Source organism: Actinomadura parmotrematis (genome assembly GCF_019458805.1).
Taxonomy (GTDB): Bacteria; Actinomycetota; Actinomycetes; order Streptosporangiales; family Streptosporangiaceae; genus Spirillospora; species Spirillospora parmotrematis.
The window spans coordinates 168,014-279,172 of sequence record NZ_JAIBOA010000008.1 but is presented as its reverse complement, the minus strand read 5'-3'; the positions used below and the strand labels follow the sequence as shown (position 1 = coordinate 279,172).

At 75.1% G+C, this 111,159-nt stretch carries 111 protein-coding genes (2 of these 111 only partly in view); 62 read left to right on the top strand and 49 right to left on the bottom strand.

What is annotated here, in order from left to right; translation table 11 throughout:
- On the top strand, nt 1-1,222 hold the 3' portion of the coding sequence (locus K1Y72_RS15110; protein WP_220166928.1) for an ATP-binding protein. It extends 998 nt beyond the left edge of the window; only the last 1,222 of its 2,220 coding nucleotides appear in the window; its start codon lies off the left edge, out of view; it ends in the stop codon at nt 1,220-1,222.
- A gap of 6 nt (nt 1,223-1,228) precedes the next feature.
- Here the strand turns inward: K1Y72_RS15110 and K1Y72_RS15105 are convergent, their stop codons facing one another.
- Nucleotides 1,229-1,759 (bottom strand): GNAT family N-acetyltransferase, encoded by a 531-nt coding sequence (locus K1Y72_RS15105; RefSeq protein ID WP_308287089.1) that lies wholly within the window; start codon nt 1,757-1,759, stop codon nt 1,229-1,231.
- A gap of 421 nt (nt 1,760-2,180) precedes the next feature.
- Between K1Y72_RS15105 and K1Y72_RS15100 the strand changes: the two genes are divergently transcribed.
- Nucleotides 2,181-2,819, top strand: coding sequence for a LuxR C-terminal-related transcriptional regulator (locus K1Y72_RS15100; RefSeq protein WP_308287087.1), 639 nt, complete (start codon nt 2,181-2,183; stop codon nt 2,817-2,819).
- A 50-nt stretch (nt 2,820-2,869) separates the two neighbouring features.
- Here K1Y72_RS15100 and K1Y72_RS15095 read toward each other — a convergent pair whose 3' ends face one another.
- From K1Y72_RS15095 to K1Y72_RS15070, 6 genes are all read right to left on the bottom strand, one after another.
- Nucleotides 2,870-4,885, bottom strand: coding sequence for a prolyl oligopeptidase family serine peptidase (locus K1Y72_RS15095; protein ID WP_220166926.1), 2,016 nt, complete (start codon nt 4,883-4,885; stop codon nt 2,870-2,872).
- Nucleotides 4,882-6,606 carry an ATP-binding cassette domain-containing protein gene (locus K1Y72_RS15090; RefSeq protein WP_220166925.1) on the bottom strand — a complete coding sequence of 575 codons (1,725 nt, stop codon included), beginning with the start codon at nt 6,604-6,606 and terminating at the stop codon, nt 4,882-4,884. Before K1Y72_RS15090 ends, K1Y72_RS15095 begins: the two co-directional genes overlap by 4 nt.
- Nucleotides 6,606-8,264, bottom strand: coding sequence for an ABC transporter ATP-binding protein (locus K1Y72_RS15085; RefSeq protein WP_220166924.1), 1,659 nt, complete (start codon nt 8,262-8,264; stop codon nt 6,606-6,608). The genes K1Y72_RS15090 and K1Y72_RS15085 overlap by 1 nt, the downstream gene beginning before the upstream one ends.
- Nucleotides 8,265-8,360: 96 nt before the next feature.
- Entirely contained in the window at nt 8,361-8,501 is a 141-nt protein-coding gene (locus K1Y72_RS15080) for a SapB/AmfS family lanthipeptide (protein ID WP_220166923.1), read from the bottom strand.
- A 7-nt stretch (nt 8,502-8,508) separates the two neighbouring features.
- Nucleotides 8,509-11,178 carry a class III lanthionine synthetase LanKC gene (gene lanKC, locus K1Y72_RS15075; RefSeq protein WP_220166922.1) on the bottom strand — a complete coding sequence of 890 codons (2,670 nt, stop codon included), beginning with the start codon at nt 11,176-11,178 and terminating at the stop codon, nt 8,509-8,511.
- A 575-nt stretch (nt 11,179-11,753) separates the two neighbouring features.
- Nucleotides 11,754-12,311: a TetR/AcrR family transcriptional regulator gene (locus K1Y72_RS15070; RefSeq protein ID WP_308287086.1), complete on the bottom strand. Its 558-nt coding sequence runs from the start codon at nt 12,309-12,311 to the stop codon at nt 11,754-11,756.
- On the opposite strand from K1Y72_RS15070, the gene K1Y72_RS15065 reads away from it, so the two are divergent.
- Nucleotides 12,285-13,781 (top strand): amidase, encoded by a 1,497-nt coding sequence (locus K1Y72_RS15065; RefSeq protein ID WP_308287085.1) that lies wholly within the window; start codon nt 12,285-12,287, stop codon nt 13,779-13,781. The genes K1Y72_RS15070 and K1Y72_RS15065 overlap by 27 nt on opposite strands.
- Here the strand turns inward: K1Y72_RS15065 and K1Y72_RS15060 are convergent.
- From K1Y72_RS15060 to K1Y72_RS15035, 6 genes are all read right to left on the bottom strand, one after another.
- Nucleotides 13,762-14,523, bottom strand: coding sequence for a glucose 1-dehydrogenase (locus tag K1Y72_RS15060; protein ID WP_220166919.1), 762 nt, complete (start codon nt 14,521-14,523; stop codon nt 13,762-13,764). The two genes, K1Y72_RS15065 and K1Y72_RS15060, sit on opposite strands and share 20 nt — an antisense overlap.
- On the bottom strand, nt 14,510-16,615 hold the full coding sequence (locus K1Y72_RS15055) for an acetate--CoA ligase family protein (protein ID WP_308287084.1): 2,106 nt from the start codon (nt 16,613-16,615) through the stop codon (nt 14,510-14,512). Before K1Y72_RS15055 ends, K1Y72_RS15060 begins: the two co-directional genes overlap by 14 nt.
- Nucleotides 16,616-16,621: 6 nt before the next feature.
- A complete protein-coding gene (locus K1Y72_RS15050; protein WP_220166918.1) occupies nt 16,622-18,193 on the bottom strand; it encodes a class I adenylate-forming enzyme family protein in 1,572 nt (523 codons plus the stop codon).
- A gap of 29 nt (nt 18,194-18,222) precedes the next feature.
- Nucleotides 18,223-18,579 (bottom strand): VOC family protein, encoded by a 357-nt coding sequence (locus K1Y72_RS15045; RefSeq protein WP_220166917.1) that lies wholly within the window; start codon nt 18,577-18,579, stop codon nt 18,223-18,225.
- Nucleotides 18,576-18,977 (bottom strand): Zn-ribbon domain-containing OB-fold protein, encoded by a 402-nt coding sequence (locus tag K1Y72_RS15040; protein ID WP_220166916.1) that lies wholly within the window; start codon nt 18,975-18,977, stop codon nt 18,576-18,578. The genes K1Y72_RS15045 and K1Y72_RS15040 overlap by 4 nt, the downstream gene beginning before the upstream one ends.
- A gap of 79 nt (nt 18,978-19,056) precedes the next feature.
- Nucleotides 19,057-19,743, bottom strand: a complete 687-nt coding sequence (locus K1Y72_RS15035; RefSeq protein ID WP_220166915.1) for an endonuclease V — start codon at nt 19,741-19,743, stop codon at nt 19,057-19,059.
- 57 nt (nt 19,744-19,800) lie between these two features.
- Here K1Y72_RS15035 and K1Y72_RS15030 point away from each other — a divergent pair, with 57 nt between their 5' ends.
- Complete coding sequence (locus K1Y72_RS15030; protein WP_220166914.1) at nt 19,801-20,427, top strand: cysteine hydrolase family protein; 627 nt, start codon at nt 19,801-19,803, stop codon at nt 20,425-20,427.
- Entirely contained in the window at nt 20,424-21,164 is a 741-nt protein-coding gene (locus K1Y72_RS15025) for an SDR family NAD(P)-dependent oxidoreductase (RefSeq protein ID WP_220166913.1), read from the top strand. The genes K1Y72_RS15030 and K1Y72_RS15025 overlap by 4 nt, the downstream gene beginning before the upstream one ends.
- Nucleotides 21,165-21,169: 5 nt before the next feature.
- On the opposite strand, the gene K1Y72_RS15020 is transcribed toward K1Y72_RS15025, so the two are convergent.
- Nucleotides 21,170-22,381 carry a serine hydrolase domain-containing protein gene (locus K1Y72_RS15020; RefSeq protein WP_220166912.1) on the bottom strand — a complete coding sequence of 404 codons (1,212 nt, stop codon included), beginning with the start codon at nt 22,379-22,381 and terminating at the stop codon, nt 21,170-21,172.
- On the opposite strand from K1Y72_RS15020, the gene K1Y72_RS15015 reads away from it, so the two are divergent.
- Complete coding sequence (locus K1Y72_RS15015; protein WP_220166911.1) at nt 22,380-23,291, top strand: cyclase family protein; 912 nt, start codon at nt 22,380-22,382, stop codon at nt 23,289-23,291. The two genes, K1Y72_RS15020 and K1Y72_RS15015, sit on opposite strands and share 2 nt — an antisense overlap.
- Nucleotides 23,292-23,335: 44 nt before the next feature.
- On the opposite strand, the gene K1Y72_RS15010 is transcribed toward K1Y72_RS15015, so the two are convergent.
- The 3 genes from K1Y72_RS15010 to K1Y72_RS15000 all read right to left on the bottom strand — a co-directional run bounded on the left by K1Y72_RS15010 (nt 23,336) and on the right by K1Y72_RS15000 (nt 27,822).
- Nucleotides 23,336-24,850 carry an AMP-binding protein gene (locus K1Y72_RS15010; RefSeq protein WP_220166910.1) on the bottom strand — a complete coding sequence of 505 codons (1,515 nt, stop codon included), beginning with the start codon at nt 24,848-24,850 and terminating at the stop codon, nt 23,336-23,338.
- A 43-nt stretch (nt 24,851-24,893) separates the two neighbouring features.
- The gene (locus K1Y72_RS15005) at nt 24,894-25,952 is read right to left on the bottom strand and encodes an LLM class flavin-dependent oxidoreductase (protein ID WP_220166982.1); all 1,059 of its coding nucleotides are present in this window, start codon (nt 25,950-25,952) and stop codon (nt 24,894-24,896) included.
- Between the two features lie 196 nt (nt 25,953-26,148).
- Nucleotides 26,149-27,822: a bifunctional lysylphosphatidylglycerol flippase/synthetase MprF gene (locus tag K1Y72_RS15000; RefSeq protein ID WP_220166909.1), complete on the bottom strand. Its 1,674-nt coding sequence runs from the start codon at nt 27,820-27,822 to the stop codon at nt 26,149-26,151.
- A gap of 247 nt (nt 27,823-28,069) precedes the next feature.
- On the opposite strand from K1Y72_RS15000, the gene K1Y72_RS14995 reads away from it, so the two are divergent.
- Both K1Y72_RS14995 and K1Y72_RS14990 read left to right on the top strand, forming a co-directional pair.
- Nucleotides 28,070-28,369 carry a Dabb family protein gene (locus K1Y72_RS14995; protein WP_220166908.1) on the top strand — a complete coding sequence of 100 codons (300 nt, stop codon included), beginning with the start codon at nt 28,070-28,072 and terminating at the stop codon, nt 28,367-28,369.
- 208 nt (nt 28,370-28,577) lie between these two features.
- Nucleotides 28,578-29,717, top strand: coding sequence for a thiolase C-terminal domain-containing protein (locus tag K1Y72_RS14990; RefSeq protein ID WP_220166907.1), 1,140 nt, complete (start codon nt 28,578-28,580; stop codon nt 29,715-29,717).
- Nucleotides 29,718-29,764: 47 nt separating this feature from the next.
- Here K1Y72_RS14990 and K1Y72_RS14985 read toward each other — a convergent pair whose 3' ends face one another.
- Both K1Y72_RS14985 and K1Y72_RS14980 read right to left on the bottom strand, forming a co-directional pair.
- A complete protein-coding gene (locus K1Y72_RS14985; protein ID WP_220166906.1) occupies nt 29,765-29,995 on the bottom strand; it encodes a hypothetical protein in 231 nt (76 codons plus the stop codon).
- A 142-nt stretch (nt 29,996-30,137) separates the two neighbouring features.
- On the bottom strand, nt 30,138-30,800 hold the full coding sequence (locus K1Y72_RS14980; protein ID WP_220166905.1) for a TetR/AcrR family transcriptional regulator: 663 nt from the start codon (nt 30,798-30,800) through the stop codon (nt 30,138-30,140).
- Between the two features lie 178 nt (nt 30,801-30,978).
- Here K1Y72_RS14980 and glyA point away from each other — a divergent pair, with 178 nt between their 5' ends.
- Nucleotides 30,979-32,292 carry a serine hydroxymethyltransferase gene (glyA, locus tag K1Y72_RS14975; protein ID WP_220166904.1) on the top strand — a complete coding sequence of 438 codons (1,314 nt, stop codon included), beginning with the start codon at nt 30,979-30,981 and terminating at the stop codon, nt 32,290-32,292.
- Between the two features lie 19 nt (nt 32,293-32,311).
- Here the strand turns inward: glyA and K1Y72_RS14970 are convergent, their stop codons facing one another.
- On the bottom strand, nt 32,312-33,418 hold the full coding sequence (locus K1Y72_RS14970) for an Rv1352/Rv1906c domain-containing protein (RefSeq protein WP_220166903.1): 1,107 nt from the start codon (nt 33,416-33,418) through the stop codon (nt 32,312-32,314).
- A 155-nt stretch (nt 33,419-33,573) separates the two neighbouring features.
- Here K1Y72_RS14970 and K1Y72_RS14965 point away from each other — a divergent pair, with 155 nt between their 5' ends.
- Entirely contained in the window at nt 33,574-34,245 is a 672-nt protein-coding gene (locus K1Y72_RS14965) for a hypothetical protein (RefSeq protein ID WP_220166902.1), read from the top strand.
- A gap of 1 nt (nt 34,246) precedes the next feature.
- On the opposite strand, the gene K1Y72_RS14960 is transcribed toward K1Y72_RS14965, so the two are convergent.
- The gene (locus K1Y72_RS14960) at nt 34,247-35,035 is read right to left on the bottom strand and encodes a hypothetical protein (protein ID WP_220166901.1); all 789 of its coding nucleotides are present in this window, start codon (nt 35,033-35,035) and stop codon (nt 34,247-34,249) included.
- Nucleotides 35,036-35,283: 248 nt separating this feature from the next.
- Between K1Y72_RS14960 and K1Y72_RS14955 the strand changes: the two genes are divergently transcribed.
- The 6 genes from K1Y72_RS14955 (at nt 35,284) to K1Y72_RS14930 (ending at nt 41,390) form a co-directional block, all read left to right on the top strand.
- Nucleotides 35,284-35,580, top strand: a complete 297-nt coding sequence (locus K1Y72_RS14955; RefSeq protein WP_220166900.1) for a hypothetical protein — start codon at nt 35,284-35,286, stop codon at nt 35,578-35,580.
- 444 nt (nt 35,581-36,024) lie between these two features.
- Nucleotides 36,025-37,107, top strand: coding sequence for a sugar ABC transporter substrate-binding protein (locus tag K1Y72_RS14950; RefSeq protein WP_220166899.1), 1,083 nt, complete (start codon nt 36,025-36,027; stop codon nt 37,105-37,107).
- Between the two features lie 101 nt (nt 37,108-37,208).
- On the top strand, nt 37,209-37,994 hold the full coding sequence (locus tag K1Y72_RS14945) for an ATP-binding cassette domain-containing protein (protein WP_220166898.1): 786 nt from the start codon (nt 37,209-37,211) through the stop codon (nt 37,992-37,994).
- A 14-nt stretch (nt 37,995-38,008) separates the two neighbouring features.
- Complete coding sequence (locus K1Y72_RS14940; RefSeq protein ID WP_258572429.1) at nt 38,009-39,295, top strand: sugar ABC transporter permease; 1,287 nt, start codon at nt 38,009-38,011, stop codon at nt 39,293-39,295.
- A 104-nt stretch (nt 39,296-39,399) separates the two neighbouring features.
- The gene (locus tag K1Y72_RS14935; RefSeq protein ID WP_308287082.1) at nt 39,400-40,152 is read left to right on the top strand and encodes an ATP-binding cassette domain-containing protein; all 753 of its coding nucleotides are present in this window, start codon (nt 39,400-39,402) and stop codon (nt 40,150-40,152) included.
- Nucleotides 40,149-41,390, top strand: coding sequence for an ROK family protein (locus tag K1Y72_RS14930; RefSeq protein ID WP_220166895.1), 1,242 nt, complete (start codon nt 40,149-40,151; stop codon nt 41,388-41,390). Before K1Y72_RS14935 ends, K1Y72_RS14930 begins: the two co-directional genes overlap by 4 nt.
- A gap of 19 nt (nt 41,391-41,409) precedes the next feature.
- Here K1Y72_RS14930 and K1Y72_RS14925 read toward each other — a convergent pair whose 3' ends face one another.
- A complete protein-coding gene (locus K1Y72_RS14925; RefSeq protein WP_372452896.1) occupies nt 41,410-41,895 on the bottom strand; it encodes a flavin reductase family protein in 486 nt (161 codons plus the stop codon).
- A gap of 427 nt (nt 41,896-42,322) precedes the next feature.
- On the opposite strand from K1Y72_RS14925, the gene K1Y72_RS14920 reads away from it, so the two are divergent.
- From K1Y72_RS14920 to K1Y72_RS14910, 3 genes are all read left to right on the top strand, one after another.
- Complete coding sequence (locus K1Y72_RS14920) at nt 42,323-43,498, top strand: thiolase C-terminal domain-containing protein (protein ID WP_308287081.1); 1,176 nt, start codon at nt 42,323-42,325, stop codon at nt 43,496-43,498.
- Complete coding sequence (locus K1Y72_RS14915; protein ID WP_220166892.1) at nt 43,495-43,914, top strand: Zn-ribbon domain-containing OB-fold protein; 420 nt, start codon at nt 43,495-43,497, stop codon at nt 43,912-43,914. The genes K1Y72_RS14920 and K1Y72_RS14915 overlap by 4 nt, the downstream gene beginning before the upstream one ends.
- Before the next feature lie 83 nt (nt 43,915-43,997).
- Nucleotides 43,998-44,654, top strand: coding sequence for a hypothetical protein (locus K1Y72_RS14910; protein WP_220166891.1), 657 nt, complete (start codon nt 43,998-44,000; stop codon nt 44,652-44,654).
- Between the two features lie 21 nt (nt 44,655-44,675).
- Here K1Y72_RS14910 and K1Y72_RS14905 read toward each other — a convergent pair whose 3' ends face one another.
- The 5 genes from K1Y72_RS14905 to K1Y72_RS14885 all read right to left on the bottom strand — a co-directional run bounded on the left by K1Y72_RS14905 (nt 44,676) and on the right by K1Y72_RS14885 (nt 51,403).
- Entirely contained in the window at nt 44,676-46,229 is a 1,554-nt protein-coding gene (locus K1Y72_RS14905) for an AMP-binding protein (RefSeq protein ID WP_220166981.1), read from the bottom strand.
- A gap of 62 nt (nt 46,230-46,291) precedes the next feature.
- Entirely contained in the window at nt 46,292-47,347 is a 1,056-nt protein-coding gene (locus K1Y72_RS14900; RefSeq protein WP_220166890.1) for a hypothetical protein, read from the bottom strand.
- Nucleotides 47,344-48,411 (bottom strand): LLM class flavin-dependent oxidoreductase, encoded by a 1,068-nt coding sequence (locus tag K1Y72_RS14895; RefSeq protein WP_220166889.1) that lies wholly within the window; start codon nt 48,409-48,411, stop codon nt 47,344-47,346. Before K1Y72_RS14895 ends, K1Y72_RS14900 begins: the two co-directional genes overlap by 4 nt.
- A 134-nt stretch (nt 48,412-48,545) precedes the next feature.
- A complete protein-coding gene (locus tag K1Y72_RS14890) occupies nt 48,546-49,751 on the bottom strand; it encodes a lysylphosphatidylglycerol synthase transmembrane domain-containing protein (protein ID WP_258572428.1) in 1,206 nt (401 codons plus the stop codon).
- Between the two features lie 101 nt (nt 49,752-49,852).
- Entirely contained in the window at nt 49,853-51,403 is a 1,551-nt protein-coding gene (locus K1Y72_RS14885) for a glycosyltransferase family 2 protein (RefSeq protein WP_220166888.1), read from the bottom strand.
- 102 nt (nt 51,404-51,505) lie between these two features.
- Here K1Y72_RS14885 and K1Y72_RS14880 point away from each other — a divergent pair, with 102 nt between their 5' ends.
- Both K1Y72_RS14880 and K1Y72_RS14875 read left to right on the top strand, forming a co-directional pair.
- Nucleotides 51,506-52,198, top strand: coding sequence for an HAD family hydrolase (locus K1Y72_RS14880; protein ID WP_220166887.1), 693 nt, complete (start codon nt 51,506-51,508; stop codon nt 52,196-52,198).
- A gap of 43 nt (nt 52,199-52,241) precedes the next feature.
- Nucleotides 52,242-53,504 (top strand): alpha/beta fold hydrolase, encoded by a 1,263-nt coding sequence (locus K1Y72_RS14875; RefSeq protein ID WP_220166886.1) that lies wholly within the window; start codon nt 52,242-52,244, stop codon nt 53,502-53,504.
- A 35-nt stretch (nt 53,505-53,539) separates the two neighbouring features.
- On the opposite strand, the gene K1Y72_RS14870 is transcribed toward K1Y72_RS14875, so the two are convergent.
- Complete coding sequence (locus tag K1Y72_RS14870) at nt 53,540-53,782, bottom strand: hypothetical protein (RefSeq protein ID WP_220166885.1); 243 nt, start codon at nt 53,780-53,782, stop codon at nt 53,540-53,542.
- 117 nt (nt 53,783-53,899) lie between these two features.
- Here K1Y72_RS14870 and K1Y72_RS14865 point away from each other — a divergent pair, with 117 nt between their 5' ends.
- Nucleotides 53,900-54,838, top strand: coding sequence for an exonuclease domain-containing protein (locus tag K1Y72_RS14865; protein WP_220166884.1), 939 nt, complete (start codon nt 53,900-53,902; stop codon nt 54,836-54,838).
- A 48-nt stretch (nt 54,839-54,886) separates the two neighbouring features.
- Here K1Y72_RS14865 and K1Y72_RS14860 read toward each other — a convergent pair whose 3' ends face one another.
- Nucleotides 54,887-55,372, bottom strand: coding sequence for a ferritin-like domain-containing protein (locus K1Y72_RS14860; RefSeq protein WP_220166883.1), 486 nt, complete (start codon nt 55,370-55,372; stop codon nt 54,887-54,889).
- Nucleotides 55,369-55,887 (bottom strand): hypothetical protein, encoded by a 519-nt coding sequence (locus K1Y72_RS14855; protein ID WP_220166882.1) that lies wholly within the window; start codon nt 55,885-55,887, stop codon nt 55,369-55,371. Before K1Y72_RS14855 ends, K1Y72_RS14860 begins: the two co-directional genes overlap by 4 nt.
- Nucleotides 55,888-56,086: 199 nt before the next feature.
- On the opposite strand from K1Y72_RS14855, the gene rimP reads away from it, so the two are divergent.
- The 8 genes from rimP to truB all read left to right on the top strand — a co-directional run bounded on the left by rimP (nt 56,087) and on the right by truB (nt 64,339).
- The gene (gene rimP, locus K1Y72_RS14850) at nt 56,087-56,722 is read left to right on the top strand and encodes a ribosome maturation factor RimP (RefSeq protein WP_220166881.1); all 636 of its coding nucleotides are present in this window, start codon (nt 56,087-56,089) and stop codon (nt 56,720-56,722) included.
- A 13-nt stretch (nt 56,723-56,735) separates the two neighbouring features.
- Nucleotides 56,736-57,773, top strand: a complete 1,038-nt coding sequence (gene nusA / locus K1Y72_RS14845; protein WP_220166880.1) for a transcription termination factor NusA — start codon at nt 56,736-56,738, stop codon at nt 57,771-57,773.
- A 108-nt stretch (nt 57,774-57,881) separates the two neighbouring features.
- Nucleotides 57,882-58,223 (top strand): YlxR family protein, encoded by a 342-nt coding sequence (locus K1Y72_RS14840; protein ID WP_308287080.1) that lies wholly within the window; start codon nt 57,882-57,884, stop codon nt 58,221-58,223.
- 108 nt (nt 58,224-58,331) lie between these two features.
- Complete coding sequence (gene infB, locus K1Y72_RS14835) at nt 58,332-61,391, top strand: translation initiation factor IF-2 (protein ID WP_220166878.1); 3,060 nt, start codon at nt 58,332-58,334, stop codon at nt 61,389-61,391.
- Nucleotides 61,392-61,561: 170 nt separating this feature from the next.
- On the top strand, nt 61,562-61,870 hold the full coding sequence (locus K1Y72_RS14830) for a DUF503 domain-containing protein (RefSeq protein WP_308287079.1): 309 nt from the start codon (nt 61,562-61,564) through the stop codon (nt 61,868-61,870).
- 62 nt (nt 61,871-61,932) lie between these two features.
- Nucleotides 61,933-62,412 carry a 30S ribosome-binding factor RbfA gene (gene rbfA, locus K1Y72_RS14825; RefSeq protein ID WP_220166877.1) on the top strand — a complete coding sequence of 160 codons (480 nt, stop codon included), beginning with the start codon at nt 61,933-61,935 and terminating at the stop codon, nt 62,410-62,412.
- Nucleotides 62,409-63,476, top strand: coding sequence for a DHH family phosphoesterase (locus K1Y72_RS14820; protein ID WP_220166876.1), 1,068 nt, complete (start codon nt 62,409-62,411; stop codon nt 63,474-63,476). Before rbfA ends, K1Y72_RS14820 begins: the two co-directional genes overlap by 4 nt.
- Complete coding sequence (gene truB, locus K1Y72_RS14815; RefSeq protein ID WP_220166875.1) at nt 63,473-64,339, top strand: tRNA pseudouridine(55) synthase TruB; 867 nt, start codon at nt 63,473-63,475, stop codon at nt 64,337-64,339. The genes K1Y72_RS14820 and truB overlap by 4 nt, the downstream gene beginning before the upstream one ends.
- An 18-nt stretch (nt 64,340-64,357) precedes the next feature.
- Here truB and K1Y72_RS14810 read toward each other — a convergent pair whose 3' ends face one another.
- Nucleotides 64,358-65,302, bottom strand: coding sequence for an endonuclease/exonuclease/phosphatase family protein (locus tag K1Y72_RS14810; RefSeq protein WP_308287078.1), 945 nt, complete (start codon nt 65,300-65,302; stop codon nt 64,358-64,360).
- A gap of 183 nt (nt 65,303-65,485) precedes the next feature.
- Between K1Y72_RS14810 and K1Y72_RS14805 the strand changes: the two genes are divergently transcribed.
- The 8 genes from K1Y72_RS14805 (at nt 65,486) to K1Y72_RS14770 (ending at nt 73,590) form a co-directional block, all read left to right on the top strand.
- Entirely contained in the window at nt 65,486-66,442 is a 957-nt protein-coding gene (locus tag K1Y72_RS14805; protein WP_220166977.1) for a bifunctional riboflavin kinase/FAD synthetase, read from the top strand.
- A gap of 224 nt (nt 66,443-66,666) precedes the next feature.
- Nucleotides 66,667-66,936 (top strand): 30S ribosomal protein S15, encoded by a 270-nt coding sequence (gene rpsO, locus K1Y72_RS14800; RefSeq protein WP_019634028.1) that lies wholly within the window; start codon nt 66,667-66,669, stop codon nt 66,934-66,936.
- Between the two features lie 261 nt (nt 66,937-67,197).
- On the top strand, nt 67,198-69,510 hold the full coding sequence (locus K1Y72_RS14795) for a polyribonucleotide nucleotidyltransferase (RefSeq protein WP_220166976.1): 2,313 nt from the start codon (nt 67,198-67,200) through the stop codon (nt 69,508-69,510).
- A gap of 94 nt (nt 69,511-69,604) precedes the next feature.
- Complete coding sequence (locus K1Y72_RS14790; RefSeq protein WP_220166874.1) at nt 69,605-70,930, top strand: M16 family metallopeptidase; 1,326 nt, start codon at nt 69,605-69,607, stop codon at nt 70,928-70,930.
- Between the two features lie 52 nt (nt 70,931-70,982).
- The gene (locus K1Y72_RS14785; protein WP_220166873.1) at nt 70,983-71,357 is read left to right on the top strand and encodes a phage holin family protein; all 375 of its coding nucleotides are present in this window, start codon (nt 70,983-70,985) and stop codon (nt 71,355-71,357) included.
- Nucleotides 71,358-71,400: 43 nt separating this feature from the next.
- Nucleotides 71,401-72,138 carry a 4-hydroxy-tetrahydrodipicolinate reductase gene (gene dapB, locus K1Y72_RS14780; RefSeq protein WP_220166872.1) on the top strand — a complete coding sequence of 246 codons (738 nt, stop codon included), beginning with the start codon at nt 71,401-71,403 and terminating at the stop codon, nt 72,136-72,138.
- Nucleotides 72,139-72,714, top strand: coding sequence for a transglutaminase-like domain-containing protein (locus tag K1Y72_RS14775; RefSeq protein WP_220166871.1), 576 nt, complete (start codon nt 72,139-72,141; stop codon nt 72,712-72,714).
- 27 nt (nt 72,715-72,741) lie between these two features.
- Nucleotides 72,742-73,590 (top strand): SCO6745 family protein, encoded by an 849-nt coding sequence (locus K1Y72_RS14770; protein WP_220166870.1) that lies wholly within the window; start codon nt 72,742-72,744, stop codon nt 73,588-73,590.
- Nucleotides 73,591-73,594: 4 nt separating this feature from the next.
- On the opposite strand, the gene ftsH is transcribed toward K1Y72_RS14770, so the two are convergent.
- Both ftsH and modA read right to left on the bottom strand, forming a co-directional pair.
- The gene (gene ftsH, locus K1Y72_RS14765; protein ID WP_220166869.1) at nt 73,595-75,637 is read right to left on the bottom strand and encodes an ATP-dependent zinc metalloprotease FtsH; all 2,043 of its coding nucleotides are present in this window, start codon (nt 75,635-75,637) and stop codon (nt 73,595-73,597) included.
- Between the two features lie 118 nt (nt 75,638-75,755).
- Complete coding sequence (gene modA / locus K1Y72_RS14760; RefSeq protein WP_220166868.1) at nt 75,756-76,526, bottom strand: molybdate ABC transporter substrate-binding protein; 771 nt, start codon at nt 76,524-76,526, stop codon at nt 75,756-75,758.
- 82 nt (nt 76,527-76,608) lie between these two features.
- On the opposite strand from modA, the gene K1Y72_RS14755 reads away from it, so the two are divergent.
- Nucleotides 76,609-77,292: a uracil-DNA glycosylase gene (locus K1Y72_RS14755; protein WP_220166867.1), complete on the top strand. Its 684-nt coding sequence runs from the start codon at nt 76,609-76,611 to the stop codon at nt 77,290-77,292.
- A gap of 43 nt (nt 77,293-77,335) precedes the next feature.
- On the opposite strand, the gene K1Y72_RS14750 is transcribed toward K1Y72_RS14755, so the two are convergent.
- The 5 genes from K1Y72_RS14750 to K1Y72_RS14730 all read right to left on the bottom strand — a co-directional run bounded on the left by K1Y72_RS14750 (nt 77,336) and on the right by K1Y72_RS14730 (nt 82,751).
- Nucleotides 77,336-78,202, bottom strand: a complete 867-nt coding sequence (locus tag K1Y72_RS14750; protein ID WP_220166866.1) for a 1,4-dihydroxy-2-naphthoate polyprenyltransferase — start codon at nt 78,200-78,202, stop codon at nt 77,336-77,338.
- 34 nt (nt 78,203-78,236) lie between these two features.
- A complete protein-coding gene (locus K1Y72_RS14745) occupies nt 78,237-79,910 on the bottom strand; it encodes an MFS transporter (RefSeq protein WP_308287077.1) in 1,674 nt (557 codons plus the stop codon).
- Between the two features lie 167 nt (nt 79,911-80,077).
- Nucleotides 80,078-80,632, bottom strand: a complete 555-nt coding sequence (locus tag K1Y72_RS14740) for a GNAT family N-acetyltransferase (RefSeq protein WP_220166865.1) — start codon at nt 80,630-80,632, stop codon at nt 80,078-80,080.
- A 60-nt stretch (nt 80,633-80,692) separates the two neighbouring features.
- Nucleotides 80,693-81,241, bottom strand: a complete 549-nt coding sequence (locus K1Y72_RS14735; protein WP_220166864.1) for a CGNR zinc finger domain-containing protein — start codon at nt 81,239-81,241, stop codon at nt 80,693-80,695.
- 109 nt (nt 81,242-81,350) lie between these two features.
- Nucleotides 81,351-82,751 carry an aminotransferase-like domain-containing protein gene (locus tag K1Y72_RS14730; RefSeq protein WP_220166863.1) on the bottom strand — a complete coding sequence of 467 codons (1,401 nt, stop codon included), beginning with the start codon at nt 82,749-82,751 and terminating at the stop codon, nt 81,351-81,353.
- Here K1Y72_RS14730 and K1Y72_RS14725 point away from each other — a divergent pair.
- Nucleotides 82,750-83,703: a DMT family transporter gene (locus K1Y72_RS14725; protein ID WP_220166862.1), complete on the top strand. Its 954-nt coding sequence runs from the start codon at nt 82,750-82,752 to the stop codon at nt 83,701-83,703. The genes K1Y72_RS14730 and K1Y72_RS14725 overlap by 2 nt on opposite strands.
- On the opposite strand, the gene K1Y72_RS14720 is transcribed toward K1Y72_RS14725, so the two are convergent.
- Nucleotides 83,672-83,860 carry a hypothetical protein gene (locus tag K1Y72_RS14720; RefSeq protein ID WP_220166861.1) on the bottom strand — a complete coding sequence of 63 codons (189 nt, stop codon included), beginning with the start codon at nt 83,858-83,860 and terminating at the stop codon, nt 83,672-83,674. The genes K1Y72_RS14725 and K1Y72_RS14720 overlap by 32 nt on opposite strands.
- Nucleotides 83,861-84,044: 184 nt before the next feature.
- Here K1Y72_RS14720 and K1Y72_RS14715 point away from each other — a divergent pair, with 184 nt between their 5' ends.
- The 8 genes from K1Y72_RS14715 to pgsA all read left to right on the top strand — a co-directional run bounded on the left by K1Y72_RS14715 (nt 84,045) and on the right by pgsA (nt 94,078).
- Nucleotides 84,045-85,073, top strand: a complete 1,029-nt coding sequence (locus tag K1Y72_RS14715; protein ID WP_220166860.1) for a glycoside hydrolase family 18 protein — start codon at nt 84,045-84,047, stop codon at nt 85,071-85,073.
- A 151-nt stretch (nt 85,074-85,224) separates the two neighbouring features.
- The gene (locus K1Y72_RS14710; protein WP_220166859.1) at nt 85,225-85,458 is read left to right on the top strand and encodes a hypothetical protein; all 234 of its coding nucleotides are present in this window, start codon (nt 85,225-85,227) and stop codon (nt 85,456-85,458) included.
- Between the two features lie 251 nt (nt 85,459-85,709).
- Nucleotides 85,710-86,645, top strand: a complete 936-nt coding sequence (gene dapA / locus K1Y72_RS14705; protein ID WP_220166858.1) for a 4-hydroxy-tetrahydrodipicolinate synthase — start codon at nt 85,710-85,712, stop codon at nt 86,643-86,645.
- The gene (locus K1Y72_RS14700) at nt 86,642-88,330 is read left to right on the top strand and encodes a ribonuclease J (RefSeq protein ID WP_220166857.1); all 1,689 of its coding nucleotides are present in this window, start codon (nt 86,642-86,644) and stop codon (nt 88,328-88,330) included. Before dapA ends, K1Y72_RS14700 begins: the two co-directional genes overlap by 4 nt.
- A gap of 137 nt (nt 88,331-88,467) precedes the next feature.
- Complete coding sequence (locus K1Y72_RS14695) at nt 88,468-91,077, top strand: FtsK/SpoIIIE family DNA translocase (RefSeq protein WP_220166856.1); 2,610 nt, start codon at nt 88,468-88,470, stop codon at nt 91,075-91,077.
- A 190-nt stretch (nt 91,078-91,267) separates the two neighbouring features.
- Nucleotides 91,268-92,005, top strand: coding sequence for a helix-turn-helix domain-containing protein (locus tag K1Y72_RS14690; protein ID WP_220166855.1), 738 nt, complete (start codon nt 91,268-91,270; stop codon nt 92,003-92,005).
- Nucleotides 92,006-92,072: 67 nt separating this feature from the next.
- A complete protein-coding gene (rimO, locus tag K1Y72_RS14685) occupies nt 92,073-93,491 on the top strand; it encodes a 30S ribosomal protein S12 methylthiotransferase RimO (protein ID WP_220166854.1) in 1,419 nt (472 codons plus the stop codon).
- Nucleotides 93,488-94,078 carry a CDP-diacylglycerol--glycerol-3-phosphate 3-phosphatidyltransferase gene (gene pgsA / locus K1Y72_RS14680; RefSeq protein ID WP_220166853.1) on the top strand — a complete coding sequence of 197 codons (591 nt, stop codon included), beginning with the start codon at nt 93,488-93,490 and terminating at the stop codon, nt 94,076-94,078. Before rimO ends, pgsA begins: the two co-directional genes overlap by 4 nt.
- 46 nt (nt 94,079-94,124) lie before the next feature.
- Here the strand turns inward: pgsA and K1Y72_RS14675 are convergent, their stop codons facing one another.
- The gene (locus K1Y72_RS14675) at nt 94,125-94,478 is read right to left on the bottom strand and encodes an anti-sigma factor antagonist (protein ID WP_220166852.1); all 354 of its coding nucleotides are present in this window, start codon (nt 94,476-94,478) and stop codon (nt 94,125-94,127) included.
- A 128-nt stretch (nt 94,479-94,606) separates the two neighbouring features.
- Here K1Y72_RS14675 and K1Y72_RS14670 point away from each other — a divergent pair, with 128 nt between their 5' ends.
- The 5 genes from K1Y72_RS14670 (at nt 94,607) to K1Y72_RS14650 (ending at nt 98,340) form a co-directional block, all read left to right on the top strand.
- A complete protein-coding gene (locus K1Y72_RS14670; protein WP_220166851.1) occupies nt 94,607-95,419 on the top strand; it encodes a YndJ family protein in 813 nt (270 codons plus the stop codon).
- The gene (locus K1Y72_RS14665; protein WP_220166850.1) at nt 95,416-95,931 is read left to right on the top strand and encodes a DUF1990 domain-containing protein; all 516 of its coding nucleotides are present in this window, start codon (nt 95,416-95,418) and stop codon (nt 95,929-95,931) included. Before K1Y72_RS14670 ends, K1Y72_RS14665 begins: the two co-directional genes overlap by 4 nt.
- A 34-nt stretch (nt 95,932-95,965) precedes the next feature.
- On the top strand, nt 95,966-97,234 hold the full coding sequence (locus K1Y72_RS14660) for a CinA family nicotinamide mononucleotide deamidase-related protein (protein ID WP_220166849.1): 1,269 nt from the start codon (nt 95,966-95,968) through the stop codon (nt 97,232-97,234).
- 118 nt (nt 97,235-97,352) lie between these two features.
- Entirely contained in the window at nt 97,353-97,706 is a 354-nt protein-coding gene (locus tag K1Y72_RS14655) for a helix-turn-helix domain-containing protein (RefSeq protein ID WP_220166848.1), read from the top strand.
- A gap of 166 nt (nt 97,707-97,872) precedes the next feature.
- Nucleotides 97,873-98,340 carry a Dps family protein gene (locus K1Y72_RS14650; RefSeq protein ID WP_220166847.1) on the top strand — a complete coding sequence of 156 codons (468 nt, stop codon included), beginning with the start codon at nt 97,873-97,875 and terminating at the stop codon, nt 98,338-98,340.
- A gap of 56 nt (nt 98,341-98,396) precedes the next feature.
- Here the strand turns inward: K1Y72_RS14650 and K1Y72_RS14645 are convergent, their stop codons facing one another.
- Together K1Y72_RS14645 and K1Y72_RS14640 are read right to left on the bottom strand one after the other, a co-directional pair.
- Nucleotides 98,397-99,542, bottom strand: coding sequence for a methyltransferase domain-containing protein (locus K1Y72_RS14645; RefSeq protein ID WP_220166846.1), 1,146 nt, complete (start codon nt 99,540-99,542; stop codon nt 98,397-98,399).
- A gap of 32 nt (nt 99,543-99,574) precedes the next feature.
- Entirely contained in the window at nt 99,575-99,979 is a 405-nt protein-coding gene (locus K1Y72_RS14640; RefSeq protein ID WP_220166845.1) for an ATP-binding protein, read from the bottom strand.
- A 171-nt stretch (nt 99,980-100,150) separates the two neighbouring features.
- On the opposite strand from K1Y72_RS14640, the gene K1Y72_RS14635 reads away from it, so the two are divergent.
- From K1Y72_RS14635 to K1Y72_RS14625, 3 genes are all read left to right on the top strand, one after another.
- Nucleotides 100,151-101,026 carry a helix-turn-helix domain-containing protein gene (locus K1Y72_RS14635; protein WP_220166844.1) on the top strand — a complete coding sequence of 292 codons (876 nt, stop codon included), beginning with the start codon at nt 100,151-100,153 and terminating at the stop codon, nt 101,024-101,026.
- Nucleotides 101,013-101,378: a DUF397 domain-containing protein gene (locus tag K1Y72_RS14630; RefSeq protein ID WP_220166843.1), complete on the top strand. Its 366-nt coding sequence runs from the start codon at nt 101,013-101,015 to the stop codon at nt 101,376-101,378. The genes K1Y72_RS14635 and K1Y72_RS14630 overlap by 14 nt, the downstream gene beginning before the upstream one ends.
- Before the next feature lie 250 nt (nt 101,379-101,628).
- On the top strand, nt 101,629-102,510 hold the full coding sequence (locus tag K1Y72_RS14625) for a DUF4259 domain-containing protein (RefSeq protein ID WP_220166842.1): 882 nt from the start codon (nt 101,629-101,631) through the stop codon (nt 102,508-102,510).
- Between the two features lie 4 nt (nt 102,511-102,514).
- On the opposite strand, the gene K1Y72_RS14620 is transcribed toward K1Y72_RS14625, so the two are convergent.
- Complete coding sequence (locus K1Y72_RS14620; protein ID WP_220166841.1) at nt 102,515-103,063, bottom strand: cysteine hydrolase family protein; 549 nt, start codon at nt 103,061-103,063, stop codon at nt 102,515-102,517.
- 261 nt (nt 103,064-103,324) lie between these two features.
- Between K1Y72_RS14620 and K1Y72_RS14615 the strand changes: the two genes are divergently transcribed.
- Nucleotides 103,325-103,810, top strand: a complete 486-nt coding sequence (locus tag K1Y72_RS14615) for a GNAT family N-acetyltransferase (protein WP_220166840.1) — start codon at nt 103,325-103,327, stop codon at nt 103,808-103,810.
- Nucleotides 103,811-103,859: 49 nt separating this feature from the next.
- On the opposite strand, the gene K1Y72_RS37145 is transcribed toward K1Y72_RS14615, so the two are convergent.
- Both K1Y72_RS37145 and K1Y72_RS14605 read right to left on the bottom strand, forming a co-directional pair.
- Nucleotides 103,860-105,035: a zinc-dependent alcohol dehydrogenase gene (locus tag K1Y72_RS37145; protein ID WP_220166839.1), complete on the bottom strand. Its 1,176-nt coding sequence runs from the start codon at nt 105,033-105,035 to the stop codon at nt 103,860-103,862.
- Nucleotides 105,032-105,508 carry a hypothetical protein gene (locus K1Y72_RS14605; protein WP_220166838.1) on the bottom strand — a complete coding sequence of 159 codons (477 nt, stop codon included), beginning with the start codon at nt 105,506-105,508 and terminating at the stop codon, nt 105,032-105,034. Before K1Y72_RS14605 ends, K1Y72_RS37145 begins: the two co-directional genes overlap by 4 nt.
- 171 nt (nt 105,509-105,679) lie before the next feature.
- Here K1Y72_RS14605 and K1Y72_RS14600 point away from each other — a divergent pair, with 171 nt between their 5' ends.
- Nucleotides 105,680-106,840, top strand: coding sequence for a carboxylate-amine ligase (locus K1Y72_RS14600; RefSeq protein ID WP_220166837.1), 1,161 nt, complete (start codon nt 105,680-105,682; stop codon nt 106,838-106,840).
- Nucleotides 106,837-107,865, top strand: a complete 1,029-nt coding sequence (locus tag K1Y72_RS14595; RefSeq protein WP_220166836.1) for an iron-containing redox enzyme family protein — start codon at nt 106,837-106,839, stop codon at nt 107,863-107,865. Before K1Y72_RS14600 ends, K1Y72_RS14595 begins: the two co-directional genes overlap by 4 nt.
- 2 nt (nt 107,866-107,867) lie before the next feature.
- Here K1Y72_RS14595 and K1Y72_RS14590 read toward each other — a convergent pair whose 3' ends face one another.
- The 3 genes from K1Y72_RS14590 to K1Y72_RS37580 all read right to left on the bottom strand — a co-directional run bounded on the left by K1Y72_RS14590 (nt 107,868) and on the right by K1Y72_RS37580 (nt 109,283).
- Nucleotides 107,868-108,125: a CDGSH iron-sulfur domain-containing protein gene (locus K1Y72_RS14590; RefSeq protein WP_220166835.1), complete on the bottom strand. Its 258-nt coding sequence runs from the start codon at nt 108,123-108,125 to the stop codon at nt 107,868-107,870.
- Nucleotides 108,097-108,759 (bottom strand): HemK2/MTQ2 family protein methyltransferase, encoded by a 663-nt coding sequence (locus K1Y72_RS14585; RefSeq protein ID WP_220166834.1) that lies wholly within the window; start codon nt 108,757-108,759, stop codon nt 108,097-108,099. Before K1Y72_RS14585 ends, K1Y72_RS14590 begins: the two co-directional genes overlap by 29 nt.
- 164 nt (nt 108,760-108,923) lie before the next feature.
- Complete coding sequence (locus K1Y72_RS37580) at nt 108,924-109,283, bottom strand: ClpX C4-type zinc finger protein (protein ID WP_220166833.1); 360 nt, start codon at nt 109,281-109,283, stop codon at nt 108,924-108,926.
- 147 nt (nt 109,284-109,430) lie between these two features.
- Between K1Y72_RS37580 and K1Y72_RS14575 the strand changes: the two genes are divergently transcribed.
- The 3 genes from K1Y72_RS14575 to K1Y72_RS36245 all read left to right on the top strand — a co-directional run bounded on the left by K1Y72_RS14575 (nt 109,431) and on the right by K1Y72_RS36245 (nt 111,001).
- Nucleotides 109,431-109,784 (top strand): YciI family protein, encoded by a 354-nt coding sequence (locus tag K1Y72_RS14575; RefSeq protein WP_220166832.1) that lies wholly within the window; start codon nt 109,431-109,433, stop codon nt 109,782-109,784.
- A complete protein-coding gene (locus K1Y72_RS36250) occupies nt 109,781-110,554 on the top strand; it encodes an RNA polymerase sigma factor (protein WP_308287076.1) in 774 nt (257 codons plus the stop codon). Before K1Y72_RS14575 ends, K1Y72_RS36250 begins: the two co-directional genes overlap by 4 nt.
- A 96-nt stretch (nt 110,555-110,650) precedes the next feature.
- Nucleotides 110,651-111,001 carry an RNA polymerase sigma factor gene (locus K1Y72_RS36245; RefSeq protein ID WP_258572426.1) on the top strand — a complete coding sequence of 117 codons (351 nt, stop codon included), beginning with the start codon at nt 110,651-110,653 and terminating at the stop codon, nt 110,999-111,001.
- On the opposite strand, the gene K1Y72_RS14565 is transcribed toward K1Y72_RS36245, so the two are convergent.
- Nucleotides 110,968-111,159, bottom strand: the end of a protein-coding gene (locus tag K1Y72_RS14565; protein ID WP_220166831.1) for an Fpg/Nei family DNA glycosylase. Its footprint extends 597 nt past the window's final position; the window shows 192 of its 789 coding nt (coding positions 598-789); the start codon falls outside the window, past its right edge; it ends in the stop codon at nt 110,968-110,970. The two genes, K1Y72_RS36245 and K1Y72_RS14565, sit on opposite strands and share 34 nt — an antisense overlap.

The window sequence follows — 111,159 nt, the reverse complement described above, 5'->3', positions numbered from 1 at the left end:
GTTCCGCGACCTGGCCGCCCGCGCGGGCGGGGCCGGCATGAGCACCGGCCGCGACGGCTGGCCGGCGCCGCTCGCCGAGGCGCACGGCGACCTGCGGGCCGCGCTGGAGCACGCCCTCGCCGCCGACCCCGGGGCCGCCATGGACCTGGCCGGCTCGCTGTGGGCGTACTGGACGGCGCAGGGCCTGCTCCGCGAGGGGCTGCACTGGACGGGCCGCGTCCTCGCGCTGCCCTGCCCGCCGTCGGCGGCCCGCGCCCGCGTGCTCGGCGTCCATTGCCTGCTCGCGCTGCTCCAGCAGGACGAGGGGACGGCGCGGGCCGCCGAGCGGGAGCTGTGGGCGGCGGCGGCCGCGCTGCCGGGCGACGGCGGCGTCCGCGCGCACGCCCACCAGGCCGCCGCGCACGTCCGCTTCTACGCCGACGACCTGGACACCGTTCCCGGGCACCTGGAGGCGGCGATCGCGCTGCACCGGGCGGCCGGGCACGACGAGGCGCTGCCGCTGCTCTGCCTCGTGCAGCTGTCGGCGGTCCGCACCCTCACCGGCGACCCGGACGCCGGCCGCGAGCTGGCCGAGGAGTGCCGGCGCCGCTGCGCCGAGCACGGCGACCGGTGGCTGCTGTCGTACGCGCTGTGGACGCGGGGGCTCGCCTGCTGGATCCGCGAGGACGTCGAGGGCGTCGTCGCCGACGTCCGCGCGTGCCTGCGCGTCAAGCGCGACCTGCGCGACCTGCTCGGCATCGCGATGAGCGTGGACGTCCTCGGCGGCTGCGCGCTCGTCCTCGGCGACGCCGCGCGCGCCGCGGTGCTGATGGGCGCGACCGAGCCGCTCTGGCGCTACCTCGGCGCCCCCATCATCGGCCCCCGCTACCTGGCGCTGCGCGGCGGCGCGCTCACCGGCGCCCGCGAGGCGCTCGGCGCCGCCGCGTTCGGCGCGGCGCTCGCCGAGGGCGCCGCGCTCGGCCTGGAGGAGGCGTGCCGGGTCGCGCTCGGCGAGCCCGCCGGGACCCCGCCGCCGCTCACCCGCCGGGAGCGGGAGGTCGCGCTGCTCGTCGCCGGGGGCCTGACCAACCGGGACGTCGCCGAGCGGCTGTCGATCGCGCGCCGGACGGTGGACGCCCACCTCGCGCGGATCTTCGCCAAGCTCGGCGTCCACGACCGCGCGCAGGTGGCCGCCCGCCTCGCCGGTGCGGCGGGCGGGGAGGTCGGGGAGGTCGGGGGCTGAGCGCGGTCAGGCGGGGCGGCGGGCGAGGAGCTGCCCCGGCCAGCCGTCGACGGTGAACGGCGCGACGGGCGCGAAGCCGTTGCGGCGGTAGTAGTCGACGAGGCGGCCGCCGTTGCCCGCGTAGCAGTCGACGCGGACGAGGCCGAGGCCCCGCCGGCGGGCGAGGTCGACCGACAGCTCCAGCAGGGCGGACCCGACGCCGCGCCCGGCGGCGGCGCGGTCGGTGACGAGCAGCGTCACGTACACCTCGGGCTCGCCGGCGGCGGGGATCTCGGCGTGCGCGGGGCCCGTGCCGGTCGTCATGGCGCCGGCCGTCCGGCCGTCCAGCTCGGCGATCCACACCTCGTCGCGGCGCGTCTGGTCGACGATCCGCCGGACGCGCGCCGGGTCGGCGGTCCAGGGGCTCGCGCCCCACTGGCCGGTGTTGCCGCGCGCCGCCATCCAGGCGACGGCGCCGTCCAGCATCGCCAGGATCGCGGGCGCGTCGGCCGCGCCGCCGCGCCGGACGCGCACGCCGCCGTGCTCGGTTCGGTCCACCCCTCCACCCTACGGGCGGGCCAGGGGTGCGGGTCCGTTTCCGGGGCGTCGGTGAATAACCTACCTAAAAGGGAAGAGGGAGATGATGGCCGGTATCGGTCCGACGTCCTTTACTCTCTCTTTGCTTGAAGAGTTGCGGTCAAGGCCGTCGATTCGGAGGATCGGCACCCCGGTGCGGACAGGGTCGGGCGTTTCTCGGAGAGGTTGCCGGGGCTACCAAACGGTATGCGCCTATTGTCTTATTTGACGCGCCGGTGAAAGTCGTTCACCCTGTGTCATGGCCCCTCGACTCAGCCCGGTTAAGGCGGCGATATGCCCTGCTCAGGAACATCCCTCCCACCCCCGTGATCACAGTCTCCCCCGTCCCGGTAAGACGTCCCCCGACGGTCGCGGACCCCGGTCGGCCCGCGTTCAGGAGAAGGTGAACGTGATCAGTATCGTGATTGCCGAGAATCTTCAGCTTTTCCGCAGCGGACTGGTGGCGCTGCTCGCGAACGAGCCCGATATATCCGTGGTCGAAACGGTGGAGTCCCGCAGTAAACTCGCCGCGGCCGTGCGGCATTCGCAGCCCCGGGTCGCGCTGATCGACATCGACCTGGCGGGCGAGGAGTCCGCCGGCGACCCGTCCGCCCGCGACGGCATCGCCGCCGCCGGCGCCGTCCTCGCGCAGGCGCCGGCCTGCCGGGTCGTCATCATGGCCGAGCGGCGCCGCCCCGGCGACCTCCGCCGCGCCGTCGCGGCGGGCGCCGCCGGGTTCGTCATGAAGGACATCTCGCCGGCCGAGCTCGCCGACGCGGTGCGCCGCGTCGCGCGCGACGAGCAGGTCATCGACGCCGCGCTCGCGTTCGCCGAGATCGGCGCGGCCCGCAGCCCGCTCACCCCGCGCGAGCTGGAGGTGCTGCGGGCCGCCGCGCAGGGCGGCACCGTCACCGAGATCGCCGGCGAGCTGTACCTGTCGAGCGGGACGGTCCGCAACTACCTGGCCCGCGCGCTCACCAAGATGGGCGCCCGCACCCGGGTCGAGGCGGTGAGCAAGGCGCGCGAGCACGGCTGGCTGTGACCCCCGCGGACGGCCCGCCGGGCGGGCCGCGCCGCATCAGGCATCAGGCATCAGGCCAGGCCGGTGCGGGCGGCGGCGAAGGCCAGCAGGTCGGCGGCGAGGTCCAGGGCGCGGTCGGCGGCGCGGGCGCCGTGCCCGACGCCCTCCTCGTGGCGCAGCAGCACGGGCCGGTCGCCGGCCGTCGCCCCCTGCAGCGCCGCGCACATCTTGCGGGCGTGCAGCGGGTCGACGCGCCCGTCGCCGCCGCCCGCCGCCAGCAGCACCGCCGGGTAGTCCACCCCGGCCCGCACCCGGTGGTAGGGGGAGTAGGCGAGCAGCGCCGCGAAGTCGCCGGCGTCCTCGACGGTGCCGAACTCCTCGCGCCAGGCCGGGCCGAGCCCCGACCGCTCGTAGCGGACCATGTCCGCCAGCGGCGACAGGCACACCGCGGCGGCGAACAGCTCGGGCCGCCGCGTCACGGCCGCGCAGGCGAGCAGCCCGCCGTTGGACTCGCCCCACACCGCGAGCCGGTCCGCGGTCGTCCAGCCCTCGGCGACGAGGTGCTCGGCGGCGGCCGCCAGGTCCTCCACGACGCGCTCGCGGCCGCCGCGCGTCCCCGCCCGGTGCGCGCCCGCGCCGCGCTCGCCGTCGCCGCGCAGCCGGGCGACGGCGACGACGCCGCCCGCCTCGACCCAGGCGAGCGCGTCGGCGGCGTAGCGGGGGCCGAGCGCCGCGCCGAACCCGCCGTAGCCGTACAGCAGGGTCGGACGCGGCCCGCCGTCGGACGGGCGGCCGATCAGCGTCATCGGCACCGGCGTCCCGTCGGCGGACGTCCCCACCAGCCGGTGGGTGCGCACGTCCGGGACGGTGCCCGGCGCGGCGCGCCACGGGACGGTGGCGCCGGTGGCGAGGTCGTGGCGCCACACCGACTCGGGCGTCACCGTGTCGGTGTAGGAGAACCAGACCTCGGTGCCGCCCTCGGGACGCCCCGACAGCGCGCCGACGGTGCCCGCACCCGGTAGCGGCACCTCGCCGGCGCGTTCACCGGTCTCCGGGTCGTGCAGGGCGAGCTCGCCGGCCGCGTCGCGCAGCCGCGCGACGAGCAGGACGTGGCCGCCGCCGGGCCGGTCCAGCAGCGCGAAGTTGGCGAGGACCGCGCCCGGGTCCTCGGGCACCAGCTCGCGCCACGCGCCGGGCTCGGCGGGGTCGGCGACGCAGATCCGGCCGTGCGGCGCGCCGTCGTCGGTGACCAGGTAGAGGCGGCCGTCCCGCGCGACCGCCCCGACGCTCCGGGCGGCCCGCCCCTCCTGGACCGCCCGGAACGCGGGCGCGCCCGGGTCGCCGCCCGCCAGGTCGGCGATCCACAGGTCGTTGCGCGGGGCGAGGCCGTCGGCGGCGGCGACCAGCAGCCACCGCCCGTCCGTGTCGAGGCCGAGCCCGTAGGCGGCGGTGCCGCCGTCGAACACCATGGCGTCGTCCGCCGGATCGTCGCCGACGCGGTGCAGCAGCACCCGCCGCCCCGGGTCGCCGGGGCCGTTGCCGCGCACGTAGTAGAAGGCGCCGCCGCCGGGCAGCCAGGCGACGGGGGAGTAGCGGCAGCGGTCGATCGGGCCGTCCACGACCCGCCCCGTCGCGACCTCCAGGACGTACAGGTCGGCGAGCTCGGTGCCGCCGCTCGACAGCTGGTAGGCGAGGAGCCGCCCGTCCGGGCAGGGCTGCCAGGCGTCCAGGGTGACGGCGCCCTCGGCGTCCAGCCAGGACGGGTCGAGGACGGCGCGCTCGGTGCCGTCCTCGCGCACGACCCGCAGCTCGGGGTGGCGGCGGCCGGCCTCGCGGTGCAGGAAGAAGCAGCGGCCGCCGCGCCAGACGGGCGTGCCGACGGTGCCGGTGACCGCCAGCTCCGCGCACCGCTCGCGGAACCGCTCGCGCGCGGGGAGCCGCTGCGCCCGCCACAGCGCGTCCTGCGCCGCGAGCCACGCGCCGGTGGCGGGCGACGCCGGGTCCTCCAGCCACCGGTAGGGGTCGGGGACGCGGCGGCCGTGCAGGACGTCGGCGTCGTCGCCGCGCGGGGCGGGCGGGTATCTCATCGGGCGTGCTCCCGTTCGGGGTCGCGGCCGGGCGGGGGCCGGTGCCCCGCGAGGTCGGCGTACAGCGGGGCGGTGGCGACGAGCGCGTCGTGCGTGCCGGACCGCACGTCGGTGCCGTCCATCAGCAGGACGGCGCGGGCGCGGCGGGCCGAGCTGATGCGGTGCGCGATGACGATGAGGGTGCCGGGGCGGCGCGCGAACGCCTCCTCGGCGCGGGCCTCGGCGGCCGGGTCCAGGTGGCAGGTCGCCTCGTCCAGCACCACCAGCCGGGCGGGCGACAGGTAGGCGCGGGCGAGCGCGACGAGCTGCCGCTCGCCGGCCGACAGGGCGCGCGGGTCGATCTCGGCGTCGGGGCCGCCGAGGCGGTCGGCGAGGGCGTCCGCGCCGACCGCCGCGAGCGCCTCCTCCACCGGCACCGACGGGGGGCCGTGGTAGCAGAGGTTGGCGCGGAGCGTCCCGGCGAACACGTACGCCTCCTGCGGGATCAGCACCCGCTCGGCCGGGTCGAGCCGGTCGGCGGGCACCCCGCCGACCAGCACCAGGCCCGCGCCGGGCCGCCGCGTCCCGGTGATGAGCGCGGCGAGCGTCGACTTGCCGATGCCGCTCGGCCCGACGACGGCGAGGTGCCCGCCCGCCGGGACGGTGAGGTCGAGGCCGTCGACGACGGGCGCGGCGTGCGGGCCGTAGGCGTAGGTGACGCCGTGCAGCAGGACGTGCGGGACGTCCCCGCCCGCCGAGATCGGCGGCAGCGCGTGCCGCTGGACGGGGCCGGCGGTCTCGGCGATGCGGCCGAGCGCCACGCCGAGCCGGACGGCGCTGACTCCCAGCCCCTCGACGAGACCGGTGAACGCCGGGATCAGCGACTGGGTCAGGTAGGCGAGCGCGCCGACGACGACGGCGGGCCCGACGCCGTGGTCGCGCAGCCAGGGGACGGCGGCGAGCAGCGCGAGCACCGGCGCCCAGGCACCGACGGCGAGGACGGCGGTGCGGAGCGCGGTGACGCGGGCGAGGCGCCGCCCCGCCGCGGCCTGCGCGGCGACGGCCCGCCCGGCGGCGGCCTCCGCACGGTCCTCGGCGCCGCAGGCGGTGATGTCGCGGAGCCCGGCGGCGACGTCGCCGGTCGCGGCGGCGGTGCGCTCGTCGGCGAGCAGGTAGGCGCGCTGGCGGCGGGCGAGGGCGGGCAGCGACAGCGCGAACAGCGCGAGCCCGGCGGCGAACGGCGGCAGCACCACCGGCAGCAGCCGGGGCTCCAGCGCCAGCAGCCCCGCCACCACGCTGACCGCGGTGAACAGGAACCCGCGCACCACCATGACGACGGCGGCGAGCGCGTCGCGGGCCAGTTCCACCTGGAGGGTCGAGCGCGCCACGGCGGCGCTGCCCGGCGGGCGCCCGGCCGCGGCCGCGCTCCGTATCGTCCCGGCGACGACGCGGGCCGTCAGCCGCTCGCGGAACGGCTCGACCATCGCGGCGACGGCGAGCACGACCTGCCGGGCGCCGTAGGCGGCCGCCACCCACACCGCGCCGAGGACGGCGAGCCACGCCGCGCCCGTCCACGGCCGCCCGGCGGCGAACCCGTCGCCGATGGCGCGCGCGACGGCCTGCCCGAGGAGCAGCGCGGGCGCCGCCTCCAGCACCGACCATCCGGCGAGACGCGCCAGCAGCCGCGGGTCGGCGGTGAGGGCCCGCACGACCTCGCGACGGGCGCCGCGCCGCCGCGCCACTACGCGCCCTCCTGGAAGACCGCCCGGTACCCCGGATCGCGCCAGAGCTCCTCGTGGGTGCCGGCGGCGCGGACGCGGCCCGCGTCGATCCAGACGACCTGGTCGGCGGCGCGGGCGGTGGCGGGGCGGTGCGCGACGATGAGGCGGGTGCGGCGCTCGCCGCCGCCGGTGAGCGCGGCGCTCACCTGCCGCTCGGTGACGGTGTCCAGGCTGGACGTCGCGTCGTCGAGGACGAGCAGCCGCCCGCCCTGCGCGATCGCCCGCGCCAGGCCGACGCGCTGGCGCTCGCCGCCCGACATCGGCGCCTCGGCGACGGGCGTGGCGTAGCCGCGCGGCAGCCGCCGCACGAACCCGTCCGCGCACGCGGCGCGGGCGGCGTCCGGCACGCGCCCCGGGTCGCCGGTGCCGAGGCCGATCGCGTCGGCGAGGGTCGCGCCGACCAGCACGGGCCGCTCGAAGGCGTAGCCGACGGCGCGGCGCAGCTCGGCGCGGGCCAGCTCGGGCAGCGGGACGCCGTCCAGCAGGACGGCGCCGGCCGCCGGGTCGGCGAGCCGCCCGGCGAGCTCGGCGAGCAGCGACTTGCCCGAGCCCGACCGGCCGACGACGGCGGTCGCGGTGCCGCCCGCGACGGTGAACGCGACGCCGGTCAGGCCGGGCGCGGACACGTCGCGGAACTCCAGCGTCCCCGGCCCGGCGGGCAGCGTCCGGTCGCCGTGCGCGACGGGGGGCTGGTCGAGCAGCTCGGCGAGGCGCCCGGCGGCCGCGCGCGCCCGCGCGAGCCGGCCGAGCCCGCCGAGCGCGCCCGACAGGCCCGCGCCGAGGACGGCGTACCGGGCGGCCGCGTAGAGGCCGCCGACGGTGAGCGCGCCGGCGGACAGCCGCCAGCCGCCGACGGCCAGCACCGCGATCTCCAGGAGCGGGACGGTGACGCCGGTCCGCACGCCCGCGCGGGCGTTGGCCCGCCAGAGCCGCAGCGCGTGCTCGCGGAGCGCGGGCAGCGGGGCGAGGACGCGGGCCGTCTCGCGGCCCGCGGTGCCGGCCGCGGCGATGGTGGCGGCGCCGCCGAGCGCGCCGGTGAACCGGGCCGCGATCTCGCCCTGGAGGCGCTGGTAGCCGCCCGCGACGGCGGTGCTGTCGCGCAGGAAGCCGCGGAGGACGAGGGTGATGAGGACCAGGCCGGCGAGCAGCACGGCCGGGAGCCAGGGGTCGAGGAGGGCGAGCGCGGCGAGGGCGCCGAGGGTCGGGACGGCGAGGGCCGCCGCCGACACGAGCGCGTCGGGGGCGCGGCCGACCTCCTCGGCGTTCACGCCGGCCCGGGTCACCAGGTCGCCCTCGGTGAAGCGGCGCGTCGTCGCGGGACCGCCCCACAGGACGGCGCGCAGCGCGCGTCCCCGCAGCCGGGACGAGGCGCGGGCGCCGGACGCGCCGGCCGCCCAGACCTCGGCGGTCTCGCAGAGGACGAGGCCGCCGACGACGGCGGCGCAGAGCGGGAGGCGGGCGTCGCCGCGCCCGCCGGTGAGGGCGTCGAGGGCGTGCCCGAGCACGGCCGGCAGGGCGAGCTGGAGCGCGGCGCCGCCGAGCACGGCCACCGCCAGCACGGCCTGCCAGGGGCCCGCGCCGCGCACGGTGCGCGCGACGAGCCGGTCGCCCGGCCGCATCCTGCCTCCCCGGGTCGCTGGAAAGGGGACCTGGGCGGCCGTCCGGAGACGGCCGCCCAGAGACCTACTTCAGAAGAGCACCCGAACCGCTTCCGCTCAGTGGCAGAGCGCCACGCTCAGGTTGCTCGGCGTCTGCGACGCGCAGGACAGGACGGTCAGGCTGGAGCCGCCGCCACCGCCCCCGTGACCGCCGCCCCCACCGGGGGCCTGCATACCCTGAAGGTCGAGAAGAACCATGTGGTTGTTACACCTCCTTCCCCTCTAGAGGGTTAGTGTGGGCAAACCGTTCGCGGTCGTGTCCCGCTGGGGGAGTCGCCTTGGCCAGGGCTCCCTCAGCACCGACGAACGGTCCGACAAAGGGGAGGAACGGGCGCCGCGCGGCCAGCGCGGCACCGAGGGCGAACAGCACGCCTGCGGTGCCGGTCGCGAGGTCCATGGACATCCGCAGGAGCTGGTCGCCGGTGAAGGCGAGCCCGCCCGTGTAGGGCAGGGCGTGCCAGCGCAGCCCGCGGACGTGGTGGTCGAGGAGCGGGTCGGGGCCGTCGTCCTGCCCGTCCCGCAGCCCCATCGCCAGCGCGGCGATGATGCCGGCGCGGCCGGTGAACAGCCCCGGCTGCACGAAGAACCGCGACCGGGCGACGGCGGCGAGATCGCGCCGCGCCCGCTCGAACTCCTCGTCCCGGCGGTGCGCCAGGTAGCGGGCGACGACCAGGCCGATGCCGACCGACCCCTCGTCGAGGTAGGGCAGCAGCCGCCAGTCCTGGTTCACCTGCAGCGACCCGTCGCTCGCGCGCTTGCAGCGGCGCAGGTCCTGCCGGAGGGCGTCGGCCGCGCGGTCCAGCAGCGCGGTGTCGCCGGTCCGCTCGTAGGCGTGCAGGAACAGCAGCGCCGGTCCGGACGATCCGTGCATCAGCCCGGCCCGCGGATGCCGGCCGCCGCTGATCTCGGGCACGTCCCCGGGTCCGCCGAGCCGGTCGCCCAGCATCTGCACGATCCGCGACGCGGTGTCGCCGAACGCGGCCTCGCCGGTGGTGTCGCCGAGGTGCAGCAGGTTCAGGCCGATGCCGGCGATCCCGGAGTACAGGTTGTCGCCGAGCAGCTCCCAGTTCTCGCGGAGGCAGATGTCGACGACGTCGAGGGCCTCCTGGCGGCGGCCGAGCCGCTCCAGGACGTAGGCGGTGCCGTGCAGCCCGTCGTAGAAGCCGAGGGGGACGCCCTGCTCGGGGTGCAGCACCCGCTTGCAGAGCCAGTCCTCGTAGTCGGGCACCGTGCCCGATCCGGTCTCGGCGAGCGCGTACAGGACGCCGGCCGCGCCGTGCGCGATGTTGACGCCGCCGCCGGCGGAGAACTGGGCGACGTCGCCGGGGAACAGCCGGTCGTCGCGTTCGGGCGTGGCGCTCGCCAGGATCGCGCGGTGCAGGGCGTCGCGGACGACGCACCAGGGCGCGGCCCCGGGCGGCGGCGGGTCTTCGGCGAGGGCGGGCGGCGGTGGTTCGGCCGGGCCGTCGCCGAGGATCGCCGCGCAAGCCTCGTCCAGGTAGGCGCGCGGGACCGGGAAGGTCTCGGCGACGAGATCGGCGAGCCCCTTCACCTTCGGCCGGTGCATGAGCAGCGCGACCGTCGTCATCGGCGCGAACATCCCGAGCCGCAGGCAGGCGAGCGCGTACTCGTCCACCGCCGTGCCGCTCCGGTCGCGCGGTGCCGCGAAGGCGGGGTTGGCGAGCATGGCGCGGGCGTCGTCGTCCGCGAGCGTCGCCACCTCGAAGTCGATGAGGACGAACCGCCCCTCGCCGGTGACGAGGACGTTGTTGGGGTGCAGGTCGCCGAAGACGACGCCGCGCTCGTGCAGGCGGCGGACCGCGTCCTCGGTCCTGGCGACCGCGTCCAGCGCCCAGGCGGTGTAGTCCTCGACGTCCTGCTCGGTACAGGTGGCCCGGGTCAGCGGGTAGCGCTCCACGAGGAGCCGCTGGAGCGGGTTGCCGTCGATGAACTCCTCGACCAGGAAGTGGTGCTCGCCGAGCACGAAGTAGTCCAGCACGGCCGGGACCACGTCCAGGCCCGCCAGCCGCTCCAGGATGTCGCGCTCGTGCTCCAGCCGCGTGACGGCGTGCCGGCCGGCGGCGTCGAGGCCCGCGTAGGGGCGGCCCTCCTTCAGCACGACCCGGTCGCCGGTGCGCCGGTCGCGGCCCAGGTACACGCCGCCGCCGTTGGAGAAGTGCAGGACGTTCTCGACGTCGTAGGGCAGCCCGTTGGTGGTGACGGCGTTGCGGGCGGCCAGGTGCGGTTCGAGCACGGCCGGCAGCGTCGTCCACTCGGGGACGCCGAACGTCGTCGTCCTGATGTCGGGGACCAGCTCGCCGTCGCCGTTCTCGATGGCCGGCACCAGCTCGCCGTCCTTGCCGATGCACTTGCGGTCGGTGAAACCGCCGTAGCGCACGAACAGCGGACCCTCGCCGTACCGCAGGTCGCTCAGGATGTAGGGGCCCTGGACGCCCGCCAGGCGCTCGTCCAGGTCCCGCAGGACCGTCTCCAGCTCGGCCTCGTCCCGCGGGTAGACCGTGACGAGCTTCCCGCTGCCGCCCCGGGAGGCGGACTTGGAGTTGGTGAGCATGAGCACCGACCGGCCGCGCAGGTACTTGAAGGCGACCCCGCGCTCCAGGCAGTAGTCCCAGCAGGCCTCCAGGGCGCGCTCGGCGTCGTCGAGACAGGCCGAGACGTGCACCTTCCAGCCCTGGTCGGGCAGGCGCGGCCCGTCGGCGGGACCGTAGTACATCCACACGTCCGACTCGTGCCGCGCCCAGCCGGCGGGCACCGGGCGGTCCACCATCGGGAAGTCGGAGAGATCGGTCTGCTGCCGGGTGGGCTTGTCGTAGAAGAGCGAGTCCGCGAGGCAGTAGGGCTCGTAGGCGTCCATCCGTTCCCCCTTTCGGCGTTTCCTCGGTGCCGTTGAGAAAAGAATCGCCGACAGAGAGGCCCGCACCTAGTCGGAACCGCAGCAACCCCCTGTGCACAATCCACTCATGCCGCCATGTGTCCAACACGCACCCGCGATGCCACAGGCCATCCCACACCGTCCCGATACTGTCGGTGATGATCTGATTGCACATGGTGTGCACGCCGTTGCCGCCGGCCCGCAGGGCGCATTTGAGCTGACGGGCGCCGCTGATCGCCGGCGGCCGGCGGGCTGGAAACCCGCGTCCGTGCAGGTGAAGTACCCGTAGGCCGATCGGACCGGGCGGTGCCGGACGGGGCGGCGGGGGCGCCGGGTGAAGGCATCCCTAAGGGAGGCTTAAAGGGGTTCCCGGGGTGTGGGCGGCGGCCTAGCGTCGGGGGTGTCACAACGACGACATCGACGGCGGAGGTAACCGGCTGGAGAGCAGAGTGAACGTCGGCTGAGGGTTCTGACCGAGGACCTGATTGAGACAGGCGAACGGCCCGTCCGGCTCCGCATACCCCGCTCTGGAGCCGGGCGGGCCGTTCGGCGTTCCCCTAGGGGGCGAGGGCGCCGCGGAGCAGGGTGCGGAAGGCCTCGGCGGTGCCGGCGGCGGTGGTGTCGCCGGTGGCGAGGCGGCGGACGGCGAGGCCGTAGAGCAGGGCGACGACGGCGGGGGCGTGCCGGTCGGGGTCGGGGATGTCCAGGGCGGCCAGGACGGCGGCGGCGAGGCGGTCGTAGGCCTCCACCGAGCGGGTCGAGGCGTCGCGGATGCCCGGGTCGCGGGCGGCGTGCAGGTGCAGTTCGAGGTTGGCGATCTGCTCGGGGCCGTGGGCGAACTCCAGGACGGCCTTCTCGACCTCGTCGGCGGCCTGGGCCGGGGTGAGGCCGGCGGCGCGGAGGCGCTCGGCGCGGGCGGTGATGCGCCCGATCTCGGCGTCCACGAACCGGGTGAGGGCCTCGCGCAGCAGGTCGGACTGGTTCGGGAAGTGGTAGGTCAGCGAGCCGAGCGAGACGCCGGCCGCCCTCGCCACGGCGCGGTTGGTGACGGCGCCGACGCCCTGCTCGCCGATGAGGCGCAGGGCGGCGTGCAGGATGCGGTCGCGGGCGGTCACGGGTGCAGTCTTCCGCATGGGGGGCCGGGCCGCTATCGTTCGTTCGAACGAACGAGAGCGGAGGCGGGCATGGCGGACGAGCTCGGGCTGGTCGAGCAGGTGCGGGCGCTCGGGGCGGGGCAGGTCGGCTCGGTCGAGCTGGTGGAGCGGTCGCTGGCGCGGATCGCGGAGCGGGCCGACCTCGGGGCGTTCCGGGTGGTGCGGGCGGACGCGGCGCGGGCCGAGGCCGAGGAGGCCGACCGGCGGCTCAAGGCGGGGGAGCGGCTGCCGCTGCTGGGCGTACCGGTCGCCGTCAAGGACGACACCGACGTCGCGGGGGAGACGACGCCGTTCGCCGTGCAGGGCGATCACCGGCCCGCGGAGGAGGACGCCGAGCAGGTGCGGCGGTTGCGGGCGGCCGGGGCGATCGTGGTGGGCAAGACCACGACGTGCGAGGTCGGGCTCTGGCCGTTCAGCGAGTCGGAGGGGTTCGGGAAGGCCCGCAATCCGTGGAACCCGGACTTCACGCCGGGCGGGTCCAGCGGCGGGTCGGCCGCGGCCGTCGCGGCGGGTATGGTCGCGGCGGCGGTCGGGTCGGACGGCGCGGGGTCCATCCGGATCCCGGCCGCCTGGAGCGGGCTGGTCGGGATCAAGCCGCAGCGGGGGCGGATCTCCGGGTATCCGATCACCGACCCGTTCCACGGGATCACGGTGTGGGGGCCGATCGCGCGCAGCGTCGCGGACGCGGCGCTGCTGCTGGACGTGCTGACCGGCAGCCGCGAGGAGGACGCCTACCGCCTCGACCCGCCGGTCACGCCCTTCGCCGAGGCCGCGCGGCGCGACCCGGGGCGGCTGCGGATCGCGGTGTCGTTCAAGACGGCGTTCGGGGTGAGCGGGCGCCTCGACCCGGAGATCCGGCGGGCGGTGGAGCGGCTCGCGCGCAGGCTGACGAGCCTGGGGCACAAGGTGTTCCCGGCCGATCCCGACTACGGGCTCGTCGGGCTCGGCCTCATCCCGCGCGGCACGGCCGGCGTCGCCGACCGGCTGGACGCGATGCCGAACCCGCGGCCCGAGCCCCGGACGGCGGTCGAGGCGAGGATCGGGCGGACGGCCGGGCGGCGGCTGCTGCCGCTCGCCCGGCGGATGGACCCCCGGCTGCGCCACCGCGCCGGGCGGATCTTCGAGGTCGCCGACGTCGTGCTGACGCCGACGACGGCCAAGCTGCCGCTCAGGGTCGGCGCGTTCGACGGGAAGGGGTACCGGGCCACGCAGTCGGGCGTGGCCGCGGCCTGCCCCTACGCCTGGCCGTGGAACGTGCTCGGCTGGCCCGGCATGAGCGTGCCCGCCGGGCTCAGCGCGAGCGGCCTGCCGATCGGGGCCCAGCTCCTCGGCCACGACTCCGACGAGGCCACGCTGATCTCGCTGGCCGCGCAGCTGGAGGCGGTCGAGGGCTGGACCGGCCGGCGCCCGGCTAGTGGCCCGAGCCGGTGAGCATGCCGCCGTCGACGAGGACCTCGCTGCCGGTGCAGTAGGAGGAGTCGTCGGAGGCCAGGAACGCGACGAGGCCCGTCACCTCGGCGGTCTTGCCCATGCGGCCGAGCGGCAGCGCCTTCAGGAAGGCGTCGGCGCTGTCGGCGGCCGCGGTGACGACGTCGTCCTGCAGCGACATCGAGGTGAGGATGCCGCCGGGGTGGATCGAGTTGACGCGGATGCCGTACTTGCCGAGCTCGCGGGCGGCGGACTTGGTGAGCCCGCGGACGCCGAACTTGCTGGCGCTGTAGGCGGCGAGGCCGGCGGCGCCGACGAAGCCCTCGGTGGACGACACGTTGACGATCGAGCCGCCGCCCGCGTCGCGGAGCGCGGCCGTGACCGCCTTGATGCCGATCCACTGGCCGACCAGGTTGATGTCCAGGACCCGCTTGAACGTCGCCAGGTCCATCTCGTCGATCTCCTGGTGGCGGATGATCCCGGCGTTGTTGACGAGCGCGTGCAGCGCGCCGAACTCGCGGGCGGCGGTCTCCACCGCGCGCTCCCAGTCGGCGGGCTCGGTCACGTCCATGGGGACGAACCGCGCCGCGTCGCCGAGGTCGGCGGCGAGCTTGGCGCCCTCCTCGGCGAGCACGTCGCCGAACACCACGCGGGCGCCCTCGGCGACGAACCGCCGCACGTGCGCCTTGCCCATGCCGCGCGCACCACCGGTGATCAGCGCCACCTTGCCGTCAAGCTGTCCCATCAACGCTCCTCGACGCGTATCGCTTGCCCGCGGCCACCGCGACCGCGGCGGCCTCCATGCTCCGGTAGACCGGCACCCCGGCCGCCCGCGCCGCCGCGCGGGCCTCGTCCTCCACGCCCGGCGGCGCGTACTCGGCGTTGCGCATCACCAGCGTGACGCGGGCGCCGGGCAGCTCCGACTGCAGGACGCCGACGCTGCGCGCGTAGGCGACGAGCGACTCGGCGCTGTCGCCGTAGGTGAAGAAGCTCTGCACGTTGACGTGCGCGATGACGTCGGGGAAGGGGCGCTCGGCCAGGATGGCGTGCACCGCCCGGCGGACGAAGGCGGGGTCGCCGGTCGGCCCGACCGGGATCTCCAGCGGGTTCGCCAGCGAGCTGCCCGCGCCGAGCCCGAGGCCGCGCAGCGCCTCGCGGGCGGCGTCCGGGATCCCGGCGACGGCGAGCCCGGCGCCGTCGAACACGTCGGCGGCGAGGACGCTCGCCCCGCCGGACGGGCCGACGACGAGCACCTCGGGCGTCCCGGGGACGTCCCGGGCGGCGTGCAGGTCCAGCAGGTCCAGGGCGCCGATCAGGTCGTCCTGGCTGGTGACCAGGGACGCGCCGGTCTGCGCGGCGAGCGCGGGCCAGATCCGCGCGTCGCTCACCATGCCGCCGGTGTGGGACGCGGCGGCGGTGCGGCCCTGCCCGCTGCGGCCGCCGACGAGCGCGACGACGGGCTTGCCGGTCGCCCGGAGCGCCTCGAACAGGCCGCGGCCGTCGCGCGGGTCCTCCAGGTAGAGGCCGATCGCGCTGACGTCCGGGTCGGCCGACAGGTACCGGACGAGCTCGGCGGGGGTCACGTCCGCGCTGTTGCCGACGGTCGCGACCTTGGCGTAGGAGAGGCCGCGCCGCTCCCCGACCTTGACGACCTCGCCGGCGAGGCCGCCGCTCTGCGAGACCACCGCGATCCGTCCGGGCAGGCCGGGCTTCCCGCCGATGAACGTCTGGCCTCCGGCGGGGGAGTAGACGCCCATGCAGTTGGGTCCGAGCAGCCGGACGCCCGCCTCACCGGCGGCGGCGAGCAGCTCCTCTTCCAGCTCCGGGTGGCCCATCTCGCGGAAACCGCCGCTCATGACCTGCACGAACGGGATGCCGCGGGCCTCGCGCACCACGTCGGCGCAGCGCGCGGCGGGGACGGCGACGAGCGCGTAGTCCACGCCCGCGTCCGCGAGCGACGGGACGCACGGGACGCCGTCGATGTCGGGCGCGGTCGGGTGCACCGCGACGAGCCGCCCGGAGTACCCCACGGCCCGGTAGAAGCCGAGGAACATGTTGCCGAAATTGGGCTTCTTGGTGGACGCGCCGACGATCGCGACGCCGCGCGGCGCGAACAGCCGGTCGAAGTCCCCGGTGGCGCCGGACGCCGCGGGCGGCGCGGGCGCGGCGGGCGCGTCCGCGTCGAGGCGGCGGGCGTCCACCGCGACGGCGCCGGACGGCCCGCAGACGACGGGGTTCAGCTCGAACTCGCCGAAGGCGCCGCCGAGGGAGGCGACGGCCTGGTCCACCGCGAGCAGCACCTTCACGAGGGCGCCCTTGTCGATGGCGGGCTGCCCGCGGAAGCCGTCCAGCAGCGCCCGGCCGCGCAGCTCGTCGAGCATCGCGTGGGCGTCGGCCTCGGTGATCGGCGAGAGGCGGAGGGCGGTGTCGTGCAGCGCCTCGGTCCACACCCCGCCGAGCCCGGCGAGGATCACCGGCCCGAACGCGGGGTCGCGGACCGCCCCGACGATCACTTCGACGCCCGGCTCGGCCTGCTCCTCCACCAGGAACCCGGCGGCCTCGACGCCGTGCGCGGCGAGGTCCGCCTCCATCGCGGCGGCGGCTTCCGCGGCCTCGGCCGCCGAGCCGAGCCCGAGGCGGACGGCCCCGGCGTCGCTCTTGTGGACGAGGCCGGGCCCGAACGCCTTCACCACCAGGGGCGGGGTCAGGCCCCCGGCGGCGGCCTCCACGCCGGCGGGACCGGCGGCGGTGGCGCCGCGCGGCACCGCGACGCCGAACCCGCCGATCCAGTCCTTGGCCTCGTGCTCGTACAGCGCGCTCACCTCCCGGTCGGTCACCGGGCCTCAGACCCGGTCGGCGTACTGGTCGCGGATGCCGCGCCGCAGCAGCTTCCCGGGACCGCCGGAGGCGTCCTGGGTGTGCGGGAGCCCGTCGGCCACGACGATCGCGTCCGGCACCTGGTGCGCGGGCAGCCTCGCGGCGAGCGCGGCCTTCACGGCGCCGGGGTCGAGCGCGGCGCCCGCGCGCGGCACGACGGCGAGCAGGATGCGCTGCTCGACGGCGTCCTGGCCCTCGGGGTGGGCGGGGACGCCGACGGCGCCGGCCTCGGCGACGCCCTCGACGTCGATCGCGGCCTCCTCGACCTGGACCGGCTGGGTCCACTGGCCGCCCTTGAGGATGGCGTCCTCGCGGCGGCCGATCACGTACAGGAACCCGTCGGCGTCGATGCGGCCGACGTCGCCGCCGACGTACCAGCCGTCGCGCAGCACGTCGGCGGTCTTGTCGGGCAGCCTGTCGTAGCCGGCCATGACGTTCGGGCCGCTCAGGTTGATCTCGCCGACCTCGTCGACGACCCGGTCCCCGTTCGGGCCGGTGACGCGCACCGCGCACGACATGCGGGCCCGGCCGACCGAGGAGATCTCCTGGCTGCCGTCGTCCTGGCGGCCGAAGCAGGTGTAGGGCGCCTCGGTCTGCCCGTAGTAGCTGTAGATCGCCGCGCCGGGCAGCCGCTTCATGATGCGCTCGCGCAGGCCGGGCAGCAGCGGCTCGCCGCCGAGCACGATCGCCTTCAGCGACGACAGGTCGGCGCCCGCGTGGTCGTCGGAGCCGAGCAGCGCCGAGAAGAAGCTCGGGATGAGGCTGACGTGGGTGACCTTCTCGCGCGGCACGACCGTGAGGAAGTTCGCGGGCCCCCAGTCCTGCTCCAGCACCAGCGTCATGCCCGCGTAGAACGCCGGGCCGACGAGGGCGGGGAAGCCGATGCCCCAGATGATGGCGCCGGTGCCCATGACCGAGTCCTGCTCGCGGTCCACGTCCAGCCAGATCTGCGCGCTCGCCAGCGAGGAGAAGTGGGTGTGCATGACGGCCTTCGGCAGGCCGGTCGTGCCGGAGGTGTAGAACAGCGCGAGCAGGTCGTTGCCGAACCCGCCGAGCGGCGGCTCGGCGTCGGCGCCGGCCTCGGCGAGCGCGTCCAGGTCCACGGTGTCGGCGGCGGCGCCGCCGACCCGCAGCCACAGCTTGACGTTCGGCAGCTCGGGGCGGATCGCGTTGACGAGCTCCTCGACCGTCGCGTCGTAGACGAACGCGGTGCACTCGGAGTGCTCGACGACCTGCCGCAGCGTGTCGGCGGGCCAGTAGGGGTTGAGCGCCGCGACCGTCGACCCGATCTTCATCTGGGCGAGGTAGACCTCGGCGACGTGCAGCGTCTCGTTCATCAGCGACGCGACGCGCGTCCCGGGGGCCACCCCGGCGGCGAGCAGGCCGTGCGCGACCTTGTTGACGCGCCGGTTCAGCTCGTCGTAGGTGAAGCTCTGGTCGCCGCAGTAGGTCAGCGCCACCTTGTCGGGGGTGCGGAGCGCGTTCGCGGTGAGGATGGCGTAGGCGTAGTTGCTGAAGGGGGAGTTCTCTCGCGCCATGGCTCGGTTCCTTCGGGCAGGGTGGGCTGCTACTTGCGGCTCTGCTCGCGGCTCGCGTAGAGCACGAACACGTTGCCCGCCGGGTCGCGCAGCGCGGCGCGGACCTCGTGCGGGCCTTCCTCGGGAGCGCGGACGACCTCGGCGCCCGCCGCGGTGAGCGGGCCGATCAGCGCGGCGACGTCGTCGACCTTGAACGAGACGGCCGGGACGCCCCCGGTGACGTCCTCCTCGGGGCCGGCGATCGCGAAGGCGGTGCCGCCGCCGTCCAGCGCCGCGTACCGGTCGCCGTCCTGGAACTTCACGGCGAGGCCGAGCGCGTCGCGGTAGAAGGCGGCGGCCGCCGCCACGTCCTTGACCGGGTAGAGGACGTTGCCGATGCGCGTCATGGTGAGGGCCTCCAGTGGGGCAGCGGGCCGAAGCCGTCGAGGTCGGTGAAGTGCACGCGGACCGGCATCCCGATCCGCACGTCTTCGGGCGGGCAGCCGGTCACGTCCCCGAACACCCGCGCGCCCTCGTCGAGGTCGATCCAGGCGACGGTGTAGGGCGGCGCGAAGCCGGGCAGGAACGAACGGTGCACGACCGTGAAGGTGTGCACCGCCCCGGTGCCGGACACCGCCTCGTAGGGCAGGTCCGTACCGCCGCAGTAGGGGCAGGCCGCCTCGGGGAGGTGCACGTACCGGCCGCACGCCGCGCAGTGCTGGATCACCAGCTCGCCGCGCCCGCAGGCGGCCCAGTAGGGCTCGGTCAGCGGGCTCGGCGCGGGCACGGGGCGCGGGACGTCCATCGCGGACCAACCTAGCGCACGCTTGGTAGGCGGACAAGAGCGGACAGGGCGGGCGGATCGCCCAGGTGGGAACGGCCCGTCAGCCGGCTCCCAGGGCGTCGCGGGACAGCCGGTCGGCGCGCCGCGTCGTCTCCGGCAGCCGGTACTCCCGTGCGAGCGCGAGGGTGTGGCGGCACGCGGTGTCCAGGTCGATCCGGTGGCCGACCGAGACGAAGACCGGCTTCACGCCGTCGCGGGTGCGCAGCGCCCGGCCGACCGTCTCGCCGCCGTCCACCAGCGCGGACGCGTCGCCGCGCCGCGGCCCCGGCGGCTCGTGCGCGCCGACGAACGCCGTCTTGGCGACGCCGAACGCCGGCAGCCCCGTCAGCACCCCGAGATGGCAGGCGAGGCCGAAGCGGCGCGGGTGCGCGAGGCCGTGGCCGTCGCAGACCAGCAGGTCGGGCGCGGCGGGGAGGCGGCGCAGCGCCTCGACGAGCGCGGGCACCTCCCGGAAGGCGAACAGGCCGGGCACGTAGGGGAAGGGGGAGGCGCCGGTCACCACCGACTCCGCGACGACCTCCAGGGTGGCGAAGTCCAGCACGACGGCGGCCGCCGCGAGCCGGTCGCCCGCGCCGCCGTCCCCCGCGTAGGTGACGTCCAGCCCGGCGACGGTGCGCGGCTCCTGCGGGCCGGGGGAGGCGAGGTCGAGGAGCGGGCGCATCCGGTCCTGGACGGCCGCCGCCTCGGCGGCGGCCGCGGGCCAGGCGGGGAGCGGGGCGATCCTCATACCGGGACGGTACCGCGACGGCTACCCAAGCAAATGCTAGGTCGGTAAGGTGGCCGGGTGGCCATCGATCTCGCCGACCTGGCGTCCCCCGCCCACACCGCGCTGCTCGTCATGGAGATGCAGCGCGGCGTGGCCGGCGACCTCGCCAAGTTCCCCGACCTGGTGAAGACCTGCGACGAGCGCGGCGTCGTCGCGAACGCGGCCCGCACGGCCGCCGCCGCCCGCGCGGCCGGCGTGCCGGTCGTGCAGTGCACCGCCGCGTTCCGCGCCGACCGCGCCGGGTCGCACACCGACAACTGCCCCTTCATCAAGGTCCTGCTGAAGGACCCCGAGCACATGCTGGAGGGCACCGGCGCGATCGAGGTGATCCCCGACGTCGCCGCGCCCACCGACCTGGAGGCCCGCCGCCACCACGGCTTCTCGCCGTTCACCGGCACCTCCCTGGACCAGACGCTGCGCTCGCTCGGCGTCCGCACCGTCGTCGCCATGGGCCTGTCGCTGAACCTCGGCATCCCCGGCCTCTGCCTGGAGGCGGTCAACCTCGGCTACCGCGCCGTCGTCGTCACCGACGCCGTCGCCGGCACGCCCGCCGAGTACGGGGACGCGATCCTCGCCAACACCGTCAGCCTGCTCGCCGCGCGCGCGACGAGCACCGACCTCGCCGCCGCCTGGGGGAGCCGATGACCTTCGAGGGCACCGGCCTGGCGGGCCGCACCGCCGTCGTCACCGGCGGCGCGGGCGGTATCGGCCGCGCGATCTGCGCCGACCTCGCCGCGCTCGGCGCGCACGTCGTCGTCGCCGACCTCAACGAGGACGCCGCCGTCGCCGCCGCCGAGGAGCTGGGCGGCACCGCGCGCCGCGTCGACCTCGGCGACGCCGCCGACATCGACCGCTTCACCGCCGCCGTCGGCCCGGTCGACGCCCTCGTGCACAACGCGGGCGTCAGCATCGTCGAGCCGTTCACCGAGAGCGACCCGGCGAACTGGGACCTCATGTGGCGGATCAACCTGCGCGCCCCGATGCAGCTCACCCGCGCCCTGCTGCCCGGCATGGTCGAGCGCGGCTGGGGGCGCCTCGTGTTCGTCTCGTCCGACGGCGCCCGCGCCGGGTCGGGCGGCGAGGGCGCCTACGGCGCGACCAAGGCGGGGCTGTTCGGCCTCGCCAAGTCGCTGGCCCGCGAGGCCGCGCGCGGCGGCGTCACCAGCAACGTCGTCTGCCCCGGCCCGACCGACACCCCCATGGTCCGCGAGGTCGCCGAGCGGCATCCCGATCTGCTGGACAAGCTCGCCCGGCAGATCCCGCTGCGCCGCATCGCCCGCCCCGACGACATCGCGGGCCTGGTCGCCTACCTCTGCACCGACCGGGCCGAGTACATCACCGGCCAGACGGTCTCGGTCAGCGGCGGCATCACCATGCATTGACCCGGCTACAGCGACGCGTAGGCGGCCTCCACCAGCCGGTAGGCGCGCAGGTCGCCGGAGAGCTGGTCGCCCATGCCGTTCGGCAGGTAGGCGACGGCGAGGCCGGCGGCGGCGTCGCCGAGGCCGATCGAGCCGCCCGCGCCGGTGTGCCCGAACGCCGTCTCGCGTCCGGCCCTCGGCGTGAAGAACGTCATGGACGGGCGCATGTAGCCGAGGCCGAAGGCGCTGTCCACGAGCATCGTGCGGTCCGGGCCGCTGACGCGCGGCCGCAGCGCGTCGGCGAGGGTGCCGGGGCGCAGGATGCGGCCCGCGATCAGGTCGGCGTAGAAGCCGGCGAGGGCGGGCGCCGTCGCGATCATCCCGGCGGACGGCCAGCCCGCCCGCAGCACGACCGGGTTGTTGAAGCCGCCCTTGCCGGGGTGGGGGTTGTTCAGCGCCCGGTTCATCGCGCTGGCGGGGTCGGTGGCGGCGCTCGCGAGGCGTGCCAGGACGTCGTCGTCGCCGACGGCGCGGGGCGCGTCGGCGCCGCCGGGGTCGGCCGCGCCGCGCCGCGCGGTGAGCTTGGCGGCGCGCTCGATGACGTCGTCGGGCGCGCCGATCCACAGGTCGCGGCCCCCGGCGAACTCGCGGGCGATGTACTCCCCGACCGGCAGCCCCGACACCCGGCGGACGATCTCGCCGGCGAGCCAGCCGTAGGTGAGGGCGTGGTAGCCGTGCGCGGTGCCCGGCTCCCACTCGGGGGCCTGCCCCGCCAGGTCGGCCGCGCGCGCGGCGGTGTCGGCGGCCTCCTCGGCACTGACGGACCGCTCGAACGCGGGCTGCCCCGCCTGGTGCGACAGCAGGTGCGCGCCGGTGGTGCGGTCCTTGCCGCGCCGCCCGTACTCCGGCCACCAGGACGCCACCGGCGCCTCCAGGTCGACCTCGCCGCGCTCGGCGAGCAGCAGGGCGGCCGTCGCGGTCACCGCCTTGGTGCAGGAGAACCCGAAGGCCGGGGTGTCGGCGCGCCACTCCCGGCCGGTGCGGCGGTCCGCGACGCCGCCCCACAGATCGACGACCTTGCGGCCGCCGGCGTGCACCGCGACGCCCGCGCCGACCTCCAGGCCGTCCGCGAAGTTCTGCTCGAAGACCTCCTGTACGGCGGCGAAGGCGGGGTCGCACTGGCCCTGGACTGTGCTCACGGCGGGGTCCTCTCTGACCGAAGGGATGAACCGAATCATGCTCGATGAGTCGAACAACTGGGGACGCTGGGGGGCCGCCGACGAGCGCGGCGCGCTCAACCTGCTGACGCCCGAGACGGTGCTCGCCGCCGCCGGGAGCATCCGCGAGGGACGCGTGCTCGGGCTGTCGCTGCCGATCCGCGGCGCGACGTCCTCGCCCGCGCCGACGACCGTCCCGCACCTGCGCGGGCGGCCCCTGCCGCAGCACTTCATGTCGGTCGACGGCGGCGACTACGCGGCGGGCACCCGCGCGATCGGCGCGGGCCTGAAGATGGCCGACGACGCCCTGGTCGTCACCCCGCACGGCACGACGACCCACATGGACGCCCTCTGCCACATGTGGTCGGGCGAGGAGCTCTACAACGGCCACCCCGCCGGCCGCGTCCGCTCCTACGGCGCGGGCCGCTGCGGCATCGACAAGGCCGGGCCGGTGGTGGCGCGCGGGGTCTTCTTCGACGTCCCGAGGATCCGCGGGGTCGAGCGGCTGGAGGCGGCCGACCGGATCGAGCCCGCCGACCTGGAGGCGTGCGCGCTGGACGTGCGGCCCGGCGACGCCGCGGTCGTCCGCACCGGCTGGCCGCTCGCCTGGCGGGACGGGCCGGACGCCTACTGGGCGGGCCAGCCGGGCCTGTCGGCCGACGCCGGGCGCTGGCTCGCCGAGCGCGACGTCTGCCTGGTGGCGAGCGACAACGCCGCGATCGGCGGGCTGAACGCGCGGCAGCTCGCCGACGAGGGCCTCGCCGACGACCTGCACATGATCCTCCTGTGGCGGCACGGCATCCACCTCGCCGAGATGCTCTGGCTGGAGGAGCTCGCCGAGAGCGGCCGCACCGACTTCCTGTTCGTCGCCGCGCCGCTGCGGATCGAGGGCGGGACGGCCAGCCCGATCACCCCGCTCGCCGTCCTGTAGCGGCGGCCGCCGGCGGCGGGCGGGGCCCGCCCGCCGCCGGGCGGTCAGGCGCCGGGGTAGGCGCCGCCGCCGAAGCGCTCGTCCAGCGCGTCGTAGTCGGGCGTGTAGCCGCGCTTCGGGATGGCGTCGGTGAACTCCACCTCGCGCGGCTTCTTGTAGGAGGCGATCTCGCCGCGCACGTGCTCGATGACGTCCTCGGCGGTCGCCGACGCGCCCTCGGCGAGCACCACGACCGCCTTCGGCGACTGCCCGAACCGCTCGTCGGGCACGCCGATCACGGCGGCGTCGGCGACGGCCGGATGGGACTTCAGCGCGCGCTCGACCTCGGCCGGGTAGATGTTCTCGTTCGCCGACTTGATCATCCGCAGCTTGGGGCCGATGAAGGTGAGCGTGCCGTCGGGCTCGCGGCGGCCGAGGTCGCCGGTGTGGTGCCAGCCGCCCCGGGACTTCGCCTCGTTCAGCTCGGGCCGGTTCCAGTAGCCCGAGAACAGCGAGTGGCCGCGCGCGCAGATCTCGCCGACCTCGCCGGGCGCGACCTCGGTCCCGTCGGCGTCCAGCAGCCGCACGTGGACGAGCGGGGACGGCCGGCCGGCGTACCCGGCGCCGCCCATGCCGAGGCCGAGGAAGGTCAGCATGCCGCCGACCTCGGTCTGCCCGTAGCCGCCCATCTTGGACGCGCACCACGGGCTGTCGTCCACGGTGATCATGGCGTCCCACTCGGGGGAGTGCGAGACGAAGCGGAGGGACGACAGGTCGTAGGCCCCGCCGGCGTTGGCCTGCACCAGGCCGTCGATCATCGGGCCGAACAGGAACGCCTGCGTGCACTTCTCGGCGTCGATGAGGCGGCACACCTCGACCGGCTCGTAGGCGGGGGTGAACACCAGCGTCCCGCCGAGCTGGAAGGTGGCCAGGGTGAACATCATCGTGCCGACGTGGAACAGCGGCCCGCAGGCGAGGAAGGTGAAGCCGTCCTCCATCTGCCGGACGTGCAGCAGCGCCATGCTGTGCGCGACGAGCGCGGCGTGGCTGAGCAGCGCGGCGTTCGGCCGGCCGTCGAAGGCGGCGGTGTAGAGGGCGAGGACGGGCGCGGCGTCGTCCACCTCGGCGCTCACGACGCCGGGCAGGGCCCGGCCGTCGCCGGTCAGGAAGGACTCGTACTCCTCGCCCGAGCGGACCCAGCGGGCGTTCAGGGGCACCTGCCCGCGCGCCTTCTCGACCGCCTCGGACTCCTCCCACACGACGACCTTCGGGGTGAGGTCGGTGAGGACGTGGGCGAGCTCGTCGGCGCTCTGCCGCCAGTTGGCCGGGCAGAACACCGCGCCGAGCCGGCCGGCGGCGAGCAGCAGCTCCAGCACCCGGAAGGAGTTCTGGCCGAGCCAGAGCACCCGCTCGCCGGGGCCGACGCCGGCCGCCATGAGCGCGACGGCGAGCCGGTCCACCCGGTCGCCGAGCTCGGGATGGGTGAGCCGGACGTCGCCGTCCACGACGGCGGTGCCGCGCGGGCGGCCGCGCCGGTGCTCGTCGAGCACGTCCCCGAGTGTGAGCCGGTGTACGGACATCGCGCCTCCTAGTGAAACGGCCTGGAGAAACCGGGGGTGTGGGTCACCGGAAGGCCGGCATGACCTCCGCGGCGAAGAACCGCAGGACCTTCTTCATGTCCTCGATCGGCAGGGGGCGGGTGGATCCGAAATCGCACATCAGGTTGGTGTAGCCCATCTCCCGGATCGACCGGATCTGCCCGATGACGCGCTCGGGGTCGCCGATGACGTCCAGCTTGTCCCAGCGGAACTCGTTGTCGACCTCGCCGCCCTTCAGGTAGCGGTCCTGGTAGAACTCGAAGCCCTTGGCGGCCTTGCCGGTGGCCGGGTCGATCGGGGCGCTCTTGACGTTGAAGATGCGGGAGCGGTCGAAGCCGGCCTCGAACCGGGCCTGGTCCTCGCGGGCCTGGTCCAGGGTCGGCGCCACGTACACCGAGCGGCTCGCGACCAGCTCGACGCCGGCGGTGTCCACGCCGGCCCCGGCGGCGGTGTCATGCCAGGTCCGCGCCGCCTTGGCGATCTTGTTGAAGGTGGCGGCCGGGTCGGCCAGGATCGGCAGCCCGCGCCGGGCGTAGATCTCGACGGTCTCCGGGCTCACCGCCGCCACGTGCAGCGGCGGGTGCGGGCGCTGCACGGGCTTCGGCATCAGGGTGAGCGGGTGCGTCGTCTCGTGGAAGCGGCCCTTGTACTCGTAGTCGTCCTGCGTCCAGAGGCCGACGAGCATGTCCAGGCACTCGTTGAAGCGGTCGCGGGCCTCGGCGAGGTCCAGGCCGAAGTTCTCGAACTCCACGCTCTGGTAGCCGCGGCCGATGCCGAGCTGGAGGCGGCCGTTCGACAGCACGTCCACCATCGCGGCCTCCTCGGCCACGTGGATCGGGTTGTGCAGGGGCAGCACCACGATGCCGGTGCCGAGGCGCAGGCGCTCGGTGCGCGCGGCGAGGTGGGCGAGCAGCGTGAAGATGTTGGGCACGGCGCCGTAGTCCCGGAAGTGGTGCTCGGCGACCCACACGCCGTCGAAGCCGAGCTCCTCCAGCAGCTCGACGATCTCGATCTGGTAGTCGTACACCTCCCGCGTGGTCTGCCCCTCGAACTGGTGGAACAGATGGAAGGTCGAGAACTTCATCGGGCTGACGGCCACGTGTTCGGCTCCTTCTCCACAAGCGGGCCCGGCGGGTGCGCCGTGACGCGACGCCCGACCCATCATTACGTACCAAGCGCTCGCTTGGGAAGCCTAACAGGCGGCCGACGTACGAGCGCCCCGGTCCGCGGGGACCGGGGCGCTCGCACGGGGTGCCCGTGCGACGTGCGGGGAACGCGCGCTAAGGGCGTTCCAGGTGGCCGGCGGGGTGCGCGGCCTCGGGCAGCGCGTCCTCGCGGGCCCCGGCCGGGGCGGCCGCGTGCGCCCGGCCCGGCCGGGTGCGGCCGAACTCCAGGGTGAGCAGCGCGGCGGCCAGCAGCAGGATGTCGCTCCAGGAGCGGAACACCACGCTGCGCGGCTGGTAGCCGGGCCGGAACTTCTTGTTGAACAGGTACAGCGACTCGACCGCGATGAGCGGGTCCAGCAGGTGCAGCGTCCGGTAGCCGACGCGCTCGGCGACGTTGCGGTCCTCGGCCTCCAGCAGCTCCCGGAAGGCCGCGAAGTTCAGCGACACCAGCCGGTGCCCGTGCTCGGCGGCGTACTCGGCCACCTCCACGATGAGCCGCTCGTTGACGCCGTTCGGGCCCTCGGGCGAGCGCCGCATCGCGTCCAGGCTGAGGGCGCCGCCCGCGACGGCGTAGCGCTGGAAGGCGATCGGCGCGCCGTCGCCGTCGTAGGCGACCGCGACGACCGTGCCCGGGTGGAAGCCGGTGAGCAGCTCGTCGAGGTTCATCGAGAAGCCGCGCTCGGCGGCGCCGCCGAGCGAGGACGAGGCGATGCCGAGCAGGCGCTCGCGCAGCTCGGGCGACAGGTCGGACTCGCGGACGATCTCGGTGGTGACGCCGGTGTTGTGCGTGCGCTTGACGGCCTGCCGGACGTTGCGCATCGACCGGCCGCTCAGCGAGAACTCCTCGGGGCGGAGCACCACCTCGTCGCCGAAGCCGATCGAGTGCAGGCCCTCCCAGGCCGGCAGCATCTCCGCGCTCGCGCCGAGCACCGCCGGGCGCCAGCCGGTGCGGCGGCACAGGTCGAGGAACGCGCGGACGGCCGCCTCGTGCGAGGCCGGGTCGCCGACCGGGTCGCCGCCCGCCGCCGCGATGCCGAACAGCACCCGGTAGCCGATGGCGGCGCCGCCGTCCGGGCTGAACACGTAGGACTTGTCGCGGCGCAGCGCGAACGGCGCGAGGGTGTCGGAGCCGGGGTGCGCGACGAGCCCGGCGACGCGCCGGCGCTCGTCCTCGCCGCCCGGCGCGGGCGGCGGGTCGGCGGCCAGCAGCGTCACCACCATGACGAGCAGGCCGACGCCGCCGACCAGGCCGAGCAGGCCCGGCAGCCAGGACGCGCCGTCGATCGGCGCGCCGGTCGAGCCGAGGCCCGTCGCCACGTCGCGCCCGACCGAGCCGGGGGACACGCCGCCGATCAGCACCGACAGCACGACCGTGCCGAGGACCAGCCCGGCGCCGGTGCGCACCGCCGACTTGACGCGGTCGGGGTGCGGGCGCACGTCGAACGCGCTCCGGCGCAGCCAGAGGGCGGCGAGCGCCGCCGCCAGCAGCGGCAGCCGCCAGAGGGCGTCGTCGCCCGCCGCGACGGCGAGCAGCCCCATGCCGACGAGCAGGATCAGGCCGAACCAGGCCGCCCGGCGCCGCAGCTGCGCGCCGCGCGCGACGAACGCCAGCGCGAGACCGAGCACGATCGCGTGCGGCGGTGCGAGCGGGCGCCCGGTGGCCAGCAGGGAGAGGCCGTGCAGCCACGACGGCGCGCCGTTCAGCGACGGCACGATGAGCAACGTGGCGACGGCGGCCGTGGCCGTGGAGAACGGCCAGACCGGCGCCGCGGGCTTCGCTGCGTCCACGAAGAGCACCTCCGAAGGGCGGCAACCCTGATCATGTGGAACAAATTCCCCGTATCGCACGTTAATCCGGGCCGCTGCATGGCCCATGGTGGTTTTTCCACCAGTTCGAGACCATGTCCATGGGATGGCGCGGCGGAACGTCTCCGCCCAGGTTCTGGCCGCTTGCGGTCATCCGGGGCGATTGCGCCCGGACCGGCCGAGGTGTCGGCGCCCGGCGGCCCGGGCGCTGAGCTGTAGCGTTGCGCCCATGAGCGGATTCCGGCACGTGGTCGTGTTCAAGTGGGTCGAGGGGACGACGGTGTCCCAGCAGGAGGAGGTCGCCGAGCGGCTCCGCGAGCTGCCCGGGACGATCCCGGAGATCCGCGCCTACAGCGTCGGCCTGGACGCGGGCCTCAGCGAGGACAATGCCGATTTCGCCGTGGTCGCCGACTTCGACGGCGAGGCCGAGTTCATCGTCTACCGGGACCACCCGGCCCACCGCGCGCTGATCAAGGAGTACATCGCCCCGATCATCGCGAGCCGGCTGGCCGCCCAGTACGCCCTCTGACCGGTCCCGCCCCTCGCCCTGACCGCGCGGTCACCGGGTGGTCGCCGTGGGGGCGGCCGTGCGATCGAACCGAGCAAGCGCTTGTCTCCGAAGCGGGTTCGCGTTAGCGTCGGCAGCGCGGCCGGGGCGCCTCCCGGCCCCGAGACGCCGACCGCCGGGGACGGATCGCGCCCCGTCCCTGGCGGGCGGCACCGGCGGAGAGGGACGCATGCTCGGCAGGCAGGGGTTCTCGGGACGGGCCGCGGTCGCGGGCGTCGGCATGACCGCGCTCTCGCGCGCCTCGGGCCGGACCGAGCTGTCGCTCGCCGCCGAGGCGGCCCGCGCCGCGCTGGCCGACGCCGGGATCGAGCGGCCCGACGCGATCCTGTCCTACCACCTGAACGACTCGGCGCCGGTGCTGTACCTGGCCCGCGAGCTGCGGCTCGGCGAGATCGGCTGGCACAACGAGATCTACGGCGGCGGCACGCAGAGCGCCTCGATCCTCGCCGACGCCGCCATGCTCATCGACGCCGGCATCGCCGAGTCGGTGCTCGTCTACCGGGCGCTGAACGGCCGGTCGGGCCAGCGGATGAACGCCCTCGGGCTGAAGCTCGGCGAGGGCGCCGAGGAGCAGTTCACCCACCCCTACGGCATGGCCGGGCCCGTCCACCAGTTCGCGCTGGCCGGGCAGCGCTACCTGCACGACGCGGAGCTGACCGCCGTCCACACCCACGCGGTCGTCGGGCAGTCGCGGCGGCACGCCTTCCGCAACCCGCGCGCGCTGCGCCACGAGACGGTGGACCTGGCCGCCTACCTGGGCAGCCCGATGGTGGCCTCGCCGCTCCGCCGCCTGGACTGCTGCCAGGAGACCGACGGGGCGTGCGCGCTCGTCCTCGTCCGGGCCGAGCTCGCCCCGGACGCGCCGCGCGTCCACGCCGTCGTGCGCGGCGGCGGGCCGGGCGCCTCCACCATGGACAAGGCCGCCGACGTCACCCGGATCTTCTCCGGCCACATCGCCGGGGCGCTCTACGACGCCGCCGGCATGAAGCCCGGCGACATCGACGTGTCGCTGCTCTACGACGCCTACAGCTGGCTCGTCCCGCGGCAGCTGGAGGATTTCGGCCTGGTGGACCGCGCCGACCTCGGGGTGGCGCTGCACGCCCAGGAGATCGCGTGGAACGGGCGGGTGCCGGTCAACCCGCACGGCGGGCTGCTGTCGGAGGGCTACGTGCACGGCCTCAACAACGTCGCCGAGGCCGTCCGCCAGCTGCGCGGCGAGGGCGCCAACCAGGTGCCGGGGGCGGGCGTGGCGCTCTGCACCGGGTTCGGCGGCAGCTACGGCAGTGCCGCCGTGCTCACCGCCGCCTGACCGGTCCCGCCCCGCCCGTCCGTCCCTTCGTCCGTCCGGGCACCCGCTCAGCCGTGCGTGCGGGCGCTCATGATCGCTTCGCGCAGCCGCTGCGGCGTCGGCGCCTCCAGCAGGCGCGGCCCCTGGCCGAGGGGCACGAGCGCCCACCACGAACCGGTCGCCCTGCCGTACCAGACCCGCACCCCAGGGAACAGCTCCTGGAGTCCTCGCGCCGTCGCCGCCTGCACCGACGGCGAGGGCGGCTCCTCGTGATCTGCGGCGCCCCGTTGAGCCGTCATGTCGCCTCCCCCCGAAAAATCCTCTTCGGTAACAGCGTCCCCTACGGGCGAATCGTCACCGTCATCGGGGCAAGTGTGACGAAGGACACGGCGGCGCGGTGCGGCCGGGTCCGGGGCGGCGCGCGCCGCTCGGGCGCGGTGCTCAGTGCGTGTTGATGCCGTCGAACATCACCTTGAGGTAGTGGTCGGCGAGGCCCTGGGCGTCCAGCCGGCCGCCCGGCTTGAACCAGCGCACCGCCACCCAGATGGTGTCGCGGATCATCCGGTAGGTCAGCTTGGGGTCGATGTCGGCGCGGAACAGGTCCGCGTCCTGGCCCGCCCGGATCGCGTCCACCCACATCTTCTCGACCTCGTCCTCGGACTTGGCGAGATAGGCGAAGCGCGGCATCGACTGCAGGTAGCTCCAGTCGTTCTGCATCACCGTGATGGCGGCGCGGTGCGGCTCCAGGGTGCCGAAGGCGATGCGGACGAGGCCCGCGATGGTCGCGCGCGGATCCCCGCCCTCGTCCAGGACGCCGCGGTAGGCGGTCATGATCTCTTCGAAGAAGCCCGCGAGGATCTCGTCCACGATCGACTCCTTGGAGTCGAAGTGGTGGTAGAGGCTGCCGGACAGGATGCCGGCCTCCTCGGCGATGTTGCGGACGGTGGTGGCCTGGAAGCCCTTCTCCGCGAACAGGTCGGCGGCGAGGCGCACCAGGTGCTCGCGCCGCTCGGAGGCCAGGGCCGTGGAGCCCCGGCTGCGGCGGCGCGGCGCGCCCTCGGCGGCGGCTTTGGGGCGTCCGGAATTCGTGCTCGTGCTCGTCACCCCCTCATTATGCCGGGTGCGCCCAATCGCTTGTTCGACCAGGCGCGTCGACACCAGGGTACGCGAACGAGCAAACGCTTGGTGAGATCCGGCGGGATCCCGTGCCGGCGGCCGCCCCTGGCGGAATGACCGGGACATTCTCTACTTTCTTCGTCATATCACCCGCTAAGGAGGCCGCATGACCCTGGAGACGGCGCCGTGGGCGTCTCCGACCGCCCGGGACCGCATGGCGCGGGTCGCGTCGCAGCTCGGCGCGCCCACTCCCGAGGCCGTGGCCGGGACGGTGCAGCGCGCGCTGCGGGCGCACGCGCGCCAGTACGACACCGAGGGCATCGTGCTCTACGCCGGGACCAACGTGATGAGCTCGGCCGCCCGCGCGGTCACCGACCCGCAGGTCGGCGAGCGCCCGAGCATGGGGTGGCCGGGGGAGAAGTACCAGTCGGGCCTCGACCACCTGGACGTCCTGGAGGTGCTGGCCCCGTCGCTGATGTGCCGCCTGCTCGGCGCGCGCTTCGCCGAGGTGCGCAGCCACAGCGCCACCATGGCGAACCTCGCCGTCTACACCGCGCTGGCCGAGCCCGGCGACACGATCGCGGTGCTGCCCGAGCGGGCCGGCGGCCACACCAGCCACCACGCGGTCGGCGCGCCGGGGGTGCGGGGCCTCCGCGTCGTGGACCTGCCCTACGACGCCGGCGCCCTGGACGTCGACCTCGCCGAGCTCGGCCCGTTCCTGGAGCGCGAGCGGCCCCGCCTCGTCGTCATCGGCGCGAGCCTGCTGCTGTTCCCGCACGACGTCGCGGCGATCGCCGAGCGCGCGCACGCGGCGGGCGCGCTGCTGCTCTACGACGCCTCGCACATGGCGGGGCTGGTCGCGGCGGGCCGGTTCCAGCGGCCGCTCGCCGAGGGCGCCGACGTGCTCACCTTCTCCACCTACAAGTCGTTCGGCGGCCCGCCCGGCGGCGTCGTCGCCACCGACGACCCGGCGATCGCCGAGCGGGTGTCGGCCGCGGTGTTCCCCGGCCTCACCGCCAACTACGACGCGGCCCGGCTCGCGCCGCTCGCCGTCACCGCCGCCGAGATCCTCGCCGACGACGGCGCCTACGCCGACCGCTGCACCGCCGCCGCCCGCACCCTCGCCGAGGCGCTGGAGCGCGAGGGCTTCGCCGTCGCCGGCGCCGCCCGCGGGTACACCGCCTCGCACCACGTCGCGCTCGACGTCGCGGGCCTCGGCGGCGGCCGGGCCGCGATGGACCGGCTCGCGGCCGCCGGGATCTACCTCAGCGCGATCGGGCTGCCCTGGCAGGCGCCCGGCGAGCCCGACCGGGGCCTCCGCCTCGGCACCCAGGAGGTGGTGCGGCGCGGGTTCGGCGCCGACGACCTGCGCCGCACCGCCGCCCTCATGGGCGACGTGCTGCTGCGCGGCGCCGCGCCGGGTCCGATCCGCAAGACCGCCGTCCACCTGCGCCGCGAGATCGCCCACCGGGCGGGCTGACCGGCACCGCCGCGCCGGCCTACCCGGGGGCGCTCTCCGGCGCGGCGGGCGGGGGCGGCGGGGGCGGCAGCTCGCCGCCCGCCTCCGCGGCCTCGGCGAGCCGGTGGCGCAGCGTCCGGACGAGCTCGTCGCCCTGCTCGGTGAGCCGCTCGATCGCCGGCAGCGCGAGGTCGTCGCGGACGGTGTCGGCGAGCAGCTCGTCGTACTCGTGCGCCCTGGCCGCGATCGCCTCCAGCCGGCGGTGCGCGGCGAGCGCCTCGTCGGCGGCGCGGGCCCGCCCGGCGTAGCGCTCCAGCGCCTCGACGCGGCGGGTCACCGCGGCGACCGAGGCGTCCAGCTTGGCGCGGAGCGGCGCGAGCGCCGCCGCGACCTCGGGCATGTCGCCGGCGGTCGCGGCCATCTCCTCCTGGTCGGCGCGGAGGCGCGACTGCTTGGCGAGGACCTGCGCGATCTCCCACTCCTGGCGGGGCAGCGTGACGGCGTTGTCGACGCGGTCGAGCATCCCCTCCCGGTTGACCTGCGAGTCGCGGACGGCGTCGATCGCCTCCTGGGCGCGGGCGAGCAGCCCGCGGGCCGGTGCGTCGAGGTCCTCGGGCACCAGGTAGCGGTCGCGGCGCCGCTCCAGCTCGCGGGCGCGCTGCAGGTCCAGCGAGACCGACGGGGTGCCGAGCGCGACCATCACCGCCATCATCGCGAGGCCGATCAGCCAGAGCGAGCCGAGCACCGGCGAGCCGAGCAGCCCGATGCCGAGGACGGTGAGCGGCGCGAGCCAGACGAGCGGGCGGCGCCGCGCGACCAGCACGTCCAGCTCGGCCCGCAGCGTCGGGTCGGCGACCGGGCGCGGCGCGAACGCCCGCCCGTCGCCGGCCGCCCGGGCGGCGCCGATCCGCAGCCAGGACGTCGCGACGTGCGTCTCGAAGGCGAAGTCGGACGGCAGGATCTCGATCTCGGCGGGGCCCGCCGGCAGCGGCCACGACCCGACGGGCTCGCCGCCGCCGGGGCCGGTGAAGCGGACCCACCAGCCGCCCTTGCCCTCCTCGCACCGGTACCGTCCCGGCGCCACGTCGATCCCGACGAAGAACGTGCCGACCCCCGGCACCGTCTCGCTCCAGGCACCACTGGTCACAGGCGACCTCCGACCCGACCTCTCCCGCCGTGTCCGCGCGCGGCCCTCTCCCGTCCCTCCCGGGCGTCCGGAGGGACGACACGAGGTGCCGTACCCACATCCGCGCCCGGGAAGTCGCGTGCGGGCCGACGGATCGGCGGTGGAATACTCCTGCCGTGCGACCCGACTACGATCCCCGCGACGATCCGCCGTGGGCCATGCAGCTCGTCGTCCGTGCCGAGAAGGCGTCCCCGCCCGCGCACGGCGCGGTCTGCGAGGCCGCGGCCGAGGCCGTCGTGCGGCTGCTCACCGATCCGCGCGCCACCGGACCCGAGGGGGAGTGGCACGCCGCCGTCGCCGAGTGGGAGTCACGCCGCATCCGCAAGGTGACGCGGCGGGCGCGCGGCGTCCGCTGGCCCGAAGTGCAGGAGCTGCCGGGAGTCACCGTCCAGCACGACGGGGCGGAGGTGCGGGCGTTCCCGCCGTCCGAGGTCGCCGAGGTCCCGCCGCAGATCGCCAAGCTCCAGGTCGCGGGCCTGGACCTCGCCGACGCCGAGGTGCCGCCGCCCGCGCCCGCCGCGCCCTACGCGGCGATCGCGCTGAACCCCGGCGTCACGATGACGACCGGCAAGGCCGCCGCGCAGTGCGGGCACGCCGCCCAGCTCCTGCTGAGGCAGGCGGGCGCCGGCGACCTGGCCGCCTGGGCCGCCGGCGGCCTGCGCGTCCACCTGGCCCGCGACGTTCCCTGGGGCGACTGCGTGCCGAAGGCGACGGTGGCCGTGCGCGACGGCGGGTTCACCGAGGTCGCGCCCGGCACGATGACGGCGATCGCCTGGATCGTGCGCTGAGTCAGCGCCCGCCGCGCCGCATCCGGTTGACGGCGTTGAGGGCGAACTCCTGGGTGCGCGTCAGCTTGAGGGGCTCCGGTCCGGCGGGCTCCGGGACGGAGGACGGCGGCTTCGACGGCAGCGGCATGTCCCGGACGGTCGGCGCGGGCGCCGGCGCCTTGCGCGCGGCGTCCATCACGGTGGCATCGGCGGCCGGCGCCGGAGCCGGAGCCGGCTCGGGCTCCGGCTGCGGCTCGGGCTCGGGCGCGGCGGGCGCGGCGGCCTTGCGGGAGGCGACGCGCGCCTTGACGCTCAGCCCGTAGGAGACGAACAGCAGCACCCCGAACCCGGCCGTGTAGCCGAGGTGCTCGGCGAGCGGCAGCCACCGGCCCTTGACCGCGTCCAGCACGGCGAACACGCCGTAGCCCGCCGTCCAGGCGGCGAGCGCGGGCAGGAACCACACGTCGCGGCGGCGCAGCAGGGACATCGCCGTCGCCGCGAGCAGGAGCACCTGCACGAGCTTGACGGCGGCGAGGCCCGCGGCGGCCGCGCCCTGCCCGACGTAGACGGCCATGTCGGCGCGGTGCGCGTTCCAGTCGAGCGCCGTCACGGCGAGCGCGGTGACGCCGAAGGCGGTGAGGAAGGCGCCCACCGGGAAGTGCATCCGGTGCCAGTCGCCCGGCGCGCCCGCCGGGTCGGCCGGAGGCGCCGGGGCGGGCGCGGCCTCGGGGGACGGTTCGGGGTAGGCGGGCGGCCGGGCCGGAAGGGAGATGTCGGGACGCGTCCAGTCGGACCCGGCACCGGCGCTCACAGACATCCTTGCCCCCATCTCCTCGTCCGTCGGACATGGGCAAGATATCCCGTTCGGCGCCTTCCAGACGGCCCCCCGCGCGGCCCTCGGCGCACCCGCGCGCCCGGCCGCGCCGCGGACGGGACGCCGCGCGGCCCGCGCCCGCCCCGCCGCGACCGCGCTGACCTGCCCGAAGTGCTTGCACCCCGGGGGCCGACAGGGGAGGCTGAGCCTCGTCGGACCATGCGGAATCCCTTGGAGCACAACGGATGACGCCTGACGATACGGGAACGGCCGCGCCCGCCAGGTCGCGGCTCGAATATCTGGAGGAGCTCGGCGCCGCGCTGGTCGCGCTGGGGATGCGGGTGCGCGTCACCCTGCCCAGCGGCCAGGCGCCCAGCCTGCATGTGATGAACCCCGAAGCGTCCGCCCTCGCGGAGAACATCCTGGTCGAGGAGGGCGCGGACGGGTGGTGGTACTGGTGGTCGTGGGCCGAGCGGATCGCGCCCGCCGCCGAGGTCACCGTCGCGGCCGACCGGGTCGCGAGGGTGCTGGCCGCGAACTGAGCGGCCGTCCGGACTGAGGTACGGCGTGGTCGCGCGGACGCGCCCCGGCACACCCGGCGGGCGTCCGCGCGATCGTGCCGCCTTGCCCCCGGCACGCCCCGCGCCGCTACAGGCCGCCGCGCCGCCCCGTCAAGGGCGCTGCGCCGCCGCCGTCGCCCGGCGCGGGCCGGGATTGTTGAGAGCACGAACATATGGACCGGCGGCGAACGCCGCGGAACGCGGGTCGCCCTACCCGCTAAGGGCGGAAGCTAACTCCCTACCTCCCGCAGCCTTCGCGCAGGTGAAGGGCGTGTTACTGGATTGTTACCGCTCACAACAAATAGGACGCCCCGAGGGGTTGGCGTAAGGGGCAAAGCCGACATAAGTTGCGGGACACAACATTCACGCCGATGAACTTGTGACCTTGCTCACCGGCGACCCCCACCCCTCTGAAAGGACCCGGCCATGCGCAAGGGGATCCTCGGCCTCACCGCCGTGGCGGCGGCCGCCGCTCTGACGCTCACCGCCTGCGGCGACGACAAGAAGGACGACGACAAGGGCGGCGCCGGTGCCGCCAAGGGCAAGGTCGGCGTGATCCTGCCCGACACCAAGTCCTCGGTCCGCTACGAGAGCTTCGACCGCCCGTACCTGGAGCAGGCGTTCAAGGCCGCCGGCGTCCAGTACGACATCCAGAACGCCGAGGGCGACACCCAGCGGTTCCAGACCATCGCCGACCAGATGATCACCGGTGGCGCCACCGTGCTGATCGTGGACGGCCTGGACTCGGACTCGGCCGCCGCCGTGCAGCGCAAGGCGCAGTCCCAGGGCGTCAAGACGATCGACTACGACCGCCTCACCCTCGGCGGCGTGTCGGACTACTACGTCTCGTTCGACAACACCAAGGTCGGCCAGGAGCTCGGCAAGGGCCTGCAGAAGTGCCTGGGCGACAAGGACGCCAACATCGTCTACCTGAACGGCGCCCCGACCGACAACAACGCGACCCTGTTCGCCAAGGGCGCGCACAGCGTGCTGGACGGCGTCACCAAGTACAAGAAGGTCGCCGAGCAGGCGGTGCCGGACTGGGACAACCAGAAGGGCGCCACGATCTTCGAGCAGATGCTCACCCAGCAGAAGAACAAGATCGACGGTGTGCTGGCCGCCAACGACGGCCTCGGCAACGCCGCGATCTCGGTGCTGAAGAAGAACAGCCTGGCCGGCAAGATCCCCGTCACCGGGCAGGACGCCACCATCGAGGGCCTGCAGAACATCCTCGACGGCACCCAGTGCATGACCGTCTACAAGCCGGTGAAGCTGGAGGCCGACGCGGTCGCCAAGCTCGCGGTGGACGTGCTGAAGGGCCAGAAGGGCGAGACCAACGGCACCACCAACGACGCGACCGGCAAGCGCGACGTCCCCTCGGTGCTGCTCGACCCGATCGCGGTCTTCAAGGACAACGTCTCCAAGGTCGTCGACGACGGCTTCGTGAAGAAGGACGACCTCTGCAAGGGCGCCTACGCGGCCAAGTGCTCCGCCGCCGGCATCAAGTAGCGGACACCGGTCCTCGGTGACGAACCCCCGCTGACCCTCGCGGCGGGCGCCCCTCGCAAGGGGGCGCCCGCCGCGGGCCGCGGCTCCCGGAAGGAACGCAAGTGGCAGAAAACGGTGAACCCGTCCTGCGCCTGGCCGGGCTCAACAAGAGCTTCGGTCCGGTCCACGTCCTGCACGACGTGGACTTCACCCTGCGCCAGGGGGAGGTGATGGCCCTGGTCGGCGACAACGGCGCCGGCAAGTCCACCCTCATCAAGTGCATCGCGGGCATCCACCCGATCGACTCCGGCTCGATCGAGTTCGACGGCCGCCAGGTGCAGATCGGCAGCCCGCGCGACGCCGCGGCCCTCGGCATCGAGGTCGTCTACCAGGACCTCGCCCTCGCCGACAACCTGGACATCGTCCAGAACATGTTCCTCGGGCGCGAGCGGAAGCGCGGGCTCGTCCTCGACGAGGACTCCATGGAGGAGGCGGCGCGGGAGACCCTCGCGCGGCTGTCCGTCCGCACCGTCAAGTCCGTCCGCCAGCAGGTCGCCAGCCTGTCCGGCGGCCAGCGCCAGACCGTGGCCATCGCCAAGGCCGCGCTGTGGGACTCCAAGGTCGTCATCCTGGACGAGCCGACCGCCGCGCTCGGCGTCGCGCAGACCCGCCAGGTGCTCGACCTCGTCCGCCGCCTCGCCGACACCGGCCACGCGGTCATCCTGATCTCGCACAACATGAACGACGTGTTCGAGGTCGCCGACCGCATCACCGCGCTGTACCTCGGGCGCGTCGCCGCCCAGGTCGAGCGCGCGGACGTCACCCACGGCCAGGTCGTGGAGCTCATCACCGCCGGCCGCTCGGGCGACCTCGGGCTCGCGCCGGCGACCGCAGCAGAGACCATCTGATGGGGGACTCCTCGATGTCCACCGACGACATCCCCAAGGGAAAGCAGACCGCCGTGAAGCTGGCGGAAACCGACTTCGCCGCCGACAAGCGCGAGCACGACGTGGGCTCGGCCGTCGCCGACTACTGGACGCGGGTGCGCTCGGGCGACCTCGGGGCGATCCCCGCGATCCTCGGCCTGGTCGGGCTCGTCGTCCTGTTCACCGCGCTGCGGCCGGACACCTTCCTCAGCAAGGGCAACATCGCCAACCTGTTCATCCAGGCGCTGCCCTACACGATCCTCGCCCTCGGCCTGGTCTTCGTGCTGCTGCTCGGCGAGATCGACCTGTCGGCCGGCGTCGCGAGCGGCGTCTGCGGCGCGGTGATGGCCAAGCTCATCACCGACAGCGGGCAGCCCTGGTACGTGGCGGTCCTCGCCGCCGTCGTGACCGGCGTCGTCATCGGCAGCGTGATCGGCTGGCTGGTCGCCTGGGTGCGCATACCGAGCTTCGTGGTGACCCTCGCGCTCTTCCTCGGCCTGCAGGGCGTCACCCTGAAGCTGATCGGCGAGGGCGGCACCGTCCCGGTGCGCGACGACGTCATCGTCGCCATCGCCAACAAGAACATGCCGATCTGGCTCGGCTGGACGCTCGCGGTCGTCACCGCCCTCGGGTACGGCGTCTCGCAGTTCCTGCGCTGGTACCGCCAGCACAGCCGCGGCCTGCACGCCAAGCCCGTGCAGCTGATCGCCGCGCGCGTCGCGGTCGTCGCCGTCGTGCTGCTGCTCGGCACCTTCCTGCTGAGCCGCGACCGCGCGCCGAGCCCGCTCATCACCCTGGCCGGCGTGCCGTGGGGCGTCCCGCTCGTCGCGGTGCTGCTGATCATCGCGACGTTCGTGCTCGGCCGCACCTCCTACGGCCGGCACGTGTACGCCGTCGGCGGCAACGCCGAGGCGGCCCGCCGCGCGGGCATCAACGTCAACCGGATCCGCATGTCGGTGTTCGTGATCGGCTCCACGCTCGCCGCGATCAGCGGCATCGTGCTGGCCTCCCGGCTGAACTCGGTGGCGCCCGGCTCCGGCGGCGGCAACACCCTGCTGCTCGGCGTCGGCGCCGCGGTCATCGGCGGCACCAGCCTGTTCGGCGGCCGCGGCCGGGCCCGCGACGCCATCCTGGGCGGCCTGGTCATCGCCGTCATCGACAACGGCCTCGGCCTGCTCGGCACCAAGGCGTACGCCAACTATCTCATCACCGGTGGCGTGCTCCTCCTCGCGGCCAGCATCGACGCGATCGCGAGCCGCCGGCGCTCCGCCACGGGGAGATGATCCGGCCGTCCGGACCGGGGGGCCGCGTGCACGGCCCCCCGGTTCCGGCGCCCGGAACGCCTGGAAGGCCGGAAGTGCCGGGAAAGGCTGCTAGCGTCGGCGCGGTGACCCCCCTGGTGACCCTGCGCGGCGTGAGCAAGCGCTTCGGTCCGGTGCAGGTGCTGCACGACGTCGACTTCACCGCGCGGGCGGGCGAGGTCACCGCCCTCGTCGGCGACAACGGCGCGGGCAAGACCACCCTCGTCAAGTGCGTCGGCGGCGTGCACGCCCCCGACGCCGGCGAGTACCGGTTCGACGGCCGCCCGGTGCGGCTCGGCAGCCCCCGCGAGGCCGCCGCGCTCGGCATCGAGGTCGTCCACCAGGACCTCGCCCTGTGCGAGAACCTCGACATCGTCGAGAACATGTTCCTCGGCCGCGAGCGGCGCCTCGGCGTGGCGCTCGACGAGGCGGCGATGGAGGACGAGGCCATCCGGGTCCTGTCGCGGCTGTCGGTCCGCACCATCGGGTCGGTCCGCCGCCGCGTCAGCGACCTGTCGGGCGGCCAGCGGCAGACCGTCGCGATCGCCCGCGCGGTCCTCTGGGACAGCCGCGTGGTGGTGCTGGACGAGCCCGCCGCCGCGCTCGGCGTCGCGCAGACCCAGCAGGTGCTGGAGATCGTCCGCCGGCTGGCCGACAAGGGCCTGGCGGTCATCCTGATCTCGCACAACATGAACGACGTGTTCGCCGTCTCCGACCAGATCGCCGCGCTCTACCTCGGCCGCATGGCGGCGCAGGTGCGCACCGCCGACGTCACCCACCGCCAGGTCGTCGAGCTGATCACCTCCGGGCGGAGCGGGGACCTGGGGCTCGCGGTATGAAGGCCGGCCCGTCCCAGGAGGAGATCAGGCGGCACAACCTCGGCACGCTGCTGCGGTTCGTGCACCTGCGCGGCCCCGCCTCGCGCGCCGTGCTCGCCGAGTCGCTCGGCCTGAACCGCAGCACCATCATGGCGCTGACCACCGACCTCACCGCCGCGGGCCTCGTCCGCGAGGAGCTGCCGCGCCGCCCCGGGCGCCGCGCCGGGCGGCCCTCCCTGGTGGTGCGCCCGGAGTCCACCCGCGTCTACGTGCTCGCCTTCGACATCGCCGTCGACCGGCTCGCCGTCGCGCGGGTCGGCCTCGGTGGAACGATCCTGGACCGGCGCGAGACCGCCCGGCCGCGCGGCCTGCTCGACCCCGCCGACCTCATCGGCGCGCTCGCCGGCGCGGCCCGCGCGCTCGTCCGCAAGGCCGGCCGGGACGCGGTGTGCGTCGGCGCCGCGCTCGCCTTCCCCGGCATCGTCCGCCGCTCCGACGACATGATCATGTTCGGGCCGAACCTGGACGTCGGCGACCTGCAGCTCGGCGACGCCCTCGCCCGCCGGCTCGGCCTCGGCGTCCCGGTCGCGGTCTGCAACGACGCCAACCTCGGCGCCCTCGCCGAGCACGAGCGCGGCGCCGGCGTCGGCTGCGACGACCTCATCTACCTGCACGGCGACGTCGGCGTCGGCGGCGGCATCATCGTCGGCGGCACGCTGCTCGGCGGCGCCGACGGCTACGGCGGCGAGATCGGCCACATGGTGGTGAACCCCGGCGGCCGCGCCTGCGGCTGCGGCTCGCACGGCTGCTTCGAGACCGAGGTCGGGGAGGCGACGCTGCTCGCGCACGCCGGCCGGGACGCGCCGGACCGGCCGGTCGGGCGGGACGCGGTGCGCGCGGTGGTGGACGCCGCCGACCGCGGCGACATCGTCGCCCGCGACGCGCTGCACCGGGTGGGGACCTGGCTCGGGTTCGGGGTCGCCAACCTCGTCAACGTCTTCAACCCCGGCATGGTGATCTTCGGGGGGACGCTGCGCGACGTCTACCTCGGGTCGGCGGCGCAGGTCCGCAGCGTGCTCGCGACCGGCGCGCTCGCCGCGCCCCGCGAGCGGGTCCGGCTGCGCACCGCCGAGCTCGGCGACGACGCCACGCTCGTCGGCGCGGCCGAGTTCGCGTTCGCCGAGGTGCTCGCCGACCCCGTCCAGGTGCTCGCGCGGCTGCGCGACCCGGCCGAGCCCGCCGAGATCGTCACCGGCTGAGGCCCGGCGGGGCGGGGCGTCAGGTCTCGAAGCGGCCGTAGCCGCCCTGGTAGAACAGCAGCGGCTCGCCCTCGTGGTGCTTGTCCAGGTCGTGCACGCGCGCGACGACGATGACGTGGTCGCCGGCGACGTGCTCCTGCTCGACCGAGACCTCGATCCAGGCGAGCGCGCCCTCCAGCACGGGGGAGCCGCCCGGCGAGCCGCTCCAGGCGATGTCGGCGAACTTGTCGCCGCCCTTGATCGCCAGCTGCTTGCAGACCTGGAGCTGCGGCTCGCTCAGGATGTTGATGCAGAGCCGGCCCGCCTCGCGGAGGAGCGGCCAGGTGCTGCTGGTGTGCGCCACGCAGAACGCCACGAGCGGGGGCTCCAGCGAGACCGAGGTGAAGGAGTTGGCGGCCAGCCCGGTCGGGCGCCCGGTGGCGCCGTCGATGCCGGTGATGGCGACGACGCCGGTGGCGAACCGGCCGAGCACCGAGCGGAACCGGGCGCCGTCGATGTCGGTCACCGGGGTTGCTGCCGAACCGTTCGGCGATCCGTGCATGCGGCGTCCTCTTCTGACGTGCCGGCCGGGGGGCGGCTCGGTCGGGACGCTCGCCGCCGCGGCTGCGGTCGCACCGTGGGCCATGGACCCTGTCCCTTCTCTTAGCCAAGCGCTTGCTTGGACGATAGGGCGGCCCCGGAGGGGGTGTCAAGCCGCGGTCCGGCCGCCCGTGCCCGTCTGTCATCTCAACACCCTGGCCGGGCGGTTGCTTACCCGAGTGGTGGGAAATGCCGCGATCTCGGTCCAAAGTCCGGTCCCGCCCTCCGTCCATGGGCGGAGGGCGGCCGCCCGGGGGCGCCTGTGCGCGGCGTTGACGGCGCCGGCGGCGCCCGCCTAGGCTTGCGGCCAAGCGCTTGCTTGGATGAGCGGGCCCGGACAGCGAGGAGGGCGCGTGAGCGGCCTGCGGGACCGGACGGCCATCGCGGGGGTCGGCTACACCCCCTTCAGCAAGGACTCGGGGGTCTCCACGCTCACCCTCGCGGCGCGCGCGATCCTCGCCGCCCTCGACGACGCCGGCCTCACCGTCGACGACGTGGACGCCCTCGCCACCCACCGCGTCGGCGACTCCACCCCGCCGTGGGTGGTCGCGCCCGCGCTCGGCGTCCCCGAGGTGCGCTGGTACCTCGACCAGTTCGGCGGCGGCAGCGTCTCGCACTCGGTGGTCGCGCAGGCCGCGATGGCGGTCGCCGCGGGCGTCGCCGAGACGGTCGTCTGCTACCGCGCCATCAACGCCCGCTCGGAGTTCCGCATGGGCGGGACGGGGCGCGGCCCGGCGCCGCTGTTCGACGTCCAGTACCAGGCGCCCTACGGCTACTTCGCGCCGCCGCAGCAGTTCGCCATGTCCGCCCGCGCGCACATGAACGCCTACGGGACGACGCACGAGCAGCTCGGCGCGATCGCGGTCGGCCAGCGCGCCAACGCCGTCAAGAACGCCCGCGCCCTGAAGCGCGACCCGATCACGATGGACGACTACCTGGCCTCGCGCTGGATCGCCGAGCCGCTCCGGCTGCTGGACTGCTGCCTGGAGACCGACGGCGCCTGCGCCGTCGTCGTCACCTCCCGCGAGCGCGCCCGCGACCTGCGGCAACCGCCCGTGCTCGTGTCCGGCGCGGCCTGGGGCGGCGGCGACAGCTTCTTCTCCGGCGCGGGCAGCGTCCCGTCGGGCACCGACCTGACCGTGACCGAGGCGGCCCGCATCGCGCCGCGCCTCTACGCGATGGCGGGCGTCGGTCCGGGCGACATCGACGTCGCCGAGCTCTACGACTGCTTCACCTACTCGGTGGTCGTGCAGCTGGAGGACTACGGGTTCTGCGCCAAGGGGGAGGGCGGCCCCTACGCGGCGTCGGGCGCGCTCGCCCTGGACGGCGAGCTGCCGGTCAACACCCACGGCGGCTTCCTGTCGGAGGGCTACGTGCACGGCATCAACCACATCGCCGAGGCCGTCGCCCAGCTGCGCGGCACCGCGGGGGACCGGCAGGTCCCCGGCGCGGAGGTCGCCCTGTCCACCGCCCAGCCCGGGTACGTCCTCGCCGGCACCTCGGCCCTGATCCTGCGGAGCGACCGATGATGATCCCGCCCGAGCCGGACCGCGACTCCGCCCCCTGGTGGGAGGCGGTGCGCCGGCACGAGCTCACCGTGCAGCGCTGCGGCGGCTGCGGCGCGCTGCGCTTCCCGGCGCGGGCCGTCTGCAACCGGTGCCGCTCGCTGGAGTACGAGTGGACGCCGGTCGCGGGCACCGGCCGCGTCTACAGCTGGATCGTCAACCACCAGGTGTTCCTGCGCCCGATGAAGGAGCTCGTGCCGTTCCCGGTGCTGCTCGTCCGCCTCGACGAGGGCGAGGACCTGCTCATGTACGGCGGCCTCGCGGGCGGCGACGCCGCCGGCCTGCGCGACGGCCTGCCGGTCGAGGCCGTCTTCGAGGACGCCCCGGACGGGGCGGGCGCCACGATCGTCAACTGGCGCCCGCGCGCCGCCGCGCCCTGAACCCGCGGACCCCGGCAAAGCGCAGGTAGCGGACATCGCGGATAGCGGCCGCCCGTCCCGGCCGGTGCTGCGAGGCTGGGCGCATGAGCGACCAACAGACGCTGCGGTCGGCCGCCAACGCCCCCGACCACGGGCAGGGACCGCTCGGGCAGGTGGCGCACGCCGTGCTCGCCGAGCACCTCGGCGGCGCCCCGGCCGAACCGGCGCTGCACATCTGCCAGAACACGCTGCCCGACCCGCCGTTCCCGATGCCGGGCTTCGTCCGCCTCGCGCCCGGCCCCGGCTCCTGGGAGGCGGCGGCCGGCGACCTCGGCGCCTTCGTCCACGGCCTGGCCGGGGCGCTGCGGGCCGCGCCGGTGCCCCCGCCCGGCTCCTACGGGCTGCAGGAGCAGCGCATGCAGCGGATGCTGCGCTACGACGCCGCCGCCGTCTGCTTCGGCGCGCACGCGGTGGAGCCGGGATCGAGCGCGGCCGCCGACGCGCTCGCCGCCAACCTCGGCGAGGGGCTGCTGCACCCCGGCGACCTGGAGTCCTCGCCGGGCGCCCGGCCGATCACCGTCGTGTGGGCCGCCGACCGGACGGGCCGCGGCGTCATCGTGTACGGGCCGCCGGGGGGCGCCGAGGAGGCGTTCACCGCCGCCGGCGTCGGCGCGGGGTCCGGCGACCCCGTCCTGGCGGGGCTGGCCGAGATCGCGCGCGCCCAGTACGACTGGACGCGCGCGGCGTTCGGCCTCGGCTGACGCCCCGCGGGGCCGGTGCGGTCAGCCGCGCTCGGCGGCGGCCCGCGCGTGCAGCGCGGGCTTGTCGATCTTGCCGTTGGCGTTCACCGGCAGCGCGTCCACCGCGATCACCCGGCGCGGCACCTTGTAGTTGGACATGTTGGCGCGCGCCCACGCGATGATCGCGTCCGCGTCGACGCCCGCGCCCGGCCCGGCCCCGGCGGGCGGCACGACGTAGGCCCAGCCGACCTCGCCGAGCGCCTCGTCCGGCACGCCGATCACCGCGACCTGCCCGACCCGCGGGCAGCGCAGCAGCAGCCCCTCGATCTCGGCGGGGTAGGCGTTGAAACCGGAGACGATGAACATCTCCTTCTTGCGGTCGACGATGGCGAGGTTGCCGGCGTCGTCGAGGATCCCGATGTCGCCGCTGTGCAGCCAGCCGCCCGCGTCCACGGCCTCGGCGGTGCGCTCGGGGTCGTCCCAGTAGCCGCGCATGACGCCGTAGCCGCCGATGAGGATCTCGCCCGGCTCGCCGGGCGGCAGGTCGCGGCCGGCGTCGTCCACCACCCGCACCGTGACGCCGGGCACCGTGCGGCCGGTGGTCGCGGCGATGACCTCGACCGGGTCGCCGGCCCGCGTCATGGTGACGACGGTGCCCTCCATCAGCCCGTAGGCGTTGATCATCCGCTGCAGGCCGACCCGGTCCACCAGCCGGCGGATCAGCTCGGGCGGGACGGCGGCCGCCCCGCAGATCCCGACCCGCAGCGACGACACGTCCCGCCCGTCGAGCTCGTCGAGGATCTTGAAGAACATCGGCGGGGCGCCGGCGAGGACGCTCACCCGGTCGCGCTCGATGAGGTCCATCAGCTCGTCCGGCTTGAACAGCGCGACCGGCATCATCGTGGCGCGGCGCAGCACGCAGGCGAGCAGCCCGGCGTTGATGCCGAAGCCGTGCGAGAACGGCGCGATGATCGGGTACCGGTCGCCCTCGGTGAGGGTGACGACCTCCGACCAGTCCCAGTAGCCGCGCAGGAGCTGGGAGTGGAACAGCTCGACGCCCTTCGGGGCGCCGGTCGTCCCGGACGTCGCCATGATCGAGGCGAGGTCGCCGCCGCCGACCGCGAGCGCCCGCTCCTCGCCCGCCTCCGGCGCGACCTCCGCGCCGCGCGCGAGGAACTCCGCCCAGGTGAGGACGCCGGGGCGGCCCGGGGCGGTGCCGAGGACGACGACGTGCTCCAGGTCGGGCAGGTCGGCGTCCTTCAGCATGTCCAGGTAGGAGGTGCCCATGAAGCCCTCGGCGACGAGCAGCACCTTCGCGCCGACCTTGCGGAGCAGCGCGGCCGCCTCCAGGCCCTTGAACCGGGTGGACAGCGGAGCGATGACGCCGCCGGCGTCCCAGACGCCGTAGGCCGCGACGACCCAGTCGGGGTCGTTCGGCCCCCACACCGACACCCGGTCGCCGCGCTCGACGCCGAGCGCGATGAGCGCCCGCGCCGTCTCGGCGGCCCGCTCCCGCAGGTCGGCGAGGGTGAGCCGGGCGTCGCCGGCCACGACGGCGACGACGCCCGGGTGGCCGGCGGCCTGGTCGCGCAGCATGCGCGGGATCGTGCCCCAGGCGGGGACGGGCGCCAGGTCCTCGGCGCCCGCGCCGGCCGGGTTCACGACACCTGGGCGCGGTCGCGCCCGAGGTGGTGGCCGCGCTCGTCGGTCACGGTGCCCGGCCGCCGCTCCTCGGCGACCTCGGGCTCCACCACGACCTCGACGCCGATCGGGGTGAGCGCGTACAGGGCCTGCTGGACGCGGCCCTTCCACATGGGGTTCTTGACGAGGGTGTCGCGGTTGAACGCCACGTGCAGGCGGGCGGTGTCCAGGGTGCCGGCGCGGCTGATCCGCAGGTCCCACCGCGCGATGCCGTCGATCTTCGACAGCGCGGCGGCGATCTTGGGGACGGACAGCCAGCGGCCCTTGACCAGCACGTGCTCGCCGACGGTGTGCGCCGGGGCGGGGATCCCGGTCTCGCCGCCCGCGAGCCGGACCGCGTGCCCGGTGCGGACCGGCCCGTCGTGCCAGGCGTGCCGGACGGTGATCTCGGCGAGGCCGGCGTCGTGCGGCGCCTCCAGCGGCGCGTCCTTGGCCGGCGGCGCGAGCCCGAGGATCCCGTCGCGGACGGGGGTGAGCAGCGCCTCGCCGGGGTCGCGCCAGGCGACCGGGACGCCGAACACCGGGTCGGCGTACAGCTCGCGGACCGACGCCTCGAACTCGGCGGCGAGCTGCGCCCCGGCGCCGGCCGAGGCGATCTCGCCGACGAGCAGGATGTGCCGCAGCTCCAGGTCGAGGGGGTCGAGCAGGAACTCCAGGTGCAGCCGGGCGAGGAAGTCCATGGCGCCGGTCGGGGTGGCGACCAGCGCGGTCGCGCCGACCGCCTCCAGCGCGGTGTGCAGCCGCATCCGGCCGCGCGGGCCGACCGACGCGGCGGCCTGCGCGACGTCCGCGGCGGCCTGCGCGATCAGCGAGCCGGCGGGCTCGCCGTCGTCGTTCAGCGCGACGACGACGCGGTCGCGCTCGCCGATGCCCGCCGCGCGCAGCGTCGCGGCGGCGAGCTCGCGGGCGGCGGCGGCGTCGACCGGCGCGACGAGCTGCCCCTCGGGGGAGACCGCCAGCAGCCCCCGGGCCGAGCGGCCGCCGGGGAGGGTGGCGCGGGTCGGCCAGCTCACGGGGCGACCTCCTGCATGAACAGCTTCATCGAGGCGCAGACGTGCTCGTGGGCGAGGCCGCCGACCTGCGCCTGGAGGATGAGGTCGGTGGCGCCGGCGGCCCGGACGCGCTCGGCGGCCTTGCGCGAGCCCTCCACGTCGTCGATGACGACCATGGTCTGGTCGCGCAGGATCGCCATCGCCTCCTCCGGCGGCATCCCGACGGCCTGCTGGCCGAGGACGCGGTGGGTGGCGTGCCGGGCGTCGGTGTAGTCGGGCGGCGCGACCAGGTTGATCTGCCGGCGCAGGTACCAGAGGACGGGGTCGGCGGCGGTGTCCACCGCCTCCTGCTGGGTCGGCGCGACGTACCAGGGGATCATCAGCGCGATCCGCCGCGACTCGGGATCGAACCCGTTGTCGGCGAGGCACCGCTTGTACTGCGCGATGTCCTCGGCGACCGCGTCCAGGCCCTTCAGCATCGTCATGCCGAGCAGGTTGTAGCCCTGCTTGGCGGCGGCGAGGTAGCCGTCCAGCGAGGTCGAGGCGACCCACACCGGCGGGTGCGGCTCCTGCACCGGCCGCGGGTAGACCGCCACGTCGGGGATCTCGAAGTACTCCCCGGACCGGCTGACCGGCTGCCCGTCGGCGTTCCAGATGGCCAGGACCGCCTCCAGGGACTCCTCCCAGAGCTTGCGGGACTGCTCGAAGGGCCGCTGGAACGCCTGGTACTCCAGGGGGGACGCGCCGCGCCCGGTGCCGAACTCGACCCGGCCGCCGCTGATCACGTCCAGGGTGGCGACCCGCTCGGCGGTGCGGATCGGCGACTGGAACGGCAGCAGCACGACGCCGAGCCCGAGGTGGATGCGCTCGGTGCGCTGCGAGATGCCGGCCAGCACCAGGTCGGGGGCCGAGGAGTGGGAGAACCCGCGGGTGAAGTGGTGCTCGACGAACCAGGCGGTGTCGAATCCCAGCTCGTCGGCCAGCACGACCTGGTCCATGACGTTCTCGAACGCGCGCCGCTCCACCTCCCGGGAGCGGCCGCGCACTTCGAGTTCGTAGCCAAGGCTGACCCGTAGGGACGTCATCGAGCCTCCGGTGTGTAATGCTCCGCTGTGCCGAATTAAACCAAGCGCTCGCTTGGGAGATTAGCAGCAGGGGACCACCGCAACAAGTCGCCGGGAGGGCGGGGGCGGGGGAGCGGGCGCGGGCCGGGCGCCGGTCAGGAGGCGGGCGGCTCGGCGGGCGCGGGCACGGGGACGCCCGCGCCGGCGGACCCGTAGGCGCCGCAGAGGCCGTAGGCGCCGAACCCGGCGAGGAGCGCGCGGCCGGTGCCGGCGAGGCGCGCCCGGGTGCGCGCCGACAGGCGCGGCCCCTCCTGGAGGGCGAGCCAGGCGAGCCAGCCGACGCCGACGACGATCCAGTAGGACACCAGGCGGTACAGCCCGACGGCCGCGCCCGCCGGGGCGAGGGTGGCGCCGAAGGCGACCAGCGACGCGGCCATGCTGCTCTCGATCGCGCCGATGCCGCCGGGCAGCAGCGGCAGCAGGCTGCCGGCCGCCTGCGCGGCGAAGTAGGCGAGGGTGACGCCGGTCGGGGCGACCTCGATGCCGACGGCGCGGGCCGCCGCGAACAGCGCCAGGATGTCGGCCGTCCAGTTGGCGACCGCCAGCAGCGCGAGGACCGTCCAGTCGCGGCGGGTCGGCCGCAGCGCCTTCAGGCCGTCGCGGAGGCGCCGCGCCCACGGCTCGATCCGGCGGTGCCGGGCGATCGCGGCGACGGGGCGGCGGACGGCCCGCGCGAGCAGCGCCCGCGAGCGGGGGCGGGCCAGCGCGAGGACAGCGAGCGGGACGAGCGCGGCGGGGACGGCGAGGGCCGCCCCGGCGAGGCCGCGGGCGGTCGGGTCGGCGAGCAGGGCGAGCAGCCCGATCGCGGTGTAGGCGGTGGTCGTGATGACGCCGCCGAGGATGATGACGGCGGTGGCGAGGCGCGCGGACGCGCCGCTCCGCCGGAACTGCTGGAAGGTGAAGACCACGCTCACCGCCGGGCCGGCCGGCAGCGTCGTGGACAGCGCGTTGCCCGCGTAGGTGATCGCGAACATCCGGCGCATCCCGACGCGCAGCCCGCCGACCTTCAGCAGGCGCCGCTGGAGGCGGGCGAAGGCGCCCATGGACCCGGCCTCGGCGAGGACCACCACGAGCAGCCAGCCCGGGTCGGCGCCGCGCGCGGCGCTCCAGATCTCCCCGAGGTCGGGGAGCTGGTCGCTGAGGAAGGGCAGCGTGGCGAGCCCGAGCAGGACGAGGCCCCACTGCACCAGCAGGGTGCGCCGGCCCGACCTGCGGCCGGGGCGCTCCATCGGCGCGCCCGTGTCCTCGCCGGTGTCGGGAGCGGCGGAGGCGTGCGCCGGCGCGGCCATCACCTCTGCCATGTACCGGTCACCTCGCAAGCTGGTCCGCTTGGGGCAACCTCTGCCCAGGTAAAGGCATTCCCCCTTACGCGTCCAAAATTCGCGACGTGACCTGTGTCACGTCAGCCGCGGTCCCGCACGGCGACGAGCCCGCCGAGGACGCCCACGTAGGCGGTGCCGTCGGGACCGAGCGTGATCGGCGCCCAGTTGTTGTCGAACCACTTGCCGGTTCCGGTCAGCACCTTGTACGCGGTCCGGCCGCTGCGCGCGTCCACCGCCGTCAGGTACCAGGCGTCGATCAGGTCCTTGCGCGGCTCCTTGGTGTAGAGGTAGACGAGCCCGTTCGCGACGGACGCCTTGGCGACGGTGGACGGCGAGCGCTCGGCGCTCGTCCAGACCGTGCGGCAACCCGAGCCGGTCACGTCCACCCGGCTGACGCCGCCGGCCGACGAGCCGCCCGGAGGCAGCTCGAAGAAGTTGCGGTAGCCGTAGTTGTTCTCCACGAACAGGCTGTTCCCGTACCCGATGAGGGAGTTGTCGGTCGCGCTCCGCCCGCTGCCGAACACCGGGACCCGGCAGACGAGCCGCCCGGTGCGGCGGTCGCGGACGACGACGTGCATGCGGTCGTCGGCGTTGTCGGTGATCGCCACCAGGCCGTCGCCGAAGAACGTCGGGGTGGTGCCCGAGCCCTGGTCGATCTGGCCGGGCTTGCGGGCGGTCCCGCGGTCGTAGGCGCGCCGCCAGCGGACGAGCGGGGTGCCGTCCGGTCCCGCCTGCATCCGGTAGAGGGCGTGGTCGGAGACGACCGAGACGCCGTCCTCGGCGGCCGCGAACGAGTTCTGGACCTCCTCGCCGGCGAGCCGGACGGACCGCGCGGCGCCGGTCCGCGGGTCGAGGGTGCCGACGCGGCCCTGGCGGGTGACCCACCAGATGAGGCCGGTCCAGTCCGGGCCGACCGCGGTGATCGGGTCGCAGGCGCCCTTCGGCCAGGGGTTCGTCCAGGTGGCGCAGTCGTGGGGGAGCAGGCCGCTGAGGTCCCAGTCGTCGGTGACCTGGAAGCGCCACGTCCCGCCGGCGCCCCGGGCGTGCGCGAAGCGGCGCACGTGGAAGGCCGCGTCGGCGACGACGGCGCGGTCCTGCGGGTCCAGGTAGTAGTAGGCGCCGCCGGAGGTGTCGGTGAGGACCTTGTCCAGGTCGCCGCTCACCACCGCCTGCACGGTCGAGGCGCGCGGCGGGAGCGCGTAGGTCGCGAGGTCCCGGAGCGTCCTCGGGTCGATCAGCCGGAGCGTGAACGTCGGCCCGCTGGTGCACTGGGCGACGATGAGGCCGGTGCGGCGGGCGAAGGCGACGGTCGAGCAGAGGCCGGGCAGCCCGCCGCCCTTGGCCTCCGACCGCACCTGCGGCTCGCGGCCGAGCGGCCCGGCGAACGGGTAGGTGTCGGAGGCGTAGCTGTCGGCGTGCATGGACGACAGGCCGACCGCGCCCATGTACGGGTTGGCGGGCACGGGCGCGCCGGGCAGCCGGTGCGGGACGGCGGGGGAGCCGAGATAGGCGGGCAGGAGGCCCTTCCCCGGGCCGTCGGGGACGGGCGCCGCGCCCGCCGGCGCGGCGGCGAGGGCCAGGACGGCGGTGACGGCGGCGACGGTGGCGGTGATCGCACGTGGGGCGGCCATGCGGTCTCCTCGGCCCGGAAGGGCGGATCAAGGGGGCGGTTCGTCCGGAACATCGCGCGCCGGGCCTTTCCGGTTACGCCCCGGCCCGCCTACGATCCGGGCGTGGCCATCGACGCGGTGATCTTCGACTGGGGCGGCACGCTGACCCCCTGGCACGACGTCTCGCTCGGCGAGATGTGGCGCGAGCTCTGCGCCGCGCACCTGCCGGCCGGGGAGGTGGAGCGCGCCGCGGTGGCGCTGCTGGACGCCGAGGACGAGCTGTGGCGGCGGTGCCGGGACGAGCACCGCAGCGGCACCCTCGACGAGATCTTCGCGCTCGCCGGCGTCGCGGCGTCCGAGACCCTGCTCGCCGCCTGGTACGAGGCGTGGACGCCGCACACCTACACCGACCCGCACGCCTTCCCGCTGCTGCGCGCCCTGCGCGAGCGCGGCATCAAGGTCGGCGTGCTGTCCAACACCACGTGGTCGCGCGCCTGGCACGAGCGGATCTTCGCCCGGGACGGGGTGCTGGAGCTGCTGGACGGCGCCGTCTACTCCAGCGAGATCCCCTGGACCAAGCCGCACGCGGACGCCTTCCGGGCCGCGATGGACGCGGTCGGCGCGGACGACCCGGCCGCCTGCGTGTTCGTCGGCGACCGCCCCTACGACGACATCCACGGCGCCCAGTCCGCGGGGCTCCGCGCCGTCCTGCTCCCGAACGGCAGCGTCCCCCCGCACGACGTCGTCCCCGACGCCGTCATCAGCGGCCTGGACGAGCTGCTCCCGCACATCGACCGCTGGTCGGACGGCCGCTGACCGCAGGCCAGGGCCTTGCGGCGCGCCTTGTAGCGTGGAGGGCATGCCCGCCTCCTTCCGCCTGCCCGGCATGGTCTGCACCGACCACCTGCTCGACGTCCCGCTCGACCACGCCGACCCCGGCGGGCCGGCGATCGGGCTGTACGCGCGCGAGGTCGTGGCGGCGGGCCGCGAGGACGCGGGACTCCCCTGGCTGCTGTTCCTCCAGGGCGGTCCCGGGGGCAAGGCCACCCGGCCGAACGCCGGCGCCGCCTGGCTGCCCGAGGCGTTGAAGCACTACCGGGTGCTGCTCATGGACCAGCGCGGCACGGGCCGCAGCACCCCCGCCACCCGGCAGACCCTTCCCGCGGACCCGGCGGACGCCGCCGCCTACCTCGGCCACTTCCGCGCCGACGCGATCGTCCGCGACGCCGAACTGCTCCGCCGCCGCCTGGCGGGCGACCGGCCCTGGAGCGTCCTCGGGCAGAGCTTCGGCGGCTTCTGCACCGTCACCTACCTGTCGCAGGCGCCCGAGGGCCTCGCCGAGGCGTTCGTCACCGGCGGCCTGCCCGGTCTCACCACCGGCCCCGACGAGGTGTACCGCGCCGCCTACCCGCGCGTCCTCGCCCACAACGAGCGCTACTTCGCCCGCTACCCCGGCGACCGGGACGCCGCCCGGCGCGTCCGGGACCACCTCGCCGAGCACGACGTGCGCCTGCCCGGGGGAGACCGGCTGACGCCGCGCCGCTTCCAGACGCTCGGCATCGCCTTCGGATCGTCCGCGCGCTTCGACGCCCTGCACTTCCTGCTGGAGGAGGCGTTCGCGGGCGAGGAGCTCTCCGACGCGTTCCTGCGCGGCGTGGACGCGGAGGTCTCCTACGCCGGGCAGCCGCTCTACGCGCTGCTGCACGAGGCGATCTACTGCCAGGGCGGGGCGTCGCGGTGGGCGGCCGAGCGGGTGCGCGCCGAGTTCCCCGAGTTCGCCCCCGACGCGGACGAGGTCCGGTTCACCGGCGAGATGATCTACCCGTGGTTCTTCGACGAGGACCCCGCGCTCCGCCCCCTCCGCGACGCCGCCGGGCTGCTCGCCGACCGCGCGGACTGGCCCGCCCTCTACGACGCCGGGCGGCTCGCCGCCAACACCGTCCCGGTCGCCGCCGCCGTCTACCACGACGACATGTACGTCGACCGCGAGGACTCCCTGCGCACCGCCGCCGCCATCCGCGGCCTGAAACCGTGGGTGACCAGCGAGTACGCGCACAACGGGCTCGCCGCGGACGGGCGCGTGTTCGCCCGCCTGCGCGCCATGGCGCGCGGCGAGGTGTGAGCGGCGAGGTGTGAGCGGCGCCCGCCCGCCGGAGGTCAGCCGGGGTGGTCGGAGGCCGGGCGCCCGTCCTCCCGCGGCACCCCCGCGATCTTGAAGAGCTCCTCCACCTTGGCGTTGACCCGCGCCAGGTCGGCCCGCGCGGTCACCGCCTCCGCGCGCGCCCGGTGCGCCTGCCCGCGCGCCTCGTCCCGCTCGGCCGTGAGCTGGGCGAGCTGCTCGCGGTAGGCCGCGCGCAGCTCGCTGAGGTCGGAGTGGCCGGTGTGCTGTTCGACGGTCATCGCTGGTTTCCTCCCCCGAGTGAAGCCAGATCCGGTAACAGGAGTGAACGCCGTGAAAGCGGACAAAGTTCCCAACGGGTCGCAGGGGGTGCGCCCGTCCGGCGCTAACCTGGCGTCATGCCCGTCCCCCTGAGCAGCCCGGCCGCCGCGCTCGCGGGCGGCCCGGCCGCCCCCCGGGACACCGCCCGCGACTGGGCGATCGTGGACGTGGAGACCTCCGGCCTGCTCGCCGGGCGGCACCGGGTGCTGTCGGTCGCGGTGATCACCGCCGGGCCGGACGGGACCCCGGCCGCCGAGTACAGCACCCTGCTGGACCCCGGCTGCGACCCCGGGCCCGTGCACGTCCACGGCCTGACCCGGGAGGTCCTGGCGGGCGCGCCGACCTTCGAGCAGGTCGCGGGCGACCTCGCCGGGCTGCTGGAGGGGCGCGTCCTGGTCGCCCACAACGCCCCCTTCGACCACGCCTTCCTGACCGGCGAGTTCGGCCGCGCCGGCGTCCCCTCGCCGATCGGGTCCTGGCTCTGCACGCTGATGCTGAGCCGCCGCCTCGCGCTGCCCACCCCGAACCTCAAGCTCGGCACCCTCGCCGCCCACTACGGCGTCGGCCACGCCCGCGCGCACGACGCCCTGGAGGACACCCGCGCCCTCGCCGGCGTCTTCCGCGGCCTGCTCGCGGGCGCGGCGGCCGGCGGCGTCACGCTCCCGGTGATGGACGGCCCGCCCGCCCAGTTCCTGTACCGGCCGCCGATCCCCAAGGTGCCCTGCGCGTTCCGCTGCCCGGGGCGGCTCGCGCCCGGCGGCCCGCTGGTGCAGGGCATGAAGGTCGCCATCACCGGCGACACCGCCGTGGACCGGTTCGAGCTGTCGCGGCGCGGCTCGGCGGCCGGGCTCGACATGATGAGCTCGGTCAGCCGCACCACGAGCGCGCTCGTCGCCAACGACCCCCGCTCCGGCAGCGCCAAGGCCCGCCGCGCCCTCGCCGAGGGCGTCCCGTTCCTCACCGAGGACGCCTTCCTCGCCCTGCTGGACGACGTCCGCCCGGGCGTCCCCCGCTAGGCCGTGTCTCGACGCCATCCGCCCTACTGCGCGACGTCGAGACACGGCCTAGCCGCGCGGCTCGCCGGTCTGCTCGCCCGGCTCGGGACGCGGCGGCAGCGCGCTCGCCGGGAGCCCCGGGAACGCCGCCGGCGGCGGTCCCTGACCGGCGTTCGCCCGCCACATCACCGACCGCGCGATCGCCTGCTGCATCGCCTTGGCGCCGAGCGTGCGCAGGGCCCCGCCCGGCACGCCCGCGAGACCCGTGTAGGCGGTGACGAGGTCGTCCTCCAGCGCCGCGGCGAGCTGCGCGGCCGTCCGCGCCGAGGTGACCCGCACCGGCAGCCGGTAGGCGGCGGCCGCCGCGTCGGGCCGGCCGCCGAGCCCGGTGATCCGGGACGCCAGGGCGTCGCGCGCCGACCGGTGCGCGTTCCACAGCTGCGTCGCGGTGTCGCGGAGCGGCGGCCGCAGCCGCGCGCCGAGCACCCCGTACCCGTACACCGCCGCGTGCTCGGCCCGCAGCGCCGCTTGGAGCGCGTCGACGCCCCGGGTCACGCCGGCCTCGCCAGGAACGCCGCGTGCCCCGCCTCGCAGGCGCCGATGCTCGCCAGCAGCTGCGCCAGCCCCGCGCTCGCCTCGGTGACGTCCGCCACCCGCGCGGCCGCCGCGCGCGACTCGGCGGCGCGGAGCGCGGCCAGCGCCTTGGACCTGGAGGACGGCACCGTCGTGGTGTGCGGGGACGGCGTCGCGCCGCCCTCGCCCGCGCGGTCGCCCGACCCCGGCAGGTAGTGGCGGCGCAGCACGTCCAGGTGCTCGCGGTGATGCGCGAGGATGGGGTCCAGGACGCCCGCCAGCGCCGCGTGCGCGCCGCGCGCGGCCTCGTAGAGGGCGATGAGGTCCTGCTCGGCGGCCATCGCGCCGACCAGGACGGGCACCTCGGCGCGCGCCGACGCCTTCGTCGCGTCCGCCCGGCGGCACCCGCCGAGCAGCGGCACCGCGAGCGCCCCCGCCCCCAGCAGGGCCGCACCGAGGACGGGACGCCGCCGGACGGGGGCGCTGGCATCGGGCACGCGTGCTCTCCTCGTCGCGGGATCCGGAGCGGCCGGGACGGGCCGGGCCCGCGTTCGCCGTCCGGGCGGCGGGCGCCTCCAGCATTCCACACCCGGCGCGCCGGTGAGCCGACCGAAAGACCGCTGGGGTGTCCGGCTGTCGATAGTCTTGAAGGGCCGACCCGACACAGGCGGCCACACCACAACACGAGGAGGTCCCATGAGCGTCGAGTCCGACGGCGGACACGCTCAGCGGGGCCGCGACGGCGGAGCGTCCCCGGCCGGCCGGGCCGGCGCGCACGCCGAGCTGACCCGGCTGCTGGAGCCCGCGGTCACCGCCGCCGGGTACGACCTGGAGGAGGTCGACGTCCGGTCCGCCGGCCGCCGCCGCCTCGTCAAGGTCGTGGTGGACGCCGACGACGGCGTCGACCTCGACGACATCGCCGACGTCAGCCGCATCGCCTCCGACCTCCTGGACGCCTCCGACGTGATGGGCAGCGCCCCCTACGTCCTGGAGGTCACCTCGCCGGGCGTCGACCGCCCCCTCACCGAGGAGCGTCACTGGCGGCGCGCCGCCGGCCGGCTGGTGCAGGTCCGGCTCGCGGACGGCGACGAGGTCGAGGGCCGCGTCGTCGCGGCCGACGGCGAGGGCGTCGAGCTGGACGTGGTGACCAGGGCCAAGGCCAAGGGCGCCAAGCCCCGCACGGACCGGCGCCGCTACGGCCACGCCGAACTGGCGAGCGGCCGCGTGCAGGTGGAGTTCAGCCGTCCCGGCGAGCCCGCCGCGCCCGGCGACGAGGCCGCCGGCGAGCCCGCCGAGCCCGACGAAACGCGTTCTCCGGCCGAGCCGGAGTAGAGGGGGGAGCCTCATGGACATCGACATGACGGCCCTGCGCGCCCTGGAGAGCGAGAAGGACATCTCGCTGGAGGTCGCGATCAAGGCCATCGAAGACGCACTGCTGATCGCCTACCACCGGACCGAGGGCGCCGCCGCGCGCGCCCGGGTCGAGGTGGACCGCGCCACCGGCCACGTCACGGTGCTGGCCACCGAGACCGACGACGAGGGCGACGCGGTCCGGGAATACGACGACACCCCCGAGGGTTTCAGCCGCATCGCCGCGACCACCGCCAAGCAGGTCATCCTGCAGAAGCTGCGCGACGCCGAGGACGAGCTCACCTTCGGCGAGTACGCCGGCCGCGAGGGCGACATCGTGTCGGGGATCATCCAGCAGGGCAACGACCCGCGCAACGTGCTGGTCGACCTCGGCAAGATCGAGGCGGTGCTGCAGCCCCAGGAGCAGGTGCCGGGCGAGCGCTACGAGCACGGCGAGCGGCTGCGCGCCTACGTGGTCCAGGTCCGCAAGGGCCACCGCGGCCCGTCGGTGCAGCTGTCGCGCACCCACCCGAACCTGGTGCGCAAGCTGTTCGCCCTGGAGGTCCCCGAGATCGCCGACGGCACCGTGGAGATCGCCGCGATCGCCCGCGAGGCCGGCCACCGCACCAAGATCGCGGTGCGCTCGCGCAAGCCCGGGGTGAACGCCAAGGGCGCCTGCATCGGCCCGGTCGGCAGCCGGGTCCGCAACGTCATGGCCGAGCTGCACGGCGAGAAGATCGACATCGTGGACTTCGCCGAGGACCCGGCCGAGTTCGTCGGCAACGCGCTGTCGCCGGCGCGGGTCACCTCGGTCGAGGTCGTCGACGCCGACGCCCGCGTCGCCCGGGTGATCGTGCCCGACTACCAGCTGTCGCTGGCGATCGGCAAGGAGGGCCAGAACGCCCGCCTCGCCGCCCGCCTCACCGGCTGGCGGATCGACATCCGCGCCGACACCGAGCAGCAGCCCGGCCGCGACGAGCGGCGGGACGACCGCCAGGCCGAGCGGCGCGACGAGCGGGCGGGCGCGGAGTAGCGCCCGAGCGGCGCGGATGACCCCGGGCGCGCCCGGGAAGGTATGAGGTAGGTCACGCCGGGGCCGGGATCGGCCCCGGCTCCGGACGGTCGGGGGGACGTGGACGGCATGCGGCAGGACCCCGGGGCGTCCGGGCGCGGTAGACTCATGCCACGTGGCCGGTCGGTCCCGATGCGCACGTGTGTGGGCTGTCGGGCTCGCACGGCCAAGTCCGACCTGTTGCGCCTGGTGGTCGTCGGGAACGTCATCGTTCCTGATGGCCGCGGGCGGCTGCCGGGACGGGGCGCCCACCTGCACCCCGATCCGGCGTGCCTGGAGCTCGCCGAACGCCGTCGGGCGTTCCCCCGGGCGTTCCGCCTGGCGGGACCGCTCGACTCCGGTGCGCTACGGGACGGGCTTGCGGTGCAGTCCGCGCAGCAGCAGGATGGCCAATCGGTAAGCGACGTCTAGTCGGAAGCAGGTCGAGATTGCTATGAGCGCTCGATGAGCACGCCGCGATGAGTACGGCAAGGTAACCACGGTCCGGTGGCCGCACCCCCGGACCGAGTAGGGAGTGCAGTGGCCAAGGTCCGTGTATACGAGCTCGCCAAGGAGTTCGGGGTAGAGAGCAAGGTCGTCATGGCCAAGCTCACCGAGATGGGCGAGTTCGTACGGTCGGCGTCCTCCACGATCGAGGCGCCGGTCGTTCGCAGGCTCACGGAAGCCTTCAATTCCGGAAAGTCCGGTGGCAAGCCGGGGTCGGCCAAGAAGCCGTCCTCCGGTCCCCGCCCCGGCCCGCGCCCGGGTCCCTCGGGCGGCGGCGACCGCGGCGACCGTTCGGCCGCCCCGAAGCCCGGCCCGCGTCCGGGCCCGCGGCCCGCGCCGCAGGCCTCCGCGCCGTCGGCACCCGAGGCGCCCGCGCATCCGGCTCCGGCCGCGCCCGCGCCCGTCCAGCAGGCCCCGTCGGCTCCGGCCGCGCCCGCCGTGCCGCCCGCGCCCTCCGGCGCGCCGCGTCCCGGCCCGCGTCCCGCTCCGGGGCCGGTCCCGCCGGCGCCGAGCACGCCGGTGAACGCCCCGGCCGCGCAGAGCCGCCCGTCCGGCGGCGCCGCCCCGGCCGGGCCGAAGCCCGGCCCGCGCGCGCCGAAGCCCGGCCCGCGTCCCGCGCCCCGCTCCGGCGGCGGTGGCGGTGGCGGCCGTCCGGGTTCCCCGCGTCCGGGCAACAACCCGTTCAGCTCGACCAACACCGGCATGGGCCAGTCGCCCAAGCCGGGCCCGCGTCCCGGTCCGCGCACCGAGGGCGGTCCCGCCTCGCGCGACGAGCGCGCCGGCGGTCCCCGTCCGGGTCCGCGTCCGGGCGGTCCCCGTCCCGGCGGTCCCGCCGGTGCCGGCGGCCCGCGTCCGGGCGCCGGCTCCATGCCGCCGCGTCCCGGCGGCGGCGGTGGCGCGGGCGGTCCGCGCCCCAGCCCGATGAGCATGCCCTCCTCGCGTCCGGCGAGCTCGCCGGGCCGCGGCGGTCCCGGCGGCGGCGGCCGTCCCGGCGGCGGTGGCCGTCCGGGCGGCGGCGGTGGCGGCGGCCGTCCCGGCGGCGGCGGTCGTCCCGGTGGCGGCGGCGGTGGCTTCGGCGCCCCGCGCGCCGGCGGCGGCGGTCGTCCCGGCGGTGGCGGCGGCTTCGGCCCCCGTCCCGGTGGCGGCGGGCCGCGCGGCCGCGGCGGCACGCAGGGCGCCTTCGGGCGTCCCGGCGGCCGGCCGGGCCGTGCCCGCAAGTCGAAGCGGGCGCGTCGCCAGGAGTTCGAGAACATGCAGGCCCCCGCGTCGGGCGGTATCTCCGCCCCGCGCGGCAACGGCAAGGTCATCCGCCTGCCGCAGGGCGCCACGCTGACCGACTTCGCCGAGAAGATCGGCGCCAACCCGGCGTCGCTCGTCGCGATCATGATGCACCTCGGCAAGATGGTCACCGCGACGCAGTCGGTCGACACCGACGACCTGCAGCTCCTCGGCGCCGATCTGGACTTCGACGTCCAGGTCGTCAGCCCCGAGGACGAGGACCGCGCGCTGCTGGAGCAGTTCGACATCGAGTACGGCGAGGACGAGGGCGGCGAGGAGGAGCTCCAGTCGCGCCCGCCCGTGGTCACCGTCATGGGTCACGTCGACCACGGCAAGACCCGCCTGCTCGACGCGATCCGCAACGCCAACGTGGTGGCGGGCGAGGCCGGCGGCATCACCCAGCACATCGGCGCCTACCAGGTCGAGACCGAGGTGGACGGCGAGCCCCGCAAGATCACCTTCATCGACACCCCGGGCCACGAGGCGTTCACCGCCATGCGCGCCCGCGGTGCCGACACCACCGACCTGGTGGTGCTGGTGGTCGCGGCGGACGACGGCGTGAAGCCGCAGACCACCGAGGCGATCGACCACGCCCACGCGGCCGGCGTCCCGATCGTGGTCGCGGTCAACAAGATCGACAAGGAGGGGGCGGACCCGCAGCGGGTGCGCGCCCAGCTCACCGAGTACGGCCTGGTGGCCGAGGAGTTCGGTGGCACCACGCAGTTCATCGACGTGTCCGCCCGCGAGGGCATCAACATCGACGGCCTGCTGGAGTCGATCGTGCTGACCGCCGACGCCGAGCTGGAGCTCGTCGCCAACCCGGACATGCCGGCGCAGGGCTCGGCCATCGAGGCCCACCTGGACAAGGGCCGCGGCGCCGTCGCGACCGTCCTCGTCCAGCGCGGCACGCTGCACGTCGGCGACTCCATCGTGTGCGGCGTGGCCCACGGCCGCGTCCGCGCGATGCTCGACGAGAACGGCAACCAGCTGGAGGAGGCGGGCCCGTCCCGCCCGGTGCTGGTGCTCGGCCTCACCGCCGTGCCCGGCGCGGGCGACAACTTCCTGGTCGTCGAGGACGACCGGGTGGCCCGCCAGATCGCCGACAAGCGGACGGCGCGCAAGCGCAACGCCGAGCTGCTGCGGTCCCGCAAGAGCTCCTCGCTCGAGGAGCTGTTCAAGGACCTGGAGCGCGGCGAGCGCGACGAGCTGCTGCTCATCCTCAAGGGCGACGTGTCCGGTTCGGTGGAGGCGCTGGAGGACTCGCTCCTCAAGATCGACGTCGGCGACGAGGTCAGCCTGCGGGTCATCCGCCGCGGCGTCGGCGCGATCACCCAGGACGACGTCAACCTGTCGCTGGCGTCCGAGGGCGCGGTCATCATCGGCTTCAACGTGCGTCCCGAGCGGAACGCGCAGGAGCTGGCCGACCGCGAGGGCGTGGACATCCGCTACTACTCGGTCATCTACCAGGCGATCGAGGAGGTCGAGGCGGCCCTCAAGGGCATGCTCAAGCCGGAGTTCGAGGAGGCCCAGCTGGGCACCGCCGAGGTCCGCGAGCTGTTCAAGGTCCCGCGCATCGGCAACATCGGCGGCTGCATGGTCACCTCGGGGATCATCCAGCGCAACGCCAAGGCCCGCCTGGTCCGCGACGGCGTCGTGGTCGCCGACAACCTCACGGTGTCGTCGCTGCGCCGCTTCAAGGACGACGCGACCGAGGTCCGCGAGGGCTTCGAGTGCGGTATCGGCGTCGGTTACAACGACCTGAAGACGGGCGATGTGATCGAGTGCTTCGAGATGCGGGAGAAGCCCCGCGCCTGAGGCGACGGCCGTGCGAACGAGCGGATGAATAACCAGTGACGTGACGCCAGGTTGATCTTCTAACCTGGCGTCACGTCATGTCGGCGGCCGGGGCGGCCGCACCGCCCCGGCCGCCGGCCGGGAACACGCCGCCGCCCCGCCGTCGTTCCATCTGAGGCACAACGACCGAGGTGATCGACCAGGTGTTCGTCGGCGCGCTGACACTGGACCTGCTGCTGGGCGACGTCCACTCGCTCAAGCAGAAACGGGGGGTGATCCGGCCGATCATCGCCGAGGTGCAGCGGCACTTCCCGGCGGTGGCGGTGGCCGAGACGGGGGACAACGACCTGCACCGCAGGGCGCGGATCGGGGTGGCGGTGGTGTCGGGCACCGCCGCCAACTGCACCGACGTGCTCGACCGGTGCGAGCGGCTGGTGGCCGGCCGGCCCGAGATCGAACTGCTGTCGGCGCGGCAGCGGCTCTTCAACGACGAGGACTAGCGGCCCGCCGCGGCGCCCCAGGAGGCGCCAGGGGGGACGCTGTACAGAAAAGGAGTGCGATCGTGGTGGACGCAGCCCGGGCGCGCAAGCTCGCCGACCGCATCCAGCAGATCGTGGCGGAGATGCTGGAGCGCCGGATCAAGGACCCGCGGCTCGGCTTCGTGACCGTGACCGACACCCGCATCACCAACGACCTGCGGGACGCCACCGTCTACTACACGGTCTACGGGACCGACGCCGAGCGGGCGGAGAGCGCCGCGGCGCTGGAGAGCGCCAAGGGCGTCATCCGCACCGAGGTGGGGCGGAAGACCGGGGTGCGGCACACCCCGTCCCTCACCTTCGTCCCCGACGAGGTCATGGAGAACGTCGCGCACATCGACGACCTGCTGGCCAAGGCCCGCGCCCGGGACGCCGAGGTGGCGCGGGCGGCGCAGAGCGCCTCCCCGGCCGGCGAGGCCAACCCCTACCGCACGGCGGGCGAGGTCGACGAGGCGGACGAGGACGCCGGCGACGAGGACGCCGCCGGGCCGCGGACGCCGTGACCGGCCCGGCCGCGGCCTGCGCCCCCGCCGGCGACGCCGCCGGCGGGGCGTACCGGCCCCTCCTCCAGTGGGACCGGGCGCTCCGCCTGATCCGCACGGCGGAGGAGGTCTGCCTCGCCTGCCACGTGGTGCCCGACGGCGACGCGCTCGGCTCGATGCTGGCGCTCGCGCAGGCGCTGCGCGGCCTCGGCAAGCGCGTCCTCGCCTCGTTCGGCGAGCCGTTCACGGTGCCGGCCAGCCTGCGGTTCCTGCCGGGCCAGGAGATGCTCGTCGAGCCGTCCCGGATCCCGGCCGCGCCGCAGCTGATGATCGCGCTGGACGCGGCCGGCCCGGACCGGCTCGGCGGCCTCGCCGGCCCGGCGTCCCGGGCCCGCCACCTGATCGTCCTGGACCACCACGCGACCGGCCGCGACTTCGGCCCGGCGGTGCGGCTGGTGGACGGATCGGCCGCCGCGACCGCCGTCCTCGTCGACGAGCTGATCCGGCGCCTCGGCGTGCGGCTCACCAACCCGATGGCGCAGGGCCTGTACGCCGGGCTCGCCAGCGACACCGGCTCGTTCAAGTACCCGTGCACGACGCCGCAGGTGCACGATCTCGCCGGCCGGCTGCTGGAGGTCGGCGTCCGCCCCGAGGCGGTGAGCCGCGAGCTGTGGGACCGCGCCCCGTTCGGCTACCTCCAGGTGCTCGCGGGCGCGCTCGCCCGCGCCCGGCTGGAGCGCGACGCGGCGGCCGGCCACGGCCTGGTCTGGACGACGATCGCCCGCGCCGACCGCGGCGACGTCCGCTACGACCAGCTGGAGGGCGTCATCGACCAGCTCCGCCGCGCCGACGAGGCCGACGTCGCGGTCGTGCTGAAGGAGACCGACGAGGGCGACTGGTACGTGTCGACGCGGTCCAAGGGGGCCGTGGACGTGGCCCGCGCCTGCGCGGTGCTCGGCGGCGGCGGCCACGCCGGCGCCGCCGCGGCCACCGCCGCCGGCCGCCCCGAAGAGATCATGGACCGGCTGCGCGCGGAGCTGCGCGCCGCCGGACCGCCCACCCCGGAACCGGAGCCCGCCCCGTGAACTCAGGACTCGTCATCGTCGACAAGCCCGCCGGCTGGACCTCGCACGACGTGGTCGCGCGGATGCGGCGGATCGCGGGCACGCGGCGGGTCGGCCACGCCGGGACGCTGGACCCGATGGCGACCGGCGTCCTCGTCGTCGGCGTGGAGAAGGCGACCCGGTTGCTCGGCCACCTCGCCCTCACCGAGAAGGGCTACGACGGCACGATCCGGCTCGGGCAGGCCACCAACACCGACGACGCCGAGGGCGAGATCACCGCGACGGCGTCCGCCGCGGGCGTGACCGACGCCGCGGTCGCGGCCGGGATCGCCGCCCTCACCGGGCCGATCGAGCAGGTCCCGCCGCAGGTCAGCGCCATCAAGGTGAACGGAGAGCGGGCCTATAAGTCGGCCCGCAAGGGCGAGGAGGTCGCGCTGAAGGCGCGGCCGGTGACCGTCTCCCGGTTCGAGGTGACGGCCGTGCGCCGCGACGGCGACCTGCTCGACCTGGACGTGTCGATCGCCTGCTCGTCGGGCACCTACATCCGGGCGCTGGCCCGCGACCTCGGCGCGTCCCTCGGCACCGGCGGCCACCTCACCGCGCTCCGCCGGACCCGCGTCGGCCCCTACGGCCTCGCGCGGGCGCGGACGCTGGAGCAGCACGCCGCCGCGCTGGAGCTGCTGCCGATCGGCGACGCCGTCGCCGCCGCGTTCCCGCGCCGCCAGGTGGACGAGGACGACGCCCGCAAGGTCCGCCACGGGGGACGGCTGCGCGCCGCCGGCCTCGGCCCCGGCCCCGTCGGGGTGTTCGGGCCCGACGGGGCGCTGCTGTCGCTGGTGGAGGAGCGCGACGGCGTCGCCCGGCCCCTCGCCGTCTTCGTCTAGCCGGGCGGCCGGGCGGTCCTAGAAGCGGAAGTCGGCGCGGACGGCGTCGTGGTCGCTGCCGGGCGTCCGCGCCGTCGCGGCGTCCACCGGGTCGAGGCCCCGGTACAGGATGTGGTCGGGGCGGGCCAGCGGGAACGACGACGGCCAGGTGAACCCGAGGCCCGACCCGGCGTCGCCCTGGGCCTCGCGGAGCGCCGGCACGAGCGCGCCGAGCTTGCGGTCGGTGGTCGCGGTGTTGAGGTCGCCGAGCAGCAGGACCCGCCCGGAGGCGTCGGCGCGCACCCGCGCGGCGAGCCGGTCCATGGTCGCGTCGCGCTCGCCGGTGTCGCCCGGCCGCGCCGACCCGAGGTGCGCGACGTAGACGGTGAGCGGGCCGTCGCCGGTGGCGACGACGGCGCGGAGCGCGCGCGGCCAGCCGAGCCCGAGGTCGACCGGCCCCGACGAGGTGATCGGCAGCCGGCTCCACAGCCCGACGGTGCCGCGCACCACCCGGTGCGGGTAGGCGGCGTCGAGCCGGGCGGTGGAGGCGCCCGCCCGGATCTCCTGGAGCGCCAGCAGGTCGGGCCGGTCGGCGATGAGCCGCGCGGCGGTCCGGGCGGGGACGGGGTTGGCGGCGTACATGTTCTGGCTCATCGCGCGCAGGTCGTAGCGGCCGCCGGACGGGGACGCGGGCAGGAACGCCGTCCCGAACAGCGCGGCCCACACCGCCGCGGCGACGGCGACCGCCGCCCCGGCGAGCGGGGCGCGGCGCAGCGCGGCCGCGAGGGCGAGGACGGGCACGGCGGCGCCGAGCCAGGGGAGCCCGGTGTCCAGCAGGGTGCCCGCGTCGCCGGGCACCAGGCGGTGGCCCGCGAGGAGGGCCGCGACGGCGAGGGCCGCGGCGGCGGTGAGCAGGCCGCGGCGCGGTGCGCGCCCGCGGCCGGGCCGCGTGCCGGGCGCCCGTTCCAGGGTCTGCTGAGTCACGCCGCCGACGCTACCGGCGGCGCCGGAGTGCCCTGGACCGGGCGCCCGCGCTACCGGTGAGTACACTCCGGCGTGGCCGGCCGGGACGCCAACCCCGCCCCTCCGGTCGTCGCACGTGGCGCCGCATGGCACCCTTTAAGTCGACAGAAGAACGGCGGGCAGGTCCGACGCAGGGAGAGCATGGTGCGGCGCTGGCACGGCCTCGATGAGGTCCCGTCCGACTGGGGCAGGTCGGTCGTCACCATCGGCGTGTTCGACGGCGTGCACCGCGGCCATCAGCGGATCGTGCGGAGCGCGGCCGAGCAGGCCCGCGAGCGCGGCCTCCGCTCGGTCGTGATCACCTTCGACCCGCACCCCGACGAGGTGGTGCGCCCCGGCACCCACCCGCCGCTGCTGACCTCCACCCGCCGCCGCGTCGAGCTGCTGGAGAGCCTCGGCACCGACGCCGTCGCGGTCGTCCCCTTCACCCTGGAGCTGTCCAGGGTGCCGCCGGACGAGTTCGTCCGGACGGTGCTGGTGGAGCGGCTGCGCGCCGCGCACGTGATCGTCGGCGAGGACTTCCGGTTCGGGCACAAGGCCAAGGGCGACGCGGCGCTGCTGACCGAGCTCGGCACCAAGTACGACTTCACCGCCGAGGGCGTGCCGCTCGTCGCCAACGGCGACACGATCTCCTCCACCAACATCCGCGCCCGCCTCGACGAGGGCGACGTCGCGGCCGCGGCGAGGGCGCTCGGCCGCCCGCACCGCGTCGAGGGCGTCGTCGTGCGCGGCCACCAGCGCGGCCGCCTGCTCGGGTTCCCGACCGCCAACCTGGAGACGCTGCCGCACACCGCGATCCCGGCGGACGGGGTGTACGCGGGGCGGCTCGTCTGCGACTCCGACCGCTACCCCGGCTTCTCCTGGCCGGCGGCGATCTCCATCGGCACGAACCCGACGTTCGAGGGCACCGCCGAGCGGACCGTCGAGGCGTACGCGCTGGACCGCGACGACCTGGACCTGTACGGCGAGCACATGGGCGTCGACTTCACCGACCGCATCCGCGACACCCTGAAGTTCGCGTCCGTCGACGCGCTGGTCGCCGAGATGCACCACGACGTCGCCGAGGCGCGCCGGCTCACCGGCGCCGCCGGGCCCGCCTAGGACCCCCGCCCCCGCCGCGACCTGCCCGGACACCCGACGATCACGGGGCGCTCCGCTCCGTGACCGTGGGGCTTTCGGGCATGGTACGGTGAATAGTCGCCGGGCAATCGCCCGGCCCGGGCGTGCTGCACCCTCATGCGGCCCGCCGCTTTTACGTTGCGCACCAGGCGGACCGCCGGCCGGGAGCCGGGATCTGCGGGTGACGAACCCATCGAAGGAGCCACGTGTCGCTCGACACCGCCACCAAGAACAAGATCATTTCCGAGTACGCGACCACTGAGGGTGACACCGGCTCGCCGGAGGTCCAGGTCGCGCTCCTGACCCGGCGGATCAACGATCTGACCGAGCACCTCAAGGAGCACAAGCACGACCACCACAGCCGCCGCGGCCTCCTGCTGCTGGTCGGCCGCCGTCGCCGGCTCCTGAAGTACCTGTCCAACAAGGACATCAACCGCTACCGCGCGCTCATCGAGCGCCTCGGCCTGCGGCGCTAGCACGCTCGGGGAGCGGACCGCCGGTCCGCTCCCCGCTCCGCGTCCCGGCCCGGTCGCCCGCCGGCCGCCGCGCGGCACAACCGCATACCTGAGACCAACCCCCGCGGACACCGTTGGTGCGGCCGGTCCTCGGTAGTGGCCTCCGGATCCGGGCAGGATCCGGGTGCTTCGATCGAAGACCGGCACTGCGTAGAAAGCCACGGGTAACGGCCGCGGGGACGAACCGGACCATGGAGGTTCCCCGTGACAGATGCCCCGCGCATCGAAGGTGCGCAGAGCACCGAAGCTGTGATCGACAACGGCTCGTTCGGCACCCGGACGATCCGCTTCGAGACCGGGCGCCTCGCCCGGCAGGCGGCCGGCTCGGCCGTCGCCTACCTCGACGACGAGACGATGGTGCTGTCGGCCACCACCGCCTCCAAGAAGCCCAAGGACAACCTGGACTTCTTCCCGCTCACCGTCGACGTCGAGGAGCGGATGTACGCCGCCGGGCGCATCCCCGGCTCGTTCTTCCGCCGCGAGGGCCGCCCCTCCGAGGACGCCATCCTCACCTGCCGCCTGATCGACCGGCCGCTGCGCCCGTCCTTCCGCAAGGGCCTGCGCAACGAGATCCAGGTCGTCGAGACGATCATGGCGCTGCACCCCGACCACCTGTACGACGTGGTCGCCATCAACGCCGCCTCGATGTCCACCCAGCTCGCCGGGCTGCCGTTCTCCGGCCCGATCGGCGGCGTGCGCGTCGCGCTGATCGAGGGCCAGTGGGTCGGCTTCCCGACGCACCCCGAGCTGGAGCGCGCCACCTTCGACATGGTGGTGGCCGGCCGGGTGCTGGACGACGGCGACGTCGCGATCATGATGGTCGAGGCCGAGTCCACCCGCGACACCCTCAAGCTCGTCGGCGAGGGCGCGACCGCCCCCACCGAGGAGACCGTCGCGCAGGGCCTGGAGGCCGCCAAGCCGTTCATCAAGACGCTCTGCGAGGCGCAGAAGGCGCTCGCCGACGTCGCGGCCAAGCCGACCGCCGAGTACCCGATCTTCCTGGACTACGCCGACGACGTGCTGGAGGCGGTCACCGCCGCCGTCAGCGCCGAGCTCGCCGAGGCGCTCACCATCGCCGGCAAGCAGGACCGCGAGACCCGCCTCGACGAGATCAAGGCGGCCGCGCAGGAGAAGCTCGCCGCCGGTTTCGAGGGCCGCGAGAAGGAGATCTCCGCCGCCTACCGCGCCGTCACCAAGAAGCTCATCCGCGAGCGGGTCATCCGCGACGGGGTGCGCATCGACGGCCGCGGCCTGAAGGACATCCGCCAGCTGTCGGCCGAGGCGCACGTGCTGCCGCGGGTGCACGGCTCGGCGCTGTTCGAGCGCGGCGAGACCCAGATCCTCGGCGTGACGACCCTCAACATGCTCCGCATGGAGCAGATGATCGACACGCTGAACCCCGAGCGCACCAAGCGCTACATGCACAACTACAACTTCCCGCCCTACTCGACCGGCGAGACCGGCCGCGTCGGGTCGCCGAAGCGCCGCGAGATCGGCCACGGCGCGCTCGCCGAGCGCGCTCTCATCCCGGTGCTGCCGACCCGCGAGGAGTTCCCCTACGCGATCCGGCAGGTGTCGGAGGCGCTCGGCTCCAACGGCTCCACCTCGATGGGCTCGGTCTGCGCGTCCACCATGTCGCTGCTGGACGCGGGCGTCCCGCTGAAGCAGATGGTGGCCGGCATCGCCATGGGCCTCATCCACGAGGGCGGCGAGTACGTCACCCTCACCGACATCCTCGGCGCCGAGGACGCGTTCGGCGACATGGACTTCAAGGTCGCCGGCACCCGCGACGTCATCACCGCGCTCCAGCTCGACACCAAGCTCGACGGCATCCCCGCCTCGGTGCTGGCCGCCGCGCTGAAGCAGGCCAAGGGCGCCCGGCTGGCGATCCTGGACGTGATGCACGAGGCGATCGAGGCCCCGGCCGAGATGAGCCCGTTCGCGCCGCGGATCATCACCATCAAGGTCCCGGTCGACAAGATCGGCGAGGTCATCGGCCCGAAGGGCAAGATGATCAACTCGATCCAGGACGACACCGGCGCCGACATCACCATCGAGGACGACGGCACGATCTACGTCGGCGCCACCGACGGCCCGTCCGCCGAGGCCGCGCGCGCGGCGATCAACGCGATCGCCAACCCGCACATGCCCGAGGTCGGCGAGCGCTTCCTCGGCACCGTGGTGAAGACCACGACGTTCGGCGCGTTCGTGTCGCTGCTGCCCGGCAAGGACGGCCTGCTGCACGTCTCGCAGATCCGCAAGCTGCACGGCGGCGCCCGGATCGAGAACGTCGAGGACGTCATCAGCGTCGGCTCCAAGATCCAGGTCGAGGTCACCGAGATCGACCAGCGCGGCAAGCTGTCGCTGGTCCCGGTCGAGGTCGTCGAGCGCGAGGCCGCGGCCAAGGCCGACGGCGGCGACGCCGCGGACGCCGCGCCGGCCGGGGACGCCGGCGGCGAGGGCGACGACGGCGACCGCCGTCCGCGCCGCCGCCGCACCCGCCGTCCCGACGACGGCGGCAGCCGCAACTCCTGACCGCCGCACCAGCCGGACCGGCCGGCCCGCCCTCGCCGCGAGGGCGGGCCGGTCGGCCCGTTTCCCGCACCCCGAACGTGATTGAGAGTTCCCCGTGACCCTCCCCGCGCGTGCGCAGGAGCCCGGCACCACCCACACCGTTCACCCGGGCGCCGACGGTTCCGGCGCGGTGCGCCGCACCGTGCTGCCGGGCGGCCTGCGCGTGATCACCGAGGCCATGCCGACGGTCCGCTCGGCCGCCTTCGGCATCTGGGCCGGGACCGGCTCGCGCGACGAGGCGCCCGCCGACGCCGGCGCGAGCCACTACCTGGAGCACGTGCTGTTCAAGGGCACCGAGCGGCGCACCGCGCTGGAGATCTCGGCGGCCGTGGACGCGGTCGGCGGCGACCTCAACGCCTTCACCGCCAAGGAGTACACCTGCTACTACGCGCGGGTGCTGGACGCCGACCTGCCGCTCGCGGTGGACGTGGTGTCGGACATGGTCGCGGCGTCGGTGAACCGGGAGGAGGACGTCGAGGCCGAGCGCGGGGTGATCCTGGAGGAGATCGCCATGCGCGACGACGACCCGGGCGACCTCATCCACGACGAGTTCTCCACCGCGCTGTACGGGGACGTCCCGATCGGCCGGCCGATCCTCGGCACCGTCGACTCGATCAACGCGCTGTCGCGGGACCGGGTGCACGGCTACTACCGGTCCCACTACCTGCCGCCGAACCTGGTCGTCGCGGCCGCCGGCAACGTCGACCACGACGAGGTCGTCCGGCTCACCGCGGCGGCGTTCGCGCCGCACCTGGCGGGCGACGCCCGCCCCGCGGACCCGCGCGTCGGCGGCCCCGAGCAGGGCGCGTCCCCGACGGCGCAGGTCATCGACAAGGACACCGAGCAGGCGCACATCGTCCTCGGCGGCCTCGGCGTGCGCCGCACCGACGAGCGGCGCTTCGCGCTCGGCGTGCTGAACGCCGCGCTCGGCGGCGGCATGTCGTCGCGGCTGTTCCAGGAGGTCCGGGAGAAGCGCGGCCTCGCCTACTCGGTGTACTCCTACACCTCGCAGTACGCCGACACCGGCACGTTCGGCGTCTACGCGGGCTGCCAGCCGGGCAAGGCCGACGAGGTGCTGCGGATCTGCCGCGACGAGATCGCGAAGGCCGCCGAGCGGGGTCTCACCGCCGAGGAGCTGGAGCGCGGCAAGGGCCAGCTGCGCGGCGGCATGGTCCTCGGCCTGGAGGACACCGGGTCGCGGATGAGCCGCATCGCCAAGAGCGAGCTCGTCTACGAGTCGCTGCTGCCGGTGGACGAGGTGCTGGCCCGCATCGAGGCCGTCACCCTGGACGACGTCCTCGCGGTCGCCCAGGACGTCCTCACGCGCCCGCAGGCCCTCACCGTCATCGGCCCGTTCGGCGACCACGAGTTCGCCCTCTAGCCCTCCGCGCATGATCAGTTACCCGGCGCGACCGGCCGGGTAAGGGACGATCATGAAGATCCTGATCCGCGTGGTCATCTCCGCGGTGGCGCTCTGGGTGGCGACCGCGCTGGTGGACGGCATCGACGTGACGGCCGGGAGCTGGGGCAAGCGGGCCCTCACGCTGCTGGCCGTCGCGATCATCTTCGGCATCGTCAACGCCGTGCTGAAGCCGCTCATCAAGGTGTTCGGCTGCGCCTTCTACGTCCTCACCCTCGGCCTGTTCGCGCTCGTGGTGAACGCGGCGCTGCTCGGGCTCACGAGCTGGCTCGCGGGCAAGCTGAACCTGCCGTTCCACGTCGAGTGGTTCTGGCCGGCGTTCTGGGGCGCGATCATCATCGGCGTGGTGAGCTGGCTGCTCAACCTGTTCGTCTCCGACGACGTGTGAGCCGGTAGGCTCGCCCCGCAGGTCGAACCGGGGAGGAACCGCGATGAAGGTCGCAGTGCTGGGCGCGCGCGGGCGGATGGGCGCCGAGGTGTGCCGGGCCGTCGAGGGCGCGGACGACATGGAGCTGGTCGCCGCCGTCGACCAGGGCGACGCCCTGGACGCGCTGACCGCGGCCGAGGCGGTCGTGGACTTCACCAGCCCCGGCGTCGTCATGGACAACCTGCGCTGGTGCGTCGAGCACGGCCTGCACGCCGTCGTCGGCACCAGCGGTTTCGACCCGGCGCGCCTGGACGCCGTCCGCTCCTGGCAGGCGGCGGGTCCCGGCGGCAACGTGCTGATCGCGCCGAACTTCGGCATCGGCGCGGTGCTGATGATGGGCTTCGCCGCGCGGGCCGCGCCGTTCTTCGAGTCGGTCGAGGTCGTGGAGACCCACCACCCGAACAAGGTCGACGCGCCGAGCGGCACCGCCTACCGCACCGCGCAGCTCATCGCCGCCGCCCGCGCCGAGGCCGGCGTCGCGCCGTCCCCGGACGCCACCACCGAGGAGCTGGCGGGCGCCCGCGGCACCGACGTGGACGGCGTCCGCGTGCACGCCGTCCGGCTGTCGGGCGCGATCGCGCACCAGGAGGTCGTCCTCGGCGGCCACGGCGAGATCTTCACGATCCGGCACGACTCGATGAACCGCGAGTCGTTCATGCCGGGCGTCCTGCTGTCGCTCCGCGAGGTCGCCGGCCTGCCGGACCGGCTCACCGTCGGCATCGAGTCGCTGCTCGGCCTCTGAATGGACTTCGACGCCGACCCCTGGGACTACCTCGGCGCGGACGAGGCGGTCGACCTGGAGCACCCGCTCGTCCAGTCGACCGCCGCGTCCCTGCGCGACGGCGACGACGTCGCCTACGCCCGCGCCGCGTTCGAGCACGTCCGCGACGAGATCGCGCACAGCGTCGACGCGCGGGACCCGCGCGTCACCTGGCGCGCCTCCGACGTCCTGGAGCAGCGCACCGGCTTCTGCCACGCCAAGGCGATCGCCTACGTCGCCCTGCTGCGCGCGGGCGGCGTCCAGGCGGGCCTGGCCTACCAGCGCCTCGCCGACGGCGACGGCTTCGTCCTGCACGGCCTCGCCGCCGCCCTCATCGACGACCGCTGGGTCCTGCTGGACCCGCGCGGCGACAAGCCGGGCATCGACGTCCGGTTCTCCGCCGCCGAGGACCGCCTCGCCTTCACCCCCGACCCCGCCGCCGGCGAGCTCACCTACCCCACCGTCTACGCGAGCCCCCCGCCCGCCGTCCTGAACCCCCTGAAAGCCGCCACCGACGCCCTGGCCCTCGCCGCCACCGGCCTCCCGGACTCCCTCTGACCGTCCCCCGGTGCCAGGATGTCGGGTATGGACGCTTTGTTTGCGCGGGAGCTGTGGACGGCGGTCGAGCCGGTCCATGTTGTGACCTACTTCTCCGCCGAGCCGATCGCGGCCCTCAAGGAGGCGGGGCTGCGGGGGTACTGGATGGGGTACTTCGGCGGTCGAAGCGCGCCCATGGGGGCCGTGGAGGCCGGACCCGTCGTCGCGGCGTTCCACGGGTTCCATCCCGACCGGGTGCGGCGGGCCGTTCCGGACGCGTGGTCGTTCGCGGCGCCCGAGAAGGTGCTGCGGGCACGGGCGGCGGGCAGCGCGGCGGCGCTGCGGCGGATCCTTCCCGGGGTGGACAGGTTCGCCATCGAGGCGGCGCCGCTGCTCGCCGCCGCCGTGGCGGCGGGGGACCCGACAGGGCGCCCGCTGTTCGCCGCCAACCAGGGCCTCGCGCTGCCCGACGACCCCGTCGAGGCGCTCTGGCAGGGCGCCACGTCGCTGCGCGAGCACCGCGGCGACGGGCATGTGGCGCTGCTGACCGCCGAGGGCCTGGACGGCGCCCAGGCCAACATCCTCGCCGCCGCCGTCCGCGGTACCCCGGCCGCCTGGCTGAAGGACAGCCGCGGCTGGTCGGACGAGGAGTGGGACGCCGCCCGCCGCGCCCTCACCGAGCGGGGCCTGCTGGACGAGCGGGGCGCCGCGACGGCCGAGGGGCGGGCGCTGCGCGAGCACATCGAGGAGCGCACCGACCGGATCGCCGCCCAGCCCTACGCGGCGGTGGCCGACCCCGAGGAGCTGCGCCGGCTGCTCACGCCGCTCGCGCGGGCCGTCGCCGACAGCGGCGAGCTGCCGTTCCCGAACCCGATCGGGCTGCCGCGGATCGCCTAGCGGCTCACGCGTCGCCGGCGCCCTTCGCCAGGCGCGGGATGCCGGCGGCGGCGTAGACGCCGGTCTCGTCGAGGGTCTCGTGCTCCAGCAGGGCGGCGGCGAGCGACTCCAGCTTGTCGCGGTTCTCGCGCAGCGTGCGCAGGGCCTCGGCGTAGCAGTCGTCGACGATGCGCCGGACCTCCTCGTCCAGCGCGTCGAGGGTGCCCTGCGCGGCGTACTGGCCGTAGGGGTCGCCGCCCTCGGGCGGCAGCACCGACAGCGGGCCGATCCGCTCGGACATGCCCCAGCGCCCCACCATCCCGCGGGCGATCTTGGTGACCTGCTCCAGGTCGCTCTCGGCGCCGGTGGTGATGACGCCGAACACCAGCTCCTCGGCGGCCATCCCGCCGAGCGCGCCGATGATGCGGCCGCGCAGGTAGTTGCGGTCGTAGGCGTAGCGGTCGCTGTCGGGGGTGGACACGGTGACGCCGAGCGCCCGCCCGTGCGGCACGATGGTGATCTTGCGGACGGGATCGGCGCCGGGGAACAGCATGCCGAGCAGCGCGTGCCCCGACTCGTGGTAGGAGGTGCGGCGCCGCTCGTCGGGCGCCATCACCAGCGACCGCCGGGTGCCGAGCTGGATCTTCTCCAGGGCGGCGTTGACGTCGGCCATGTCGACGGCGGCCTTGTCGGCCTTGACGGCGCCGAGCGCCGCCTCGTTGACGAGGTTGGCGAGGTCGGCGCCGGTCATGCCCGGCGTCATCTTGGCGATCGCGGCGAGGTCGACCTCCGGCGCGAGCGGCACGTCGCGGGTGTGCACCTTCAGGATCGCGACCCGGCCCTCCAGGTCGGGCGGGGCGACGGCGACCTGCCGGTCGAAGCGGCCGGGGCGGAGCAGCGCCGGGTCGAGGATGTCGGGCCGGTTCGTCGCGGCGATCACCACGACGCCCTCGGAGCCGGAGAAGCCGTCCATCTCGGTGAGGATCTGGTTGAGCGTCTGCTCGCGCTCGTCGTGCCCGCCCATGGACGCGCCGCCGCCGCGGGCCCGGCCGATCGTGTCGATCTCGTCGATGAAGATGATGGACGGCGCGGTCTTGCGGGCCTCGGTGAACAGCTCGCGGACGCGGGCGGCGCCGACGCCGACGACCATCTCGATGAACTCCGACGCCGCCGCCGAGTAGAACGGCACGTCGGCCTCGCCCGCGACGGCCCGCGCGAGGAGCGTCTTGCCGGTGCCGGGCGCGCCGGTGAGCAGCACGCCGCGCGGGGCGCGGGCGCCGAGCCGCCGGTACTTGTCGGGGTGCTTGAGGAAGTCCACGACGTCGCTCAGCTCGTCCTCGACCTCGTCGATGCCGGCGACGTCGGCGAAGGTGGCGCGCTTCTCGTCGGGCGTCACCGGCTTCGGGGACCGGCCGAAGCCGCGCAGCATGCCGCCCGCGCCGCCCCCGCCGGCGACCCGCCGCTGGACGTAGATCATCGCGGCGACGAACAGGCCGACGAACAGCAGCGTCGGCAGCAGCGACAGCAGCAGGTTGGCGAGGAAGCCGCGGTCCTCGTTGATGGGCTTGGCCTCGACGACGACGCCCTTGGCGACCATGTCGCTGTAGATCTTGTCGTCGGCGAACTCGGGGCGCAGCGTCTCGAAGCTGGAGTACTTCTTGTCCTGGTCGCCCTGCCCCGGCACCACCTGGGCGGTCTTCAGCTCGCCCTGGATCTGGAAGCCCTTGGTGTAGACGTCCTTGACGTTGCCCGCCTGCACCTGCTTGGTGAACTCGGTGTAGGCGATGGTGGACGTCTCCTGCCGCCCGGTCAGGTTCATCGACACGAAGCTGAGCGCGAAGACGAGGATGAGCAGCAGCCAGAAGTAGGTGTTGCGGGACGGCTTGAACCCGCGGCCGCGCGTCCCGTCCGGCCGGTCGTCCTTCTTCTTGGCCGGCGGCACGCCCTCGGCGCGCCACGGCTGGTCGGGACGGCCCTGGGCGGGCGCCGGGCGGCGGCGCTCGGGCTCGCGGGAACGCCGCTCGGGCTCGCGGGAGCGCGGGTCCGGCTCGCGAGAGTTCGACGGCACCTGGCATCCCCCCGACACGGCGTCCCGGCCGGTCCCGACCGGATTGATCTTGGTAGTGCCCGGGATGGAACGCACGGAAACGCCCCGTGCGTCACAGCCGCCGCGCCCGTCCCGCGGGTCACCGGGGCGACGCGGCGGGGGCGGTGAACCCGTGCTTGCGGAAGACCGCCGCGGCGGCGGGGGAGGCGAGCCAGGAGACGAACAGGCCGGCCTCCTCCTCGTGGCCGCCCTTCACCACGGCGGCCGGGTAGGAGGCGGTGACGTTCTCGGCGGCGGGGATCGCGACGCTGCTCGCGGCCGCGCCCGCCGACCGCATGTCGGTGATGTAGACGAGCCCGGCGTCGGCCTGGCCCGACCGCACCCGGTCGAGGACGGCGCGGGCGCTGATCTCCTCGGTGTCCCAGCGGACCGTCACCCCGGCCTTGGCGAACACCTGCCGCGCGTAGCGGCCGACCGGCACCATCGGCGCGCCGACCGCGACCCGCAGGCCCGGCCGGGACAGGTCGGACGGCCCCTTCAGCCGCCGCGGGTTGCCCGGCTGCACGGCGATCGTCAGCGTGGTGCTCGCGACGGTGCGGCGCGGCCCGGTGAGGCGCTTGCGGACGGCGTTCATCGACGCGGCGTCCGCGGTGACGAGGACGTCGCCGGGCCCGGGGTCCGCCAGCTCGGCGGCCATCTCCTGGGAGCCGCCGAACCGCGCCTCCACGCGCGCCTGCGGCCGGTCGTGGCGGTAGACGGCGCCGAGCTCGGCCAGCACCTCGGTGAGCGAGGAGGCGGCGAGGACGGTGAGCGTCACCGGCCCGTCCGGGCCGCCGCAGCCGGTCAGGGCGCCGAGGCCGACCAGGACGGCGGCGGCCGCGCGGCCCCGACGGCGGGGGAGTGGGGGCATATGACGGCATCATAGGGGTGATGTCGGTACGGTCCGGTGATTCGGGCGGGCTCTGTCGGTGCCCTTCGTTAGGGTCGGTGCCATGGCCCTCGACCTCATGGAGCTGCTCCCCGCCGGCTGGCGGGCGCGGCTCGAACCCCTCCTCGACCCCTCCGACGTCGCCGCCCTCGGCGAGTACGTCGAGAGCGAGTACGCCGGGCAGACGGTGTACCCGCCGCGGGAGGACCTCTTCAACGCCTTCCGGCACTGCTCCTACGACAGCGCGCGGGTGCTGATCCTCGGCCAGGACCCCTACCACGGTCCCGGCCAGGCGCACGGGCTCAGCTTCAGCGTCCGCGACGGCGTCCGGCTGCCCCCGTCGCTGCGCAACATCTACAAGGAGCTCGCCGCCGACCTCGACGTGCCCGTCGCCACCGGCGGCGACCTCACGCCGTGGGCCGACCAGGGCGTGCTGCTGCTGAACGCGGTCCTCACCGTCCGCGCGGGCGACGCCGGCTCGCACGCCGGCAAGGGCTGGGAGGAGTTCACCGACGCCGCGATCCGGGCGCTGAACGACAAGTCCGAGCGCGTGGTGTTCGTGCTGTGGGGCGCCTACGCGCGCAAGAAGGCCCGGCTGATCACCGGCGTCCAGCACACCGTCATCGAGTCGGCGCACCCGAGCCCGCTGAGCGCCAAGAAGTTCTTCGGGACCAAGCCGTTCAGCGCCGTCAACAAGGCCCTCGCCGACGCCGGCGAGCCCGAGATCGACTGGGCGATCACCCGCTGACGCCGGGGCGCCGCCTCCCCCGCCCGGGGAGGCGGCGCCGCCCTCAAAGTGCCAGGCCGGCGGCGAGCAGCACGCCGTAGGCGATCTGCAGGCGGCCCGTCTCGCCGAGCACCGGGATGAGCGCGGGGCCGGCCGCCCCGCCGAGCACCTTCTGCGTCGGCGGCACCGACAGCGGCGCCGACAGCAGCGCGAGCAGCGCCCACGGGTGCACGACCGCCACGGCGATCACGAACAGGTAGGGCAGTGCGGCGCACCCGGCGTACAGCGCGCGGGTGGAGCGGTCGCCGAGCACGACGGCGAGGGTGCGCTTGCCCGACTCGCGGTCGGTCGGGATGTCGCGCAGGTTGTTGGCGACGAGCAGCGCGCAGGCGAGCAGGCCCACCGGGATCGCCGCCGCCCACGCGACCGCCGGGACGCGCTCCAGCTGGACGTAGACGGTGCCGACGACGGCGACCAGGCCGAAGAACACGAACACCGACACCTCGCCGAACGCCCGGTACCCGTAGGGGTTCTTCCCGCCGGTGTAGAACCAGGCGGCGAGGATCGCGACGGCGCCGACGAGCAGCAGCCACCACGTCGTCACGGCGGCGAGCACGAGGCCCGCGACGGCGGCGGCGAGGAAGCAGGCGAGCGCCGCGCCGAGCACCTGCTTCGGCTTGGCGGCGCCCGACCCGACGAGCCGGAGCGGCCCGACGCGGTCCTCGTCGGTGCCGCGGACGCCGTCGCTGTAGTCGTTGGAGAAGTTGACCCCGATCTGCAGGATCAGCGCGACGAACCCGGCCAGCAGGGCGCGCCACCACACGGCGTGCCCCTCGCCGATGGCGATGCCGGTGCCGACGACGACGGGCACGAGGGAGGCGGGCAGGGTGCGGGGCCGGGATCCGGCGACCCATTGGGAGAGCGTGGCCACTGGTTACCGTTCGGTCTGGTGGGACGACAGGGGACTAGCCCCCCGATTCTTGCGGACGCCGCCGGCGCTTCGCGCGCGCCCCCGCGCCGTCCGGCCCGGCGGCCGCCTCCGCCGTGCCCGGACGGAGCCGCAGCGACAGCAGCAGGCCGCCCGCGAGGATCGCGGCGATCACCAGCGTGCCGCGCCGGGCGGCGACCGCGAGGCTCTCGTCGGCGGCCCGCGCCTCCGCCGCGCGCGCCGGGTCGCGGTGCAGGTCGCGGGCGTAGGTGCCGGCGCTGTGCCGCAGGTCGTGGGACACCGCGGCGCGCTCCGCGGCGGGCAGGCCGCTGCCTTTCAGCCGGTCGTCCATGGTGTGGCCGAGCGAGGTGGCGAACACCGTCCCGATCAGCGCGATGCCGAGCGCGGCGCCGATCTGCCGGGCGGTGGACTGGGTGCCGGACGCCTGCCCGGACCGCTCCGGCGGCACGTCGGCGAGCGACACGTTGGTGAGCTGCGCCGACGTCAGGCCGAGCCCGAAGCCGTAGACGAGCATCCACGGCGCGACGCCCCAGCCGCCGGTCGTCGCCGTGATCGTGAGGGCGAGGCCGAGGACGGCGAGGACCTCCAGCACCATGCCGAGCTGCACGGCCCGGTAGGCGCGGCCGCCCGCCAGGTGCCCGGCGTAGCCGCCGGACAGGAACGCGCCGATCGCGAGCGGCAGGATCGCCAGGCTGACCTGCACCGGCGAGGTGCCGTGCACGCCGAGCAGGAACAGCGGCAGCACGAACACCAGGCCGAGCTCGCCGACGTTGATGAGGGCGGAGGCCAGGTTGCCGCGCCGGAAGTTGGCGATCCGGAACAGCGCGAGGTCGAGCATGACGGGCTTGCCCGCGGCGGCCCGGACCCGCTCGTGGGCGACGAGTGCCGCGACCAGCACGGCGCCGAGCGCGAGGACGGCCGGCACGGGCGACAGCCCGGCGATCTCGGCGGTCCCGACGGGCCGCCACCAGCCGAACGTCTGCCCCTCGATGAGACCGCAGACCAGGCAGCCGAGGCCGAGCGCGAGCAGCACCCCGCCGCCCCAGTCGATGCCGGCGAGCGACCCGCGCACCGCCGACCGCGTCTCGGGCATGAGCGCGAGGGCGCCCGCGACGAGCGCGGCGCCGAGCGGCAGGTTGATCCCGAACGCCCAGCGCCAGCCACCGCCGGTCGCCAGGGCGCCGCCGGCGAGCGGCCCGAGCGCCGCCATCCCGCTGATCATCGAGCCCCAGATGCCGAACGCCACCGCCCGGTCCCGGCCGCTGAACACGCTGTTCAGCGTGGACAGCGCGGCCGGCATCACCATGGACGCGCCGACGCCCTGCAGCCCGCGCGCCGCGATCAGCGCCGACCCGTCCTGCGCGGCGGTGACGCCGAGGCTCGCGAGCGCGAACACCGTGACGCCGAGCACGAACAGGCGGCGCCGGCCGAACAGGTCGCCGGCCCGGCCGAACGGGATGAGCAGCGCCGCGAACACCAGCGAGTACACCGACGTGACCCACTCGGCGTCCGCCGACGACAGGTGCAGCTCCGTGACGATCTGCGGGAGCAGCACGCCCACGATGGTGGCGTCCACGATGATCAGCGAGACGCCGAGGCTGATGACGACCACGCCGAGCCAGCGGTGCCGGCCGGGCGCGGGAGCCGTCGCGTGAGCGCGCGGCGGCGTCAAGGAGGTGGTCTCGGGCACGTTTCCACACTAGGGCCGGGGTGCCCATGCCCCACACCGGGGCGTCGCTAACGCCCTCCACGCCGGGATGACCACCTGGTCGCCTCTCGTTGAGATGCGGCGTGTTGACGTCTTGGAGCGCTCCAAGACGTCAACACGCCGCATCTCAACGAGGCGTGACCACGGGGTCATGAAGCGGAGGGCGCCCGGGTGATGTCGGTGTGGAGGCGGATCTGGCGGACGGGGGTGCCCATGTCGAGGTCGCGGGCGAGGCCGTCAGGAGCCCACCCGGCGGAGGCCAGGAAGGCGCGCAGCACCTCGTCGCCCTCGAACGCCCAGGTGACCAAAGTCTCGTGGCCGTCGTCCTGGAGGGTGTCGACGGTGGCGGCGAGGAGGCGGCTGCCGTGGCCGGCGCGGGCGTGCAGGGGGTCGACGAGGAGGGTGAGCAGCTCGGCGGTGGCGGCCGGGTCGTGGTCGGGGTCCTCGGCGGGGGCGTGCGCGGCGAAGCCGACGACGAGGTCGGAGGCGACCGCGACGAGCAGGCGGTGCCGGGGGCTCGGCGGGGCGGTGACCGCCTCGCTCCAGCGCTCGCGCCAGACCGCCTCGGCCTCGGTGCCCGTCACCTGCTCCAGGACGGGCGCGGGCAGCAGGTCGCGGTAGCCCTGCCGCCAGGCGCGCACCTGGATCGCGGCGACGGCGCCGGCGTCCGCGCGGCGGGCGGGCCGCACGCCCACATCGGCCATGACGGCACGTCCTCTCGGTCGGCCGGCCCCACTGGGCCGGCCCTGCTGTGCCGGCCCACTCTAGGGCGTGGCGCCGTCCGGCGCGGGCCGGTGGCGGGCCCGGTAGGCGCGGGTCTTGGTGCGGTTGCCGCAGACCCGCATGGAGCACCAGGTGCGGGACCGGTTCTTGGAGGTGTCCAGGAACGCCCACATGCAGGTGTGCTCCGGGCACGCCTTGAGGCGCGGCCAGGTGCCCTCGCCGACGGTCGCGGGGATCGCGGCGGCGATCCGGGCCAGCCCGGCGGACGCGCCGGTCCCGGCGGGCAGCAGGGCGGGCGCGCCGCCCGCGAGGCTGACCCGCAGGGGCAGCGCGGCGAGCGCGCCGTCCAGCTCCGCCGGCGGCGCGGCGGCCGGTCCGTGGTGGCCGAGCATCGCCGCCCGCAGGCCCTCGCGCAGCGCGACCGCGCGGTCGAGGTCGGCGGCGTCCGCGCCGGTGCCCGGCGGGACGAGCCCGCGCCCCGCCAGCCACTCCGCGAGGCGCGCGGGCGCGGCGAGGTCGTCGGCGCCGAGCTCGACGTCCAGGGTGTTGACGAAGTCGCGCAGCAGCAGGGCGGCCGTCGATTCGATCATGTTGCCTCCCGCCGTTCTCCCCGCACTGTACCAATCGCGACACCGGCGTTCCCTCTTGGCCGGTTGTCGGTGACCGCTATCGAGGCGGAGGCGATAGGTGCGCCGAGCCCTACCCCGCTACCGCCTCCGGCAGCACGGTCGCCAGCCGCCGCACGCCCTCCTCCAGCTCGGCCGCCGAGCCCGCCGCGCCGTAGGTGAGCCGCAGGTGGGCGGCGGGGGGCTCGGCCGGGAAGAACGGCCGTCCCGGGCTCACCAGCACGCCCGCGCGGAGCGCGACCTCGGTCACCGCGACGTCGTCGGCGCCCGCGGGCAGCCGCGCCCACAGGTGCAGGCCGCCGGGCGGCCGGTTCACCGCGAGGCCCGGCAGGTCGCGGGCGAGCGCGGCGGCGAGCGCGTCGCGGCGCCCCCGCAGCGCGGTGCGCAGCTCCCGCAGGTGGCGCGCCCAGGCCGGGGAGCCGACGAGTTCCAGCAGCGCCTCCTGGAGCGGCCGGGAGGGGAAGAAGCCCTCGACGAGCTGCGTCGCGCGGATGCGCTCGGCGACCGGCCCCCGCGCGATCACCGCGGCGATCCGCACGCTCGGCGCGACGGCCTTGGCCAGCGACGCGATGTGCACGACCCGCCCGTCGCGGTCGCCGGCCGCGAGCGGCGGGGGCGGCGCGTCGACGGCCAGGTGGCGGGCGTAGTCGTCCTCGATCACGAAGGCGCCGGCGGCCCGCGCCGCCTCCAGGACGCGCGCCCGGCGCGCGGCGCCCATCGTCGCGCCGGTCGGGTTGTGGAAGGTCGGCTGGCAGTACAGGGCGCGGGCGCCGGTCAGCGCGAACGCCTCGGCGAGCAGGTCGGGGCGGACGCCCTCCCCGTCGACGGGCACCGGCACCGGCTGGAGCCCGCAGGCCCGCGCGACGGCGAGCGCGCCGAGGTAGGTGGGGGACTCCACCAGCAGCGGCGACCCGGGCGGCGGCACCGCGCGCAGCACGGTCGTGAGCGCCTGCTGGCCGCCCGCCGCGATCAGCACGTCGGCGGGGGCGGCGCCCGCGACGCCCTGCGCGAACCAGGCCCGCAGCTCGGGCACGCCCGCGAGCGGCGGGGTGCTCCAGGCGGCCGGGCGCCGCGCGGCGCGGGCCGTCGCGGCGGCGAGCGCGCGGAGCGGCTGCAGCGACGGGTGCGGGTAGCCGCCGCTCAGCGCGACCGTGCCGTCCGGCGGAGGGCTGAGCAGCCAGGACACCCCGGCGGCGTCGACCGCGCGGTCGCCGAGCGCGACGGCCTGCCAGCCGAGGTCGGGCGGGCCGGGCGCCGCGTCCGGGCGGTCGGCGGCGAACGCGCCCGCGCCGGGCCGCGTCACGACCAGGCCCTCGGCCACCAGCAGGCCGAGCGCGCGGGTGACGGTGACGGGGCTGACCTTGTGCCGCCCGGTCAGCGTCCGGCTGGACGGCAGCCGCTCGCCGGGCCGGAGCGCCAGCACCTCGGGGCGCAGGACGTCCGCGAGCGCTCCCGCACTGCTATCGTTGTGCATGAAGGACAAGAGTAGCGCTATCCCCGGTCCCGCAGTAGCGCGTAGCGGGCTGGTCCTCGCCTTCCTCGGCGTGCTGACCTTCTCGTTCACCATCATCGCCTCGGTCTACGCGTTGCGGGGCCTGGACCCGTACCTGATCGGCATCGGCCGCGCCGCCGCCGTCACCGTCCCCGCCGCCCTCGCGCTCGCCGCCGCCCGCGCCCCGCGGCCGCGCGGCGCCGAGTGGCCCGCCCTGCTCGTCGCGGGCGCGGGCGTGGTGTTCGGCTTCCCGGTGCTGTCCACGCTCGCCCTGGACCACGGCGCCTCGGCCTCCCACTCGGCCGTCGTCATCGGCCTGCTGCCCGCCGCCACCGCCGTCCTCGCCGTGCTGCGCGCCGGCGAGCGGCCCTCGCGGGCGTTCTGGGCGGCGGCCGCGGCCGGCGCGGTCTGCGTCACCGGTTTCGCCCTGCTGCGCGGGGCGGGCCGTCTCAGCGCCGCCGACCTGCTGCTGCTCGGGGCGCTGCTCGCCGCCGCGGCGGGGTACGCCGAGGGCGGCCGCGTCGCCCGCGCCCGCCCCGGCTGGCAGGTGATCTCCTGGGCGCTCGTGCTCAGCGCCCCGATCACCCTGCCGGTGACGGCGTGGCTGCTCGCGACGACCTCACCGCACTGGACGCCGCAGGCGACGGCGGGCTTCGCCTACGTCGCGCTGATGTCGGCGTTCCTCGGCTTCTTCGCCTGGTACGAGGGCCTCGCCCGGGCCGGGATCGCCCGCGCGAGCCAGGTCCAGCTGACCCAGCCGCCCCTCACCCTGGCCTGGTCGGCGCTCCTGCTCGGCGAGCACGTGGACCTGCTCACCGGCGCCGCCGCGCTCGCCGTCCTCGGCTGCGTCGCCGCGGCCCAGCGCGCCCGCGTCGGCGCAGCCCCCGCGCCCGTCCCGGCGGTCAGTCCCGGACGATCTGCGCGAGCAGCGTGAGCACGCCGACCCCGACGCCGATCGGCACGGCGGTGTCGGGGACCAGCGCGGCGAACCCGGCGGCGCCGCCGGCGGCCACCAGGATCACCAGCGCGCGGGTGCTGATCAGGGGACGCGGGGCCGCGTCGGGCTCTTCCCGGTCGTGACGTGCTCGCATGGCGCTCGACCTCCCAACCCGCAACGGGTCTGGACCCCGGCCCGAGGGTCCGTCCGCAGCGGCGGGGGCCCGGCGGGCCGCTTACGGGAAGTGTCGTCCCGGCGTCAACGCACCCCGGCGCGGCGCGCGCGGCGCCGACCAAGATTTGATCTTGAAGCCGCCCGGAATGGTCCATGATGGCCGGATGGTGCGGAGAACGGCCAGGTGGGCCGGGTGGGCGGTGGCGTACGTGCTCGGGCTGGTCGCGCTCGCCGCGGCCGGCGCGTGGGTCTGGTGGCAGCCCGCGCCGACGGCGGCGGGGACGGCGACGAACGCGCTCTGGGCGCGCCACCAGTGGGTCGGCGAGACCCACACCGGCGCCGAGTACCGCGCCTTCGGCGACCTCCTGGAGCGCGGCCGGATCACCGACGTGTACTTCCACGCCGGCCCGGTCGAGGCCGACGGCACCGTCCCCGCCGCCAAGTACCGCAACGCCCGGGCGCTGATCGCGGCGATGCGCCGGTACGCGCCCGGCGTCCGCGCGCACGCCTACCTCGGGCAGATCCGGGTGGCGGGCGGCGCGGGCGTCATCCAGCTCGACGACCCGGCCGTGCGCGCCCGCGTCGTGCGGACCGCCGGAACCTTCCTCGACCTCGGCTTCGACGGGATCCACTACGACTTCGAGCCCATCTACCCCGACGACACCGCCTTCCTCGCCCTGCTCGACGGCACGCGGAGCCTCACGAAGGCGCGGGGGCGCCTGCTTTCGGTCGCGCTGGAACAGCCCACCCTCGCGGACGGCCTGCAGCCGCTCTACAAGGCGCTGCTGCCGCGCGGCGGCCGGTTCGAGTACCCGCCGCGCCCGACGGACGCCTTCCTCCGCTCGGTCGCCGCCCGCGTCGACCAGGTGGCGATCATGACCTACGACGTGTCGCTGCCGACCCGCTCGCTGGCCGGCCTGCACTACGCCCGGCACACCGCGCACGTGCTCCGGCTGATCGGAGACCAGGTCACGGTGTTCATGGGCGTTCCGACCTACCGCACGAGCATGGCCTGGGCCGAGGACCTGGACGGCGCGCTGCGCGGCGTGCGGCGCGGCGCGGACGCGCTGGAGCGCCCGCCGGCGCGGCCCTGGGGCGTCGGGATCTACGCCGACTGGACGACGGACCCCCAGGAATGGGCACGTTACCGGTCAACGTGGCTGCCCTCGGAGATAGCAAGGATTAACGGTTAGGCAAGCCTGCTTGTCACGTTCCCAAATGCCCGAAACCGCAGGTCAAATCATCCGGATAGGCGGCGCCGCACCGGGTAGGAGACGGCGCGTAGCACTCCACTGGCGGATGGTGAGAGAAGTGGGGACCAGGCCGATGGGCATTCAGCAGCCGATGGGCGTTCAGCAGACCGCTTGGCGCGAGACCGACCGTCTCAGCGAGCTCTCCACCGAGTTCAGCGGATGGCGGATCGGCCGCGGCGGCTCGGGGCACTGGTGGGCCGTGCGCGGCAACGAGCTCGTGCGCACCCTGAACATCGACGAGCTGCGCCTCCGCCTCGCGGAGCTCAGCGAGGAACTGGGCAAGGGGCTGGGCGAGGAGCTCAGCGGAATGCAGCGCGCGGGCTGACCGCGCGCGGCGTGTTACCAGACCGAGTCCGGTAAGTAGCCGGAGTGACCCCGTAACGCGGCATTTGCGTGCCACGATGTGGAGGTGGAAGCCGCGTCCGCGTACCCCCGAGCGCGGACGCGGCTTCCCCCTCGACCGGCCCGCCGGGTGCCCGGCGCCGGGCCCCGCTGACGCACCGCGGGCGCCCCGCTGACACTCTGGCGGGCACCTGCGGGTCCTACTGCGACGGCCGGACCGGTACCGTTCGATGCATGGCACCGAGCACTACTGCGGACGCCCCGTTCGGACGGATGCTGACCGCGATGGTCACCCCGTTCTCGCCGGACGGCGGCGTCGACTACGACGGGGCGGCGCGCCTCGCGGCCCACCTGGTCGACGAGCAGCGCCACGACGGCCTCGTCGTCAACGGCACCACCGGCGAGTCGCCGACGACGAGCGACGCCGAGAAAGAGCGCCTGCTGCGGGCGGTGGTGGAGGCGGTCGGCGACCGCGCCGCCGTCGTCGCCGGTGCCGGGACCAACGACACCGAGCACAGCCGGGAGCTCGCGCGCCAGGCCGAGCGGGCCGGCGCGCACGGGCTGCTCGTGGTCACGCCGTACTACAACAAGCCCCCGCAGGAGGGGCTGGTCCGCCACTTCACGGCCGTCGCCGACGCCACCGGCCTGCCGAACATGCTCTACGACATCCCCGGCCGGTCCGGGGTGCCGATCGAGAGCGGCACGCTGGTCCGGCTCGCCGAGCACCCGCGGATCGTCGCCGTCAAGGACGCCAAGGGCGACCTGTTCGCGTCCTCGCAGGTGATGGCGCGGACCGGCCTGGTGTTCTACTCCGGCGACGACAACCTGAACCTGCCCTGGCTGTCGGTCGGGGCCGCGGGGTTCGTCAGCGTGGTCGGGCATGTCGTCGGCGCCGACCTGCATGAGATGATCGACGTATACCGCGCGGGGGACACGGCGCGGGCGCTGGAGATCCACCGGCGCCTGCTTCCGGTCGTCACCGCGATCATGACCCGTACGCAGGGCGCCATCGCCGTCAAGGCCGCGCTGAACCTGCTGGGCCTGCCGGGCGGCGGCGTGCGCGCGCCCCTGGTCGAGGCCCCGCCGGAGTTCGCGGCGCGCCTGCGCGAAGACCTCACGATAGGGGGAGTCAAAGTGCCGGAGGTAACCATCCCGGAGGTCGACCGGTGAGCCACCCTCACCCCGAGCTGTCCGCCCCGCCCGCCCTCGCCGAGAACGGCCTCCGCGTCGTCGCGCTCGGCGGCCTGGGGGAGATCGGCCGCAACATGACGGTGTTCGAGTACGGCGGACGCCTGCTCATCGTCGACTGCGGCGTGCTCTTCCCCGAGACCGAGCAGCCGGGCGTCGACCTGATCCTGCCCGACTTCGAGTACGTCCGGGACCGCCTGGACGACGTCGAGGCGGTCATCCTCACGCACGGCCACGAGGACCACATCGGCGCCGTGCCCTACCTGCTGCGCGAGCGCCGCGACATCCCGCTGGTCGGGTCGCGCCTCACGCTCGCGCTCCTGGAGGCCAAGCTCACCGAGCACCGCATCAAGCCGACCACCGACGTCGTCGTGGAGGGCGAGCACCGCTCGTTCGGCCCGTTCGACATCGAGTTCCTGTCGGTCAACCACTCCATCCCCGACGCGCTCGCGGTCGCCATCCGCACGCCCGCCGGCCTGGTCCTGGCGACCGGCGACTTCAAGATGGACCAGCTCCCGCTGGACGGCCGGCTGACCGACCTGCCCGGGTTCGCGCGCCTCGGCGCCGAGGGCATCGACCTGCTGATGTCGGACTCCACCAACGCCGAGGTGCCGGGGTTCGTCACCAGCGAGCGCAACATCGGGCCGATCATCGACGAGGTGTTCCGCACCGCCAAGGAGCGGCTCATCGTCGCCTGCTTCGCCTCGCACATCCACCGCGTGCAGCAGGTGCTGGACGCCGCGGTCGCCAACGACCGCAAGGTGTGCTTCGTCGGCCGGTCGATGGTCCGCAACATGGGCGTCGCCCGCGAGCTCGGCTACCTGACGGTGCCGGACGAGATCATGGTGGACGTCAAGGACCTGGAGAGCATCCCGGGCGACCGGCTGGTGCTGGTCTGCACCGGCTCGCAGGGCGAGCCGATGTCGGCGCTGTCGCGGATGGCCAACCGCGACCACCAGCAGATCCGCATCACCGCCGACGACACGGTGCTGCTCGCGTCCTCGCTCATCCCGGGCAACGAGAACGCCGTCAACCGCGTGATCAACGGCCTCACCCGCTGGGGCGCCCGCATCGTGCACAAGGGCAACGCCCTCGTGCACGTGTCCGGGCACGCGGCGGCGGGCGAGCTGCTGTACGTCCTCAACGTCACCAAGCCGGGCAACTTCATGCCGATCCACGGCGAGTGGCGGCACCTGCGGGCGCACGCCAAGCTCGCCGCGCTGACCGGCGTCCCCGACGAGAACATCGTCATCGCCGAGGACGGCGTGGTGGTGGACCTGGTCGACGGCCACGCCAGGATCGTCGGCGCGGTCCCGGCCGGGTACGTCTACGTGGACGGCTCCTCGGTCGGCGAGATCACCGAGCACTCCCTCAAGGACCGCCGGATCCTCGGCGAGGAGGGGTTCATCTCGGTGGTCGTCGGCATCGACTCCAGCACCGGCAAGGTCGTCGCCGGGCCGGAGATCCACGCCCGCGGCGCCGGCATCACCAACGACGACTTCAACGAGATCATCGACAAGCTGGAGGCGGCGCTGCAGAAGGCGGCCGGCGACGGGGTCAACGACACCCACCAGCTCAGCCAGATCATCCGCCGCACGACCGGCAAGTGGGTCGCGGACAACTACCGCCGCCGCCCCATGATCATCCCGGCCGTCGTCGAGGTCTGACGCCGCACCGCACCGCCCGCCGGCCACGCGGCGGCCTCCAGGGCCGCCCGTGGCCGGCGCCGTCCGATAGCGGACGGAAGGCGACACGCGCCCCGATGTGCAGGGAACTTGGCGCGCGCTTGATTACTCTCATAACCATGGCCACACGTGCGTCCGGGGGAGCGAAGCCGTCCTCGCGTACCGGGGCCGGAGCGGCCCGCAAGCCCGCCGGGGCCAAGCCGCCGGCGCCGCGCAAGCCGCGGAGCGGCGGCGGGGGGAGCGGCGCCAAGCGGCCCGCCCCGCGGCCGCCGCAGCGGCCCGACCCGTTCTCCCAGCTCGTCGTCGGCCTGTTCAAGCTGGTCTTCAAGCTCTACCACCTGGCCGCCGTCGCGGTCGGGTCGGTGTTCCGCGCCTACGGCAACGGGGCGCGCGGCCTCGACGTCGAGCACCAGCGCGACGGCCTCGGCCTCGCGCTGCTCGGCGCGTCGATCGTGCTCGCGTCGGTGACCTGGTGGACGCCCGAGGGCGTCGTCACCAAGGCGCTCGGCGAGGTGGTGCGCGGCTCCGTCGGGGTGCTCGCCATGGCGCTGCCGGTGATGCTCGCCGCGCTCGCCTGGCGGACGCTGCGCCACCCCGAGCAGAGCGAGGAGACCGGCCGCGTCGTCATCGGCGCCTCCGCGCTCGGCACCGGCGTGCTCGGCATGATCCACATCGGGTCGGGCGGGCCCGCGCCGGCCACCGACATGGCCGGGGTGCGCGCGGCGGGCGGCGTCGTCGGCTGGCTCGTCGGCGCGCCGCTGCACGCCGCGCTGAGCGGCTGGGTCGCGGTGCCGCTGCTGCTCCTGCTGTCGTTCTTCGGGCTGCTCGTCATCACCGCGACGCCGATCGCCCGCGTCCCCGACCGCGCCATGGAGCTCTGGGCGCTCGCCACGCTCCAGGGCCGCCCCGCCCCCGCCGAGCAGGAGGACGAGGCCGAGCCGCGGCGGCGCCGCAAGAAGAAGGACGAGGACGAGGACGGCATCGAGGTCGGCGAGCACTCCCGCCCCTACGACACCCCGCTGCTGGAGGGCGAGGGCGCCGGGAAGCGGCCGGCCGCCCCCCAGCGCGACCTCGCCGACGACATCTTCGACCTCGACCGCGTCGAGGGCGAGCCGGCGGGCGCCGAGCTCCCGCCGCCCCCCGCCGACCTCGAACCCGGACCCGAGCCGGAGCCCGCGCCGCCCGCCCCCGCCGCGCCCGAGGTCCCCGACCCGACGCCCGCGCCGCGCCGCACCGAGCAGCTCCCCCTGTCGTCGTCCGGCGAGATCTACCAGCTGCCCGACCCGGCGATGCTGCGCCCCGGCAGCGTCGCCAAGCCGCGCACCAAGGCCAACGACGTCGTGGTCAGCGCCCTCACCGGCGTGCTGGAGCAGTTCAACATCGACGCGCAGGTCACCGGGTTCACCCGCGGCCCGACGATCACCCGCTACGAGATCGAGCTCGGCCCCGCCGTGAAGGTCGAGAAGATCACCGCGCTGGCCAGGAACATCGCCTACGCGGTGAAGAGCCCCGAGGTGCGGATCATCTCCCCGATCCCCGGCAAGTCCGCGATCGGCGTGGAGATCCCCAACGTCGACAAGGACATCGTGAGCCTCGGCGACGTGCTCCGCTCGCCCGCCGCGACGAACGAGCACCACCCGATGATCGTCGGCCTCGGCAAGGACGTCGAGGGCCGCACCGTCGTCGCGAACCTGGCGAAGATGCCGCACATCCTCATCGCGGGCGCCACCGGCGCGGGCAAGTCGACCTGCATCAACGGCCTCATCACCTCGGTCCTCATGCGGGCCACCCCCGACGAGGTGCGGATGATCCTGGTCGACCCCAAGCGGGTCGAGCTGACGATGTACCAGGGCATCCCGCACCTCATCACGCCGATCATCACCAACCCGAAGAAGGCCGCCGAGGCGCTGGAGTGGGTCGTCGGCGAGATGGACCGCCGCTACGACGACCTCGCCGCCTCCGGCTTCCGCCACATCGACGACTTCAACAAGGCGGTCGCGGCGGGCAAGCTGAAGGCGCCGCCCGGCAGCGAGCGCGTCTACCAGCCCTACCCGTACATGCTGGTGATCGTCGACGAGCTCGCCGACCTGATGATGGTCGCCCCGCGCGACGTCGAGGACTCGGTCGTGCGCATCACCCAGCTCGCCCGCGCCGCCGGCATCCACCTGGTGCTCGCCACGCAGCGCCCGTCGGTGGACGTCGTCACCGGCCTGATCAAGGCGAACGTGCCGTCCCGGCTGGCGTTCGCGACGTCCTCGCTGGCCGACTCGCGGGTCATCCTCGACCAGCCCGGCGCGGAGAAGCTCGTCGGGCAGGGCGACGCGCTGTTCCTGCCGATGGGCGCGAGCAAGCCGATGCGGCTGCAGAACGCCTACGTGGCCGAGAAGGAGATCCACCAGATCGTCGACCACTGCAAGACGCAGATGGAGGCGGCCTACCGTACGGACGTCACCGAGTCGGCGGTCCCCAAGAAGGAGATCGACGAGGAGGTCGGCGACGACATGGACCTGCTGGTCCAGGCGATCGAGCTGGTGGTGACCAGCCAGTTCGGGTCGACGTCGATGCTGCAGCGCAAGCTGCGGGTGGGGTTCGCCAAGGCGGGGCGGCTGATGGACCTCATGGAGAGCCGCGACATCGTCGGCCCGAGCGAGGGCTCCAAGGCGCGCGACGTGCTCGCCAAGCCCGACGACCTGCCGGGCGTCCTCGCCGAGCTCCGCGGCAGCGCCTGACGCGGGGTTCCGGCCCCGCGCCCACGGCAAGATCGTTACACTTCCGACAAGATCGTTCGCGGCGGCGCGGCGGCACCGCCGCCATGCCGGAATGATGCGAAATCTTGCCCTGTTTCGAACGTGTTGCCGGTCGCCGAGCGGGCACGCCCGTTCCTAGACTGGGAGCGCCGCAGCAGTGGAGGGAGACCGCGTGAGCATCGGTGAGACCCTGGCGGACGGACGTCGACGGGCCGGTCTCACGGTCACCCAGGTGAGCCAGCGGACCCGGATCCGCGAGACGGTCATCCGCGGCATCGAGAACGACGACTACGCCTCCTGCGGCGGCAACTTCTACGCGCGCGGCCACATCCGCAGCATCGCGCGGGCCGTCGGCGTCGACCCCGACCCGCTCGTCCGCGACTTCGACGAGGCCCACGGCGGCGCGCCGCAGCCGGTGTCGGCGGTCGCGGCGTTCGAGCCGGAGAAGCCCGTCGCGTTCCGCGAGCGCCGCACCCCGAACTGGACGGCCGCGATGGCGTTCGCCGTCGCGGCGCTGCTCGTCGTCGGCCTCTTCCAGGTCGCCGGCGACCGCGACGGCGGCGAGCGGCACACCGCCCGCCAGGTCGCCGCCGCGCCGCAGCCGTCGCCGTCGCCCACCGCCGGCCAGGACGCCGCGCAGGCCGCGCAGCCGGCCCGCACCAAGGTCGAGCTGAAGGTGACGGCGCGCCGGGGCGTCTGGGTGCGGGTGCGCGCCGACAAGAAGACGATCTTCGACGGTGTGATCGGCAAGGGGCGGGACAGGTCCTGGAAGGGCCGCAAGAAGATCACGATCCTGACCGACGACATGCGCGCGCTGCGGCTGACCGTCAACGGCGAGGCCTTCAAGGCCACCCGCCGCGACGGCCTGGTGCGCTACTCCTTCGGCCTGGACGACCCGCGCCCCGCCTGACCTGCGGCGGCGGGGGATCCGCCGGCTCTGGTCGGCTCAGCGACCCGCGCCCACTACCGTAGTGGGCATGTCCACACGCCGCACGGTCAATCTCGTCACGCTCGGATGCGCCCGCAACGAGGTCGACTCCGAAGAGCTCGCCGCCCGCATGGAGGGCGCCGGATGGGACCTGACCGACTCCGCCGAGGGCGCCGACGTGGTGGTCGTGAACACCTGCGGCTTCATCGACGCGGCGAAGAAGGACTCGATCGACACGCTGCTCGCCGCGCACGAGTCGGGCGCCAAGGTCGTCGCCGCGGGCTGCATGGCCGAGCGCTACGGCGCCGAGCTCGCGGGCGAGCTGGAGGAGGCCGACGCCGTCCTCGGCTTCGACGACTACCGCGACATCGGCGCGCGGCTGGACGACGTCATGGCGGGCCGCACGATCACCGCGCACGCGCCGCGCGACCGCCGCACCCTGCTGCCGATCAGCCCGGTCGACCGGCACGCCTCGGCGCCCGCCGTCGCGATCCCCGGCCACGGCGCCGAGCCCGACCTGCCCGAGGGCCTCGCGCCCGCGTCCGGCCCGCGGGTGCTGCGGCGCCGCCTCGGCGGCGGGCCCGTCGCGCCGCTGAAGCTGGCCTCGGGCTGCGACCGGCGCTGCACCTTCTGCGCCATCCCCGCCTTCCGCGGCGCGTACGTGTCGCGGCCGCCGGCGGAGGTGCTGGAAGAGGCGCGCTGGCTCGCCGGGCACGACGTGCGCGAGCTGTTCCTGGTCAGCGAGAACTCCACCTCCTACGGCAAGGACCTCGGCGACCTGCGGGCGCTGGAGAAGCTGCTGCCGCGGCTGGCGGCCGTGGACGGCATCGAGCGGGTGCGGGTCAGCTACCTGCAGCCCGCCGAGCTCCGCCCCGGCCTGATCGACGTGCTGTGCGGGACGCCCGGCGTCGCCCCGTACTTCGACCTGTCGTTCCAGCACGCGAGCGGGCCGGTGCTGCGGTCCATGCGGCGCTTCGGCGACCGGGAGCGGTTCCTGGAGCTGCTGGAGACCATCCGCGAGCAGGTCCCCGAGGCGGGCGTGCGGTCCAACTTCATCGTCGGGTTCCCCGGCGAGTCCGAGGACGACTTCGAGGAGCTCGCCGCGTTCCTGGAGGGCGCCCGGATGGACGCGATCGGGGTGTTCGGCTACTCCGACGAGGACGGCACCGAGGCGGTGAACCTGCCCGGCAAGGTCGACGCCGGCGAGATCGCCCGCCGCGTCGAGGACCTGTCGGCGCTCGCCGACGAGCTGACCGCCCAGCGCGCCGAGGACCGGATCGGGACCGAGCTCACCGTGCTGATCGAGGGCGCGGCCGAGGACGGCGGGTACGAGGGCCGCGCGGAGCACCAGGCCCCCGAGGTGGACGGCACCGTCCTGGTGCGGGGGGAGGGCCTGGCGACCGGCTCCCTGGTGCGGGTGCGGGTCGCCGGCAGCGACGGCGTCGACCTGGTGGCGGACCCCGCATGATCTCCGAGGCCCGGGGGCCGGTGGCGCCGCCCCCGCCGAGCGTCTACAACGCCGCCAACCTGCTGACGCTCCTGCGCATCGCGCTCGTCCCGCTGTTCGCCTGGCTGATGTGGCAGGACGGCACGGGCTGGCGGCTCGCGGCGTTCGCGGTGTTCGCCGCGGCCTCGGTCACCGACAAGATCGACGGCGATCTGGCCCGCAAGTACGGCTGGGTCACCGACTTCGGCAAGATCGCCGACCCGATCGCCGACAAGGCGCTGACCGGCGCCGCGCTCATCATCCTCGCCGCGCTCGGCGAGCTGTGGTGGTGGGTGCCGGCGGTGATCCTGGTCCGCGAGATCGGCATCACCCTGCTGCGCTTCGCCGTCATCCGGTACGGGGTGATCCCGGCCAGCAAGGGCGGCAAGCTGAAGACGATGCTGCAGGTCTTCGCGATCGGCTTCTACATCCTGCCGGGCCCGCTGGACCCGGTCCGCTGGGCGCTCATGGGCGCGGCGGTCGTCGTCACGGTCGTCACCGGCGTGGACTACGTCGTGCGGGCGTGGCGGCTCCGGGCGGCGGGGCGCGGCACCCGGACGGTCGCCTGACGCGGCCCCGCCCGGCCGGGACGCTTGCCGCGCGGCAAGCTCCGGATCAGTGCGCGGGCGCGCCTGCGAGGGCGGCGTCCAGGGTGTCGTGGACGGTGAAGTGCGCGCGCAGCCCGGCGATGTCGAGCACCCGCGCGGTGTCGGGGCGCAGCCCGCAGAGCGCCAGGTAGCGGCCCGCGGCGGCGGCGCGCCGGTAGGCGGTGATCAGCACGTTGAGGCCCGCCGAGTCCATGAAGTCGAGCGCGTGCAGGTCGAGCACGAGGTGCGGGTGCGCGGCGTCGGCCTGGGCCGCGCGGACCGCGTCGTCGGCCCGCGCGCTCGCGCCGAGGTCGAGCTCCCCGGCCAGCGCGACGACCGTGACCCCGCCGGCGGTGCGGGTGTCGATCTGCAGCGGCGTCATGGGGCTCCCCGGGGAAGATGCTTGCAGGACGACAATAGTGCGCGGGGGAGCGGGGTGGCGGACGGCACACTTTTGAACGTGTTCAGAATCCTCTAGGATGCGACTTGAACACGTTCAAAGGAGGCGCCGTGAGCGCGCTGGTGAACCTCGTCGTCATGACCGGCATGCTGCTGGTCGTCCCCCTCGGGCTGCGGCTCGCCGGCGTGCCCGGCGGCACCCGGCGGATCTGGGCGGCCGGCGCCGTCGCGGGCGCCGCCGCCCTCTGGCTGCCGCGCGGCCCCGCGGCCGTCGCCCTCGCCGCCTGCTACGCCGCCGCGGCCCTCGCCGTCGCCGCGCGGGCGCCCCGCCGCCGCTGGCGGGCCGACGCGGCCGAGGCGGCCGTCGCGCTCGCCCTCGTCATGCCGCTGGTCGCCGCCACGGCGCTCGTCGCCGAGCGGGGCGGGCTGCACCTGTTCGGCTTCTCCCTGCGGATCCTGTCGCTGACCGTCGCCCACTTCCACTTCGCCGGGTTCGCCGCCGCCCTCATCGCCGGGCTCGTCGGGCGGACCGCCGGGCCCGGCCGGCGCGCGGCCGCCGCCAGCGTCCCGCTCGGGACGCTGGTCGTCCTCGCCGGCTACTTCACCGGCGAGTGGGTCGAGTTCGCCGGCGCCGTCGTGCTCACCGCCGGCATGTGGCTGGTCGGCTGGCTGACCTGGCGGGACGTCCGGCCGGCCGGCGACCGGGCCGCCCGCGCGCTGCTGCTGGCGTCCTCGGCGGTCCTCGCCGCGACGATGGTGCTGGCGCTCTGGTGGGCGCTCGGCGAGGCGTCCGGGCTCGTCCACCCGACCCTCGGCTGGATGGCGGCGACCCACGGGGTGGGCAACGCGCTCGGCTTCGGGCTGTGCGGGATGCTGGCGTGGAGCCGGGTCAAGCGGGACACGGAGGGCAGGAGGCGGGCATGAGCGATCAGGAGTTCACCTACCCGGAGGTCGGCGCCACCGAGACGCTGGACCTGCCGGACGGCTACAAGCACCTGCGGGTCCGCACGCTGGTCGGCCACGGGCCGGGCGCCCTGCGCGAGGCGGGCGACGCGCTGATGGAGTTCTGGATGCACCGGGCGCTGCCCGCCCGGGTGGACGCGACGGCCCGCCGCGCCGCGCCGGGCGTCGGCGTCGTCATCGGCCTCGGCGTCGGCCCCCTCCGGATGAAGGCGCCGTGCCGGGTCGTCTGGACGGTGGAGCGGGAGGACCGCGTCGGCTGGGCCTACGGGACGCTGCCGGGCCATCCGGCCTGCGGCGAGGAGGCGTTCGTCGTGCACCGCGACGCCGAGGACGACGTCTGGCTGACCGTCACCGCGTTCAGCCGCCCCTGCTCGCGCGCCGCCCGCCTCGGCGGCCCGATCGTGCCGGTCCTGCAGCGCGCCTACGCGCGCCGCTGCGGAGCGGTGCTGCGCAAGCTCGCCCGGCGGCGCTAGATTCGGGGGGCGGACGGGACCGAGGAGGCGCCGGGTGCGGGTCGAACTGCTGACGATCGGGGACGAGCTGCTGCTCGGCGACACGGTCAACGGGAACGCGGCCTGGCTCGGCCGCCGCCTCACCGACCACGGGGTGGACGTCACCCGCAGCGTGGTGGTCGGCGACGAGCTGGACGTGATCGTCGCGGCACTGCGGAGCGCGCTCGGCCGCGCCGACGCGGTGATCACCACCGGTGGCCTCGGCCCCACCTACGACGACCTCACCCGCGAGGCGCTCGCCAAGGCAGCGGGCGCCCCGCTCGTCCGCGACGCCGGGCTGGAGCGGCGGCTGCGCGAGCGCGTCGCCGCCGCCGGCCGCGAGCTGAAGCCGATGGCGCTCCGCATGGCCGAGCTGCCCGAGGGCGCCCGCATCCTCGCCAACACCGCGGGCAGCGCCCCCGGCCTCCGCGTCGAGCTGCCCGGCGGGCCGGTCTACGCGCTGCCCGGCGTCCCCTTCGAGATGCGGACGATCATGGAGGAGGTGGTGCTGCCCGAGCTCGCCGGGCCGGCCCGCCTCGTCCGCCGCACCCTGCGCACCGCGGGCGTCTGGGAATCGGTGATCGCCAGTGCGCTCGCTGAGGTCGAGGCCCTGGCGGACGTCAAGCTCGCCTACCTGCCCGACCCGGCCGCCGTCAACGTCCGCATCACCGCGCCCGACGCGCTGATCGACGGCGTGGAGGAGCGCGTCCGGGCGCTGCTCGGCGACGCCGTCTACGGCGCGGGCGCCGACACCCTCGACGCCGTCGTGCACCGGCTGCTCGCCGAGCGCGGCGCGACCGTCGCGACCGCCGAGTCCCTGACCGGCGGCCTGATCGGCGCCGAGCTCACCCGGATGCCCGGGTCGTCGGCCACCTACGCGGGCGGCATGGTCACCTACGCCACCGAGCAGAAGCACCGCCAGCTCGGCGTCCCCGCCGACCTGCTGGCCGAGCACGGCGCCGTCCACCCGGACGTCGCCGCCGCCATGGCCACCGGCGTCCGCGACCGGTTCGGCGCCGCCTACGGCGTCGCGGTCACCGGCGTCGCCGGCCCCGAACCGCAGGACGGGCGGGCCGTCGGCACCGTCTACATCGGCGTCGCCGGGCCGGACGGGTCGCCCCGCGTGGTCGATCCGCGACTTCCCGTGTCCGGAACCGGCCCCGAGACGCGCGGCGTGGTGCGCCGGATGACCGTCGTGCACGCCCTTGAACAGCTACGACGGCTCCTGCTCGGACTTGACGGGGAGCCGGTGACCGACCACGCTCGAGGCACTCGGGAAGAGTAGGGCTGATTACAGCGTTACGTTCCGAGCGAACACGAAATCGACGGTCTGACGCGCTCACCGCCCGGGCGGGTACGGTGGAAGCGGCAGATGGTCCGTACTGAGGGAGGGAGCGAGACGCATGGTCCTGCTTCGCCAGCTGCTCGGTGACGTACTGCGGCAGCTGCGGCTGCGCCAGGGACGCACCCTCCGCGAGGTGTCCGCCGCCGCGCGGGTTTCCCTCGGCTACCTCTCCGAGGTCGAACGGGGTCAGAAGGAGGCGTCCTCGGAACTGCTCGCCTCGATCTGCAAGGCGCTCGGCGTCCCCCTCTCGCACGTGCTGCGCGAGGTCTCCGACGCCCTCGCCCTCGCCGAGCTGCAGCACGAGCCCGTCATGGCGGGCGCGCCCGCGCACGAGCGCATCACCGCCGAGAGCATCCCGGAGACCCCCGAGGAGATCACCGGCGAGCTGCGCGCGGACATGGTGGCCGCCTGACCGCCGCCGTCCGCCGGAGCGGTCTGGCATCCGCGTCCTGACACGGCGTCCCGGCCGGGCCCCCGCCCCGGCGGGATGTGGGGCGCCTCACGAGTACGACGGGGATAAACGGGGACCTTCCAGGGTTGTAGCCGACAACTTCGCAACGACGCGGAAGGAGCCCGCCGTGGCCACCGTCAAGAGCCCGCTGAAGGCCAGTGACCGCAAGACCGCCGGGGAGGCCCTGCAGGGCGCCCTGATCGACCTGATCGACCTCTCCCTGCTGGCCAAGCAGGCGCACTGGAACCTCACCGGCCGCAGCTTCAAGTCCGTCCACGAGCACCTCGACGAGGTCGTGGCCCTCGCCCGCGACGGCATGGACAACGTCGCCGAGCGCGCCGTCGCCATCGGGGTCAACCCCGACGGGCGCGTGCAGACGGTCGCCGACCGCACCGAGCTGACCCAGCTGGACGCCGGCTACATCGCCGACGACAAGGCGCTCGCCGCCGTGACCGACACCCTCGGCCAGATCGTCGGCCGGTTCCGCGAGCGGATCGAGGCCACCGAGGAGGCCGACCCGGTCTCCCAGGACCTGCTGATCGCCATCACGGCCGAGCTGGAGAAGCAGCACTGGATGTTCCAGGCGCAGTCCTGACGCGCGGGCTGTAGCGCGAGGACCCCGGCCCCCGGCGGGCCGGGGTCCTCGCGCGTTCACGGGGCCGCGTCCGGGCGGTCCAGCCAGACGCGCTGCCCGCCGCCGTCCACGGCGAGGCCGAACCGGTCGCGGCCGGGCTGGCCGAGCGCGACCCAGTCCAGGTAGGCGGCCTCGATCTCGTCCCAGAGGCGGCGCGGCCCGGCCTGCCGGACGGTGAACTCGCGGCTGCCGGGGACGAAGTCGGCCGTCGCCCATGCCGTCCCGTCCGGCGACCCGTCCAGGACCGCCCACACGCGGACGGTGCCGTCCTGCGCCGACTCCAGGTGCGTCCGCACGCCCGGCACCCGCGCGTTGACCATGAGGTCGGCGCCGGGGGAGGCGCCGACCAGCGTCCGCGGATCGATCCGGGTCGCCGACTCCGCGACGGGCCCGGCGCCGCCGGGCGGCCCGAACGGGCGCCGCTGCGCCCGCATCATCATGAACCCGGCCGGACCGGTCAGCCGGCCGACCGCCGCGCCGTCGCCCACCACCAGCCGTGCCAGGTGCCCGACGCCCCACCCCGGCGACCAGGGCAGCACGATCACCGCGCCGGGGCGGCACTGCCGCACCCAGGCGGCGGGCACCCGCTCCACGCCGCACGTCACGTGGACGCGGTCGTAGGGGGCGCCGTCCGGGTGGCCCTCGGCGCCGTCCCCGACGACGAGGCGCGGGGCGAGGCCCGCCGCCTCCAGGTTCGCCGCGGCCCGCTCCGACAGCGCCGCGTCGACCTCCACCGACGTCACGTTCGGCGCCCCGACCCGCCAGGCGAGCAGGCCCGCCGTCCAGCCCGTCCCCGTCCCGACCTCCAGGACGCGGTGGTGGTCGAGGGCGCCGAGCGCCTCCAGGAACGGCAGCACGATCCCGGGCGCCGACAGCGAGCTCGTCCACGTCCCGGCCCGCTCGGCCGGGTCGCCGCGCCCGTCGTCGACCTGCACGGCGATCGCGGCGTCCGCGTACACCATGTCCCACCAGGCGACGGGCGCCTCGACCCGGTCGATGGCGACGCCCGCCGCGCGCGGCCGGTCGGGGACCGCCCAGGCCCGCTCGGGCGCGAACAGGTGGCGGGGGACGGCCCGCAGGCCGTCCCGCCAGCGCGGGTCGGTGAGCCGCCCGGCGGCCGCGAGCCCGTCGGCGAGCCGGCCGATCCGGTCCTGGGGATCCATGCCCCCACTCTGCGGGCCGCCGGCGGCCGCGATCAACCTCCCAGCACCGCCCAGACCGCGTACCGGTCGCCGTCGCGCCGCACGCCCCACGCGTCCGCGCACCCGGCCACGATCCGCAGCCCCCGCCCCCGCACGGCCTCCTCGCCCCGGTCGGCGGCGCGGGGGACGGTGACGCCCCCGCCGTCGTCCAGCACCTCAAGCCGGAGGCGCGGCCCCGTCAGCCCGAGCTCCACCAGCACCTGCCCGCCGTCCAGCCCCGAGGCGCTGTAGCGCAGCGCGTTGGTGACCAGCTCGGACGCGCAGAGCGTGCAGTCGTCCAGGGCCGGATGCCCCGGCCCGGCCACGTCCCGCAGCCAGCGCCGCACATGCCCGACCGCCCGCTCCACGCCCGGCACCCGCAGCACCTCGATCCGCGTCGCGGTGTCACTGATGGCCATCCCCGATCCCCTTCCTGCCGGCAACGCCGCAAGAATGAACCGAACGGACTGTAATCGTCGGCGGGGACGAGACGAACGGCCCCACTGCCAAAGTGCGGGCCGCACTTTGTCACATGTGACAAACCCGCAGTTCGGGTGGCCCGCGCCGTTCCGTGGCCGCATGATTACTCCATGCCGGATACCGGGCTCCCGAACGTCCGCCGCCGGCGCCTCGGCAACGAGCTGCGCCGCATCCGCGAGGAGCGCGACCTCAGCCTCCAGCAGGCCGCGCGGCTGCTCAACCGCAGCCACTCGGCCATGTCCAAGCTGGAGACGGGCATGCGCGGCATCCGCCGCCCCGCCCTGGAGAACGTCCTCGACCGCTACGGCATCACCGACCCCCGCCGCCGCGCCACCCTCTTCCGCCTCGCCGAAACCGCCCGCGACGCCACCTCCAAAGGCTGGTGGCAGGCGTACGACGGCACGCTCTCCCCGGAGAGCATGGATCTCATCAGTCTGGAGGCGGACGCAGTTCTGATCGACTCCTTGGACCTGACCATCGTTCCGGGCCTGCTTCAGACGCCTGCCTACATCGAAGCGATCATTGCGCTCGGGCCGTTCAAAGATGATGCCGAACGGAAGCGCCGTTTGATCGCAACACGCTTGCTCAGGCAAGAGATCATCGAGCGTCGGGGGGCTCCGCTTCTCCGCGCGCTCGTGGACGAGGCCGTCTTGCATCATGTCGTGGGCGGGGCCAGCGTCATGCAGACGCAGTTGAGGCATCTTCTTAACCTTGCGGAACGCCCCAACATCTCCTTGCAGATCTTGCCGAACAGCTTGCCTGGCCATCCTGGAATGAACGGTTCCTTCAAGATCCTTCATGTGGGTCAGGAGGGTGAGCTCGAGGTCGTGGCGCTCGACACGCTGACGATGATCTCCTATCTGGAGACCGAGAAGGAGATAGCGCCCTACAAGGCGGTGTTCGACGTGCTGCGCGGAATGGCTTTGAACTGCGACGAGTCCAAGACGATGATCGAAGGGTTACTGTCGGCCTATGAGAGGACATGAGGCCGGGCTGGTATGGCGGAAGAGCAGCCACAGCGGCACGCAAGGCGGTGATTGCATCGAAGTTGCTCCGGCATGGCGCACATCTTCCCGCAGCGCTGAGCAGGGCGGCGAATGCGTCGAGGTGGCATTGGCCTGGCGAAAGAGCGGCCGCAGCGGCACGACCGGCGAATGCGTCGAGGTGGCGCCGACATGGCAGAAGAGCAGCCACAGCGGCACGACGAACAACTGCGTAGAGGCGGCATCGGGCGGCCATGTGATCCTGACACGCGACTCCAGGGACCCGGACGGCGGAACGCTCGCTTTCCGGCCGGCGGAGTGGGCAGCCCTGATCAAAACGCTCAAGCGCACCTGACCGCAACCCGCCGGCAAGGCGAAAGAGGCGGTGACCACCCGGTCGCTGAAAGTTGACTTGCGGCGTGTTGGCCTGTGGGAGCGCTCTCATGGGCCAACACGCCGCAAGTCAACGAGGGGTGACCGCGTGGTCGTTAGGTTGCTGTTGCCGAGGCGTCGGATGCTGGTGGGCCTGCGGTGCGGGTGACGAGGGATGATCGGAATGTCGGTGGGGGTGCCTAGCCTTTCCGCAACAGCGGAGAGGGGCGCGCATGGGTACCTGGGGGACTGGGCCTTTCGACAACGATCGTGCGGCCGACTTCAGCGGAGATCTGGACGAGGTGGCCGAGGCGGAGCGTTCGGCGTTGATCCGGTGGGCGCTGGAGGCTGCGGCCGACGCCGAGGGCGGCCTTGACGCCTCTGCGGGGGACGTGGCGATCGCGGCGGCGGCCCTGGTCGCCGCGCAGTGTCCCGGCGGTGCGCCGGTCACCACGGTCTACGGGCCGGACGAGCCGGTGCCGGTCCTGCATCCGGAAATCTACGGCATCGCGCTCCGCGCGCTCGCGCGCGTGACCAGCGACGACAGCGAGCTGCCCGAGCTTTGGGGCGGCGAGGAGCAGGGCGCCGAGTGGTTCGCCGTCGTCCGCGGGCTGGCGGCCGTGCTGGAGGCGGCGCCCCGCGCCCCTGAGATCAGCGCCGGCGCCTTCTTCTGGGACGAGTTCTTCTGGAAGGCGCACCTCGTCTCCGAAGGCGGCGGCCCCGCCACGCGCATCTCCGCCGAGCTGATCTACGCGCCCGAGGGTCGCGAGGACGGACCGCTGACGGACGCCGAGCACGCCGCCATCGCCTGGACGGTCGCGCACCTGCCCGCCCTCTGGAACGCCGCGCGCCCCGCCGTGCTCGCCGAGTTCCGGGACGCCCGCGACGACCTCGGCGACGAAGCGCGGGAAGGCTCGACCCTCACCGGCGTCAACATCCACCCGCTCTCCAAGGGCGGCATGCCTTACGTCGGCCTGCAGTTCGCCTGCGGCTGGGACGAGGAGCACGGCACCGGCGTCCTCATGCACGGCACCCGCGTGGTGCGGCGCGGCGGCGCCGACACCGCCGTCCTGCTCTGGATGGCCGAGCAGGACCTCAAGAGCGCCGACGCCTGACCCGTCAGAAGACGATTTCGGCCGTGGGCGCTACCTCGGCGTGGCGGCCGGGGGCGGACTGCCAGCTCCAGTACAGGTTCGTGTGGGCGATGACCTGCTCGGGCGGGGGAGCGCCGTGGGCGGTGAGGTCCTCGGTGGTGTGGGCGTCGGCGACCAGGGTGACGTCGTAGCCGCGGGTGAAGGCGCCGTGGGCGGTCGCGCGGATGCACATGTCGGTCTGCGCGCCGGTGAGGACGAGGCGGCCGGCGCCGCGCTCGGCGAGCAGGCCCTCCAGGCCGGTGCCCTCGAACGCGTCGCCGTGGACCTTGTGGACGAGCGGCTCGGCGCCGGCGGGCGCCAGCTCGGGCACGTACTCCCACGCCTCGCTGCCCTTGACGAGGTCCTCGTCGGAGTGCTGCACCCACACGACCGGCACGCCCTCGGCGCGCGCCCGCGCGAGGAGCGCGCCGATGTTGGCGATGACCGTGTCGCGGGCCGGGGCGCCCTCCAGCACCCCCTTCTGCACATCGATCACGAGCAGTGCGGTGTTCGGCCGTCCGGCGAGCGTCGTCATGGCGGCACCGTAGTCCCCGGCACCGACAGCGCCGAACGCAGATCCAGGGGAGATCCGCGGCCGATCCGCCGGAGATCCCCGCTCCGGACCGGGCAAAGGTCGCGACCCGGCGCCTTTGCGCAGGTCACGGGGCGGGCATGGGCGCGGTGGCGGCCCCCGGGCCGCGCCGGTCCCCACGTCCCCGGGCCGGTGCGAGGCCGCCGGTCCGGTGCCGCCGGGGCGGTCGGCGCCGGACCGGCGGGCGGCCCCTACGCTGCACCCATGAACGTGACCGGTGACGTCGCCATCGCGGACGAGCCCATGGACGGCGCGGACGCCCAAGCCCTCATCGCCGCGCTGAACGCCGAGCTGCGCGGCCTCTACGACCCGGAGGACAACCACTTCACCCTCACCGGCGAGCAGGTCGCCCCCGGCAGCGGCGCGTTCCTCGTCGCGCGCGTGGACGGGACGCCCGTCGGCTGCGGCGCCGTCCGCCGCGTCGGCGCGGGCGCCGGCGAGATCAAGCGCATGTACGTGGCGCCCGAGGCGCGCGGACTGCGCCTCGCCGCGCGCCTCCTGGCGGCCCTGGAGGAGCGCGCCGCCGCGCTCGGCCTCACCCGCCTGGTGCTGGAGACCGGCCCGCGCCAGCACGCCGCCCTCCGCCTGTACGAGCGGGCCGGGTACACCGCGATCCCGCAGTTCGGCGAGTACATCGGCGGCGCCATGAGCCTCTGCTTCGGCAAGGATCTCGCCCCCGGACGCGGCTGAGCCCCGCCGGGCCTCGAGGGTGGCCCGGCGGGGCCGTTTCCGGGCCCCGTCAGCCGGCGGGGCGGAAGACGGCGCGCACGCAGCCGTCCTTCTTGTTCTTGAACAGGTCGTAGCCCTTCGGCGCCTCGTCCAGCGGCATGGTGTGCGTCGCGAGGTGCCCGGTGCTCAGCTCGCCCTTGGCGATGCGGTCGAGCAGCATCGGGATGTAGCGGTGGCCGTGCATCTGCGCGCCGCGCAGGGTGAGGCCCTTGTTCATCATCGCGCCGAGCGGGAACTTGTCGGCGAGCCCGGCGTAGACGCCGAGGACGAACACCGAGCCGCCCTTGCGGCAGGCGTGGATGGCCTCCCGCACGGCGGCCGGGCGCTCGGTCTGCAGCCGCGTCATCTGCTTGGCCTTGTCGTACCAGTGCTGCGGGCCGGTGTCGTGGGCCTCCATGCCGACGGCCTCGATGCACACGTCCGGGCCGCGCCCGCCGGTCAGCTCGCGCAGCTCGGCGCCGACGTCGGTGGCGGTGTAGTCGAGCGTCTCGCAGCCGATGCGGCGGCGCGTCATGTCCAGCCGCTCGGGCAGCCGGTCGATCGCGACGACGCGCTCGGCGCCGAGCAGCATCGCCGCCCGCGCGGCCATCTGCCCGACGGCGCCGCAGCCCCAGACCGCGACGGTGTCGCCGGGCTTCACCCCGCCGAGGTCGGCGCCCATCCAGCCGGTCGGCGCCGCGTCCGAGGCGAACACCGCGCTCGCGTCGTCGACGCCCTCGGGCACCGGGAAGGCGCCCTGGTCGGCGTAGGGGACGCGGACGTACTCGGCGTGCGCGCCCCGGAACCCGCCCATGGCGTGGGAGTAGCCGAACACGCCGCCGGTCTCGTAGCCCCACATCGCCTGGGCGATGCCGGGGTTGGTGTTGCTGTTGTCGCAGAGCGACCAGAGGTCGTTCTCGCAGTACCAGCAGCGGCCGCAGCCGATGAACGAGCAGACGACGACCCGGTCGCCGACCTTGTGCCGGGACACGTCCGGGCCGACCTCGACGATCTCGCCGAGGAACTCGTGCCCGATGACGTCGCCGGCGCGCATCGCCGGGATGTAGCCGCCGAGCAGGTGCAGGTCCGAGCCGCAGGTGGTGCTGGCCAGCACCTTGACGACGGCGTCCTGCCGGTTGCGGATCCCCGGGTCGGGGACCTCCTCGACCGACAGGTCGTTGACGCCTTGCCAGCAGAGCGCCTTCACAGCCGTCCCTCCCCGCCCGCGCGCCGGGTCGCGAGCTCCAGCACCTCGCCGACCGGCGTCGGCCGCGTCGTCGGCAGGTCCGGCAGCAGCACCTCGCCGGTCTCCAGCAGCGACTTGGCGTCGCGGAGCGCCGAGCGCACCTGCTGGCGCGGGTCGTTGCCGCGGACGCGGTCGACGACGCCCGCGCGCCGGGGGTCGCGCAGCCGCGCGGCCAGCTCGGTGCCCTTGCCGCCGGGCGCGGGCCGCACCTCGACGACGATGTCGTCGCCGAGTTCGGCGAGCGGTTCCGGCAGCCGCGCGAGCGGTGCGGGCGCGAGGCCCGCCGCCAGTTCGCCCGGCGGCCGGTTCACGGTGACGACGAGCCAGCGCTCGGCGTTCTCCGGCGCACCGGACCGGGACTTCAGCCACCAGGCGGCCGCTCCCGCTCCGGCGGCGGCCGTCGCCGCGGCCGCCGCGGTCTTCGCACGTTGCATGCTCCCGCCCTCCAGGTCCGTCCGGGCCGCGCCTCCTACCCGGTGGGACGCGTTCATGCGTCCCGTAGAGGAGAAAAGTCGACAAAGACGCTTCCCGCCTGCTTCGTCCCGGGGATTCACATCGCCGCTGGTGGGCAGGGGCGGCGGGTACCACCTGCCACAGGAGATCCCATGGGACCGACCGTCCGCGCCGAGGACCGCGCCGCCGCCGAGCGCGGCGCGCCGTCCGCCGCGCTCACGATGGGCGTCGAGGAGGAGTTCCTGCTGGTGGATCCGGCCACCGGGGCGACGGTGGCGCGGGCCGGGCCGGTGCTGCGGCGCGCGCGGGCGTCGCGCGGCGTCGCGGCGGCGCGGTTCAGCGCCGAGCTGACGGCGGCGCAGGTCGAGTCGGTCACCGGCGTCCACACGAGCCTGGACGCGCTCTGCGCCGAGCTCGCCGACGGCCGCGCGCGCCTCGCGGCGGCCGCCGCGGCCGAGGGCGCGCTGCCGATCGCGACCGGGACGCCCGTCGCGCCCGCCCCCGACGCGCCCTTCACCGAAGGGGAGCGCTTCACCGCCATCGCGGACCTGTACGAGCAGGTCGTGCGCGGCTACGAGAGCTGCGGCTGCCACGTCCACGTCGGCGTCCCCGACCTGGACCACGCCGTCGCGGTCACCGACCACCTGCGGCCGTGGCTGCCGACGCTGCTCGCGGTGTCGGCCAACTCGCCGTCCGACCGGGGCCGCGACACCGGCTACCAGAGCTGGCGGATGCTGGAGCAGGCCCGCTTCCCCGGCTCGGGCGTCCCGCCGCGCTTCGGGTCCGCCGCCGCCTACCGCGCCCGCCTGGAACGCCTCGTCGAGTGCGGCGTGCTGGTGGACGAGGCCATGACGTTCTGGCTGGCCCGGCCCTCGTCGCGGTTCCCGACGGTGGAGGTGCGGGCGGCCGACACCGCCGCCGCGCCCGCCGACGCCGTCCTGCAAGCGGCCCTGACCCGGGCGCTCGTCCGCACCGCGCTGGACGACCTCGCCGCGGGCCGCGAGGCGCCCGCAGCCGACGACCAGGTCTGCGCGGCCGCCGTCTGGTCGGCCGCCCGGTACGGCCTCGCCGGTCCCGCCGTGCACCCCGTGCGCGAGCAGCGCGTCCCGGCCCGCGATCTGCTGGACGAGCTGCTGGACCACGTCCGCGACGCCCTGGAGGACGCCGGCGACGATGCCGCCGTCCGCACCCTCGTCGGACGCCTCGACCGTGAGGGCACCGGCGCCGACCGCCAGCGCCGCGCCGCCGCGCGCGGCCTGCCCGCCCTGCTCGACACGATCGCCGCCCACCCCCTGCAAGGAGGAGATCCATGACCGAGAGCACGCTCACCCCATCTCGCACGGCGGCGCCGCTGCCGCCGCCGCGCGGCCCGCTGTCGGAGGCCGTCGTGACGGCCCTGCGCCACCCGCCCGGCCACCCCGTCCCGCCCGCCGGCGCCGACGGTGCGGACCCTTTCGGCGACGACCTCCAGGCGGCCCTCTACATCTGCTACGAGCTGCACTACCGGGGCTTCGACGGCGTGGACGCCGACTGGGAGTGGGACCTCGGCCTGCTGGCGTTCCGCGCCGCCCTGGAACGGGTGTTCCTGGGCGCGCTGCGCGCCGGCGTGCCGGGCGGCGACGATGTCGCCGGCACGCTGGACGCCCTGCTGGTGGAGGACCTCGACGCGCGCGGCGTCTCCCACCACCTCAAGGACGAGGGCGCCTGGTGGCAGATGCGCGAGTACTTCGTCCACCGGTCGCTGTACCACCTGAAGGAGGCCGACCCGCACGCCTGGCTGATCCCGCGCCTGGAGGGCCGCGCCAAGGCGTCCCTGGTGGCGGTGGAGTTCGACGAGTACGGGGGCGGGCGCGCCGAGCGCGTCCACGCGCGGCTGTTCGCCGACCTGCTGCGCGGCGCCGGCCTGGACGACGGCTACCTGGCCTACTTCGACGCCGTCCCGGCCGCCGCGCTCGCCACCGTCAACATGATGTCGCTGTTCGGCCTGCACCGGTCGCTGCGCGCCGCCATGGTCGGGCACTTCGCCGCCGCGGAGATCACCACGGCGCCGAGCGCGCACCGCATGGCCGTCGCGCTGGAGCGCTTCGGCGCCGCCCCCGAGTGCGTGCTGTTCTTCACCGAGCACATCGAGGCCGACGCCGTCCACGAGCAGGTCCTCCGCCGCGACGTGATCGGCGACCTGCTGGACCGCGAGCCCGGGCTCGCCGCCGACGTCGTCTTCGGCGTGCAGGCCACCGAGCTGCTGGAGGAGCGCCTCGGCGGCCACCTGCTGGCGTCCTGGCGCGCGGGCCGCAGCTCGCTGCGGGCCCCCCTTCCGGACGGGCCCGCGGCGGGCTGAGATCAGGCGTCCGGCGGGCCGTCCGGGGAGTCCTCCCGGGCGGCCCCCGACCGCACCTTGCGCCGGTGGCTGGTGTCGCAGAACGGGAACCGCCGGCTGCGGCGGCACGTGCAGAGCGCCACCATGAACCGGTCGGACACCACCGTCGAGCCGTCCGGCAGGACGGCCTCGACCGGGCCCTCCACCAGCACCGGGCCGGCCGGGTCCAGCAGGACGCGCCGCGGCGCGCCGTCAGCCGCGCTTCTCGGCTCGGTCGGCACGGATCACCACCACTTCCTCGTGCTCCTGGCCGGGGGCGAGAAGCCCCCACGCCTTCAGGTCGGCGGCCCGGGAGCGCATCACCGGGCCGAACGGGATCGTGCGGCGCGCCACCACGGCGGCCTTGAGATTCCGCTCGCGCAGCGTCCCGAGCGTCTCGGCCACACCGCAGACGGCCGAGTGCACCATCAGCAGGGTGCCGCCGGGCGCGAGCAGCTCCGCCGCGCCGGCGCAGATGCGGTCGATGCCGTCACGCCCGTCCCGGCCGGCGTCCCAGGCCCGCGCCCGGCTGTGCGCGCCCGGCGGCCGGTCGCACGGCACGTAGGGCGGGTTGGCGGTGATGACGTCGAACCGCTCGCCCGCGACGGGCCCGAACAGGTCGCCGCGCAGCACCCGCACGTTCACGCGGCGCAGGCGGGCGTTGGCGCGGGCGGTCAGCGCGGCGCGCCGCGACAGGTCCACGGCGGTGGCGCTGCGCGCGCCGAGGAGCGCCCCGGCGATCGCGACGGCGCCGCTGCCGGTGCACACGTCGAGCAGCGCCGCGCCCGGCGCGACGGACGCGGTGCGGAGCGCCTCGCAGAGCAGCCGGGTGTCGGTCTGCGGCCGGTAGACCCCCGGCACGGTCAGCATCAGCATCGGCCGCCTCCGTCCTTCGGTTCCGGCGTTCCCATGTCGGTCCCCCTCGTGTCGGTGCCGCTGGTGTGCGGGTGGCGGGGTGGAATCGCAGTGGCGGGCGCCGCTTACCCGCAGGAACGCCCTTGACACGTTCCGACCTCCCGGGACGCCGGAGGGGCGGGACCTCACTCCTCGCCGGAGAACCGCTCCCAGGCCGACTGCCGCGTGATGCCGAGGGCGGCGCCGATCCGCGTCCAGGTGACGCCGCGCCGCCGCAGCTCCCGCACCCAGAGCCGCAGGTTCGCCTCGACCTGGTCGGCGACCGCGACGACGCGCGGGAGGTGCTCGAGCATCTCCTCGTCGCCGAGGTCCTCCCAGAGCGGCAGCCGCACCTCGATCTTCGCGTTCCGGTACTCGGCGATGATCGAATCCGCGAGGTCCACGCACTCGTCGCAGATGTGCACCCCCGGCCCGGCCACGAGCTTGGCGACCTCGGTGTGCGACCGCCCGCAGAACGAGCACCGCGGCGTTTCCAGGAACTCCATGCCCACCTCCACGTCAGGCTGATCCTGACACCGACCCTAGAACGTCAGGCTACCCCTGACAAATGAAGAAATTCCGGGGCGGGTGTCGAGATAGGGGGTCGGCCGTTCGTGTAGAGGGTGAGAACAGGGACGACGAGAGGACAGATCATGAAGCACTACCTGCTCAGCGTCATGCAGCCGGAGGGGCCGCGGCCGGACGACGCGGTGCTGGCGCGGATCGACGCCGACCTGAAGGTCCTGAACGCCGAGATGCGGGACGCGGGGGCGTGGGTGTTCTCCGGCGGCCTGGAGGCCCCCGCGACGGCGACCGTGCTGCGCGCGGAGGGCGGCGGGACGGTCCTGACCGACGGGCCCTACGCCGAGGCCAAGGAGTACCTCGGCGGGTTCACCATCGTGCGGGCGCCCGACCTCGACGCCGCGCTGAAGTGGGGCGAGCGGCTCGCCGGGGCGACCACGCTGCCGATCGAGGTCCGGCCGTTCCACTTCGCCGAGGGCGCGTGACGAGCGTCGAGGAGGTGTTCCGGCGCGAGTACGGCCGCGCCGTCGCCGTCCTGGCCGGCCTCCTCGGCGACCTCGACCTCGCCGAGGAGGCCGTCCAGGACGCCTTCGCCGTCGCGCTGGACCGCTGGCCGCGCGACGGCGTCCCGCCGAGCCCGGCCGGCTGGATCCTCACCACCGCGCGCCGCCGGGCCGTCGACCGGCTGCGCCGCGAGGCGACCCGGGGCGCCCGGCAGGCCGAGGCGGCGCTCCTGCACGCCCCGCCGGACACCGAGGAGGGCCCCGTGCGCGACGACCGGCTCCGGCTGATCTTCACCTGCTGCCATCCGGCGCTCGCCGCGGAGGCGCGGGTCGCGCTCACCCTGCGGCTGCTCGGCGGCCTGTCCACCGCCGAGATCGCCCGCGCCTTCGTGGTGCCCGAGGCGACGATGGCGCAGCGGCTGGTGCGCGCCAAGGCCAAGATCCGCGCGGCCGGCGTCCCCTACCGCGTCCCGGCCGAGGCCGACCTGCCGGACCGGCTGCGGGCCGTCCTCGCGGTGCTCTACCTGATCTTCAACGCCGGGTACACCGCCGCCGCCGGCCCCGACCTGGCGGACGCCGGGACGTGCGCGGAGGCGATCCGGCTCGCCCGGCTGCTCGCCGGTCTCATGCCCGACGAGCCCGAGGCGCTCGGCCTGCTCGCCCTCATGCTGCTGCTGGAGGGCCGCCGCCCCGCCCGCACCGGCCCGGCGGGCGAGCTCGTGCCGCTGCCCGCGCAGGACCGCGCCCGCTAGGACGCCGCGCTGATCGAGGAGGGCCGCGCCCTCGTCCGCCGCTGCCTGCGGCGCGGCGCCCCCGGCCCGTACCAGCTCCAGGCGGCGATCAACGCGGTGCACACCGACCCGCCGCCCACCGACTGGCGCCAGGTCCTCGCCCTCTACGACCTGCTCCTGGCCTGCGCGCCGACGCCGGTCGCCGCGCTCAACCGGGCCGTCGCGCTCGCCGAGGTGGACGGCCCCGCGGCCGCCCTCGCCGCCGTGGACGCCCTGGACCTCGACCGCCTCTACACCTTCCACGCCGTCCGCGCCGACCTGCTCGCCCGGCTCGGCCGCCGCGCCGAGGCCGCCGAGGCGTACCGGGCGGCCGAGGAGCGCACCGGCAACCGCGCCGAGCGGGACTTCCTGCGCGCCCGCCGCGACGCGCTGCCTCAGCGGCGCGGCTGGCAGCGCGGGCACCAGTAGACGACCCGCTCGCCGACGCCGGACGCCTGCTCGCCCTGGCGGATCCGCGTCCCGCAGCGGCGGCAGGGCTTCCCGCCGCGCCCGTAGGCCCACCAGCGGCGGCCCGGCCGGACGTCGCCGGTGGTGACGTGCCCGGTGCGGGCCCGGTTGGCGAACAT

Bases quoted from the DNA above. Each gene is read 5' to 3' on its own strand.
- K1Y72_RS15095 (WP_220166926.1), bottom strand. From the start codon at position 4,885: ATGAGATACCCGCCCGCCCCGCGCGGCGACGACGCCGACGTCCTGCAC.
- K1Y72_RS15085 (WP_220166924.1), bottom strand. From the start codon at position 8,264: ATGCGGCCGGGCGACCGGCTCGTCGCGCGCACCGTGCGCGGCGCGGGC.
- K1Y72_RS15080 (WP_220166923.1), bottom strand. From the start codon at position 8,501: ATGGTTCTTCTCGACCTTCAGGGTATGCAGGCCCCCGGTGGGGGCGGC.
- lanKC (WP_220166922.1), bottom strand. From the start codon at position 11,178: ATGGACGCCTACGAGCCCTACTGCCTCGCGGACTCGCTCTTCTACGAC.
- K1Y72_RS15060 (WP_220166919.1), bottom strand. From the start codon at position 14,523: ATGGGACAGCTTGACGGCAAGGTGGCGCTGATCACCGGTGGTGCGCGC.
- K1Y72_RS15050 (WP_220166918.1), bottom strand. From the start codon at position 18,193: ATGGCGCGAGAGAACTCCCCCTTCAGCAACTACGCCTACGCCATCCTC.
- K1Y72_RS15045 (WP_220166917.1), bottom strand. From the start codon at position 18,579: ATGACGCGCATCGGCAACGTCCTCTACCCGGTCAAGGACGTGGCGGCG.
- K1Y72_RS15040 (WP_220166916.1), bottom strand. From the start codon at position 18,977: ATGGACGTCCCGCGCCCCGTGCCCGCGCCGAGCCCGCTGACCGAGCCC.
- K1Y72_RS15035 (WP_220166915.1), bottom strand. From the start codon at position 19,743: ATGAGGATCGCCCCGCTCCCCGCCTGGCCCGCGGCCGCCGCCGAGGCG.
- K1Y72_RS15025 (WP_220166913.1), top strand. From the start codon at position 20,424: ATGACCTTCGAGGGCACCGGCCTGGCGGGCCGCACCGCCGTCGTCACC.
- K1Y72_RS15015 (WP_220166911.1), top strand. From the start codon at position 22,380: ATGCTCGATGAGTCGAACAACTGGGGACGCTGGGGGGCCGCCGACGAG.
- K1Y72_RS15020 (WP_220166912.1), bottom strand. From the start codon at position 22,381: ATGATTCGGTTCATCCCTTCGGTCAGAGAGGACCCCGCCGTGAGCACA.
- K1Y72_RS15010 (WP_220166910.1), bottom strand. From the start codon at position 24,850: ATGTCCGTACACCGGCTCACACTCGGGGACGTGCTCGACGAGCACCGG.
- K1Y72_RS15005 (WP_220166982.1), bottom strand. From the start codon at position 25,952: ATGAAGTTCTCGACCTTCCATCTGTTCCACCAGTTCGAGGGGCAGACC.
- K1Y72_RS14995 (WP_220166908.1), top strand. From the start codon at position 28,070: ATGAGCGGATTCCGGCACGTGGTCGTGTTCAAGTGGGTCGAGGGGACG.
- K1Y72_RS14990 (WP_220166907.1), top strand. From the start codon at position 28,578: ATGCTCGGCAGGCAGGGGTTCTCGGGACGGGCCGCGGTCGCGGGCGTC.
- K1Y72_RS14985 (WP_220166906.1), bottom strand. From the start codon at position 29,995: ATGACGGCTCAACGGGGCGCCGCAGATCACGAGGAGCCGCCCTCGCCG.
- glyA (WP_220166904.1), top strand. From the start codon at position 30,979: ATGACCCTGGAGACGGCGCCGTGGGCGTCTCCGACCGCCCGGGACCGC.
- K1Y72_RS14955 (WP_220166900.1), top strand. From the start codon at position 35,284: ATGACGCCTGACGATACGGGAACGGCCGCGCCCGCCAGGTCGCGGCTC.
- K1Y72_RS14950 (WP_220166899.1), top strand. From the start codon at position 36,025: ATGCGCAAGGGGATCCTCGGCCTCACCGCCGTGGCGGCGGCCGCCGCT.
- K1Y72_RS14940 (WP_258572429.1), top strand. From the start codon at position 38,009: ATGTCCACCGACGACATCCCCAAGGGAAAGCAGACCGCCGTGAAGCTG.
- K1Y72_RS14930 (WP_220166895.1), top strand. From the start codon at position 40,149: ATGAAGGCCGGCCCGTCCCAGGAGGAGATCAGGCGGCACAACCTCGGC.
- K1Y72_RS14915 (WP_220166892.1), top strand. From the start codon at position 43,495: ATGATGATCCCGCCCGAGCCGGACCGCGACTCCGCCCCCTGGTGGGAG.
- K1Y72_RS14910 (WP_220166891.1), top strand. From the start codon at position 43,998: ATGAGCGACCAACAGACGCTGCGGTCGGCCGCCAACGCCCCCGACCAC.
- K1Y72_RS14905 (WP_220166981.1), bottom strand. From the start codon at position 46,229: ATGCTGCGCGACCAGGCCGCCGGCCACCCGGGCGTCGTCGCCGTCGTG.
- K1Y72_RS14895 (WP_220166889.1), bottom strand. From the start codon at position 48,411: ATGACGTCCCTACGGGTCAGCCTTGGCTACGAACTCGAAGTGCGCGGC.
- K1Y72_RS14890 (WP_258572428.1), bottom strand. From the start codon at position 49,751: ATGGCAGAGGTGATGGCCGCGCCGGCGCACGCCTCCGCCGCTCCCGAC.
- K1Y72_RS14885 (WP_220166888.1), bottom strand. From the start codon at position 51,403: ATGGCCGCCCCACGTGCGATCACCGCCACCGTCGCCGCCGTCACCGCC.
- K1Y72_RS14875 (WP_220166886.1), top strand. From the start codon at position 52,242: ATGCCCGCCTCCTTCCGCCTGCCCGGCATGGTCTGCACCGACCACCTG.
- K1Y72_RS14870 (WP_220166885.1), bottom strand. From the start codon at position 53,782: ATGACCGTCGAACAGCACACCGGCCACTCCGACCTCAGCGAGCTGCGC.
- K1Y72_RS14865 (WP_220166884.1), top strand. From the start codon at position 53,900: ATGCCCGTCCCCCTGAGCAGCCCGGCCGCCGCGCTCGCGGGCGGCCCG.
- rimP (WP_220166881.1), top strand. From the start codon at position 56,087: ATGAGCGTCGAGTCCGACGGCGGACACGCTCAGCGGGGCCGCGACGGC.
- nusA (WP_220166880.1), top strand. From the start codon at position 56,736: ATGGACATCGACATGACGGCCCTGCGCGCCCTGGAGAGCGAGAAGGAC.
- K1Y72_RS14840 (WP_308287080.1), top strand. From the start codon at position 57,882: ATGCGGCAGGACCCCGGGGCGTCCGGGCGCGGTAGACTCATGCCACGT.
- K1Y72_RS14785 (WP_220166873.1), top strand. From the start codon at position 70,983: ATGAAGATCCTGATCCGCGTGGTCATCTCCGCGGTGGCGCTCTGGGTG.
- dapB (WP_220166872.1), top strand. From the start codon at position 71,401: ATGAAGGTCGCAGTGCTGGGCGCGCGCGGGCGGATGGGCGCCGAGGTG.
- K1Y72_RS14775 (WP_220166871.1), top strand. From the start codon at position 72,139: ATGGACTTCGACGCCGACCCCTGGGACTACCTCGGCGCGGACGAGGCG.
- K1Y72_RS14770 (WP_220166870.1), top strand. From the start codon at position 72,742: ATGGACGCTTTGTTTGCGCGGGAGCTGTGGACGGCGGTCGAGCCGGTC.
- modA (WP_220166868.1), bottom strand. From the start codon at position 76,526: ATGCCCCCACTCCCCCGCCGTCGGGGCCGCGCGGCCGCCGCCGTCCTG.
- K1Y72_RS14755 (WP_220166867.1), top strand. From the start codon at position 76,609: ATGGCCCTCGACCTCATGGAGCTGCTCCCCGCCGGCTGGCGGGCGCGG.
- K1Y72_RS14740 (WP_220166865.1), bottom strand. From the start codon at position 80,632: ATGGCCGATGTGGGCGTGCGGCCCGCCCGCCGCGCGGACGCCGGCGCC.
- K1Y72_RS14735 (WP_220166864.1), bottom strand. From the start codon at position 81,241: ATGATCGAATCGACGGCCGCCCTGCTGCTGCGCGACTTCGTCAACACC.
- K1Y72_RS14725 (WP_220166862.1), top strand. From the start codon at position 82,750: ATGAAGGACAAGAGTAGCGCTATCCCCGGTCCCGCAGTAGCGCGTAGC.
- K1Y72_RS14730 (WP_220166863.1), bottom strand. From the start codon at position 82,751: ATGCACAACGATAGCAGTGCGGGAGCGCTCGCGGACGTCCTGCGCCCC.
- K1Y72_RS14720 (WP_220166861.1), bottom strand. From the start codon at position 83,860: ATGCGAGCACGTCACGACCGGGAAGAGCCCGACGCGGCCCCGCGTCCC.
- K1Y72_RS14715 (WP_220166860.1), top strand. From the start codon at position 84,045: ATGGTGCGGAGAACGGCCAGGTGGGCCGGGTGGGCGGTGGCGTACGTG.
- K1Y72_RS14710 (WP_220166859.1), top strand. From the start codon at position 85,225: ATGGGCGTTCAGCAGACCGCTTGGCGCGAGACCGACCGTCTCAGCGAG.
- dapA (WP_220166858.1), top strand. From the start codon at position 85,710: ATGGCACCGAGCACTACTGCGGACGCCCCGTTCGGACGGATGCTGACC.
- K1Y72_RS14695 (WP_220166856.1), top strand. From the start codon at position 88,468: ATGGCCACACGTGCGTCCGGGGGAGCGAAGCCGTCCTCGCGTACCGGG.
- rimO (WP_220166854.1), top strand. From the start codon at position 92,073: ATGTCCACACGCCGCACGGTCAATCTCGTCACGCTCGGATGCGCCCGC.
- pgsA (WP_220166853.1), top strand. From the start codon at position 93,488: ATGATCTCCGAGGCCCGGGGGCCGGTGGCGCCGCCCCCGCCGAGCGTC.
- K1Y72_RS14675 (WP_220166852.1), bottom strand. From the start codon at position 94,478: ATGACGCCGCTGCAGATCGACACCCGCACCGCCGGCGGGGTCACGGTC.
- K1Y72_RS14665 (WP_220166850.1), top strand. From the start codon at position 95,416: ATGAGCGATCAGGAGTTCACCTACCCGGAGGTCGGCGCCACCGAGACG.
- K1Y72_RS14655 (WP_220166848.1), top strand. From the start codon at position 97,353: ATGGTCCTGCTTCGCCAGCTGCTCGGTGACGTACTGCGGCAGCTGCGG.
- K1Y72_RS14645 (WP_220166846.1), bottom strand. From the start codon at position 99,542: ATGGATCCCCAGGACCGGATCGGCCGGCTCGCCGACGGGCTCGCGGCC.
- K1Y72_RS14640 (WP_220166845.1), bottom strand. From the start codon at position 99,979: ATGGCCATCAGTGACACCGCGACGCGGATCGAGGTGCTGCGGGTGCCG.
- K1Y72_RS14635 (WP_220166844.1), top strand. From the start codon at position 100,151: ATGCCGGATACCGGGCTCCCGAACGTCCGCCGCCGGCGCCTCGGCAAC.
- K1Y72_RS14630 (WP_220166843.1), top strand. From the start codon at position 101,013: ATGAGAGGACATGAGGCCGGGCTGGTATGGCGGAAGAGCAGCCACAGC.
- K1Y72_RS14625 (WP_220166842.1), top strand. From the start codon at position 101,629: ATGGGTACCTGGGGGACTGGGCCTTTCGACAACGATCGTGCGGCCGAC.
- K1Y72_RS14620 (WP_220166841.1), bottom strand. From the start codon at position 103,063: ATGACGACGCTCGCCGGACGGCCGAACACCGCACTGCTCGTGATCGAT.
- K1Y72_RS14615 (WP_220166840.1), top strand. From the start codon at position 103,325: ATGAACGTGACCGGTGACGTCGCCATCGCGGACGAGCCCATGGACGGC.
- K1Y72_RS14605 (WP_220166838.1), bottom strand. From the start codon at position 105,508: ATGCAACGTGCGAAGACCGCGGCGGCCGCGGCGACGGCCGCCGCCGGA.
- K1Y72_RS14600 (WP_220166837.1), top strand. From the start codon at position 105,680: ATGGGACCGACCGTCCGCGCCGAGGACCGCGCCGCCGCCGAGCGCGGC.
- K1Y72_RS14595 (WP_220166836.1), top strand. From the start codon at position 106,837: ATGACCGAGAGCACGCTCACCCCATCTCGCACGGCGGCGCCGCTGCCG.
- K1Y72_RS14585 (WP_220166834.1), bottom strand. From the start codon at position 108,759: ATGCTGATGCTGACCGTGCCGGGGGTCTACCGGCCGCAGACCGACACC.
- K1Y72_RS37580 (WP_220166833.1), bottom strand. From the start codon at position 109,283: ATGGAGTTCCTGGAAACGCCGCGGTGCTCGTTCTGCGGGCGGTCGCAC.
- K1Y72_RS14575 (WP_220166832.1), top strand. From the start codon at position 109,431: ATGAAGCACTACCTGCTCAGCGTCATGCAGCCGGAGGGGCCGCGGCCG.